The sequence below is a fragment of the Sphingobacterium chungjuense genome (genome assembly GCF_011316935.1).
In the GTDB taxonomy this organism is placed as follows: domain Bacteria; phylum Bacteroidota; class Bacteroidia; order Sphingobacteriales; family Sphingobacteriaceae; genus Sphingobacterium; species Sphingobacterium chungjuense.
Window position 1 is genome coordinate 288,358 of sequence record NZ_WLYS01000002.1, and the last position, 115,343, is coordinate 403,700.

At 41.8% G+C, this 115,343-nt stretch carries 100 protein-coding genes, 6 tRNA genes and 2 riboswitches (1 of these 108 running past the window's edge); of the genes, 51 read left to right on the forward strand and 55 right to left on the reverse strand.

Translation table 11 applies throughout. The features are described 5' to 3' along the window. Positions 1-135: 135 nt before the first annotated feature. Positions 136-729 (reverse strand): DUF4468 domain-containing protein, encoded by a 594-nt coding sequence (locus GKO22_RS06000; protein ID WP_166333218.1) that lies wholly within the window; start codon positions 727-729, stop codon positions 136-138. A gap of 337 nt (positions 730-1,066) precedes the next feature. Between GKO22_RS06000 and GKO22_RS06005 the strand changes: the two genes are divergently transcribed. Next, positions 1,067-2,893: a tetratricopeptide repeat-containing sensor histidine kinase gene (locus GKO22_RS06005; RefSeq protein WP_166333220.1), complete on the forward strand. Its 1,827-nt coding sequence runs from the start codon at positions 1,067-1,069 to the stop codon at positions 2,891-2,893. A gap of 42 nt (positions 2,894-2,935) precedes the next feature. On the opposite strand, the gene GKO22_RS06010 is transcribed toward GKO22_RS06005, so the two are convergent. Both GKO22_RS06010 and GKO22_RS06015 read right to left on the reverse strand, forming a co-directional pair. Next, a complete protein-coding gene (locus GKO22_RS06010) occupies positions 2,936-4,126 on the reverse strand; it encodes a glycoside hydrolase family 76 protein (RefSeq protein WP_206367830.1) in 1,191 nt (396 codons plus the stop codon). A 363-nt stretch (positions 4,127-4,489) separates the two neighbouring features. Continuing rightward, a complete protein-coding gene (locus GKO22_RS06015) occupies positions 4,490-5,488 on the reverse strand; it encodes a hypothetical protein (protein ID WP_166333222.1) in 999 nt (332 codons plus the stop codon). Positions 5,489-5,877: 389 nt separating this feature from the next. Between GKO22_RS06015 and GKO22_RS06020 the strand changes: the two genes are divergently transcribed. Continuing rightward, positions 5,878-6,123 (forward strand): JAB domain-containing protein, encoded by a 246-nt coding sequence (locus tag GKO22_RS06020; protein WP_166333224.1) that lies wholly within the window; start codon positions 5,878-5,880, stop codon positions 6,121-6,123. A gap of 352 nt (positions 6,124-6,475) precedes the next feature. Here the strand turns inward: GKO22_RS06020 and GKO22_RS06025 are convergent, their stop codons facing one another. The 4 genes from GKO22_RS06025 to GKO22_RS06040 all read right to left on the reverse strand — a co-directional run bounded on the left by GKO22_RS06025 (position 6,476) and on the right by GKO22_RS06040 (position 11,647). Beyond that, entirely contained in the window at positions 6,476-7,195 is a 720-nt protein-coding gene (locus GKO22_RS06025; RefSeq protein WP_166333226.1) for a hypothetical protein, read from the reverse strand. 777 nt (positions 7,196-7,972) lie between these two features. Beyond that, on the reverse strand, positions 7,973-8,758 hold the full coding sequence (locus GKO22_RS06030) for a hypothetical protein (RefSeq protein WP_206367831.1): 786 nt from the start codon (positions 8,756-8,758) through the stop codon (positions 7,973-7,975). Between the two features lie 577 nt (positions 8,759-9,335). Then, a tRNA-Ser gene (locus tag GKO22_RS06035) sits at positions 9,336-9,422 on the reverse strand. Positions 9,423-9,514: 92 nt separating this feature from the next. Then, on the reverse strand, positions 9,515-11,647 hold the full coding sequence (locus GKO22_RS06040; RefSeq protein WP_166333228.1) for an HD family phosphohydrolase: 2,133 nt from the start codon (positions 11,645-11,647) through the stop codon (positions 9,515-9,517). 114 nt (positions 11,648-11,761) lie between these two features. Continuing rightward, a riboswitch (TPP riboswitch) is annotated at positions 11,762-11,860 on the forward strand. A gap of 63 nt (positions 11,861-11,923) precedes the next feature. Here GKO22_RS06040 and thiS point away from each other — a divergent pair. Genes thiS through GKO22_RS06075 form a run of 7 tightly spaced genes read left to right on the forward strand, consistent with a single transcriptional unit; the run spans position 11,924 to position 17,829 of the window. After that, positions 11,924-12,130: a sulfur carrier protein ThiS gene (gene thiS / locus GKO22_RS06045; protein WP_166333230.1), complete on the forward strand. Its 207-nt coding sequence runs from the start codon at positions 11,924-11,926 to the stop codon at positions 12,128-12,130. A 33-nt stretch (positions 12,131-12,163) separates the two neighbouring features. Next, positions 12,164-13,978, forward strand: coding sequence for a phosphomethylpyrimidine synthase ThiC (gene thiC / locus GKO22_RS06050; RefSeq protein WP_166333232.1), 1,815 nt, complete (start codon positions 12,164-12,166; stop codon positions 13,976-13,978). Then, entirely contained in the window at positions 13,975-14,580 is a 606-nt protein-coding gene (locus tag GKO22_RS06055) for a thiamine phosphate synthase (protein WP_166333234.1), read from the forward strand. The genes thiC and GKO22_RS06055 overlap by 4 nt, the downstream gene beginning before the upstream one ends. After that, complete coding sequence (locus GKO22_RS06060; protein ID WP_166333236.1) at positions 14,577-15,209, forward strand: thiamine phosphate synthase; 633 nt, start codon at positions 14,577-14,579, stop codon at positions 15,207-15,209. The genes GKO22_RS06055 and GKO22_RS06060 overlap by 4 nt, the downstream gene beginning before the upstream one ends. Next, entirely contained in the window at positions 15,206-15,976 is a 771-nt protein-coding gene (locus tag GKO22_RS06065) for a thiazole synthase (RefSeq protein WP_166333237.1), read from the forward strand. The genes GKO22_RS06060 and GKO22_RS06065 overlap by 4 nt, the downstream gene beginning before the upstream one ends. 8 nt (positions 15,977-15,984) lie before the next feature. Next, entirely contained in the window at positions 15,985-17,112 is a 1,128-nt protein-coding gene (thiH, locus tag GKO22_RS06070; RefSeq protein WP_166333239.1) for a 2-iminoacetate synthase ThiH, read from the forward strand. A 3-nt stretch (positions 17,113-17,115) separates the two neighbouring features. Continuing rightward, on the forward strand, positions 17,116-17,829 hold the full coding sequence (locus GKO22_RS06075; protein ID WP_166333241.1) for a HesA/MoeB/ThiF family protein: 714 nt from the start codon (positions 17,116-17,118) through the stop codon (positions 17,827-17,829). 70 nt (positions 17,830-17,899) lie between these two features. Here GKO22_RS06075 and GKO22_RS06080 read toward each other — a convergent pair whose 3' ends face one another. Together GKO22_RS06080 and GKO22_RS06085 are read right to left on the reverse strand one after the other, a co-directional pair. Then, complete coding sequence (locus tag GKO22_RS06080) at positions 17,900-19,393, reverse strand: acyl-CoA dehydrogenase (protein ID WP_166333242.1); 1,494 nt, start codon at positions 19,391-19,393, stop codon at positions 17,900-17,902. Positions 19,394-19,572: 179 nt separating this feature from the next. Further along, on the reverse strand, positions 19,573-20,229 hold the full coding sequence (locus tag GKO22_RS06085; protein ID WP_166333244.1) for a response regulator: 657 nt from the start codon (positions 20,227-20,229) through the stop codon (positions 19,573-19,575). Positions 20,230-20,507: 278 nt separating this feature from the next. Between GKO22_RS06085 and GKO22_RS06090 the strand changes: the two genes are divergently transcribed. Then, a complete protein-coding gene (locus GKO22_RS06090) occupies positions 20,508-22,667 on the forward strand; it encodes a GAF domain-containing sensor histidine kinase (protein ID WP_166333246.1) in 2,160 nt (719 codons plus the stop codon). A gap of 55 nt (positions 22,668-22,722) precedes the next feature. Here the strand turns inward: GKO22_RS06090 and GKO22_RS06095 are convergent, their stop codons facing one another. Beyond that, a complete protein-coding gene (locus GKO22_RS06095) occupies positions 22,723-22,917 on the reverse strand; it encodes a hypothetical protein (protein WP_166333248.1) in 195 nt (64 codons plus the stop codon). 161 nt (positions 22,918-23,078) lie between these two features. Next, the gene (locus GKO22_RS06100) at positions 23,079-23,636 is read right to left on the reverse strand and encodes a hypothetical protein (protein ID WP_166333249.1); all 558 of its coding nucleotides are present in this window, start codon (positions 23,634-23,636) and stop codon (positions 23,079-23,081) included. Positions 23,637-23,860: 224 nt separating this feature from the next. Here GKO22_RS06100 and GKO22_RS06105 point away from each other — a divergent pair, with 224 nt between their 5' ends. The 4 genes from GKO22_RS06105 (at position 23,861) to GKO22_RS06120 (ending at position 27,848) form a co-directional block, all read left to right on the forward strand. Beyond that, the gene (locus GKO22_RS06105) at positions 23,861-24,295 is read left to right on the forward strand and encodes a hypothetical protein (protein WP_166333251.1); all 435 of its coding nucleotides are present in this window, start codon (positions 23,861-23,863) and stop codon (positions 24,293-24,295) included. A 47-nt stretch (positions 24,296-24,342) separates the two neighbouring features. Continuing rightward, positions 24,343-25,464 carry a baeRF3 domain-containing protein gene (locus GKO22_RS06110; RefSeq protein WP_166333253.1) on the forward strand — a complete coding sequence of 374 codons (1,122 nt, stop codon included), beginning with the start codon at positions 24,343-24,345 and terminating at the stop codon, positions 25,462-25,464. A 695-nt stretch (positions 25,465-26,159) separates the two neighbouring features. Then, positions 26,160-27,404 carry a BamA/TamA family outer membrane protein gene (locus GKO22_RS06115; RefSeq protein ID WP_240920163.1) on the forward strand — a complete coding sequence of 415 codons (1,245 nt, stop codon included), beginning with the start codon at positions 26,160-26,162 and terminating at the stop codon, positions 27,402-27,404. Between the two features lie 45 nt (positions 27,405-27,449). Further along, entirely contained in the window at positions 27,450-27,848 is a 399-nt protein-coding gene (locus GKO22_RS06120) for a DoxX family protein (RefSeq protein ID WP_166333255.1), read from the forward strand. 105 nt (positions 27,849-27,953) lie between these two features. Here the strand turns inward: GKO22_RS06120 and gap are convergent, their stop codons facing one another. The 3 genes from gap to pfkA form a co-directional block, all read right to left on the reverse strand. After that, positions 27,954-28,949: a type I glyceraldehyde-3-phosphate dehydrogenase gene (gene gap, locus GKO22_RS06125; protein WP_166333256.1), complete on the reverse strand. Its 996-nt coding sequence runs from the start codon at positions 28,947-28,949 to the stop codon at positions 27,954-27,956. 76 nt (positions 28,950-29,025) lie between these two features. Then, on the reverse strand, positions 29,026-29,874 hold the full coding sequence (locus GKO22_RS06130; RefSeq protein ID WP_166333258.1) for a hypothetical protein: 849 nt from the start codon (positions 29,872-29,874) through the stop codon (positions 29,026-29,028). Between the two features lie 41 nt (positions 29,875-29,915). Then, a complete protein-coding gene (pfkA, locus tag GKO22_RS06135; RefSeq protein ID WP_166333260.1) occupies positions 29,916-30,899 on the reverse strand; it encodes a 6-phosphofructokinase in 984 nt (327 codons plus the stop codon). Positions 30,900-31,051: 152 nt separating this feature from the next. On the opposite strand from pfkA, the gene GKO22_RS06140 reads away from it, so the two are divergent. The 6 genes from GKO22_RS06140 (at position 31,052) to GKO22_RS06165 (ending at position 38,444) form a co-directional block, all read left to right on the forward strand. After that, positions 31,052-31,714, forward strand: coding sequence for an NUDIX hydrolase (locus GKO22_RS06140; protein ID WP_166333261.1), 663 nt, complete (start codon positions 31,052-31,054; stop codon positions 31,712-31,714). Between the two features lie 161 nt (positions 31,715-31,875). Continuing rightward, positions 31,876-32,481: a TetR/AcrR family transcriptional regulator gene (locus GKO22_RS06145; RefSeq protein WP_166333263.1), complete on the forward strand. Its 606-nt coding sequence runs from the start codon at positions 31,876-31,878 to the stop codon at positions 32,479-32,481. A gap of 5 nt (positions 32,482-32,486) precedes the next feature. Continuing rightward, positions 32,487-33,878 carry a TolC family protein gene (locus GKO22_RS06150; protein ID WP_166333265.1) on the forward strand — a complete coding sequence of 464 codons (1,392 nt, stop codon included), beginning with the start codon at positions 32,487-32,489 and terminating at the stop codon, positions 33,876-33,878. A 20-nt stretch (positions 33,879-33,898) separates the two neighbouring features. Beyond that, complete coding sequence (locus tag GKO22_RS06155; RefSeq protein WP_166333267.1) at positions 33,899-34,957, forward strand: efflux RND transporter periplasmic adaptor subunit; 1,059 nt, start codon at positions 33,899-33,901, stop codon at positions 34,955-34,957. A gap of 22 nt (positions 34,958-34,979) precedes the next feature. Further along, positions 34,980-38,156: an efflux RND transporter permease subunit gene (locus GKO22_RS06160; RefSeq protein WP_166333269.1), complete on the forward strand. Its 3,177-nt coding sequence runs from the start codon at positions 34,980-34,982 to the stop codon at positions 38,154-38,156. 214 nt (positions 38,157-38,370) lie between these two features. Beyond that, positions 38,371-38,444: transfer RNA gene (locus GKO22_RS06165), tRNA-His, on the forward strand. 111 nt (positions 38,445-38,555) lie between these two features. Here GKO22_RS06165 and GKO22_RS06170 read toward each other — a convergent pair. The 4 genes from GKO22_RS06170 to GKO22_RS06185 form a co-directional block, all read right to left on the reverse strand. Next, positions 38,556-38,792, reverse strand: coding sequence for a hypothetical protein (locus tag GKO22_RS06170; RefSeq protein ID WP_166333282.1), 237 nt, complete (start codon positions 38,790-38,792; stop codon positions 38,556-38,558). A 51-nt stretch (positions 38,793-38,843) separates the two neighbouring features. Further along, positions 38,844-39,113, reverse strand: a complete 270-nt coding sequence (locus GKO22_RS06175) for a hypothetical protein (RefSeq protein WP_166333284.1) — start codon at positions 39,111-39,113, stop codon at positions 38,844-38,846. A gap of 157 nt (positions 39,114-39,270) precedes the next feature. Then, the gene (locus tag GKO22_RS06180; RefSeq protein WP_166333286.1) at positions 39,271-40,530 is read right to left on the reverse strand and encodes a DEAD/DEAH box helicase; all 1,260 of its coding nucleotides are present in this window, start codon (positions 40,528-40,530) and stop codon (positions 39,271-39,273) included. 119 nt (positions 40,531-40,649) lie between these two features. Next, entirely contained in the window at positions 40,650-42,140 is a 1,491-nt protein-coding gene (locus GKO22_RS06185) for an amino acid permease (protein ID WP_166333288.1), read from the reverse strand. A 287-nt stretch (positions 42,141-42,427) separates the two neighbouring features. Here GKO22_RS06185 and GKO22_RS06190 point away from each other — a divergent pair, with 287 nt between their 5' ends. Continuing rightward, positions 42,428-43,030 carry an outer membrane beta-barrel protein gene (locus tag GKO22_RS06190; RefSeq protein ID WP_166333290.1) on the forward strand — a complete coding sequence of 201 codons (603 nt, stop codon included), beginning with the start codon at positions 42,428-42,430 and terminating at the stop codon, positions 43,028-43,030. Positions 43,031-43,183: 153 nt separating this feature from the next. Here the strand turns inward: GKO22_RS06190 and fbp are convergent, their stop codons facing one another. After that, positions 43,184-44,203 carry a class 1 fructose-bisphosphatase gene (fbp, locus tag GKO22_RS06195; RefSeq protein WP_166333291.1) on the reverse strand — a complete coding sequence of 340 codons (1,020 nt, stop codon included), beginning with the start codon at positions 44,201-44,203 and terminating at the stop codon, positions 43,184-43,186. 18 nt (positions 44,204-44,221) lie between these two features. Beyond that, positions 44,222-45,772 (reverse strand): phosphoenolpyruvate carboxykinase (ATP), encoded by a 1,551-nt coding sequence (gene pckA / locus GKO22_RS06200; RefSeq protein WP_166333293.1) that lies wholly within the window; start codon positions 45,770-45,772, stop codon positions 44,222-44,224. 384 nt (positions 45,773-46,156) lie between these two features. Beyond that, a riboswitch (SAM riboswitch) is annotated at positions 46,157-46,268 on the forward strand. A gap of 250 nt (positions 46,269-46,518) precedes the next feature. Here pckA and GKO22_RS06205 point away from each other — a divergent pair. Together GKO22_RS06205 and GKO22_RS06210 are read left to right on the forward strand one after the other, a co-directional pair. Then, a complete protein-coding gene (locus GKO22_RS06205) occupies positions 46,519-47,823 on the forward strand; it encodes an O-acetylhomoserine aminocarboxypropyltransferase/cysteine synthase family protein (protein ID WP_166333295.1) in 1,305 nt (434 codons plus the stop codon). Positions 47,824-47,855: 32 nt separating this feature from the next. Next, complete coding sequence (locus tag GKO22_RS06210; protein WP_166333297.1) at positions 47,856-49,034, forward strand: homoserine dehydrogenase; 1,179 nt, start codon at positions 47,856-47,858, stop codon at positions 49,032-49,034. Between the two features lie 138 nt (positions 49,035-49,172). On the opposite strand, the gene GKO22_RS06215 is transcribed toward GKO22_RS06210, so the two are convergent. Then, positions 49,173-49,246, reverse strand: a tRNA-Arg gene (locus GKO22_RS06215). Positions 49,247-49,398: 152 nt separating this feature from the next. On the opposite strand from GKO22_RS06215, the gene GKO22_RS06220 reads away from it, so the two are divergent. Beyond that, entirely contained in the window at positions 49,399-50,238 is an 840-nt protein-coding gene (locus GKO22_RS06220; protein ID WP_166333299.1) for an alpha/beta fold hydrolase, read from the forward strand. Here the strand turns inward: GKO22_RS06220 and GKO22_RS06225 are convergent. Beyond that, entirely contained in the window at positions 50,228-51,058 is an 831-nt protein-coding gene (locus GKO22_RS06225) for a patatin-like phospholipase family protein (protein ID WP_240920166.1), read from the reverse strand. The genes GKO22_RS06220 and GKO22_RS06225 overlap by 11 nt on opposite strands. Before the next feature lie 121 nt (positions 51,059-51,179). Between GKO22_RS06225 and GKO22_RS06230 the strand changes: the two genes are divergently transcribed. Next, positions 51,180-51,812: a nitroreductase family protein gene (locus GKO22_RS06230; protein ID WP_166333301.1), complete on the forward strand. Its 633-nt coding sequence runs from the start codon at positions 51,180-51,182 to the stop codon at positions 51,810-51,812. 69 nt (positions 51,813-51,881) lie between these two features. On the opposite strand, the gene GKO22_RS06235 is transcribed toward GKO22_RS06230, so the two are convergent. Continuing rightward, positions 51,882-53,336, reverse strand: a complete 1,455-nt coding sequence (locus tag GKO22_RS06235; RefSeq protein ID WP_166333303.1) for an aminoacyl-histidine dipeptidase — start codon at positions 53,334-53,336, stop codon at positions 51,882-51,884. 118 nt (positions 53,337-53,454) lie between these two features. On the opposite strand from GKO22_RS06235, the gene GKO22_RS06240 reads away from it, so the two are divergent. Beyond that, a complete protein-coding gene (locus GKO22_RS06240; RefSeq protein ID WP_166333304.1) occupies positions 53,455-54,051 on the forward strand; it encodes a sugar O-acetyltransferase in 597 nt (198 codons plus the stop codon). Here GKO22_RS06240 and GKO22_RS06245 read toward each other — a convergent pair. Further along, positions 54,048-54,962: a PfkB family carbohydrate kinase gene (locus tag GKO22_RS06245; protein ID WP_166333306.1), complete on the reverse strand. Its 915-nt coding sequence runs from the start codon at positions 54,960-54,962 to the stop codon at positions 54,048-54,050. The genes GKO22_RS06240 and GKO22_RS06245 overlap by 4 nt on opposite strands. 354 nt (positions 54,963-55,316) lie before the next feature. Here GKO22_RS06245 and hisG point away from each other — a divergent pair, with 354 nt between their 5' ends. Continuing rightward, entirely contained in the window at positions 55,317-56,168 is an 852-nt protein-coding gene (gene hisG, locus GKO22_RS06250) for an ATP phosphoribosyltransferase (RefSeq protein WP_166333308.1), read from the forward strand. A gap of 2 nt (positions 56,169-56,170) precedes the next feature. After that, on the forward strand, positions 56,171-57,469 hold the full coding sequence (gene hisD / locus GKO22_RS06255) for a histidinol dehydrogenase (RefSeq protein ID WP_166333310.1): 1,299 nt from the start codon (positions 56,171-56,173) through the stop codon (positions 57,467-57,469). Between the two features lie 93 nt (positions 57,470-57,562). On the opposite strand, the gene mnmA is transcribed toward hisD, so the two are convergent. Next, the gene (gene mnmA / locus GKO22_RS06260; RefSeq protein WP_116774584.1) at positions 57,563-58,654 is read right to left on the reverse strand and encodes a tRNA 2-thiouridine(34) synthase MnmA; all 1,092 of its coding nucleotides are present in this window, start codon (positions 58,652-58,654) and stop codon (positions 57,563-57,565) included. Between the two features lie 188 nt (positions 58,655-58,842). On the opposite strand from mnmA, the gene GKO22_RS06265 reads away from it, so the two are divergent. Continuing rightward, a tRNA-Phe gene (locus tag GKO22_RS06265) sits at positions 58,843-58,915 on the forward strand. 74 nt (positions 58,916-58,989) lie between these two features. On the opposite strand, the gene GKO22_RS06270 is transcribed toward GKO22_RS06265, so the two are convergent. Further along, positions 58,990-59,538 carry a GNAT family N-acetyltransferase gene (locus tag GKO22_RS06270; RefSeq protein WP_166333312.1) on the reverse strand — a complete coding sequence of 183 codons (549 nt, stop codon included), beginning with the start codon at positions 59,536-59,538 and terminating at the stop codon, positions 58,990-58,992. Between the two features lie 28 nt (positions 59,539-59,566). Continuing rightward, a complete protein-coding gene (locus GKO22_RS16635; protein WP_240920167.1) occupies positions 59,567-60,598 on the reverse strand; it encodes a GNAT family N-acetyltransferase in 1,032 nt (343 codons plus the stop codon). A 306-nt stretch (positions 60,599-60,904) separates the two neighbouring features. On the opposite strand from GKO22_RS16635, the gene GKO22_RS06285 reads away from it, so the two are divergent. Together GKO22_RS06285 and GKO22_RS06290 are read left to right on the forward strand one after the other, a co-directional pair. Then, positions 60,905-60,977: transfer RNA gene (locus tag GKO22_RS06285), tRNA-Phe, on the forward strand. Positions 60,978-61,022: 45 nt separating this feature from the next. Beyond that, a tRNA-Val gene (locus tag GKO22_RS06290) sits at positions 61,023-61,100 on the forward strand. Positions 61,101-61,691: 591 nt separating this feature from the next. Here GKO22_RS06290 and GKO22_RS06295 read toward each other — a convergent pair. Continuing rightward, positions 61,692-61,901, reverse strand: coding sequence for a hypothetical protein (locus tag GKO22_RS06295; protein ID WP_166333314.1), 210 nt, complete (start codon positions 61,899-61,901; stop codon positions 61,692-61,694). A 321-nt stretch (positions 61,902-62,222) separates the two neighbouring features. Here GKO22_RS06295 and GKO22_RS06300 point away from each other — a divergent pair, with 321 nt between their 5' ends. Beyond that, positions 62,223-62,564 (forward strand): hypothetical protein, encoded by a 342-nt coding sequence (locus GKO22_RS06300; protein WP_166333316.1) that lies wholly within the window; start codon positions 62,223-62,225, stop codon positions 62,562-62,564. Between the two features lie 94 nt (positions 62,565-62,658). On the opposite strand, the gene hpf is transcribed toward GKO22_RS06300, so the two are convergent. Then, positions 62,659-63,000 carry a ribosome hibernation-promoting factor, HPF/YfiA family gene (gene hpf / locus GKO22_RS06305; protein WP_166333318.1) on the reverse strand — a complete coding sequence of 114 codons (342 nt, stop codon included), beginning with the start codon at positions 62,998-63,000 and terminating at the stop codon, positions 62,659-62,661. A 14-nt stretch (positions 63,001-63,014) separates the two neighbouring features. After that, positions 63,015-63,896: a tyrosine-type recombinase/integrase gene (locus tag GKO22_RS06310; protein WP_166333319.1), complete on the reverse strand. Its 882-nt coding sequence runs from the start codon at positions 63,894-63,896 to the stop codon at positions 63,015-63,017. A gap of 117 nt (positions 63,897-64,013) precedes the next feature. On the opposite strand from GKO22_RS06310, the gene GKO22_RS06315 reads away from it, so the two are divergent. After that, complete coding sequence (locus GKO22_RS06315; protein ID WP_166333321.1) at positions 64,014-64,361, forward strand: hypothetical protein; 348 nt, start codon at positions 64,014-64,016, stop codon at positions 64,359-64,361. 1 nt (position 64,362) lies between these two features. On the opposite strand, the gene GKO22_RS06320 is transcribed toward GKO22_RS06315, so the two are convergent. After that, positions 64,363-64,998 (reverse strand): carbohydrate-binding family 9-like protein, encoded by a 636-nt coding sequence (locus GKO22_RS06320; RefSeq protein ID WP_166333323.1) that lies wholly within the window; start codon positions 64,996-64,998, stop codon positions 64,363-64,365. Positions 64,999-65,003: 5 nt separating this feature from the next. Continuing rightward, on the reverse strand, positions 65,004-66,119 hold the full coding sequence (locus tag GKO22_RS06325; RefSeq protein WP_166333325.1) for a phosphotransferase enzyme family protein: 1,116 nt from the start codon (positions 66,117-66,119) through the stop codon (positions 65,004-65,006). Positions 66,120-67,193: 1,074 nt separating this feature from the next. Between GKO22_RS06325 and GKO22_RS06330 the strand changes: the two genes are divergently transcribed. Together GKO22_RS06330 and GKO22_RS06335 are read left to right on the forward strand one after the other, a co-directional pair. Continuing rightward, on the forward strand, positions 67,194-70,379 hold the full coding sequence (locus GKO22_RS06330) for a SusC/RagA family TonB-linked outer membrane protein (protein WP_166333327.1): 3,186 nt from the start codon (positions 67,194-67,196) through the stop codon (positions 70,377-70,379). A gap of 10 nt (positions 70,380-70,389) precedes the next feature. Further along, positions 70,390-72,273, forward strand: a complete 1,884-nt coding sequence (locus tag GKO22_RS06335) for a RagB/SusD family nutrient uptake outer membrane protein (RefSeq protein ID WP_166333329.1) — start codon at positions 70,390-70,392, stop codon at positions 72,271-72,273. Positions 72,274-72,348: 75 nt separating this feature from the next. On the opposite strand, the gene GKO22_RS06340 is transcribed toward GKO22_RS06335, so the two are convergent. From GKO22_RS06340 to GKO22_RS06350, 3 genes are read right to left on the reverse strand one after another with little or no spacing between them, the layout of a single operon-like run. Further along, positions 72,349-73,338 (reverse strand): FAD:protein FMN transferase, encoded by a 990-nt coding sequence (locus GKO22_RS06340; protein WP_166333331.1) that lies wholly within the window; start codon positions 73,336-73,338, stop codon positions 72,349-72,351. Between the two features lie 3 nt (positions 73,339-73,341). Continuing rightward, on the reverse strand, positions 73,342-74,658 hold the full coding sequence (locus GKO22_RS06345) for a Gfo/Idh/MocA family oxidoreductase (protein WP_206367833.1): 1,317 nt from the start codon (positions 74,656-74,658) through the stop codon (positions 73,342-73,344). Between the two features lie 29 nt (positions 74,659-74,687). After that, positions 74,688-75,668 (reverse strand): formylglycine-generating enzyme family protein, encoded by a 981-nt coding sequence (locus GKO22_RS06350; protein WP_317165703.1) that lies wholly within the window; start codon positions 75,666-75,668, stop codon positions 74,688-74,690. A 258-nt stretch (positions 75,669-75,926) separates the two neighbouring features. Here GKO22_RS06350 and GKO22_RS06355 point away from each other — a divergent pair, with 258 nt between their 5' ends. The 3 genes from GKO22_RS06355 to GKO22_RS06365 all read left to right on the forward strand — a co-directional run bounded on the left by GKO22_RS06355 (position 75,927) and on the right by GKO22_RS06365 (position 79,695). Further along, entirely contained in the window at positions 75,927-77,213 is a 1,287-nt protein-coding gene (locus GKO22_RS06355; protein ID WP_166333333.1) for a Gfo/Idh/MocA family protein, read from the forward strand. A gap of 51 nt (positions 77,214-77,264) precedes the next feature. Further along, the gene (locus tag GKO22_RS06360; protein ID WP_166333335.1) at positions 77,265-78,002 is read left to right on the forward strand and encodes a 3-keto-disaccharide hydrolase; all 738 of its coding nucleotides are present in this window, start codon (positions 77,265-77,267) and stop codon (positions 78,000-78,002) included. A 367-nt stretch (positions 78,003-78,369) separates the two neighbouring features. Continuing rightward, on the forward strand, positions 78,370-79,695 hold the full coding sequence (locus GKO22_RS06365; protein WP_166333336.1) for a hemolysin family protein: 1,326 nt from the start codon (positions 78,370-78,372) through the stop codon (positions 79,693-79,695). Positions 79,696-79,706: 11 nt separating this feature from the next. Here the strand turns inward: GKO22_RS06365 and GKO22_RS06370 are convergent, their stop codons facing one another. From GKO22_RS06370 to GKO22_RS06385, 4 genes are all read right to left on the reverse strand, one after another. Beyond that, positions 79,707-80,435, reverse strand: coding sequence for a hypothetical protein (locus GKO22_RS06370; RefSeq protein ID WP_166333338.1), 729 nt, complete (start codon positions 80,433-80,435; stop codon positions 79,707-79,709). Positions 80,436-80,503: 68 nt separating this feature from the next. After that, entirely contained in the window at positions 80,504-81,337 is an 834-nt protein-coding gene (gene pyrF / locus GKO22_RS06375; protein ID WP_166333340.1) for an orotidine-5'-phosphate decarboxylase, read from the reverse strand. A 5-nt stretch (positions 81,338-81,342) separates the two neighbouring features. Then, a complete protein-coding gene (locus tag GKO22_RS06380) occupies positions 81,343-81,954 on the reverse strand; it encodes a TlpA family protein disulfide reductase (RefSeq protein WP_240920170.1) in 612 nt (203 codons plus the stop codon). Positions 81,955-81,962: 8 nt separating this feature from the next. Continuing rightward, a complete protein-coding gene (locus tag GKO22_RS06385) occupies positions 81,963-82,706 on the reverse strand; it encodes an RluA family pseudouridine synthase (protein ID WP_166333342.1) in 744 nt (247 codons plus the stop codon). Positions 82,707-82,820: 114 nt separating this feature from the next. Between GKO22_RS06385 and panB the strand changes: the two genes are divergently transcribed. From panB to GKO22_RS06415, 6 genes are read left to right on the forward strand one after another with little or no spacing between them, the layout of a single operon-like run. After that, positions 82,821-83,636, forward strand: a complete 816-nt coding sequence (gene panB / locus GKO22_RS06390) for a 3-methyl-2-oxobutanoate hydroxymethyltransferase (RefSeq protein ID WP_166333344.1) — start codon at positions 82,821-82,823, stop codon at positions 83,634-83,636. 6 nt (positions 83,637-83,642) lie between these two features. After that, entirely contained in the window at positions 83,643-84,242 is a 600-nt protein-coding gene (locus GKO22_RS06395) for a hypothetical protein (protein WP_166333346.1), read from the forward strand. A gap of 8 nt (positions 84,243-84,250) precedes the next feature. Further along, on the forward strand, positions 84,251-85,009 hold the full coding sequence (gene pxpB, locus GKO22_RS06400) for a 5-oxoprolinase subunit PxpB (RefSeq protein WP_166333355.1): 759 nt from the start codon (positions 84,251-84,253) through the stop codon (positions 85,007-85,009). Next, positions 84,990-85,985: a 5-oxoprolinase subunit C family protein gene (locus GKO22_RS06405; RefSeq protein WP_166333357.1), complete on the forward strand. Its 996-nt coding sequence runs from the start codon at positions 84,990-84,992 to the stop codon at positions 85,983-85,985. The genes pxpB and GKO22_RS06405 overlap by 20 nt, the downstream gene beginning before the upstream one ends. A gap of 2 nt (positions 85,986-85,987) precedes the next feature. Continuing rightward, positions 85,988-86,749, forward strand: coding sequence for a 5-oxoprolinase subunit PxpA (locus GKO22_RS06410; RefSeq protein WP_166333359.1), 762 nt, complete (start codon positions 85,988-85,990; stop codon positions 86,747-86,749). Continuing rightward, positions 86,746-87,921 (forward strand): NRAMP family divalent metal transporter, encoded by a 1,176-nt coding sequence (locus GKO22_RS06415; protein ID WP_206367834.1) that lies wholly within the window; start codon positions 86,746-86,748, stop codon positions 87,919-87,921. Before GKO22_RS06410 ends, GKO22_RS06415 begins: the two co-directional genes overlap by 4 nt. A gap of 26 nt (positions 87,922-87,947) precedes the next feature. Here the strand turns inward: GKO22_RS06415 and GKO22_RS06420 are convergent, their stop codons facing one another. From GKO22_RS06420 to GKO22_RS06450, 7 genes are all read right to left on the reverse strand, one after another. Further along, positions 87,948-88,544, reverse strand: coding sequence for a TetR/AcrR family transcriptional regulator (locus GKO22_RS06420; RefSeq protein WP_166333360.1), 597 nt, complete (start codon positions 88,542-88,544; stop codon positions 87,948-87,950). Between the two features lie 134 nt (positions 88,545-88,678). Beyond that, positions 88,679-90,514, reverse strand: a complete 1,836-nt coding sequence (locus GKO22_RS06425; protein WP_166333362.1) for a glycoside hydrolase family 2 protein — start codon at positions 90,512-90,514, stop codon at positions 88,679-88,681. Positions 90,515-90,582: 68 nt separating this feature from the next. After that, positions 90,583-91,998: a Gfo/Idh/MocA family oxidoreductase gene (locus tag GKO22_RS06430; RefSeq protein ID WP_166333364.1), complete on the reverse strand. Its 1,416-nt coding sequence runs from the start codon at positions 91,996-91,998 to the stop codon at positions 90,583-90,585. Between the two features lie 25 nt (positions 91,999-92,023). After that, positions 92,024-93,436 (reverse strand): 3-keto-disaccharide hydrolase, encoded by a 1,413-nt coding sequence (locus GKO22_RS06435; RefSeq protein WP_394352155.1) that lies wholly within the window; start codon positions 93,434-93,436, stop codon positions 92,024-92,026. Between the two features lie 49 nt (positions 93,437-93,485). Continuing rightward, entirely contained in the window at positions 93,486-94,766 is a 1,281-nt protein-coding gene (locus GKO22_RS06440; RefSeq protein WP_166333366.1) for a Gfo/Idh/MocA family protein, read from the reverse strand. Between the two features lie 378 nt (positions 94,767-95,144). After that, on the reverse strand, positions 95,145-96,170 hold the full coding sequence (locus GKO22_RS06445) for a glycoside hydrolase family 43 protein (protein ID WP_166333368.1): 1,026 nt from the start codon (positions 96,168-96,170) through the stop codon (positions 95,145-95,147). 33 nt (positions 96,171-96,203) lie between these two features. Next, positions 96,204-97,301 (reverse strand): glycoside hydrolase family 43 protein, encoded by a 1,098-nt coding sequence (locus GKO22_RS06450; protein WP_166333369.1) that lies wholly within the window; start codon positions 97,299-97,301, stop codon positions 96,204-96,206. A gap of 197 nt (positions 97,302-97,498) precedes the next feature. On the opposite strand from GKO22_RS06450, the gene GKO22_RS06455 reads away from it, so the two are divergent. Further along, complete coding sequence (locus GKO22_RS06455; protein WP_166333371.1) at positions 97,499-100,693, forward strand: ligand-binding sensor domain-containing protein; 3,195 nt, start codon at positions 97,499-97,501, stop codon at positions 100,691-100,693. A gap of 53 nt (positions 100,694-100,746) precedes the next feature. On the opposite strand, the gene GKO22_RS06460 is transcribed toward GKO22_RS06455, so the two are convergent. Together GKO22_RS06460 and GKO22_RS06465 are read right to left on the reverse strand one after the other, a co-directional pair. Then, positions 100,747-104,394, reverse strand: a complete 3,648-nt coding sequence (locus tag GKO22_RS06460; protein ID WP_166333373.1) for an ABC transporter permease/M1 family aminopeptidase — start codon at positions 104,392-104,394, stop codon at positions 100,747-100,749. Further along, the gene (locus tag GKO22_RS06465) at positions 104,387-105,271 is read right to left on the reverse strand and encodes an ABC transporter ATP-binding protein (RefSeq protein WP_166333375.1); all 885 of its coding nucleotides are present in this window, start codon (positions 105,269-105,271) and stop codon (positions 104,387-104,389) included. The genes GKO22_RS06460 and GKO22_RS06465 overlap by 8 nt, the downstream gene beginning before the upstream one ends. A gap of 285 nt (positions 105,272-105,556) precedes the next feature. Here GKO22_RS06465 and GKO22_RS06470 point away from each other — a divergent pair, with 285 nt between their 5' ends. From GKO22_RS06470 to GKO22_RS06480, 3 genes are all read left to right on the forward strand, one after another. Next, on the forward strand, positions 105,557-106,120 hold the full coding sequence (locus GKO22_RS06470) for a Crp/Fnr family transcriptional regulator (protein WP_166333377.1): 564 nt from the start codon (positions 105,557-105,559) through the stop codon (positions 106,118-106,120). A gap of 245 nt (positions 106,121-106,365) precedes the next feature. Next, positions 106,366-107,040 (forward strand): type 1 glutamine amidotransferase domain-containing protein, encoded by a 675-nt coding sequence (locus GKO22_RS06475; RefSeq protein ID WP_166333379.1) that lies wholly within the window; start codon positions 106,366-106,368, stop codon positions 107,038-107,040. A 67-nt stretch (positions 107,041-107,107) separates the two neighbouring features. Then, positions 107,108-107,410 (forward strand): putative quinol monooxygenase, encoded by a 303-nt coding sequence (locus tag GKO22_RS06480; protein ID WP_166333381.1) that lies wholly within the window; start codon positions 107,108-107,110, stop codon positions 107,408-107,410. A gap of 109 nt (positions 107,411-107,519) precedes the next feature. Here the strand turns inward: GKO22_RS06480 and GKO22_RS06485 are convergent, their stop codons facing one another. The 4 genes from GKO22_RS06485 to GKO22_RS06500 form a co-directional block, all read right to left on the reverse strand. Further along, entirely contained in the window at positions 107,520-108,323 is an 804-nt protein-coding gene (locus GKO22_RS06485) for a M48 family metallopeptidase (protein ID WP_166333383.1), read from the reverse strand. 69 nt (positions 108,324-108,392) lie between these two features. Next, a complete protein-coding gene (gene plsY, locus GKO22_RS06490) occupies positions 108,393-109,040 on the reverse strand; it encodes a glycerol-3-phosphate 1-O-acyltransferase PlsY (protein WP_166333385.1) in 648 nt (215 codons plus the stop codon). A 13-nt stretch (positions 109,041-109,053) separates the two neighbouring features. Then, positions 109,054-109,914, reverse strand: a complete 861-nt coding sequence (gene nadC / locus GKO22_RS06495; RefSeq protein ID WP_166333387.1) for a carboxylating nicotinate-nucleotide diphosphorylase — start codon at positions 109,912-109,914, stop codon at positions 109,054-109,056. A gap of 72 nt (positions 109,915-109,986) precedes the next feature. Beyond that, positions 109,987-110,340 (reverse strand): DUF4783 domain-containing protein, encoded by a 354-nt coding sequence (locus GKO22_RS06500; RefSeq protein ID WP_166333389.1) that lies wholly within the window; start codon positions 110,338-110,340, stop codon positions 109,987-109,989. A gap of 178 nt (positions 110,341-110,518) precedes the next feature. On the opposite strand from GKO22_RS06500, the gene gpmI reads away from it, so the two are divergent. Together gpmI and GKO22_RS06510 are read left to right on the forward strand one after the other, a co-directional pair. Continuing rightward, positions 110,519-112,051: a 2,3-bisphosphoglycerate-independent phosphoglycerate mutase gene (gpmI, locus tag GKO22_RS06505; RefSeq protein ID WP_166333391.1), complete on the forward strand. Its 1,533-nt coding sequence runs from the start codon at positions 110,519-110,521 to the stop codon at positions 112,049-112,051. Further along, a complete protein-coding gene (locus tag GKO22_RS06510; RefSeq protein ID WP_166333393.1) occupies positions 112,038-112,607 on the forward strand; it encodes a hypothetical protein in 570 nt (189 codons plus the stop codon). The genes gpmI and GKO22_RS06510 overlap by 14 nt, the downstream gene beginning before the upstream one ends. Positions 112,608-112,680: 73 nt before the next feature. Here GKO22_RS06510 and GKO22_RS06515 read toward each other — a convergent pair whose 3' ends face one another. Both GKO22_RS06515 and GKO22_RS06520 read right to left on the reverse strand, forming a co-directional pair. Further along, on the reverse strand, positions 112,681-113,211 hold the full coding sequence (locus tag GKO22_RS06515; RefSeq protein WP_166333395.1) for an adenine phosphoribosyltransferase: 531 nt from the start codon (positions 113,209-113,211) through the stop codon (positions 112,681-112,683). Beyond that, on the reverse strand, positions 113,212-114,138 hold the full coding sequence (locus GKO22_RS06520; protein WP_166333397.1) for a ComEA family DNA-binding protein: 927 nt from the start codon (positions 114,136-114,138) through the stop codon (positions 113,212-113,214). It lies immediately after the preceding gene. Positions 114,139-114,224: 86 nt separating this feature from the next. Here GKO22_RS06520 and GKO22_RS06525 point away from each other — a divergent pair, with 86 nt between their 5' ends. Next, positions 114,225-114,833 carry a polysaccharide deacetylase family protein gene (locus GKO22_RS06525; RefSeq protein ID WP_166333399.1) on the forward strand — a complete coding sequence of 203 codons (609 nt, stop codon included), beginning with the start codon at positions 114,225-114,227 and terminating at the stop codon, positions 114,831-114,833. Here the strand turns inward: GKO22_RS06525 and GKO22_RS06530 are convergent. Beyond that, on the reverse strand, positions 114,825-115,343 hold the 3' portion of the coding sequence (locus GKO22_RS06530) for a DUF4249 domain-containing protein (RefSeq protein ID WP_166333401.1). Its footprint extends 303 nt past the window's final position; 519 of the gene's 822 nt are visible here — the last part of the coding sequence; its start codon lies beyond the right edge, outside the window; the stop codon is at positions 114,825-114,827. The two genes, GKO22_RS06525 and GKO22_RS06530, sit on opposite strands and share 9 nt — an antisense overlap.

The window sequence follows — 115,343 nt, forward strand, 5'->3', positions numbered from 1 at the left end:
TGGGAATCCGAGACTTTCTAAAGTAGCACTATCCGTGGAGATTGTAGCCAAATCGTGGATAGATATGATATAACGATAAACAGATTTATCGCTATACGTTCTAGTAAATAAATCTACTATGACCAAAGTGTGATTTTACCAATTATCAATAGCTTTAGATTTTTCGGTAATCTCTTTTATCAAGGAATTGAAATGGTTCTCTAATCCATCTCGTGCTTCCTGTGAGAGTACCTTTCCATTTTTGTCAAAGACAGCATACTTTGAGTTTTTGGTTTTGACGAGAGCGAGATACGACCAGCCTGTCGCCCAGCCCGATTTATAACCACCTTCGTACCACCTCCGACATTCGAACGAAGGACGATTAAAACGGATTTTATTGTCTTTGAATTGAATGGATAAAGTATAAGAGATGTCGTATTTGTACGTTGTTTTACCGATTTGTATGGGTGATACTTTAACCTGATCTATGATGGCTTCCTGTTCATAGCCTTTCACGGTAATGCTTTCGCCCTCAACCACACTTAGCACTTCTTTAGGATCTTTATACATCGAAGTTAGCGCGCGAAGAACATTGTTGTACAGCACCTCCTGCTTTACATTTGGAAAATCAACTACCGCATAGTCCAAATTGTCAGCAGCGACAAAACCAGAGGATGTTATGGTAAAGTATTGTCCATATCCTGCCTCCGCAAATAGTAATAATGCAATAAGTGGAATAAGTCTTTTCATAGAAATTGTTCTTGGTTACATAGTTTGACAAGGTCATTCGAATCATATATACACATTTCCCCTATCCGAGAAATCGAAGATATTTGACATCAAATCTAGTATGAAAAGCACAACGTATATATCCCTGAAAACCAGTATTTATATAGTTAAGCGACACTTTTTATAAAATATTCTTTAATTTTATTCTGTGAATTCCGCGTACTAGTAAGTCCGCATATTAATATCTACCGAAGTGAAACCCTTTATTAATCCCATAGTATTATTACTATCAGTAGTACTATGCTCCTTTTCGTCCAATGCTGTGTTGGATGCTGATATAGATCAAAAAACTGAGTATTTGCAGGAGCTTCACCGTAAGCTCCGGGTGATCTATTATACGCAAGATTTTGTGGGTACGTTAAAATTCGAAAAGGAAGTGGAATCACTGAAAACGTCGATTACAATCCCCAACCTATTGCTTACTGATATACAAATGCTGTTTGCCAAAAGTCTGTATAATCTCAGTAACTATGAGCGATCATTGCCGCTGGCATTAGCACATCTGAACAGCTACGAAGAACTTCGAAATGCCAAAGGTATTGCCGATGCGCGTAATCTTATCGGGTTGATCTATCTCGCGCAACATCACTATGATGCTGCCCTCGACGAATTTAAAAAGTCGGCAGCACAACATAAAGCACTTGGAGACGAGCAACGTCTTTCTGCCAATTACCATAATATGGGCTTGGCTTCTACATCACTAGGCCGTCTGCAATACGCGAAGTCGTATTTTATAAAAGCTAAATCCCTCGCTGAGAATTCTGGATATGTGACAGTCAGTGCCATGGCAGAAAATCGGCTCGCCGAAATGTACGAAAATGAGAATAACCTAGATACAGCCATGCTGCTCTATAACCGAGTGCTGCAAAATAAATCGGTGATGAGCGAATGGGAAAACAGCTTTGCCCACACTGGAGTTGCTCGTTGCTATTACAAATTGAAACAATACGACAAAGCCAAAAAGCATGCCGTGGAGGGGTATAATGTCGCTGTTAAACTAAAGACAAAATGGGATATTGTACGAGCTGCAAAAGTAGTCGCTGAGGTCAATGCGGCTTTAGGGGCATTTGAAGAGGCTTTCACCTATCAGCAGCGGTATGATTTGTACAAGGATAGCATGCTCTCCGAAGACAAGCGCATTAGTTTAGATTCTATGCAGATCGCCTATCAGCGATCTGCCAACCTGAAGCTTACAAAGGAAAATAGTATGATGGATCAGCAACTGCGTATCGGACAAATACTACTGTTATTTCTTCTTTCGCTCGTGATTTTCGTACTAGTGATCTGGTATACGACTCGCCGGCATGCAAATACTACTTCTGGGCTCAATAGTGAACTAAAAATGCATAGCCAATTGATTACAGAACGCAATGCCTTGATCGAAAGTCAGAATGAAAAGTTGCGCGATACGATTGTGACCAAAGATTTTTTAATAGCCGTATTGAGCCATGATTTCCGTAGTCCGATGTCGGCAATCTTGAATGTTATCCAATATTTAGAAGACACGACGTTGAATGCGGCTGACAGGAAGCATTGGTTTGAAATCCTACGGAAGCAGACACTTTCTACGATGAAGGTGATGGACAACTTATTACTCTGGTCTGAAACGCAAAAACATATCATCCGCACCGATCCAGTGGCAGTAAATGTATCCGAGCTAGTTTCAAACGCCTTGGAAATGCTGGAGCAAACATTGCGGGATAAGCAGCTAAATATTATTCATCATATAGATGATGCAGCTATCGGATATGCTGACAGAAATCACCTACAGATTATCCTTTCCAATCTTATCTCCAATGCATCGAAATTTACAGAGAAAGGCGGAACCATTGAGATCAGTTATCAGGATGCTGAAGAGGATCTAAAAATTCATATTCGTGATAACGGTGTCGGCATGAGCGCCATGAAACTACAACAAATTCAGTCTGAAGACACTATGTTACAATTAACCGAGGGCACAGAACAAGAACGTGGCTTTGGCATCGGTATGCAAATTGTGACGCATTTCTTAAAAGCAAACAACGCCCAGCTCTTGATAGAAAGCACAGAAGGTCACGGCAGCCATTTCACAGTCATTATTGCTCGGTCATTTGCCCAGCAAGACACACTATTGCATACGACATAGCTTTTGTAATCTACACCTACTTACCAAGAAAATCCAATACGGTCAATGACTTAAACCTGCTAAACGTGCGTACATCTCTGCGATGGCGAACTGATCTAGCAGCCACTTTTTGTCGCTATTTGGGCTTTTTCCTGTCCAATTCTTGCTAAACAAACCATCGCTATTACGCATACCCGTCCACGCATGATCCATATTCGCTTGGAATGCATTGATGTATTGTTTGTTCTGATCCTGATGATATAGCTCCACGTATCCGCGTAGCATCACCGCGATAAACCAGTTATCACTTCGCTTCAATTGCGGATAAGAAGCGGTAGCATCTTTTGTGAAAAACTGAGCTAAACCGCCCTTGGCTGATGCTTGGGCATCTGCTAAATACTCGTTTTTACCGGTGATTTTATATAACAATGCTCCCGCTTGGATCATTTGCCCCGTATTGTACGGATATTTGGCTTCCTGTACTTTGCCCGCCAAATTGATATTGTCCCAATACACGTGGTCTTTCGGATCTTGCAGGTTATCCTTCGTCCAACTGTAAAGCTGTATAGCTTGATCTAAATACGCTTGGGATTTAGTGGCTTCGTACACTTTGACCAAATACACAACTGCCGGCGCGTTCGAGCAGGTGTTTTTAGATTCCTTTTTCTGTTCGCACCAATAAATTCCACCGCCTAGCTTATCATCCATGCCACTGGCAACAAAACGCCAAATTTCTTGCGCCTTATCCAAGTATTTTTGCTCTTTTGTCTGTAGGTATAAGTCCGTAAAATCGATACCCAACCACACATTATCATCATAAAAACGATCGGATGGCGCAGCGCTATTGATGTAGGATGCATATCCTGCTGGCTGACGTGTGTCATAATAATTATCCAACCCAGGAAGTACAATTTGATCGATATGGCTTTTCACATCTTCCGCATCACCATGCTCTAGCAGCGCAACATAAGCAGATAAACTTCCTGAAAAAGGCCACAGATAAGAGTATGGATTGGTTTTGCTCTGATTTTCGCCACCAGCAAGGTAGCTCGCGCTGTAGGTATCATCAAATGGATAATTTTCTCGAAGCAAATGTTTGCCATCGGGCACGGTATACAAATTCTCTATTTTGGATAGGGTTTCGCTTGCTTTCTCGTAATAGCCGTTTGCAGTTGGTGTCTGTGCGTTCAAAGTGCTAGATATACACAGGGCTATTCCCGCTGCTAGTATGTTTTTCGTCTTGTTAATCATCATTCTTACTATTTCTAATAAATTGGTACATGTACGATTCAGATGCTCTGGCTATTCTTCCCCTTTGTATATTTCTATGGAAAAATGCTGTATCGAAAACAGAATCGGGAAACAGGCACCTATTGGTACAAATTTAGATAGCCAACAGGTCTTCTTGATGGATTTATCTAATGGAGAGACAAATTAAAAATAATTATGGGAAGTCACCACATTGATTTGACTATTTCCAGTTGGGGCTGATACGATGTTACGTTAACGAAAATAGCTAATATTAGGCGAAATGGAGATAAACATTTAGCTCATCAATTTAACAAAAAAGGTGCTACTTAAAGGATACACATCAAATAGCACCTTCTTAAAAACTACTTATATTTGGACATTGCCGTGCTCATGTCTTTTTTTGTTAGCAATAGTAGCGCCTACAATAGCAGTAATGGCTCCCAATACGAGCGCAAAAAAACCCAAAATTGCGGCCTTACCTAATGCACTGGACGCTTCATCACCAATTCTTTTCGCTTCTTCTTTGGCTTTTTCAGCCGTTTGTTGTAATTGCTGCTTCGCTTGGTCTGCGGTTTCTGCCCAGTTGCGCACGATCATTTTGGCTTCTTCTTTCGACTTTCCTGTACGCTCAGAAACAATGTTTGCAAGCGCTTCCTGATCGGCTGCAGATAATATATCTTCTTGGAGATCGATTAGTTTTTTTATCAGCGATTGTCCTTCATCTTGTAGATTAGTTGGATCTTCGGCTACCTCTTTCCCAGATTTCTTAACTTCCTTTTTCGCTTTATCGAGTCTATTTTCTAGATATTCTGGTTGCAACTCTTTCTTTCCACTTTGGCGAAGAAGTGTCGTAGCTTCTTTCTTCAGGTTTTTCAAATCTTCATTATCAATACCTAACTGACTACCTACCAAATTAGTGGCATCGGACGAAATATCGCTAATTACATTGCCAGCGGCATTAAATGTTTTCTCGACTACTTTTCCTATTCCGCCAAGGATATTTCCTAAAGATGATGTAACAACATAAAGGCTCAACAGAGTAAAGATAGCCCAAGTTAATGCGCCATGTACTATATTATCGATTTTATCGGCACTATTGTTTAACCATCCTGCTACCCAACCTCCAGCAAAAAGGGATAATAGGACAGAAATAAACCACCAAATAATGGTACCTGTACCGTATCCGCTAAAGGGGTTTGAATCTGTGGTTGGCGAAAAGCTGGTTAAACCAATACCTACGCCCAACATCGATAACAATAACTGTATGATTATTGCCAATAGGACTCCTGTTACTACTGCGCTCCATGATATGCGCTTTAACTTAAAATAATATTCTTCTCTGCTTTGCTTGTTCATGTGATCCATAATAAAATTTGTTTTTTATTGTAAGTGTGATTTATGTAATTGAAAAATTGTTTCGCATTGTAAAGCGCAAGCATCCTTATCTAATAAAACCGCAAGTACGAGGACTAAATCAGAAATAATATTCTATCAACCTCTAAAAATATCATTTCAACACACCGTAAGCCATCAGGTAAAGCTCAATAAAAACCAAATTTTAATTTCTTTAAAAATAAATTTAATTTCATTTTTATAATGTAAAAACACAAAAAAGTTTATTTTAAAATCTATTGTATTAATAAATATTCTAAAAAAGACACAAAGATGTGTTAAAAAGAAAAATTAACAAGGGTAGCCGATTATCGGCCAGATACAGGTAAGGTTACCATTGGGACGCAGGATTAATGCAGTTTTTGGAAGAATTTAAAGTACTGTTACTAAACAATTCTAACAAACCTCTAGGGGTGGTTGACATATCTGTCGGAAGCAAAGATGGTGTAATGGTAGATATGCGCGTGATATTTTCAATTGCACTCAAAGCATCCGCATGTAAAATTATACTAGCTCACAATCATCCTTCTGGAAAGCTTACTCCAAGTGACCTAGATCGGGATATCACCAGAAAAGCTAAAGAAGCTGGAAAAGTATTAGATATATAGTTGTGTGACCATTTGATTTTGACTACAGACGGTTACTACAGCTTTTCTGATGAAGGTGAAATCTAGATCGGAGCATATGAATAATCAAAATAAGCCGCTAAAGGAATTCTTTAGATGGATATTGTCCTTTGCAATTTTTCTGATTGTCATGCTTCTCGTATTCTACATTCTAAGCTATTTGCTAATACTTGCAGGTGGATTGCTGATAATATTTGTTGGAATTGCTTTTTTATACGGATTGATTAAAAAATAAACACTCCCAACATCATCGCTTGAAACTTTTGTGGTTTCTGCTTGGTGTTGGGAGTTAAATTTAAATTATCAAAATTGCAGAAAGTGACTTACGGTATTTCTACTTTGTACACACTGATTCCCTAAGCTCTAAAAATCTTGAAATGTCATCAAGAAAATCACTTTTAATATATCTTAAAAGGCGAATTGACTCGTTGTACATCTTAAGAGTAAGGACATTATCATTATCGAAATATTCATTCGCTTCTACAAGTCTCATATGAACCCTGTCTCTGATCTTTAATATGATTGAATACACCGTCAAAAATTCAACGGATACTTTAATCTTATTTGCAAGCAAATCTTTAGCAAGAGGATGCTTCATATTCTGGTTGCAATTGATAAATCCAGAACAGTGTGAGTTATGACGACAAGTTAAATTATCTATCTTGCAGTGAGTTCCTAAATCATATAGAACTTCCATAATCACAGCTTCTACAATCGCAAAGTTGTGAGTTATACAGTTTTTCAAGAATTGATTCTTAATAGCTCCGTAAATCTCTATACGATTAAGGATAAAATTATTAAAGTCAGTCAGTTGCAAGGAATAAGCAATATTATTAAATAGCACTCTATTCTTACCCACAAATGAACTTAAAGAATAGTTTTGAATGAATTCCGCTTTTCTACGCACATAATTGTAAGGGATTCTAATTTTTTCATAACTATCAGGATTTATATTGGAAACTGGAGTTTGGTGGTCATCTCTTATTCTGTTCTCTAACCTACGGATACTTGTGGTCACATCATTGAACAAATCTTGAATATCTTGGACTTTCAAATTTTCAGTTGTTATGGTTTAGTTGGAAATATGGCATTCCTTCAAGAATTGCCGCTATTAAGATACGCCAAACAAATAAAAATGCCAATAGTATTTTCGTACTACTGGCATTTTTATACATTCCGTTTGTCATACTTAAAACTATGGCAACTCGTTACGTCATAAAAACTCCTTTGTCTTTTCAATACTCAGTACACTCGTATTAAAAATCCAAACGTTTTAGAGTTCGGCTCGCCTGCAGATCGCTTAGGCTTCGATGTTGTCACTATTTTTGATTGACAGCCATTCCTCGCATTTCAAAAATATCTCCAACAGTCTTCGTATACTCACGTATATATCGCTGAATCGTGTTTGCACACTCCTTTTCAGCGACCATCGCTCAACTCGCAGTCGGCGAGCAATAATTGGTTAATGCAAATAAATAATCATAATCTAAATACTAAGTAAGGATGCATTTAAACCATTCCATTAATTAAATAAAAATAAATAAATCGCTGTCGGTTTGAGGTCGTTGTATCATTGCATTATAATAATGAACATTAATAGCAAACATATTGATCAATCTACTCAGATTTCTGCGCTACAAAGCGAGGTGTCTGAATTGAAGGATATGTTAACTATGATGCAGCAGATTATTGTTACCCAGAATAAGCAGATTAGAGACATACATAAGCTATTATTTAATAGCCAAACGAAGTCTAATATCAAGACAAAACAAGATAAAATCAACGCTGTAAAAGCAAGGATTTTGATGAAGGGCTAAAAAAAATTGACTTTCTAAATGATATAACCTATAAAGCTTGATAAGATTGCTCCAACTATCAGTGATACCAATACAAATAGCCAATGGTCTTTGATCGACTCATATACAGCCTGCGGCCCTATACCATTTCTATCTGCGAAACTAGATTTATTTTTAAGTCTATTTTCAGCAATTAACACTAATATGTTCTCGAAGACGCTTACTTTGCTTAAAGTTGATTGGTGAAGCTTGACGAACTCCTTTTCTTCGAATGCTCTTGCTTCATCCTCGCCATCAAGCCAGTTTTTAGGTAAAATATCATTTTGTTTTAGAAGGGATGGAAGGCGAGGATGATCAGCATAGTTCTTACCGTAAAGATCAATAAGTATTCTCGCTAGATCAAACTTAACATTGTCTGGTAACTCAAATGGCCTTCTAATGCCCAGTACTATTGCCCTATGTTTAAGTGCTTCAAAGCCATAACTAATATCTCTCATATTCCAATGTATCCATGAAAATGTCCTATGAGCTTCCATGAAACTGAAAAACTCATCAAGCATCTCCTTTTCTAAGGAATCATAATTTAAATCAATTTCCTCTAAGGAGAAACCTCTTACTTCTGCAATTTTATGAATAGAAAAAGATTTAGTTTGCGCTGAACTTAGATATCTCACCGCGATTGATGTCACCCTAGGAGTTCGACCATCTACGATGTTATAAAAACTTTCGCAAGAATAATGAATCATTAAAACGTGTGATCCTGAACGGTAGAAATCGCTAATGATCTTTTTCGCCTTTCGTTTTTTATCTATTCTCTTCAATCCAATGTTTTTTACGTGTATACGTAGTTTCTAAAATACTAGCGCAATTATACGCCAGTTTATCTCCGTCTGTGTCTTGCCTACAATTTTTAAAGTAATGATATTGCAAATATAGTAATCAACTACTTAACTCCAGAGCAACGAAGCAAACTTAATCAACTACCTAACAACAACATGCAACGTCAAATACAATAATTTTGTCTGCCAAAATCTGTATATTCACAATAAAAAATGAAAAAGAGAAAAGTGCCTTTAAACAAAAAGAGCAGCTTCAAAAAGCTGCTCTTAATTTCGCGGAGAGGGCGGGATTGGTTCAGCCCCACAATCCCCAAACACAACCCTGAACCTTCTACGGATCGAACCCTGCGGGTACTCATCCCGAACTCCTTAAAAAACACAAAGCCCATCTTTGCAGATGGGCTTTTGTTGCTTTTCGCGGAGAGGGCGGGATTGGTTCAGCCCTACAATCCCCAAACACAACCCTGAACCTTCTACGGATCGAACCCTGCGGGTACTCATCCCGAACTCCTTAAAAACACAAAGCCCATCTTTGCAGATGGGCTCTTGTTGTTTTTCGCGGAGAGGGCGGGATTCGAACCCGCGGTACCGTTTCCAGTACGACAGTTTAGCAAACTGTTCCTTTCGGCCACTCAGGCACCTCTCCGTTATTGACAGTGCAAACATAACGCAAAATTTTCATTCTGCAAAGCAATTTTTCACTTGCAGATGCAATGGTTTGACAGTCAAAAAGTTTTTTTAATCTTCCGCCGGTTTCTTCTTCAACAAATCGTAATCAATACGCACATGATGAATACTTTTTAGCATGGATTTGAAGATCGCGGCCACCTGCGAAATCTCTTTCATCGTGATATTCGCGTTCATAAATTGCTTTTGCATCAACTTGTGATCTACAATTTTGTCGACCAAATTGTTAATCGATTGCTCCGTGTATTCTTTCATAGCACGCGATGCGGCTTCCACCGAATCGGCAATCATCAACACCGCTGATTCTTTCGAAAAAGGTATAGGTCCCGGATAGCGGAACAGCTCTTCGTCTACTAACTTATCAGGATTATTCTTCACCGACAAGTTGTAGAAATAATCCACCTTCGTGGTACCGTGGTGCGTGCGGATAAAATCAACGACCACCTCTGGCAATTGATTTTTACGAGCAATCTCCACTCCTTTCAGCACGTGCGAGATAATGATTTGCGCACTTTGTTCCGGCGTAAGCTCTTCATGCGGATTATTACCCGTCTTTTGATTCTCAATAAAATATAGAGGATTCGACATCTTACCGATATCGTGGTAAAGCGCACCAGCACGAATCAGCAATGGATTCCCTCCTATTCGATACACCGCAGCTTCCGCGAGGTTAGCCACTTGCAGCGAGTGCTGGAATGTCCCCGGCGCTCTGATCGACAATTCGCGAAGCAATTTGGAATTACTATTCGTCAATTCCATCAAGGTCAGATCAGAGACAATACCAAAAAGCTTTTCAAACGCATAGATTAGTGGATACGCCAATAAGGTAAGTCCGACGCTGATGACAAATGGCAAAATATCATTCCAATAAATGCTATCGAAAGTACCATTCCGTGTGAGTACCAAACCAGTGTAGGAGATGATATAAGAAGCTAAAATCAGCAAACTCGAGAGCAAAAATTGCTCGCGCTTTACCATCGTACGAATACTGTAGATCGCCACAATACCCGTCATCAACTGTAGGAACACGAAATCGAAACTATTCGGCACGAATAAGGCCGCCATCAATACCATCAACAAATGAATATTGAGGGCTACGCGCGTATCGAATAGAATTCGAAAGATAATAGGCACAATACAATACGGGATGTAGTACAAGCTCGGAATCTTGATATTGATCGCCCAACTCAGCACACCTAACATTGTAATGATGACCGCAAAAATAATCATCAACAAGCGGTTATTATTGTAAATATCCAATCGGAAAAAGAACAAAAACATCATCAGCAAAACCATGATGAGCAATACCATCAGGAAATTGCCAAACAGCACCAGCCCCTGCTTTCCGCCCATCTGTGCTTCATTATCATAAACGCGGCGTAAGGATTCGAGCTTTTGCAGGATCTCATTGTTAATAACTTTCCCCTGTTCCACAATCAGCTCATCGCGTTGTACGATACCGCGCGTGGTCGAAATATTCGCTAAAGCTGTTTGCTCTGCTTTTTCGGTCTGCCCTTCATTAAACACTAAATTCACCGCGACGTAATTTTTCAACAAATCAGAAAGCCATTTTTTCTGTTGTACAAAACGATTGCGATCTACGGTGCGTTCAATATACGTGTAAGCACTTTCTATGGTAAAGCTATTCGCTGTATTACGCTGCTGCGCCACATTATCCTGCACCAATATAAAATTATACTCCGCTTCCGATCCCGTTGCCGAAGTACTGCCTTTTAATTGATATCGGCTATTGAGCGAGATTACGCCGCGATCGTACACATATTCTAAAATAGCTGCTCCTACCCCACGATAACGCTCAATATCCTGCGAAGGCAGGGTATCCAATTGCGCGGCTTGCCATTTCTCACCCAAATCAATATTGAATTGATCAAGCTGTTCTTTGCTCACCACTTCGCTCACATTATAGATCGGATGCACCGTCTTCAGAATCTGTTGGCGATCACGATCCAGTTCCTCTTGCGTTTTGAGGATGGCAAAGTCATGCGGCGAAACCAGATTTTCATGATTCCAAGGTTTTCCTTTTTGGTAATCATAGCGAAAACGGGGTTGCTTCGGCATAAACAAGCACACCAAAAAAATGGTGACTACGACCATGATATATTTCAATATGGGCGAATTATATTGAAGCTTCTCTTTGTTATAGTTGATTTTTAGTTTTGCCACGTGCTGTCTCGTTCTAATGCGTAGTAACCTCAGGTTTTGTGAATTATCCCGTAAGGCCTTCTCACAAAAATAGGAAAAGAATCGTGGTCTTTCATTTTATTGTCGTAGATTAGCCAAGTACTTTAGGGGTGTCTGCGTAGTTTGCAGGCTGAGATTTTACCCTTTGAACCTGATCTGGATCATACCAGCGTAGGGAAAAGTGAATCGTCATCTTCGGTGCCTTCGCACTACAGCTGTCATTCCCTAAAGTGTATATATGTACATAAATGAATAGGAATGACACTCAACATCAATCAACAAACACGTTTTTTTGAAGATCCACCACAGAATGTGGCCGCATTGGTCGCACTCGAAATGCAAGGCAAAACAAAAGGTATTGCGGTAGCGATCAATCAACAAGTGATTCCCAAAGATCGCTGGGCCGACATACCTTTGCGCGAGCAAGATCAAATCCTCATCATCTCCGCCACGCAAGGAGGTTAAATTCCCTTTTCATATCCAGAAAAAACCAACACTATGATAAAGCACAGCATTTCCAATTCCCCTTTCCCCAATTCCAAGAAGGTATACATGAAAGGTTCGCTATTCCCGATCGAGGTAGCCATGCGTGAGATTACGCTCAGCCCAACGAAGATGAGCAACGGTCGAATCGAGCACAATCCGCCTGTCACCATTTACGACACCTCTGGACCATACACCGATGAAAATGCCACCATAGATATCCGTAAAGGAATTCCGCGCTTGCGCGAATCCTGGATCATGAATCGGAATGATGTGGAGATGCTCGACGAGATCAGTTCGGATTACGGCAAAACAAGATTGGCCGATACCAAGCTGGATGATCTTCGCTTCGAATATAGCCACCGACCGCTGGCCGCAAAACCGGGCCATAATGTATCGCAGTTATATTATGCGAAGCAAGGCATCATCACGCCCGAAATGGAATACGTAGCCATTCGCGAAAATCAACGCATCGAACAATTGGAGGGCGCGACTAGTCGAATGGATCACCAGCATGCCGGCAATAGCTTTGGCGCTAATACACCACAGCAACGCATTACACCGGAATTTGTACGCAATGAAATTGCGTGCGGACGCGCCATCATCCCCAATAATATCAATCATCCGGAAAGTGAACCAATGATTATTGGTCGGAATTTTCTGGTAAAAATCAATGCCAACATTGGCAATAGCGCCGTCACCTCGAGTATCGAAGAAGAAGTAGAAAAGGCCGTGTGGGCATGCCGATGGGGAGCAGATACGATCATGGACCTTTCGACCGGAAAGAACATCCATGAAACACGGGAATGGATTATTCGCAATTCGCCCGTGCCCATTGGCACCGTGCCGATTTATCAAGCCTTAGAAAAGGTAAATGGCGTGGCCGAAGATTTGACTTGGGAAATCTTTCGGGATACCTTGATTGAGCAAGCCGAACAAGGTGTTTCTTATTTCACCATTCATGCTGGTGTACTTTTAAGATACATTCATCTTACGGCACATCGCCTGACTGGAATTGTATCCCGAGGTGGTTCGATCATGGCCAAATGGTGTTTGTTTCACCATCAGGAAAACTTCTTATACACGCATTTTGAAGACATCTGTGAAATCATGAAACGCTACGACGTCGCTTTTTCACTGGGCGATGGATTGCGCCCCGGCGCCATTGCTGATGCAAATGATGCCGCGCAGTTTGCTGAACTAGAAACCTTAGGTGAATTGACTAAAGTGGCGTGGAAACACGATGTGCAAGTAATGATCGAAGGTCCGGGCCACGTGCCCATGCACTTGATCAAGGAAAATATGGAAAAGCAATTGGCCGAATGTGATGAAGCGCCATTCTACACGCTTGGACCACTTACCACGGATATTGCGCCTGGATATGATCACATTACGTCTGCGATTGGTGCAGCGATGATTGGTTGGTACGGCTGCGCCATGCTGTGCTACGTCACACCAAAAGAACATTTGGGCTTGCCCAATAAAAAGGATGTGAAAGATGGCGTGATTACCTACAAGCTCGCAGCGCATGCGGCAGATTTGGCCAAAGGCCATCCCGGAGCGCAATACCGGGATAATGCCTTGAGTAAAGCGCGTTTCGAATTCCGTTGGGAAGATCAATTCAACCTTTCGCTGGATCCAGACACGGCGCGCGAATTTCATGACGAAACCTTACCTGCTGATGGCGCGAAGGTGGCGCATTTCTGTTCGATGTGCGGGCCAAAATTCTGCTCCATGAAGATCACGCAGGAGATCAGAGATAGCGCCGAACAAGGCATGTTCGAGAAGTCACAAGAATTCATCGATCAAGGAAAACAGTTGTACTTATGATCATCCTACTCACACCAGAATACGACGCCGATCAGGAATTAAACACAGTTATCCAATTATTGGATGCTGGGCTTGATCGATTGCATATTCGTAAATATGAGTATACGGAAAAAGAAACTGCAGATTACATCCGTAGCATACCAGCGCATCATCACGCAAAATTGGTCTTGCACGCGCACTATGAGCTTGCTGAAGAATTCGAAATCAAGCACATTCATTATAGCGAAAGAGATCGACTGGAATTGCAACACATGCCTGCATGGCAAGGTGTGCAATTTTCGACTTCGGTGCATGATATAGATACGTTCAACCAACTGGAAGAATACTGGGATTATGCTTTTTTGAGTCCATTCTACCCCAGCATATCAAAACCTGGCTATGGTACGATCTCGACGATACATGAACAATTGGCAGCAAGGAGAAATCTCGTTGTCAAACTTATCGCTTTAGGTGGCATAGATGCAACTAACCTAGTCCAAACGTTATCGGCTAAAGCTGATGGCGTCGCTTTGCTCGGCGTCATCTGGGAAAGCAAGAATCCGATAAAAGCATTTCAAGATTGTCGCGATGCCCTTGCCAATACAAACAACATAAAAAAATGATAACAGCATCAACCTACCCCAAAATACAATACATCTCGCAAGGAGATACCTTAGCAGCACAATTGCAGCATATTCGGCTAGCGCTTGATGCGGGTGCCGATTGGATTCAGATTCGCTGGAAGCAACCCAAAGATGTCGCTTTCCGTAAGTTTTGCACTGCCGTAAAAAATCACTGCACGTCTTACCAAGCGATTTGCTTACTCAACGATCACGTGGATACCGCGCGCGCTACAGATGTAGATGGCGTACATCTTGGACTTACCGATATGCCCGTGGCCGACGCGCGTGCACTGCTTGGCGCAGATAAAATAATTGGCGGAACGGCCAATACCGTTGCCGATATATTACAACGAATGGAGGAGCGTTGCGACTACATTGGCTTAGGTCCGTGGCGCTTTACCAGCACCAAACAGAAGCTTAGTCCGATTTTGGGACTGGAAGGTTTCACGCAGATCATGGAATACTTGCAACAGTTAGCCAAAGATGTCCCACCGATTTACGCGATTGGCGGCATTCAATTGGAAGACATTCCGACTTTACACAATTTGGGCATACACGGCGTAGCCGTCTCAACCCTCATTACCGAACAACCTCAACAGATCACATCCATTAAATCCATATTACAATGAACGATTTAAAGATTGCAGATAGACATTTTAATTCCCGTTTATTTTTAGGAACGGGCAAATTTGGCGATTTACAACGCATGCGCGAAGGCATGATAGCCGCCTCGACCGAATTGGTGACGATGGCGCTAAAGCGTGTGGATCACGAATCAGAATCCGATCAACTATTACATGCCTTGGACATTCCGCAGCTGCATCTCTTGCCCAATACATCGGGCGCAAGAAATGCGAAAGAAGCGGTGTTGGCCGCGATGCTGGCGCGAGAAGCACTCGAGACGAATTGGGTGAAACTGGAAATACATCCCGATCCGCGCTATCTCCTGCCCGATCCGATTGAAACTTTGGCAGCCACAGAAGAATTGGCCAAAGCGGGATTTGTAGTGATGCCATACATTCACGCCGATCCGGTTTTATGCAAGCGGTTGGAAGAAGTCGGCACCGCGGTGGTCATGCCTTTGGGAGCGCCGATTGGCACAAACAAGGGATTGCGTACGATTGATTTTCTAGAAATCATCATCGAGCAAAGTCAAGTTCCAGTCGTGGTAGATGCCGGAATCGGCAGTCCGTCGGATGCCGCCAAGGCGATGGAGATCGGTGCAGATGCTGTTTTAGTCAATACAGCCATTGCGGCAGCACAAGACCCGGTACGCATGGCCGAAGCATTTAAAGAAGCGGTAATCGCAGGCCGCAAAGCATACGAAGCGGGTTTGGGCGCACAAAGCACGCGCAGCGTCGCTTCCAGTCCGCTCACTTCCTTTCTCACTGATTAAAAAGCTTTATGTCCACATTCAAAGAAACATTCGCTTCCTACGATTGGAATAATATCCAAGAAAAGATCTACGCCAGCACGACGGAAGATGTGAAACGGGTCTTGCAAAAAGATCGGCATAAGTTAGAAGATTTTCTCGTTTTGCTTTCGCCTGCGGCAGAAGCTTCGCTAGAGCAGATGGCGCACATAGCACAATCCATTACACAGCGCCGATTTGGTAAAACGATACAATTGTACGCGCCACTTTATCTGAGCAACGAATGTCAGAATATCTGTACCTACTGTGGCTTTAGCATGGACAATAAGCTCAAGCGGAAGACGCTCTCGGATGGGGAACTCATGATGGAAGCCATGGCACTCAAAGCGATGGGATTACAGCACGTATTGCTGGTGAGTGGCGAAGCCAATAAAATAGTTGGTGTGGAGTATTTCCAAAATGCTATTCGATTGTTGAAACCGCATTTTTCGCAAATATCCATCGAAGTGCAACCGTTGGAACAAGATGAGTATGAACTGATGCAAAGAGCGGGTGTGCACACGGTGCTGGTCTATCAGGAAACGTACCATCAAGAGGTGTACAAAGCGTATCACCCTAAAGGGAAGAAATCGAACTTCGAATATCGATTGGACACGCCCGATCGCATTGGTAAAGCCGGAATACATAAAATAGGTTTGGGCGTCTTATTGGGTTTGGAAGATTGGCGCACGGATAGTTTTTTCAATGCATTGCACATCAATTATCTACAAAAACAATATTGGCGCACAAAATACAGTGTTTCCTTCCCACGGCTTCGACCGGCTGAAGGGATTATCGAGCCTAACTTTGTGATGGAAGATCGGCATTTGTTGCAATTGATCTGTGCGTATCGCATCTGGAATCCCGATTTGGAGATATCGATTTCTACGCGCGAAAGCGCACATTTCCGGAATCATATTATTCCGCTCGGCGTGACGACGATGAGTGCCGCTTCCAAAACAAATCCAGGTGGTTATGTCGTAGATCCACAGTCACTGGAGCAATTTGAGATCAGTGATGAGCGCAGTATGGAAACGATCATTGATCTGATCAGAAGCTCGGGATACGATCCAATTATGAAGGATTGGGATGGCGCATATAATGGACTTCTTAATTTGTAAGATATGACAGAAAAATCAACCGCATTCTCACGATACAGCCGCCAAATATTTATAGAAGAAATTGGCGTTGCAGGTCAGCGAAAAATCATGCAAAGCAAAATTTTGGTGATTGGTGCTGGCGGATTAGGCAGTCCGGTTATTCAATACCTCGCCGCTGCCGGAGTGGGCACCTTGGGCATTGTAGATTTTGATGTGCTCGAAGAGCATAATCTCAACCGGCAAATCATACATCGCTCCAGTGATATTGGTGGTCGTAAAATAGATAGTGCAGCGCGATTTGTAGAAGCGCTTAATCCATTGATCCAAGTCGTCATACACGATGTCAAACTAGAACAGCGTAATGCAACAGATTTGATCCAAGATTATGATCTCATTATTGACGGATCGGATAACTTTACCACGCGCTATCTCGTAAACGATGTCTGTGTAGCAGGGCAAAAAGCCTTGGTATACGGCAGTATTTTCGGTTTTGAAGGGCAGGTAGCGGTGTTCAATCATGCGGGAAGCAAAAACTTGCGGGATCTATTTCCTGAACCGCCTACAGCGGATGATATTCCAGATTGTGATAGCCATGGCGTTCTAGGTGCATTGCCCGGCATAATCGGTAGCATGATGGCCATGCAAGCTCTTAAGATTATTACTGGATTGCCTGTTGATAGCAATCAGTTAACGATTGTGGATACAAAGCATTGGAATTTCACCAAGATCAACTTCTAAACACATGACCAAGAGAAAAGCCTGTTGAACATATGTCCAACAGGCTTTTCTTATGATTAACTTAGCTTGTTTAAATAAACGAAGCCCAGTCTGATTTCTCTTGGTATTCTACAATCGGAGCAGCATCGTTGAAGTCAACGAAGTCCGACAATAACGCTTTCACATCCATTTCTATATGTTTAGCGGCTTGCTCGAATAGATCTGTACGGAATCCTTTAGAAACCATATGATCTACATACTGCAAACATACCAAACGGGCAATCGATTTACCTAATACCACCAATTGACGTTGCACCAAATTGGTTGCGGATAGGGAAATATCAAAGTGCTTTTTGAATCTGTCTAGCACACGTTTAGTTTGCTCGAAGCCAGCCAAGAAAGTGCCAATATGTGTTTCTTTAGCTTTCTTCATCTGCTTCACCACGATCTCCGCGATCTGTGTGTACAACATTTCATTCGATCCTTCAAAAATCTGGAACGGACGGCTATCTACAATACCACGACCTGCGATATGATTCAATTTATAGCCACTAGAACCCGATAATTGAACGGCGATCTGCGCAGATTCTTGCATCAAATCTGTAACTAATGCCTTCATCGCGTTGGCTTGTAAACCTTCGGTCGCTAAATCAAATTCTATTCCGCTTACGCTAGAACTCCAAGCGCACATACCCGAACATAAGGTATAAGCCGTCTGAATGCGAGATAATTGATATTGCACAGAGTCTATATGATATAAAGATTGCGCTCCGACCTTGCGCTGTAAACAGTGCGCCAAGGAATCATCCAACATACGCTGAATAAAGCCCATGCCCATGCCAGGAAATTGCATACGACTACGGTGCAAGATATCCAACATCATCTTGATGCCGGTACTATATTGCTGTAGCTTATGCGTATGCGGAACGTTTAAGTCAATTTTATTTAGGCCATAAGGGATCATATATAATCCTAAGTTGTTGAAATACTCTTCAACTGGAATATGTTGCTCCGCTTTGCTATTATCAGTCACGAAAAACTCTACATCGCGAGCAAGATCACCATCTTGGTTTTTCTTACGAGCGGCTACGATCCAAAAGTCGGCCATACCGGTTAGACCTTGCCAATGCTTTTGTCCTTCCAATTTAAAACCAGCTTCCGACTCTACATAGCTTGTGCGCATATTCAATGCATCACTACCAAAATCAGGTTCTGTGATCATTAAACCACCCATAGCACCATCTTTTAAAAAGCGATCAAATATACCCTGCTGAATATCAGCGTGACCATATTTTGCCAAAGGTTCTAGGAACAAAGCGATATTGATACCGAAGGTCAATGACAACGACAACGACTCATAAGAAGCGGCAGAAAGGATTCCTAAACATTCACGTACATTGGCGCCACGTCCACCAAATTGATCAGGTATAGCTACCGAAAGTGGATTTTGCTCCATAATTCCACGCCACACTTCATCCGGCAAACCTCTTTCTAGGCTAAGTTCGTTAATATCATTTTCCTTATGAAAAATCTCATGGAGACGTTTCTGAAATCTCTCTATAAATACCCCGTATTGTTCTTTCATCCTTTTATTTACGTACTTTAAGTATCAGTGTTAGTCTCGCTTTGTGATATGACGGTTCAAACTCCTATTATTTATGATGCACAAATATAATCGTTTGCGTACGATAAAGAGAATGACGGAGATCATTCGAAAAAATAATTACCGTTTTATTTTGATATTTTCCTACTTATTAAGATTTTCTAACTAATCAGTTTGTTCTTTACCGCTATTTTTATGAGCGCAGCAGAATTTTTTACCCCCATTTTGTCAATCAGGTTTTGTCTATGGCCTTCTACGGTCCGCTTGCTGATGAAAAGTTTATCGGCGATTTCCATATTAGTATAGCCTTCACCAATAAGCTGTAGAATTTCACTTTCACGCTCACTAATATCCACTTGAATCCTAGCTTCTGCTTGGCTCTCTTCAATCTGCGTGGCCGATCGGATCTTATCCAACAGATTCATCGTCAACTCTGCACAGATATACGTTCCGCCTTTAGATACTTGTTGGATTGCGAACGATAATTCGTCGTATGCAGAATTCTTCACTAAATAACCATCTACGCCAAGATCAAATGCCTCGATAACATAGGGTATGTCGGCCAGCATGGATAGAATAATGATCTTTACAGAAGGATGCTCTTTTTTAAGACGGTGCACCAGTTCCATACCACCTATTCCCTCCATCGTCAAATCTGTAATTACTAGATTTACTTCCCCACCGTTATCCACCAGCCGCATCACTTCTTCGCCACTATTTGCTTCACCGACAACCTCCAAACCTTCTTGTGAATCTAAAAGAAGTTTGATCCCATTTCTAACGACAAGATGATCTTCGGCAAGAATTATTTTAATCATATGATGTTTTTCTAAAGTCTGTATGTTCCGCTTGCGGACTTTCGGGCTCACGTACAATTGCATCCAACAATTGACTGCCTTACATTAAACAGTGGTATGATTTTTTTGTTTGTAGCTCAATCTCTACAATTTATTTTCTCAAACATGCATTACATCCTATGGATAGACGACTAATTATTAAAAAATAACATCCGTTGTAACATCATTATTATTAAAAATCAATTGATTGCATGAATATAAAATTTTCTTTATATTAGGATACTCTATAGATAGGATCCATGTTAGAACTAACACAAGACCGTAAAAAACTTATCCAATCTTATGGTACCCTTTTTTGTACTGATGCATTCGACCACATTGTAGGTATCAGTGGCGCGATTGAAGAAATCACTAATCGCCCCGCTACAGATTATCTTGGCCGAGATATTCGTGATTTTCTAGCTAATCATTTTAATTCCCAATCGAAGAAAATCCTAGATACCGTACGAGAAATCAAATATCAGGAGATCGCTAATAAAGTACTGGAATTGCGTGATGGAGAAGAAGTATACATATTGCACCTTTCGCAAGTAAACAATCATATCCACTGGGAGTGGGAGCTAAACACGATTAGCAAGTCAGCAATCTTCCATATGCATGATATTGCCCATGTCTTAGAATCTAGCCAAAAATCACTTTGGCACAAGCTATCTGAAAACATTCTACAAATCGTCGGATTTGACCGCGTGTACGTGTGTCAGATCCATGAAAACAACTCTAGTGAGGTTATTGCAGAGCATGTGGAAGATCCTTCTAAATCTTTATTAAACTGTCGGTTCTCTGCCGACTTTTTCCAACAGGAAGATTTGGACAATTACTTAGCTACCAGCTACCGATATGTCCCCGATCTATTTGCCCCTTTAGTTTCCTTTCACGAATTAGAAGAAGAGCAGGTAAGTGTAAAAACATCTCACCTGTATACGTTGCCCGTACTCCATGCGGATTTTGCAAGGAGTTTAGGGGCAAAAAGCATCATTGCATTTCCACTGATTGCCAATGGTCGACTTTGGGGCATCTTGATGGCACACAGTTTTACAAAGCGTACCATTGACTTGACCAAACGTCAACTTTGTCAACTACTTTGTATATACGCAGCCAAAAAACAGGAATCTAACATAAAAAACAATTTACTTGAATTTCAAGAGGACATTCATGATGCTTTATTGAAGCTTCGCACAGACCTGATGGCCGAATCGGATATATTCACCACCCTTGTCAATCACTTAGGAAAGATACAGCAAATTGTACAGGCAGGAGGGATTGCTATTTGCGTAGCAGATCAAGTACATGTATCTGGCGTAGCGCCTTCCAAACAGCAAATTTACCAGATCGAGCATCTAATCCGATCTATAAAGGACAAGCCGCTTTTCATGGACAGCAACTTCAGGCTTCGTTATGCGGACATGATTGAGGGCGATTTAAATTTTGCTGGGATCATGGCGCTGCGATTGGGCAAAGAGTCTGAGATAAAAATCATGTGGTTCAGGCAGGAAGAAATTGATTTAGTATACCAGACAACTCCACTACGACAATATCTTTATATGGAGGAGCATGGCGTGGAAGATACCATCTATACGCATGAAACTTGGCAGCGCATGGTGTTGGATACTGCGAAATCTTGGGATACGAACGATCTCTATTTCGCTCAACACCTACGAAATCTACTGCATGATACTATGCTCGCTAAATCGGAGGAAAAGGATCGCATCAATCAAAAATTGATATCCTTAAACAATGAACTAGAAATGCTCACATTTACGCTCTCGCACGATCTTAAAAATCCACTTTCTGTCGTCAAATTGAGTTCGCAGATGCTCACCAGAAAACTAACAAATAACGACCACAAGCGATGGATTGATATGCTACTAGGTGGTGTGGACGATATTGAAAATATGTTGAATAGTATGCTGTCGGTTGGCAAAAATAAAGTGTATTTATTTGAAAATGCCGATATACCGATGACACAGATGATCGAAAAGATCGTTTCTCATAGCACATTGGTTCACAACTGCTTTCACACAGAGATTACTTATGGTGATTTATTACCAATTTGGGGAGAACGAAACCTGTTGCACCAAGTATTTCAAAACATTATAGGAAATGCGATCAAATACAGCAAAAACCAGCCAACGCCCAAATTGCATATAAACAGTTATACCCTAGAATCAAAAACAGTCTATGAAATTCAGGATAACGGTATTGGCATACCAAAAAGTGAATTAGAAAATATTTTTCACGTTTTCAAGCGTTCTTCTAACGTGGGAAAGATTGCTGGAACAGGCGTTGGATTAGCATTGGTAAGAAGAATATTGGATCGTCTGCAAGCAACTATTCAATTGCATAGTTCGGAGGGTATCGGAACAAAAGTAATATTAAGCTTTAATACAAAACTACCCTAGTCGTATTCTCGGGTAGTTTTTGTATTTTACAACGTATTTATGTAACCAAATTTTGTTACCAATTCGATTCAGTAGGATGAAAAAACAGCAAATAAATAACAATTAAAAGCACTACGGCAATCCCCATAACCCACTTAATCATCTGACCCGCAGGTTTATCATCCGCTTCTTCGTTTACTACATTAGGCACTTTTTTTTCTCCTTTGTAAGGTCTTTCATCCCCAGTGTTTAAATCTTCAGTATTTTCCATTATAGTTACCTCCTTCAGTTATTAGTGAATAGATCGATGTATATTATTTATTCGGCTTCATGGTGATTTTAATAAATAATACAACATTACAACCCCCATAACACCAATTGGTTTCTTAATCCATCTAAATAGGTATTTACCGCAAAATCATTTTAAATTACTCACAGCGTTAACTGTGCAGTTTCTATTTCCATAGTTTCTGGGGATTTTCTAGTATATCTTGATTCTTTCAATTGTTGTAATACCCCCTGCTGCTTGTACAACTCAGGTAAGGATTTGAACGCATAGTACATAATATCTTCCCAATCTTGACGCTGCAATATCAATTCATGCAACGCGATAGACCGCAATAGGTTATCCGTACTCAATTCTATAAATGCTGTTTCAAATTGAGCACTATCTTTAAGTAATTGACCTTCTACATGTCGCCATATTACATCATAATCTTCTGCCCCTATAGCAATCGACCTACCGTCACACAGATAGATAAACTCTTCCTGCGTAGTGGCATAATAATTTTTGAGATTTTCGCATGCAGACTGAACGTCTGCAGTAGGATTTGCAGACATAGCGATTTGATAGAGCGCTAACCCTTCAGTCCGCAGCAAGAATAGTTCATTCACGACAAACATCTCATTTTCGTTTTCTCGAACGGAGGCAGGCTGGCAAGAACTCGCCAACAGTATAGTACTGACGATGATATGGACGACGTTTTTCATAGTACTTGAACTAGCCGCAATTCTTATACCGTGAGATTGCATGGCTATGAAACCGCGTACTATATCAGCAAAAGCAGGTATTTACCCGTACACTATGACAGTTTTAAATCCATAACAATAGGTAACCAAGTCTCTTGAAAATGAATAGGTGAAAATACTTGTAATACTATTTTTTATAAACAACCTCTAATTCCTGACGTTGTAACTATATCAAATACATCACTATGCAATATACAAATGAAGAATGTGTTGAATTTTTACAACGCATCATTGCTGCCAACAAAAACCGTATAGAGCACTATACCTATATGAGTCAGTACCTAGATACGGATCGCGACACTGATCTTCTTTTGCTATTTGAAAAGTATATACAACAATCCCAGCAATTTAAAGCACAACTGACGCCGATGATCTATCGCGAAGGTGATACTGAGCAAACTGGTGATCATAAAATACTAAATGCTTCTACTAATACGCTATCCCAACCCAGTCGCAGCAACATTGTAGAAGCATGCAAACAATTGGAGATAGAAGTAAAACAGGTATACAACGACATACACTTGTTTAACGCTATCATGGAAGACCAGATCAAGGAATTAATCATAAGCCAGTCGGAGCTTCTGAAAAGTAATAGCGACGATACAACCTCATCGGTTTGAGGTAATTGGTAAAAGAATAATACACATTAATATTAAAACAGTAAACTATGCAGACAATCGATTTAGAATTATTGAAAGACCTGACAAGTGTTCAAGATGAACCATGTATATCGCTTTATATGACGACGCACAAAGTCCATCCTGCTAGTGCATCTGATTCGATATCATTTAAAAATCTGTATAAAAAGACACTTCTTTACATCCAAGAAAATCAGCTATCGAAACACGAAGCTTTGCTGAAGCCACTCGAGAAGATGATTGATGACAAAAGCTTTTGGGACAATGGTACACCGGGTTTGGCCATATTTGTCTCGAAGGATGATGTAAGAATCATACGTCTTCCTGAAGAGGTTCAAGAAATCTCGTGTGTTGCTAATGCATTCTGCATCAAACCTCTTTTTAAGATGTATAATGAAAATCAAAACTATTACCTGCTCGCATTAGGATTGGACAGCGTGAAACTATTTACTGGAGATAGACATCATATCGAAGAACTCGATATTCAAGGTAAAATACCAGTAAGTATGAAGGAAGCACTTGGCGACGAGTTGACAGACAATCATTTTCATGCCTCTGTAGTGGAAGGTGCCGGTCTGCACGGATATATGGAAAAAAGTCAAGAAGAGGACATCGATATGGATCGTTTTTTTCGAAAAATTGACAAAGGTATTTTAGAGCATTTTCCCATCCCATCAAAAATTCCATTACTACTAGCGGCATTGCCTGAACATCACAAAGATTTTGAACGGATAAGTAAAAATGCCAATCTTGGACCAGTGCATATCGCGATTAATCCGCATTCGTTAAATCGTACCGAATTGCTTAAGAAAGTACAAGAGGTCATGGATGAGACGCTGGTAAATCGCAAAACAGAATTGCTGGACAAGCAACAGCTAGCCGCACAAGAAAACTTAAGCAGCACAGAACTTACCGATATAGTTCGAGATGCTATTGATGGCAAAATAGAGGTACTGTGCATCCAAAATGGAAAAGGCATTAAAGGAGCGATCGATCTAGCACAGCGTGGCATTGATGAAAGCGCAGACTCTAGCACAGATGTGATTAACGAGCTAGTACGTACCGTGTTTAACTACGGTGGTGATGTGGTTGTACTGGAGGAAGAGGATATGCCAACTAACGATGGCGTCTTTACGATTAATCGTTATTAATCATTTTCAAAAAATAGTTCTTTAAAAAAATCCGCAGAGCGCATGTGAAATGCACGTTGCGGATTTTTTTGTTGCTACAAGACAATTCATTATTCGATTAAGACAATTTCGTTTTAGTTATAGCGCATTAGATAATACTTTGCAGAATAGTCGTACATTTGTGGCATCATAATTTAGGTTTATAATTGGTTAGTAAAGGTTTTCATTCTCCCCGTTTGAAAACCTTTTTTTATTTAGCAAAATAACCATCTAAACACTAAAATAGCCACGGAATTATCATGAAAAAAACTACAGATTGATGTAAAAAAAATTTAAACTCATTTATTAACAATAAAATAACATAAATAACACTCTAAAAAGACATAAAAATCAATAATAAACACCGATTCAACATAAAAAAAAGACATAATAGACATTAAATAGCTATTCTAATAAGTCAAATCAACATCAAAACACTTTTTTATTGAATTTTATTATAAAAAATCAATAAAAACTTGAAAAAATCAAAAATATGATTACATTTGTGTCATCATCATAACAAAAATTTAGGTTTATAATTGGTTAGCAAAGGTTTTCATCCTCCCCGTTTGAAAACCTTTCTTTTTTTTACCTAATTATATTACGAGAACAACTTGTGAATTTTATTATTATTATTTTTTGGCCGATTGTTTGTTAATTGTTGTTGTAATTCAAAAATGAATAGTCCGATCAAGCATAATTTCCAAGTATTCTTCTTCATGATCTTCTGCGGGTTGTGCAATAAAAGCTATGCACAGCACCCTGTACACGAGATTGAGGTTACTAAACACGTTGCGGACACCGCCAAACAACGCGATTTGATAGATATTGGAAAGAAAATACTAAAACTCGAAACGGCAAATACCATTGATAGTACAGGCAAAAAAGTATATTTTTCCTTCTTGCCTTTCTCTCAGAATGTCCCTGGTGGAGGCCAAGCCCTTATTACGACCACCACAGCTGGGTTTTACTTAGGTGATCGCAAAACTACAAATATGTCGCGCATGACCTTCACGCCATACACCAATTTCGGACGACGCTTTGGCTTGCCCATTCGCTCGTATGTGTGGCTAAAAGATAATACATGGGTAATTGATGGCGACGTGAGATTATTAAAATATCCGATCGAAACTTGGGGAGTAGGTCGCGAGTACCGAAATGACGATCATATCATGATGGACTACATTTACCTACGCGTTTATCAACATGCATTGAAACGCATTTGTGATGGATTATTTCTGGGTGGTGGCTATAATCTAGATTATTGGATGAACATCCGCAGCGAAGAAAATATGCCCTTAAGCGATTTCACTAGTTATCCTTACGGCACAGGCGAATCCGATTATATCGTATCATCTGGTTTTAGCGTGAATATGATTTACGACACCCGTGGCAACTCCATCAATCCGTGGGCTGGTAATTACGCCAATGTTCGTGTACGCACAAACCCTACATTTATGGGGAGCGACCAAAGCTGGAGTTCTCTTTTTGTGGAAACTCGCCGATACCATCGTTTTACGCGTGATCAGAATAAGCAAAACATGCTAGCTATTCGTAATTTTTTGTGGACAGTATTTAACTCACGAGCTCCCTTTCTGGATCTTCCGACATTGGGTGGGGATACGTATAATAGTTCTGGCCGCGGCTTTCCACTCAATAGGTTTAGAGGCAAGTCGCTGTATTATGCTGAGGCAGAATACCGTAGAGATCTCACTAGTAATGGTCTTTTCGGATTTGTTGCATTTATTAATGCCAATACGGTGAGCGGGCCAGAAAGCTCCTTTTTTCGCACGTGGAATATCGGCACAGGCGCAGGAGCTCGCATCAAATTTAATAAAAATGCGGGCACTAATATCGCTATTGATTATGGCGTAAGTCGCGATTTTCGCGGGTTACATCTTTCATTAGGAGAAGTGTTCTAAAACCATGCTTCTATCTTCCTGTTGATAACTCGAAGGAATAGATATATGATCAGGAAACAACGTACGATTAATATTGCTATTTGGATTGCACAAGCTACTTTAGCAAGCACATTATTATTTTCAGGATACATCAAGCTTAGTCAGCCCTTAATCGATGTAGCAAGTATCTGGCAATGGACAGCTCAGTACCCAAAGATGGTTCGTCTACTTGCTATCGCTAAAATCTTATTGGGCATAGGTATCGTGATTCCCGAGTTACTACGCACCGCGATGCGAATAACAGTATGGGCAGCTTACGCCTGTATTATGTGGACAGTATGTAACATGTATATTTTAATAATATGGGATGATTGGCCTAGTGTGGGCACTAATTTAACATACCTGGCTCTTGCAACATTCATCGCTTGGGGTCGGCAAAATCCTAACTTTACAACACCAAAGTAATCACCAGGAGAGTTCTAAAAAATTCACTTTCAATCATTAAATAAATAAAGGGTAGTAACTTTCGCTACTACCCTTTATACTTATTCTATTGATTCGCGAACGCGATTACAATTTACCAAGCTCTTGCGCTAGGTCAATGATTTTGTTAGAATAACCCCACTCGTTGTCGTACCAAGATACCACTTTCACAAAGTTATCATTCAAAGATATACCCGCTTTTGCATCAAAAATAGAGGTACGAGCATCACCCAAGAAGTCAGTAGAAACTACTTCATCTTCAGTATAACCCAAGATACCTTTCAAATCACCTTCAGAAGCTTCTTTCATGGCAGTTTTGATATCTTCGTATGAAGCACCTTTCTCCAAGCGAACAGTTAAATCTACTACAGATACGTCAGCGGTAGGAACACGGAATGACATACCAGTCAGTTTACCTTTCAATTCTGGTAATACCAAACCTACTGCTTTTGCAGCTCCTGTAGAAGAAGGAATGATGTTTTGGTAAGCACCACGTCCACCTCTCCAGTCTTTTGCAGACGGGCCATCTACTGTTTTTTGAGTGGCTGTAACTGCGTGTACAGTAGTCATCAATCCTTCAGCAATACCAAACTTGTCGTTTAATACTTTTGCTACTGGAGCCAAACAATTAGTAGTACAAGAAGCATTAGATACGATCGTGTGCTCAGCAGTCAATGATTTGTGATTTACACCCATGACGAATGTAGGAGTATCATCTTTCGCTGGTGCAGACATTACTACTTTTTTAGCACCTGCATCAATATGCTTTTGCGCGGTTTCTTGAGTCAAGAACAAACCAGTGGATTCAATAATGATTTCTGCACCTACTTCGTTCCATTTCAAGTTTGCAGGATCACGCTCTGCAGTTACACGGATAGTTTTACCGTTTACGACAAGATTTCCATCTTGCACTTCTACTGTACCATCAAACTGGCCGTGAGTAGAATCGTATTTCAACATGTATGCCATGTAATCTGGCTCTACTAAGTCGTTGATACCAACTACTTCAATATCTTCACGTTTTACAGCAGCTCTGAAAGCCAATCGGCCAATGCGACCGAATCCGTTAATTCCAATTTTCATATCTATTATAATTTGTTATTACTATTTATGTGTGTTACAAATGGATCTTGTTATACCTTAGTAAAACGTATTGAGATCAATTTTTTGTTGTATAATACTTTATTAAGTTTTGTACTGGCTCATGAATAATTGTACCGACCGGCAAGTGATATTCGGTCGCTAACTCAATCAGCCACGGCGCATATTTACTGGCTACAGACCCCGTAAAGTTTACGACAGAATCCGGATAGGCCTCTGACAGCGGCACAAGGTAAGTTTTAATATACGTTTCCAATCCGCGCTTTATAATAGCAGACATATAAGGCTCGTCTTTGTTTTCTAAAATAAAATCCGAAAAGGAATTTAGAAAAATATTCGGGTTCGGCAGATTATAGATTTTATCCATAATCGTTTTCCGATCCAGCGGATGACTTTGCAAGAATTTCTCTCGAAAACCTTGCGGCATCAGCTCACTTAGAAAATCGCGAAGCAATTGTCGAGCCATCCAGTTGGAAGAACCCTCATCTGCCATAATGTATCCCAGACCGTAGTTGTTATTGATGATTTTCTTCCCAGTATAATAAGCTGCATTAGAGCCGCTACCTATAATGCCAACGATGCCTTTTTCGTTACCAAATGTAGCAATGGCAGATGCTAAGATATCGTGATGAACCTTGACCTTCGCGTTCTTAAAGAACTCGTGAAATACACGATCTACCTTTTCCTGCCGATCACTGGAGGATGCTCCAGCACCAAAAAAATAGATTCTACGAATTTTTTCGGCATTATTGATTAAATGAGTATTGCGATTGAAGATCTGGTAAATAGCACGCTCATCTTGCACATAGGGATTGATTCCAGTGGTTTTAAAACCATACAGTACCCTACCCTTCTCGGCTATTCGCCAGTCTGCAAATTTGGAACCACTGTATACTACTACAATCATATATGACGATCTATCTATCGGTTTTTTTTTAGATGTATACGTTATATAGACATTACTTTAGAAATCTCTAACAATTCCTCGTCTATTTTAAATACATCACTATGCAACGCTACATGGAGCGGCGTCGTGACTATCTGATTTCCTTTAAATCCGATAGTCGACTTAGAGTTTCCTTTTAGCAATTCTTTAACCGCATGGTAGCCCATTCTTGTGGCCAAAATACGGTCAAAACTGCTTGGAGATCCACCCCGCTGCAAATGCCCTAAGATACTAACTTTTGTATCAAAGAAATCAAATTTTTCTTTGACGCGCTTTGCCACGTGGTATGCCCCGCCATTTTTCTCTCCTTCGGCCACGATTACGATCATAGAAGATTTATTTTTGTCCATGCCATCTTCTAGCATTTGGATCAGCTCATCAATGGCGGTATCCTTCTCCGGCATCAAGATGGCTTCTGCACCAGCAGCTACGCCCGCGTTCAGCGCGATACAACCCGAGTCGCGCCCCATCACTTCCACAAAAAATAAACGACTATGTGATGCCGCTGTATCCCGGATTTTGTCAATCGCTTCAATCACGGTGTTATTTGCCGTATCATAGCCAATCGTATAGTCTGTACCAAATAGATCGTTGTCTATAGTCCCGGGAATACACATGACAGGAATATCATATTCGTCCGAAAACACCTCCGCACCGGTAAAAGTACCATCACCACCAATGGTGACTAAGGCGTCAATATTTGCTTTTTTTAAATTTTGATAAGCGGTCGCTCGACCTTCTTTCGTGCGAAATTCAGGACAGCGGGCTGATTTTAAAACGGTACCGCCTTGCGTCAAGATCGAACTTACCGAACGACTGTCCATCTCAAACAAATCGTTTTCAATTAATCCTTCATAACCGCGATAAATACCGGTAACTTCAATATGATGATATATAGCTGTACGAACTACGGCACGGATTGCTGCATTCATGCCTGGTGCATCTCCGCCTGATGTTAATACGCCTATTCTTTTTATGCTTGTCATGGATAGTACTCTTCAATATAATATATACGAATATAATGTGTATTTATTACACTATTAAATTTTTTTTTAGATTTGTTGTGTATTCAGGATATTTTCCAGATAATTGTTACTTTGATCATTAACCACTTACTAGGTAATTAAAGCAGATTTCTGTGCATTCTCAATTCACCATCGATTGTGTTATTTTAAGTTTTGACAACGGAAAATTGCAGGTATTGCTTACCGAACGCAACGAGTATCCGTATAAAGATTGGTGGTCTATCCCCGGCTATTTTGTCGACAAGTATGAAGAGATGGAAGATGCTGTGTATCGGATCTGCCATGAGATGACAGGACTGAAAAACATTTACATGGATCAGCTTGCTGCTTTTGCCGGTGTGAAGCGCCATCCAGAAGGTAGAATTCTAACGGTAGCCTACTTAGCATTTGTACAATTTGATAGTATCAAAAATAAGATAAAGCCTGTATCTACTTACATGAAGCAAGCTAAGTGGTTTGCCGCCAATGATCTACCAGACCTGGCTTTTGATCACTTAGACATCGTAACCAAAAGTCTAGATCGTCTCAAGAATACGATTTCTTACTCTGCGTCATTATATGAGTTACTACCCGAAAAATTCACTTTAACGCAACTCCAGCAATTGCATGAAGCTATTCTTGGTAAGACTTTAGACAAACGCAACTTTCGCAAAAAAATCAATACACTGGGCTACTTAAAGCCTTTGGATGAATATCAGAAAGGCGTATCGTATCGTGCTGCAAAACTCTACAAGCTAGACAAACGAAAATTCCAAAAAGTAATCGGCCAACCGTAAACCAACGCACTACATTTATTAACTGATCGTTAATAAACACAGCCTCATCAGTCCTAATTGTCTCACTATTGTCTTTTTTATTTTTTTTTGTACTAGGTACCTCTACTTTTTATATTTTTGAACAATTTTTAACAAAAGTCAAATAGTATAAATGTTCAAAAATGTCAGAGACTAGGAAAGAAGAGATTGTAGAGGCGGCACTAAAAAGGTTCTCTCATTTTGGTATTCAAAAAACTACAATGAACGAAATTGCAGATGATTTACGGATCACTAAAGCGAACCTCTACTATTACTATACAGACAAATCTACATTGTTGGGTGATTGTGTTAGATCAGTAATGACTGAAATGTCGGATCGGGAGCATGAGATTATCCAAGCCAACGAGGGTGGCTTATTAGGCACACTGTTCTCTCTGTTTGAATTGCACAACAATTACTCAAAAGATTATTATATGCTCTCCTTATATGAAAAAGTAGAAATTATTAGAGAGTTGAGCATGCAGTGCATGGTACAAGAATTTGACCAACGTAATATCAAAAATCTTCGTATCCTGTTTCAGCGAGCAATCGACACCAAGGAATTAATATTAACCGATCTGGAGATGGCTACGAGCGCTTTTCATGAGATTATCAAAGGGTTATCTATGTTTCATCGGATTTCAGACATTATTACGGGTATACCCAATATAGATAATACAGAAAAGATACTAGTCAGCCAGAAACGTGCTGCAAGATTTATTTTAGAAGGAAAATTAACAAGTAAATAATCATAATGAAACGTATAAAACTGATCGCAATCGTGGTTTCAGGCTTTTTGGCTACACCGTCCTTATTTGCACAGGAGAAGCTCACCTTACAACAGGCTATTCGCTATGCGCTAGAACACAAAGTAGATGCCCAAAAATCGAAATTAGACATAGCCAATGCCGAAAACAAAATAGCAGAGACTAGATCTGGCGCACTACCACAAATTAGTGCAGAAGGTGGTTTTACCTACAATCCTATTATTCAACAAAATGCCATCGATGTAAGTGCCATTGGTGGTGCGTTGCCTGGCGTAGAACCTGGAACACCTCCCGTAGAGGGCGGAAATGAAGGCGGATCATTGGTTTTAGTAGCGTTCGGTACACCATGGACCTCCGCCAATACGGTATCTCTGAATCAGCAGATCTTTAATCAAGCATTATTTACAGGATTGAAAGCGGCTAAATCTAGTCGAGAATTTTATCAAATCAATCACGCGCTTACGGAAGAACAATTAATCGAAAAAATTGCCAATGCTTACTACGAAGTATTCCAAACACAACAATCGTTGAAAACTGTACAAACCAATCTTGACAACACGCGCAAAAGCATGGGAATCATTAAAGGTTTGTACGAAGCTGGTTTGCAGAAAAAAATCGACCTAGATCGTATTCAAGTTGCTGTGACCAATCTGGAATCTCAGAAACAGCAAACGCTAAATGGCTTAGAGCTGCAAAAAAATGCTTTAAAGTTTGCGATGGGGATGAACATTTCCAACAGTATTGAGTTGCCTGAAGAAACTTTTCAAGTGGATATCTCGAAAATATTCGAAGAATCAAACTCGGAGAATAGAACCGAAATCAGACTTTTAGATAAGCAAGAAGAACTATTAGAATTAAATAAAAAGGCATTTATTGCCGAGTATTATCCCACCGTATCGGTGAATGCTAATTATGGTGTACTAGGATTCTCTCGTGATTTCTTCCTCACCAAACCATCTACTTCTCGTTGGGCAGATTTTTCAGCCGTGGGTCTAAGCATTAAAATCCCAATTTTCAACGGTTTTGCTACACGAAGCAAAGTACGTCAAGCAGACATCGATTTGCAGGCTTTGCGATACGACCGTGAAGATACCAAATTAGCTTTAGCACTTGACAACGAGAATGCAAAATCGCAAATGAAAAATAGCATTCTAGTCATCCAATCAAACGAAGACAATGTCAAGCTCGCGCAAGAAGTTTTGACAGACACAGAAAACAACTACAAGAATGGCCTGGCAACATTAACTGAACTGTTGGATGCCGAAAAAGCATTTGCAGATGCGCAAAATAATTACACTACATCGCTATTAGATTATAAAATAGCCGAAGTACAACTGATCAAATCAAAAGGAGAATTAAAATCACTAATTAACGAATAATTATAAGCAAGACTTTACAAATGAAACGTACAATCATCACCATTATAATCATTGCTGCAGCACTAGGAGGTATCGTATACCTACTACAAAAAAATAAGGCTCATAATGAAGCAGAAACACAGGAGGCAGCAGCCACAAATCCGAAAGTAGCCGTACGAACTGATACAGCGACTAATCGTATGATGAATTTAGCTTACATCGCCAACGGAACTTTCGAACCGAAGCAAATGGTCACTGTTTCTGCTGAAACACAAGGTCGAGTAGTTCGCATATCGGTAAAAGAAGGCGATAATGTTAGAGCAGGTCAAACTTTGGCCGTAATCGAATCAGATCGCATAAATGTAGATGTATCGAATGCTGATGTCAATATGAATCAAGCAAAACGTGATCTAGACCGTTATGAAAGCGCTTTTAAATCTGGCGGTGTGACCGAACAACAATTAGAACAAGCTAGAGCTCAATACGAGACAGCAAAAAACAACTACCGCACGGCACAGATAAATGCTAAAGATATCACCATGAAAACATCAGTAAGTGGTGTTGTTAATAGCCGAAAAATAGAACCTGGAACTTTCGTTAGCCAAGGTACAGCAGCATTTGACATCGTGAACGTGAGCACACTTAAACTACGCGTTAATGTAGACGAAAAAAATGTAGCTACATTGCGTCTGGGACAAGAAGTACAGGTGGCAGCAAGTGTTTACCCAGAAGACAAATACACGGGTAAGATTACTTTCATTGCACCTGTTGCAGATGGTAGCTTAAATTTCCCAGTGGAAATTGAAGTCCAAAATACTGCAAATAACCCATTACGAGCAGGCATGTATGGCACAGCTACTTTTGGTGTCAACAACAAAGCAGATGTATTAATCGTTCCTCGCACTGCATTTGTGGGATCGGTAAGTGACAATCGCGTATTTGTGGCTCGTGATGGTAAAGCAATCGATACCAAGGTGGTATCAGGTCGTAGTTTTGGCAATTACATTGAAGTACTTTCTGGTTTGCAAGCGGGCGACGTAGTCGTTACGACAGGACAGATCAATTTACTTGATGGCGCCGAGATCGAAATTATTAAGTAAGCAATCTCACAACATATCAGGCATGAAAATAAGTGAAGTTTCCATAAAACGACCGAGCATCATCATAGTACTCTTTATACTATTGACGTTGGGCGGTCTGTTCTCCTACTCGCAATTGGGGTATGAGTTAATTCCAAAATTTGAAACAAACGTCGTTTCGGTACAAACAGTATACCCCGGAGCGTCTCCTACAGAGGTAGAAAATACCGTCACACGTGTTATAGAAGACGCCGTATCGTCTTTAGAGAGTATTAAAAAAATCGAGGCAACATCGATGGAAAACCTTTCTATCGTGATGATTACGCTAAACACTGGCGCCGATGTCAACTTCTTATTGACTGACGCACAACGTAAAATCAATGCGGTGCTTAAAGATCTTCCCGATGATGTAGATCCGCCATCACTGGATAAATTCTCGTTAGATGATGTCGCTATCATGAGTTTAGCGGTTACATCAAACCTGTCAGAGAAGGACCTGTACGATCTTTTGGATCAAAAAATCCAACCTGTTTTTGCTCGTATAAACGGTGTAGCAAAAGTCGAAATGGTTGGTGGTGAAGAACGTCAGATCCAAGTACGCATTGATCCAGATAAGTTGCGTGGATACCGCATTCCATTGACTCAAGTGCAACAAATGATCGCCTCATCAAACTTAGATTTCCCAACAGGAAGTGTGAGCACAGACGAAAAGCGTACAACCATCCGTCTGGCGGGTAAAGTAAATACGATTGACGAATTAAGAGACTTGCCCATCTCTACTTCTGCGGGATCGATCATCTATCTACGTGATATTGCAGACGTACAAGATGGTATCGCTGAGATTGAAAAGATTGCTCGTTTAGATCGTCAAAACACGATTTTGATGCAGGTATTTAAACAATCTGATGCCAATGCAGTAGAAGTTTCGGAGCTGGTACAGAGTACGATGGCACAAATTGAAACCGATTACGAAGACAACAATATCAATATCTTCCTAGCATCTGACTCGTCCGAATTCACCTTGAGCTCAGCAGACAACGTAGTACACGATTTAGTGATTGCGATCGTGCTTGTTGGTCTTATCATGTTATTCTTCCTGCATAGCTTGCGCAATGCTGCTATTACCATGGTAGCGATCCCATTGTCATTGATTGCTACTTTTATAGGGCTCTTCATCATGGGGTACACGTTGAACCTCATGTCTCTTTTAGCACTATCTCTGGTGGTCGGTATTTTGGTGGATGATGCGATCGTAGTACTCGAAAATATTCACCGCCACATGGAAATGGGAAAAAACAAAGTTCGTGCAGCGTATGATGGTGCTAGCGAGATTGGATTTACCGTATCTGCGATCACGTTGGTAATCGTGGTGGTATTCTTGCCTATCGCGTTATCATCAGGACTAGTTGCCGATATCTTGAAGCAATTCTGTGTGACAGTTATTATCGCAACATCACTTTCCTTCTTAGTTTCCTTTACCGTAGTGCCTTGGTTGTACTCTCGTTTCGGAAAATTAGAACATGTAAGTAACACCTCTTTCTTTGGTCGCATCATCACCGGATTTGAAACTGGCTTGACCAGCTTCACGCATTGGATTTCCGACCTATTGAAGTGGTCTATCAAGACTCGGTTGAATAAAGTACTTACCTTGCTTCTAGCTATCGTATTGTTTATTGCCTCCATTGCCTTACTACCATTAGGTTTTATTGGATCTGACTTTTTCCCAAGCAGTGATCGGGGAGAATTCTTGGTACAATTGGAATTGGAGAAAGATGCATCACTACAGGTAACGAATCAGTTCACACAACGTGCGGAAGCTTTTATCGCTTCTAAACCTGAAATCGAACGAATGATTACCACCGTTGGCCAGTCAAGTGACGGGGTGATGTCTACTGGAGGTTCGCGTTACAAATCCGAAATCCAGGTATTCATTAAAGATGAGTACAAAACAGAAATCAACTCACGGGTATATTCTGCACAGCTAAAGCGCGAGTTGGAAAACAATTTGATTGGACCAAAAATCAAAATGGTTGCTATGGGATTGATCGGTGCTGAGCAAGCTCCGTTGAAATTGACCATTATTGGTTCTTCCATGGAAGATGCTTTAGCATTTGCCGAGAAAGCAGCAGATCAGTTACGTGAAGTTCCGGGAGCAGTTGGCGTAAAATTGACTTCGGAAACAGGTAATCCCGAAATCAATGTCGAGGTAGATCGGGAGAAGATGACCTCTTTAGGATTAAGTATCTCTACGGTCGGTATGAGCATGCAAACTGCCTTTGCCGGAAATACAGATAATAAATTCCGTGCTGGTGAGAACGAATATGAAATCAATATTCAATTTGACGATAAAGGCCGTTATGACATTAGTAATGTACAAGATCTTGAGTTTATCAATGATAAAGGAGAAGCGGTAAAGTTAGAACAATTTGCTAATGTTAAATATAGTTCCGGCCCTACCCTATTAGAACGTCGTGATAAATCGCCTGCGGTTTCAGTAGAAGGTCAAGTGATTGGTAGATCTGGTGGTGCTGTTGCTGCAGATTGGGAAGCTCAATTCGAGCAACTAGAACGCGCTCCTGGTGTACAATACCTTTGGGGAGGTAACATGGAGAATCAATCCGAAGGTTTTGGTACATTAGGTATCGCATTAGTCGCTTCCATTCTTTTGGTTTATCTAGTAATGGTGGCATTGTATGACTCATTCGCTACACCCTTCATCGTATTATTCTCGATTCCATTATCCTTCATCGGTGCATTATTAGCATTAGCATTGACCAATGAATCACTAAACATCTTTACCATCTTGGGTATTATCATGTTGATTGGTTTGGTAGCGAAGAACGCGATCCTTTTGGTGGATTTTGCAAACCACAAGAAAGAAGCCGGTGCCAATACCTTTGATGCATTAGTAGCTGCAAACCATGCACGTCTACGTCCTATCTTGATGACCACAATTGCGATGGTATTCGGTATGATTCCGATCGCGATGGCCACAGGTGACGGTGCAGACACCAACCGTGGTTTAGCGATTGTCATTATCGGGGGATTGATATCGTCTCTATTCCTGACATTGGTTATTGTACCGGTCGTGTATTCCATTTTTGATGGTTTCCAACGTCGTTTTGGTAGCAAAGAAAAAGCAAACTACGCTGATCTAATCGTAGAAGATTTTAAAATGCGAGAAGACTACGTAGATGAGATGGATGTAACGCATACTTAGATAAACTTTTATCTTTTGTATAACAGATGTCTAATGCCTTGATGTACTTAAAACACACATCAAGGCATTTTTCGGAGTAATATCAAGCTGATATCATAAATATTAAAAAAATAATAAGCTCGAAATCATAGTGTTATTACTTTCCCAGCTTTTTTTAGCGAAGAATGCTTGCGACAATTGCAATATTATACTACTTTTGTAACACCAAAACACGGTAGATGTAGCTCAGTTGGTTAGAGCATCGGTTTGTGGTACCGAGGGTCGTGGGTTCGAGCCCCATCATTTACCCAAAAAAGCGAAGATATACTCTTCGCTTTTTTAAGTTTATGACCTTTTTGAAATCGGGTTATACAACTTACAACGGATTGCAAAAATGTAATCCATCTCTTCTAAGAGATCTTATACGGATCTCCCGAAATGCTTCTGAACCAATATTGCTAATTCGTCTGCTGATATTTTAGACTCAGCATCACCCTCTGTACTCCAAGTACGCGTAGCCATATCAAACTTAAGTAAGTATGGCTTTGACAACCCTGCTTCTTTTACGGTGAAGAAATGATTTTCTGTATTGTACGTTACATCAAATTCGACCGAAGTCCCATCGATATCGTGGCTAAATGTTCTAGTAAAGCTCATAAATTTTAAGTTGTTTAATTAAGTTAAGCAAATAGTGCTATCTATTCTGTTTTAATCTTCTAGTTTAATCTCACGCAAATAATCTCGTAGTCGTTCTGGAACTAACTGGCTTTTATCAGGATGATAATAAATCCGCTCACCTACACGCAAGTGCTCACCAGACTGGGGATTGAAACCTACTACGGGCATCTCCTCACTTGCCTCATAAAAATATTCATCAAAAATATCAGCAGCAGAAAAATGGCCGATATCTGGATTGAGAACGACAAAATCTGAGCGATACTCCTCTATTTTCTTCAAAAGTTTTTCTTTAGTAAACATAGTTTTAGGTATTTGTACATAATGCTGCTAAAGGCAGTATCATAAAAAATAAACATCCCGATCCCGGTATTGTTTGGGATCGGGATGCGGCGATATCTTTCGAGTATCTGCGTTAAGTGTCTCGATAAAAGAATTAAAAGAATATCAAAAAATGACTTTAATCATTAGAAGATTTGGTTTTACTAGATGGCGATCCCATCGTTTGTCTTCCATTTTTATTATTATTTTTCTTCTTACGGGCGTTGTTTCTTTTTTTAGGTGCACCACTTCTTGGATTGTACGCAGGGCCAGTTCCCAATCCTTCTGGTAACGGCATCTTTTTGATCTCATACTCGATCAAGCTTTCGATTCGCGCAAAACGAGATTGATCTTTCTCATTGATAAATGTGATCGCCGTACCGGTAGTAGAAGCCCGAGCGGTTCGCCCGACGCGATGCACATAATCTTCTGGATCTGGTGGCACGTCGTAGTTAACGACCAAACTAATACCTACAATATCAATACCTCTACTAATCACATCCGTTCCGATCAAGACGCGTAGGCGCTTAGAACGAAATTTATTAATAATGGATTCTCGCTGCGCTTGTTCCAAGTCAGAGTGAAACCCCTCTGCCTCGATACCGCTTTTGGAAAGGTCTCGCGCTAAGGTTTTAACAATCTCCTTCTTCGAAGCAAACACAATTATGCTGGAATAGTCTTCATTAGACAGAATATGCCGAATCAACTTACCTTTCTGATCGTCGTAGGTCATGTATGCATGTTGATCGATACCGGCAGAAGGTTTGGAAATCGCAATGTTGATTTCCTGCGGTTCTTCTAAGATTTTCTTTGCCAGTGCACGAATCTTAGTAGGCATTGTAGCTGAAAATAACAAGCTTTGACGCTTAGTAGGCAGATAACTGATAATGCGAAGAATATCATCATGAAATCCCATATCCAGCATCGTATCTGCTTCATCCAATACGAGGTGCTCTAGCTGAGTAAAGTCAAACTTTCCAGAAGACATATGACTGATCAAACGACCTGGTGTAGCTACAATAATATTAACGCCTTCGCGTATAGCACGCTTCTGCTGTTCATACCCCATACCATCACCACCTCCGTACACCGAAATAGATGTAGCGCCCGTAAAATAGGCTAAACCCATGATCTGTTGATCAATTTGCAAGGCCAGCTCTCTGGTAGGCACTAAGATAATCGTATTGACGGCTTCCTTTGGATTTGTGCAGATCTTATTGAGGATAGGCAATAAATAGGCAGCTGTTTTACCCGTTCCTGTTTGAGCACAGGCAATGAGGTCTTTATTTGCTAATATAACAGGTACAGTTTGTTCTTGTATCGGTGTTGCCACCTCGAATCCCATACTTTCTAGTCCCTCTTCCAATGTAGAAACGAAACCAAATTCGGTAAATTTCAATATGTAATGTTTGGTATAAATAAATAACTGTCGTAATGTACTAATTTTTTATCGCATATCACGACAAACGCCGCCCTGTAGGAGGCGGCGTTTGTTTTATTATAACAATGAATTAAGATTTAGTCTTGCTCGTATCTTCCGCTTTCTATCTCTCTGCGCAATACGCTACGTTTCTTTCCGTATACGAAGTAAATCACTACGCCTAATAACATCCAGATACCTAAGCGCTCCCAACTTTCGATTGGTAACGAAGCCATCATTGCCACACATACCAATACCCCTAAAATAGGAATCAATGGCACCAATGGCGTTTTGAACGGACGCTCCGCTGTAGGATTTTTATAACGAAGCACAATCACGCCGATACACACCAAACTAAAAGCAAACAATGTACCGATACTCACCATGTGTCCCAAATCAGATACTGGAACAAAGCCCGCAAAAATACTTACGAATATCATAAAAACGGCATTAGTCTTCCATGGTGTCTGACGTTTAGAAAGATCAGAGAATATTTTTGGCAACAAACCATCTTTACTCATGGTATAAAATACGCGACTTTGCCCCAACAACATCACTAAGATTACGGATGTGTATCCTGCAATAATAGTAATAGTCATCGCTGTATTTAAGAAAGTATAACCTGTAGCTGCAAATGCAGTTGCTACTGGACTCGCATCACCTTGAAAATCTCTATAATTCGCTAAACCCGTGAGAACATAGGAGAAGGCTACATAAAAAACAGTACAAATAATTAATGAACCTATAATACCAATCGGCATCCCTTTTTTAGGATTAATGGCCTCTTGGGCAGCAGTACTCACTGCATCGAAACCGATAAAAGCGAAGAAAACAACACCCGCAGCTCTCAATATACCACTGATACCGTAGTGACCAAAGTACCCCTCGCTGAAGAAGTCGAACATCCCTATCTTTCCAGCTTTCAGTAACTCTTCTCCTTCATTAACAGGAATAAAGGGATCATGATTAACCGGGTTGATGAAAGACCAACCCAATACAATAAATACCAGTACAACTGCAATTTTTAAAATCACCAATACATTATTGACCAGTGCGGATTCTTGCGTACCACGCATGAGTAATAAGGAAATCAATATAACAATTACAATTGCAGGAAGATTGACAAGACCGCCCTCCCATGGACCATGTAAAATGGCTTCAGGTAATCCTTGACCAAATATGCTAATCACCAACTGATTAACATATTGCGACCAACTAGCAGATACCGTAGCTGCTGCTAAAGCATATTCCAATACCAAATCCCAACCAATGATCCACGCCATAAATTCACCCATGGTCGCATAAGAGTACGTGTAAGCACTACCAGCCACTGGAATCATGGACGCGAATTCTGCATAACACAATCCGGCAAATGCACAACCAATTGCCGCAATCACAAAAGCAATGGTCACCGCTGGACCTGCGTGATCCGCTGCCGCAATACCCGTTAATGAAAATAGGCCGGCTCCAATAATAGCTCCTACACCAAGCGCAATGAGCCCTGTACTCGTTAAGGTTCTTTTTAGCGTTCCTTCTCCGCTTTGCTGCGCTTCTGCAACCAATTTTGATATGGATTTCTTATACCACATGATTTAGATTAATTTTTAGATACCGTAAACGTACAAAAAATTACAAAAAACAGACGGCCTTGAGTGGCAAATTGTAATGTTTTAGAAAAATAATCACTGAAACCCCGTATTTTTTCGCAGGAAATTTGATTTCATCTTCCAAAATGTGAAATAATCATAGCACCAAACCTTTGTTTTTCAAAAAAATCGTTAATAAGCTCACCTAAATAGTTGACCAAAAATTTACAAAAGTCAATCATTCTTTCGCAGGAAGCACCGTATTTTTACGCACTCACGATCACACGCAAATGACACTACACCTCAAGTTTACTGCTACGGCAATTAGCAAAAAATTTATCCTTCCGATTTTTCTTTATTTGCTCACTACAGTAGCAGCACAAGCACAAATCGGTATTGGGGTGCAAGGTGGAGGTAATTTCAGTAAAGGAATTGGATCAGAATTTAGATCGTCCAATCGCATTGGTTTACAATTTGGCGCATTCGTAAGTTATGAATTGAATAGGTACTTTACCTTGCAAGTGGAGCCAGGTTATACTATCTCGCGGATCAGGACAAACGAAACAACTCAGGCTTTACCAAACGGGATTAATAGAGGGACTCGTTCTGTGGATTATTTCAATCTCCCATTATTTGCCAAGCTCACTATCACTCCAGGATTTGCTTTACTTGCCGGTATAGATTTCAGCAAATTATTGAACGAAGATAGATACTTGTTGAACAATGGTCTTCCAGCATTCAATACTAACCTAAATACCGGATATGCATTAGGTGTAGAATTTGGAAAACTATATTTCAGGTACCGTCGTCAAAATGGCTTTAGCAGAATCAACGATCAGAGCGATTCCTACATTCAGCAGCTGCAAATTGGCCTTCGGTTTCGTTTGCTATAAGTAGGCAAAGAATAACTTTGTAGGTAAAAACAGAAACGCACACATCTTAAACCCGATTTTACTATGTATTATAACTACATAGCTACTTTCGAACAAAGCTACTCTTCACTAAGAGCAATCTATTTTTAGCGAATTATTATCATTCCGCTCGTATCATTTTGTCGTGAACTCTTCCAACTCAGCATACAACTTTTCTACCATACTTACCATTATCGGACTTCCGATGACCAATGGTGTACGCTGATGTAGTTCCTCCGGTTGTATTTCCAAGATACGTTCTTTCCCAGTTGATGCTTTTCCCCCGGCCTGTTCTAGTATAAAAGCCATAGGATTACACTCGTACATGAGACGTAGTTTACCTTTTCGGTGTCGCACACTTTCTGGATACATGAATATGCCACCTTTCAGCATCGTACGATGCAAATCTGCCACTAAAGACCCTATATAGCGCAATGAATACGGGCGACCGTTGGAAAGATTCTCCTCCTGACACAATTTTACATATTCTTTGATAGCGGGCGGAAAGTTGACAAAATTTCCCTGATTGATGGAATACGTATTTCCATTTTCAGGAATTCGCATTGCGGGATGCGAAAGACAAAACTCCCCGATACTTGGATCAAGTGTAAAACCATTTACGCCATGTCCAGTCGTGTACACCAGCATCGTAGAAGAACCATATAAAATGTATCCTGCGGCTACCTGATTCAAACCTTGTTGTAAGATATCTTCCTCCAATATCTTTCCAGAAATTGACTTACGCCTGTATATAGAAAATATTGTTCCAATAGATATATTTACGTCAATATTGGATGAGCCGTCCAGAGGATCTATACATACAATATACTTTCCATCAGAAGATCCTTCAGATGACGAAAAATCTAAACCTTCTTCATGTTCTTCTGAGGCAATGTAGCAACACTCTCCGCCTCGCCTCAACGCAGATATAAATTCTTGATCGGCCAATACATCTAATTTTTGCTGCTCTTCGCCTTGCACATTAGTTTGGCCGAAAGAGCCCAAAATTTCTGCTAATCCAGCTTTGTTAACCTCCCGATTAACCACTTTAGCAGCGATACCAAGATCACGAAGCAAGCGAGATAATTCCCCTTTGGCAAAAGGGAATTCGGCTTGTTTCTCGATAATAAACTGGCCTAAGGTCTTATATTCCATAACGTTTGATCCCGAAACTTAATACGCATATTTTTGATAATTCTGTTCAAAGAGATCTTTTAATTCCTGTGCTTTATGTGTATAGCTATCCGGGTCTTGCCATAGTGACTGCGGATCCAAAATAGTATCTGGCACCTGAGGACAAGCTACAGGCATAGCTAGATCGAAAATGGGGTGTTGCACAAAGTCTTCATCTTCCAAAGCTCCCTGCATCACCGCACGGATCATCGCTCGAGTATGATAAAGTGGTATGCGGCGGCCAACGCCATAAGGTCCACCGATCCATCCTGTATTGACCAACCACACTTGTGTTGCCGTATCTTGCTGCAAACGATCGCGCAGCATTTCAGCATACCGCATCGCGTGTAGTGGCAAGAAAGCCTGACCAAAGCAAGCTGAAAATGTAGCGACAGGCTCTACGACTCCTACTTCAGTACCAGCCACTTTTGCTGTATAGCCATTTAAGAAGTAATACATTGCTTGTTCGACGCTCAACTTAGATAATGGTGGTAATACACCAAAAGCATCTGCCGTCAAGAAAAAAATATGTTTCGGCGCAGCCGAACGATTGATCTTGACCACATTGGGAATGTAATTGATCGGATAAGAGACGCGAATATTTTCGGTAACCGAACTATTACCATAATCCAAATGGCGGCTATTTGGCAAGAAAACCATATTTTCTGTCAAAGCACCGAAGCGCACAGCGCCATAGATATCCGGTTCACTTTCTACTTTAAGATTAATACATTTCGCATAACAGCCACCTTCTAAGTTAAAAATTCCTTCATCGGACCATCCATGTTCATCATCCCCAATCAGAAAACGATCATGATCTGCGGATAGTGTCGTTTTACCTGTACCAGATAATCCAAAAAATAAAGCGGTATCTCCATCTTTACCAGTATTAGCCGAGCAGTGCATGGAAAACACATTATGCTCTTGAGGCAGCACAAAGTTCATCATCGAAAACATACTCTTCTTGATCTCACCGGTATATGCTGTACCAATAATAAGTACCTTTCGTGTCGTAAAATCTAGCACTACAGCATTGGAAGCACGAAGACCTAGCTCCTTGTAATTTTCAATCTTTAGCAATGAGGCTACCCATACAGTCCAATCACGCTGATTTTCTACCTCTTGCTCAGGAAGAAACATGTTGCTGATAAACAGATCTTGCGCAGCAAGCTCCGTTACAAAATGGATTTTTCTGCCATATTTTGCGTACGTTGCGATGTTTGCTGTGCGCGTATAAAGCGCTTTGCTATCATCTAGGTATTTTTTCACTTGTTGTTCCAATGCTTCAAACACCTCCGTCGATATACCCTGATTGATATCGTTCCAATTTACCGCATCTTCAGTAATCTCATCACGCACAATATAACGATCGCGAGGAGAACGCCCGGTGAATGTTCCCGTCATGATATTTAGTGCCCCCGAAGACGAAAATGTCGCTTCCCTTTTTTCAACAGCGTGCTCAATTAATTCTGAAGGAGTCAATTCGCTGTACAACTCACCTTTTGGCTCCAGAACAAGTCCGGGTAAAGATTCTTGAAGAATTTTTTGCATTACAGTTCATTCGTTGTTTTATACGAAACAAAATTAACCAAAATATCTTTGCTCAGTGCTAAAACTCGGCTTATTGTAGCAAATACACTAAATCAAATGCTTGATTTACAGATTATTAAATTATAGATTAAATTATATGAAATGCTAAAACATTTTAGCTACTATCCTCGAAAATCAGCACCCGATTACGGCATTGCAATCGATTGTATACAAGCCAATTTGGGCTTATTTAGGCAATTACAGACGGTCAGCGAAAATCAAAAATAGTTTCAGATTTTAATTTATTTAATGTAGATCCTTGTTACGCTCCGCAAAAATCCTATATTTGCGACGTATATCATGCGATAATACAAATCAATTCCTTCTTCTATCGATTCAGGTCTTGATTTATACAGAAGTGGCGAGAGACTGGCTCGATGACCCACTGGCAACCAACAACATGAAGTTGAAAAGGTGCCAATTCCTGTCCAAAACATTGTTTTGGAGTATATAAATAATAGAACAGATGAACGAAAAAACACACTTTACCCATTTATCGGCACACACGTCACACCGTGTTGCCAGACCTCCATTCATTTCTTCACGCAGCGTAATTGTAGTCTGTCCGGCTCGAATGCGGTAGTCGTTGTTGGGATAAGCTTGTAGGCTGTGATCTGTACATAGCTTACCTTCATCTCGACCAAATAGACGACACCAATCTTTCTTGCAGACTATTCTTTATTCACGCACATAATAAATTCACTATTATGACCTACAAAAAAACATTGCAATACGAAACCTTACAAATACATGCTGGACAAGAAGCAGATCCCACCACAGGGGCGCGCGCTCTTCCTATATACCAAACATCATCTTATGTTTTTGACAATGCAGAACATGGCGCAAACCTATTTGCATTGAAGGAGTTTGGCAATATCTACACTCGGATTATGAACCCTACAACGGATGTTTTCGAGAAACGTATTGCGGCATTGGAAGGTGGTGTTGCAGCAGTAGCTGTTGCCTCCGGGCAAGCAGCTCAATTTATAGCTTTAAATAATATCTTGGAAAATGGCGATAACTTTATTTCCAGCTCGCATTTGTATGGCGGTACGTTCAATCAATTCAAAGTTGCCTTTAAAAGATTAGGTATTGAAGTGCGATTTGCAGATCAAGGTGATCCAGACGAATTTGAAAAATTGATTGATGACCGTACTAAAGCGCTTTACGTAGAGACAATCGGTAATCCAGCCTACAGCATCCCCGACTTTGAGCGCTTGTCTGCCATTGCCAAAAAATACGATTTGCCCATTGTTGTCGACAACACCTTTGGCGCAGGAGGTTACTTGTTCAAACCATTAGAACATGGTGCGAACATCGTAGTAGAATCTGCCACAAAATGGATTGGCGGACATGGCACTAGCATTGGCGGAGTTATTGTTGATGGTGGAAACTATAATTGGGGCAACGGAAAATTCAAGCAATTTTCAGAGCCTTCTGAAGGATATCATGGATTGGTCTTCTCCGATGTATTTGGAGAAAACAGCTCTTTTGGCAACATACAATTTGCCATTCGCGCTCGCGTAGAGGGCTTACGTGATTTCGGCCCAGCACTCTCGCCTTTCAATTCATTTTTGCTCACGCAAGGATTGGAAACCCTTTCGCTTCGCGTGCAACGGCATGTAGACAATGCATTAGAGATCGCGCAATGGCTGGAAAACCATGCGCAGGTTGAATCGGTAAGCTACCCGGGACTAAAGAGCCATCCCTATCACGATGCCGCTCAAAAATATCTAAAAAATGGCTACGGCGCAGTGCTGTCTTTTGCTATTCGCGGCGGCAGTGAAAAAGCGAACCAATTTATTGATGCACTAGAGCTGATCAGCCACGTCGCTAATGTTGGCGATGCCAAAACGCTGATTATTCATCCAGCAGCCACTACACATCAACAATTGAGCGCATCAGATCAACAGCGTTCGGGAGTGTATCCAGGAGTATTGCGCTTATCTGTGGGAATTGAACATATTGACGACATTAAAGCCGATTTGGAACAAGCTTTTGAATCGCTTTAATTTTATATAACTAAAAAACAATTTGAGATAAAATGAGTGAAAAATTAACGATTGGGATGTTTGGTTTTGGTGTAGTTGGCCAAGGACTGTACGACATTATCAAAACCAAAGATCTAAATCTGGAAATAAAGAAATTTGTCATTAAAAACCCAAAGAAGCAACGCTCGCTTCCCGACCATCTTTTCACAACTGATGCCGACGGGGTTTTGAATGATCCAGAAATCAACACCATACTAGAACTTATTGATGACGCCGATGCAGCGTTTGAAATTACCAAAAGAGCATTGTACGCCGGTAAAAATGTGGTATCAGCGAACAAAAAAATGATTGCTACGCATCTGGAAGAATTGGCCAATATACAACAGGAAACTGGAAAATCATTGTTGTACGAAGGCGCAGTATGTGGATCTATTCCGATCATTCGCAACTTAGAAGAATACTATGACAACGAGCTTCTGCACAGCGTAAGCGGCATTTTCAATGGTTCATCCAACTACATTTTATCTAAAATATTCAACGAAAACCAAGATTATCATACCGCACTAAAGAAAGCGCAGGATTTGGGTTTTGCAGAGACCGATCCGACACTCGATGTTGGTGGCTATGACCCGAAGTACAAATTGGCGATCGTGGCGAATCATGCCTACGGCATTTATGTGAAACCAGGCGACATACTCAATCTTGGCATCGATAAACTAGGACAGGCCGATATCACTTATGCTCGTGAGAAGAATTATAAAATCAAGCTGATTCCACTGGCCAAGGAGGTTGAAGGCAAGATTATCTTGTATGTATTACCAAAATTTGTAACCAAAGACAACTTGTTATACGGCGTAGAAAATGAAAATAACGGTGTGGTCGTGAAGGCAGCCTTTGCCGACGAGCAGTTTTTCTTTGGAAAAGGTGCGGGCGGCCATCCGACTGGATCTGCCGTATTATCTGATATTACAGCACTACGATACGGTTATCGTTACGAATTTAAGAAACACGCAAAATCACAAGAAGTAACTTACTCCACCGATTACGAATTGACAGTCTACTTGCGTTATGAGGATGAGCAAATATTAGATACACTAAGCTTCAATAGTATTTCAGAGCGTTTTTACGGACAAGAATACAAATATGTTATTGGAAAGATCAACCTACAGCAGATCATTGCACATCGAGAATTGATTCATCGTGATGGTTATTTCTTAGCCGAAATAGCGTAAGGCTTCCAAACCATTGTCTTGCTTCAAAAATACAGAGCAAGATAATGGTTTTCTTATTTTATTGCAACCATGAAAATACAGGGCTTTTCCTGTTTTTTCGTAAATGGGATTGGAATGATTTAGGAATAGTAAAAAAAGTGCGCTCAAAGGGAGTCGAACCCCTAACCTCCTGATCCGTAGTCAGGTGCTCTATCCAATTAAGCTATGAGCGCAGTTTTTAACCGATCGGTGTGTTACCGTTTTGGTGAGGCAAATATCGTGACTTTTTCGATTATTCCAAACTTTTTCTTCACTTTAGCGTCATAAGGATGGGGTATAAAACATATCCAGTTGAAAACAAAAGATTTATATTAAACAAGATTAAATGGCCGAGCGGATCAAAAGAAATAAAATCAGAATAAACGACATTAGCATCTCCTTTCTTATTAGAAAAGCCACGCAAAAAGAACAAAGGACAGTCCTCTTTATTCATGGATTCCCATTCAATAAAAAGATGTGGACTCCGCAATTAGAGGCACTGGACGCATCCACTACCGGGATTGCTATTGATGTGCGTGGACATGGCAATACCACTTCTGGACATGCTTTTCTATCCATCGACTTATTTGCAAAAGATCTCCTTGCTTTTATCAAAAAGATGGAGTTGCATCAGGTAATCGTTTGCGGTATTTCTATGGGGGGGTATATAGCGCTGCGCGCGTATGAAATAGCTCCAACGCTATTTGCAGGATTGATCCTTAGCGACACACATAGCAAAGCGGATGATAATATCGCAAAGCAAAAGAGATTTGACTCTATTCAAGCGGTGCTCACACATGGTCGTCGCCCGTTTGCGATCGGATTTATCGAGAATGTTTTTGCTAATCCTCGTGCAGCCGACAATGCAGACGCAGTGGAAGTTATTAAAAGTAGTATTCGCAGGAATAGTTTGAACAGTATCTGTGCAACGCTTCTTGCCTTAGCTGCGCGAACGGACACGTCGGATGTGTTACCAAACATTTCTGTACCGACATTATTGATTCGCGGTCAGCAGGACAAGATAACAGCAGACGAGCTGATGCAAGAAATGCAGGCAAAAATTCCACAATCGAAATTCGTGACGATAGCAGAAAGCGGACACCTGCCAAATCTGGAAAAACCAGCCCTCTTCAACGAAGCATTAAATAGCTATCTGCAAAACTTTTCAAAAAGCGCTACGAATTAACGGGCGCTTTCTTACGTTTTAGGTTTGCATCCGGCAGGAGGAGATCCGTCCATTTCATGCCTTTTTCGACCAGATCTAGCGTGCGATGATAATCCCAAATACCTGCCGTGTTGTGCGGCACGGTGATGACATAATCCGGTTTGTGCATATCGATTGATAATTGACTCAGTCGACGTCGCATCGCGAAATAAGCTTCTTGCAACACGGTAAGAGAAGTATATTTGCCGCCTGCTACCACTTCGCCCACTTCCGGATCGGGGCGCCCGTCGAGATTGACGACGACCACCAAATTACGCCTTGATTTTTTGACATAATTAATTGGCAAAGGGTTGAGCACACCGCCATCCACCAGATAACGTCCTTCAGAATCTACCCCGGTAAATACGGCAGGAATCGCAATAGACGCGCGAATCGCATCATAAACGCTTCCTGTATCAAATACCACTTCGCATTCATTTCGTAAATCTGTCGCTATCGCGACATAGCGAATGGGTAGCTCTTCGATCGCAATATCGGGAAAAACCAACTTTAAGGAATCTAATGCTTTTGTACCTTTCAAAATACCAAACCACGGATTAGAGAAATCCATCAGCTGAAATACTTTCATCTTTGTCACGCCTTTCAGCCATTCTTCCAACTCATCCAACTTACCCTGTGCATAAGCTGCCCCAATGAGAGAGCCAATGGAGCAACCTACGATTTCGTCAATGACATAGCCCTTCTGAAGCAACATTTTGATTACACCAATCTGCACCAATCCTCTTGCCCCACCGCTACCAAGCACTAGAGAAACCTTTCGTTTGCTTTTAAAAAAGTTCATATCCTAAAGTACATGATTTTCATCAAATTATACATTGTCATTTTTATGTACAAAATAAAATTAAATGTTTAAACATCAATATTTGGTCTTAGATTTGTTGAAATATCTAAAATTAAACAGTATGAATCTTCACGAGCAATTGAACTGGCGATATGCCACCAAAAAAATGAATGGTACGGCAGTGCCACAAGATAAGGTTGATTATATAGTAGAAGCAGCTCGCCTCGCGCCCACCTCCTCTGGCTTACAGCCTTTCCGCATTATCGAAATCTCTAACGCAGAACTGAAAGAGAAAATTCAGCCTATCGCTTATTCTCAATCACAAATCGTGGATGCTTCGCACCTGTTGGTATTTGCGGCATTTGATGAATATACCACTGAGCGTGTAGATAAAGTTTTCGCGCAGCAGGAGGCTGAACGCGGATTACCTGCAGGATCAAGTGATGATTACAAAGGAATGTTATTGCAAGGTTTTGCGGCACAAAGTAAAGAAGATCACTTCAATCACGCTGCGCGACAAGCGTATATTGCATTTGGTATTGCCATTGCGGCAGCGGCAGAGCTTCAAGTTGATGCCACACCGATGGAAGGGTTTGGCAATGCACAGCTAGATGAGCTTTTGGGTCTTTCGGAGCAAGGCCTTAAATCGGTCACTATTCTCGCATTAGGTTATCGTGATGAGGCTAATGACTGGTTGGCTAATTTGAAAAAAGTACGTACAGACAAATCTGAATTTGTGATCGAGCACAAATAAGAATACTTTAAAACGAAAACAACCTGCAACTATTTGCAGGTTGTTTTCGTTTTAAATTGCTCAAGGCTACTACGGCGTATTCTTCAACAGCTCCAAAAAGAATTTCCAAAACTTAGCCGTAGACGAAATAGATGCCCGCTCGTCAGGGGAGTGTGCGCCGTGAATAGTAGGCCCGATGGATACCATTTTGAGGTCTGGATATACTTCACCGATCAAGCCGCATTCTAAACCGCCATGTCCAGCACAAACCTGTGGGTCTTCTTGAAATAAACGTTTGTAGGTATCTGCAGTCAACCTTACCAGCTCTCCTTCTGGCTCAGGTTCCCAACCCGGATATTCTCCTGAAAAAGCCACTTCCGCATCTATCAATTCGAAAGTAGATCGTAAGATCATTGCCAAATAATCTTTTGATGATTGTATCGCAGATCTTGTGAGACAAAGAATGGTATACTTCCCATCTTTTAATACAATGCGTGCTACGTTATTGGATGTTTCTACCAAATCAGGAAAAACGGGACTCATCCGAAATACGCCGTGATGCGCAGCATTACATGCCGCTACAAACTTTTGCTGCGAATCTCCCGTCAACACCGTTAGTTTACCTTGCGCATCTTCTCCTGTCGCACTAATCTTTAAATTAGGCTCCATATGCGCATATTCTTTCGCGATGATCTGGTGCAAGCTCTTTACATGATCTTGAATTGCGGCAGCATCCGCCGCGCGACAAGCTATCGTGGCACTTGCTTCACGCGGAATTGCATTGCGCAACCCACCGCCATCCACGGCGTACAAACGGACATCCGCTTCGCTGATCACCGCATCCAATACACGCATCAACAACTTGTTGGCATTACCCAAACCTTTGTTGATATCCATACCGGAATGACCGCCTTGCAAACCGTTTACGGAGATATGAACAAGTGCCTTGTATTCATCATTGGATTCTACACTCAATGCACCAGTCGCTGTCACATCGACCCCGCCAGCACAGCCAATCGTAATCTCATCATCCTCTTCGGTATCCAGATTTAGCAAATATTGACCAGTTAACCAATTTGGTTTTAATGACTTTGCTCCGGTCATACCGGTTTCTTCATCAATGGTAAAGAGCGCTTCGATCGCTGGATGTGCTATATCGGTAGATGCAAGCACGCCCATGATTGCAGCAACACCGAGACCATTATCGGCGCCCAATGTTGTTCCATCCGCACGAACCCAATCGCCATCTACCCCCATTTGAATACCTTGCGTTGCAAAATCAAAATCCTTATCTGCATTTTTCTGGTGCACCATATCCAGATGTGCTTGCAATACCAACGTGCTTTTGGATTCGTAACCAGCGGTAGCTGGCTTCCGTATCAATACATTTCCTATTTCATCGCGCTCGGTGTCAAGTCCCAACGATTCGCCAAAAGAAAGCATGTAAGCAATGATAGCTTCTTCTTTCTTGGACGCACGTGGAATTGCGTTGATCGCGGCAAAATGAGACCAGATCGCGGTAGGTTCAAGCGTATGTATACTCATAAATACTATTTTATTTTGTTGTATCATCAAATGTACCAGTTCGGGCAGCAAATGGCAACTTTCATACGAAATACTGCATAAAACTGTATATTCGGATTTACAATCGGGCACAACTTATATGAAAACTGCGAAAGAAAAAATGATTGCTGGCGAACCTTACCGCGCGGATGGCCGCGAGCTATTCGACGAACGCCAAAAGGCGAAGGAGGTATTGATGGAATACAACAACCTCGCTCCTGCTCGTATAAAAGATCGTGCACGGATCATCAAAAATCTTTTTGGTAAGACTGGAAAAGCTTTTTGGATCGAGCCGCCATTTCGCTGTGATTATGGTTATAATATCATGATCGGTGAAAATTTTTATGCTAACTTCAACTTGACAATACTTGATTGCGCTTTGGTATCCATCGGTGAAAATGTGATGTTTGGCCCCAATGTTTCTTTATTTACCGCAGGTCATCCAATTCATGCGGAGCCGCGCGTTGCTGGTTGGGAATATGCTTTGCCAATTCACATTGGCGACAACTGCTGGATTGGTGGTAATACTGTTATCAATGCGGGCATTACAATTGGCGAGAACACGGTGATTGGTTCTGGATCGGTGGTTACCAAATCAATTCCTGCCCATGTGGTCGCAGTAGGTAATCCCTGTCGGGTGATCAAGACTATTACCGAAGAAGACAAAGCCTATTATTATAAAGATCGGAAATTCTAGGATTGCTGACGGTAAGCATCTTTCATTGCCACAATATCTTGCTGCGTATAATCTGGGCAAGCTCCCGATTGGGACGTAACGAACCCACTTAAGCAAATGGCTTGCTCCAGCGCTTCTGCTGCATTCATACCAGAAAGACGACCGGAAATAAATCCAGCCAGAAAGGAATCACCACTTCCTACGGTATCATTCACGGTTACCTTCGCGGCTGGTAAGGAGTATATGTCTCTACCATGAAAATAGGTGGCGCCAGATGCGCCGCGCGATAAGATGATTTCGGGAATCTCAAAATGATCTTGCAGGAAAAATATGCCATCCTGTACATCTGCATATTGCTTCCCCAGATAAGACAGCACCAATTGTAATTCGGCTGCATTGAATTTTGCTAGATCAGATTTCTTCAACAGTTGCAACAGCAATTCCTGGTCGATATACGGTGGTCGCAGATTAACATCAAAGATGCGATAAGAGCTGCTTTCGACAAGCGAAAAAAGAGTTTCGCGAGACACCGAATGACGTGCTGCCAATGAGCCAAATACTAACGCCTGCGCTTCTTTTAGCTGTTGTATATCCGTTTCCATGAATTGGATGTGATCCCAGGCGACGCCTTCCTTAATCTCGTAATGAGCTTCATTATCGTCATCGATCGTGGCCACCACGGTACTGGTTGGATAATCGATATTACGTTGTATTCCATTATATGACATATTCCAGCGATCGAGCTTTTGCAACAGTTCGTCGCCCAATGCATCTTGACCCACAGCAGAGATCATATGTACTTCAATGCCCATTTGGTGCAGGTGATAGCCAACATTAAATGGTGCGCCACCAGCAGTTTTATCTTTCCCTGGAAAAAGATCCCACAGAATCTCTCCAAAACAGGTCGCTTTCAAAATATGTTCTTGATGCATCTTTCGTATTTATACACGTCGTTGAATAGACGTATTTATTGTCTGAGTTTTGAAATGACAAAATACACATTTTATGCGAATCTCTGCCCTCTAAACCACAAACCAGCATTATCTTAGTGCTAAAAATATCGGAATACTTTCCTATTTCGCGCATGGTAATTTTGGATTTACGAACGGTAAATCCTATATTTACCAGTGAATTAATACACATGATTTTATTCATCACATATCACGTACCTGTCCATCATCGCCATTGTGGCGATAGATAAATGTATGTGTTTCTACGTGAAGCATTCCATCCCATGGATGTTCGAATAATAATTAGTATCCTTCAACAAATAATTTAAAGATATTTTGAAAAATCTAAAAATTGCTATCCAGAAATCGGGTAGACTGAATGAGAAATCTGTACAGTTACTAAAAAATTGTGGCCTTGATTTCGAAAATTATAAAAGTTCCCTGATCACCATTGTATCTAATTTCAATCTAGAAATTCTCTTTTTGCGGGATGATGATATTCCTGATTATGTAGAGCAAGGAATAGCCGATTTGGGAATTGTAGGCGAAAACGTCATTGATGAGTCGCTTGCGAAAGTCGATTACTTGCAGCGTTTGGGTTTTGGTAAATGTACCTTAAAGTTGGCTGTACCCAAAGACTCGAACTTTAATGACATCAAAGACCTTGACGGCAAATCCATCGCTACCTCCTACCCTAACATTCTTGGCAAATTTTTAAAAGACAAACACATCTCGGCAGAAATACACCCAATCTCTGGTTCGGTAGAGATTGCGCCTGGTTTGGGATTAAGTGAGGCAATTTGTGATATCGTATCTACAGGCGGCACGTTGAAGAATAATGGATTGAAACCTTTTGCAGATGTGAGCACTTCGGAAGCAATTTTGATCGGCCGCGCTGGTTTAGCAGAGAATCCAATTTTGTGCGAATTGCTACAACGTATCCAATCCGTATTGCGCGCGAAGGAAACGAAATATGTAGTGTTGAATGTAGAAAAAACAAACCTCCCGCAAATTACGGAGTTGCTACAAGGTGTGAAATCGCCAACGATTGTGCCTTTAGCAGAAGAAGGTTGGGTAGCAGTACATACGGTTATTCCAGAAGAAGATTTCTGGGGCAAGATCAATACGCTGAAATCGGCCGGAGCTCAAGGAATCGTAGTGATGCCGATTGAAAAAATCATTTTATAAATATGTTGAAGACGTATCAATACGAACAGCTTTCTGCACAAGATATTGACCGCCTTACCTTGCGGAATACGGATCCAAACAATGCTATTCAGGATACGGTAGAGCAGATCATTGCGCAAGTCGAGCAAAATGGCGACGATGCGTTGCGGCAGCTTGCACTAAAATATGATCAAATCTCGCTGGATGCTTTGTATTTAGATGAGGCAGAGATCGAAGCATTAGCGGCTACCATTTCTCGACAGCAACAAAGGGCATTGGAGATCGCCTTTCAAAATATTCACAAATTCCACGCTACCCAGCTCAAGAAAGAACGCACGATTGAAACCATGCCGGGCGTTACCTGTTGGCGCGAAGTGCGACCTATTGAGAAAGTCGGCTTGTACATTCCTGGCGGATCTGCGGTATTGCCTTCGACCTTATTAATGTTGGGCGTGCCAGCGCGTATTGCGGGTTGCAAGGAAATTGTAGTGTGTTCGCCGCCGCAAAAAGACGGCAAGGTGAATGGCTTTATCGCCTATTGCTTGAAGCTGTTGCAAATCAAAAAAATCTACTTAACAGGTGGCGCTCAAGCGGTGGCCGCAATGGCTTTCGGAACGGAAAGTATTCCGCGTGTGGACAAGATTTTTGGGCCGGGCAATCAGTTTGTCACCAAAGCAAAATCACTCATTCAAAGCCGCACGCAGGTAAGCATTGATATGCCGGCCGGGCCTTCGGAAGTATTGGTGATTGCAGACGAATCGGCAAATGCCGATTACATTGCGGCTGATTTGCTCGCACAGGCCGAACATGGCGCAGATAGCCAAGCCGTGCTTGTTTCGACCAGCTCTTCGTTGATTGAAGCGGTGAATCAAGCTTTGCAGCAGCAATTGAGAGAACTTCCACGAGCCGCCATTGCGCAAAAAGCGATAGAAAACTCTTATGCTATTTGCACCACAGATATCACTACTGCTTTAGCATTTTCCAACAAGTATGCGCCAGAGCACCTCATTATCCAATCGGATGAGTGGAAGCGACTGGTATATGGCGTGCAAAATGCTGGATCAGTCTTTTTAGGTCACCTCACACCGGAAAGTGTGGGCGATTACGCTTCTGGCACCAACCACACCTTACCGACATCGGGCTACGCCCGATCCTATTCTGGTGTTTCGGTAGATTCTTTTGTAAAGAAGATTACGTTCCAGCAATTGTCCCAAGATGGCTTACGCCAAATCGGATCTACAGTGGAAATCTTAGCTGAGCTAGAAGGTTTGCAAGCGCATAAAAATGCCGTGAGCATTCGGTTAAAAGATTTGGAATCTTAAAGACCATTGGTTTAGAAACAGAAAACGCCCGTTCCTACGAATAGCAACGGGCGTTTTTATTACAGGTAAGCCGCTAAAGCTCTTCAGTTATCATTATTTCATTAAGAAACCACCCCCTAACAAGTCATCGCCTTCATAGAACACGGCTGATTGTCCGGGCGCAATGCCTTTTACATGATGTGTAAAGTCTACTTGCATCATACTTCCTTGCTGTGTGATGGTGGATAACATGCCCGAATCTTTGTAACGAATCTTAGTCACTGCCTCCATAGGCTGATCCAAAGAAGCATATTTCACCAAATTCACATCGCGCACGAATGCTTGTGATTTTTCTAACTCATGCTCTTCGCCCAATACGACAGAATTACTTTCTGGCAAGATCTCTAACACAAACATGGGCTTACCTAAAGCAATACCTAATCCTTTGCGCTGTCCGATCGTGAAGTACGGATAGCCAATGTGCTGACCAACTACGGTACCATCTGATAACAAAAAGTTTCCGGGACCAATTTCTTGATCCAAGGTTGGTTTTTTGTGCCGTAAAAACGCCCGATAATCGTTCTCTGGCACAAAGCAGATCTCATAGCTTTCTGACTTGGCAGCTAGCTCTTTTTGACCCATTTCCAAAGCCATCTGGCGAATCTCCGCCTTGGTGAAGCTTCCTAACGGAAATTGCGTACGCGCTAAATTCTCTTGGGTAACACCCCAAAGTACGTAAGACTGATCTTTATTCTCGTCACGACCTTTGGAGATCACATAGCGATTGTTGTCGTGTAATCTGATATTGGCATAATGGCCAGTAGCGATAAACTCGCAATCCAACATATTGGCGCGTTTCATCAAAGCCTCCCACTTGATGTGGGTATTACACAACACACACGGGTTGGGTGTACGGCCAGCAATGTATTCATCCACAAAATTGTCGATCACAAAGTCGCCAAACTCTCCTCTAATGTCCAATATATAATGTGGGAAACCATAACTTACCGCCAATGAACGTGCATCATTGATACTATCTAAACTACAGCATCCTGTTTCCTTAGACGAACCGCCTGACGCAGCGTAATCCCAGGTTTTCATCGTGATTCCGATGACCTCATATCCTTGTTCATGGAGCATTACCGCAGCGACGGAACTATCTACTCCGCCACTCATAGCTACCAATACTCTTCCTCTTTTACTCATAGCATTTCAATGGAGGGACAAAGATACCCTTAATAATCGTTCGAGTTGTTTATTTGTTGTCAAAAATTATCTCCATACAAATCAGGCATTTGCTTGTTAGCGCGAAATTATTTACTCGAAATGTTTCGATTTCAGAAAAAAGAAGCTACATTTGCATCGCAACAAACAACAAAAATGTGGTTGCAAAAGGTGCCATAGCTCAGTTGGTAGAGCAAAGGACTGAAAATCCTTGTGTCGCTGGTTCGAATCCAGCTGGCACCACAAAAATTTTCCAAAACAAACCTTTCCTTATTTTATTTCACCTTTTTTCTCTATTGATTTTAAAGTCATTTGCCTTATTTCACCCGCAGCGTCATGGTCAGGTTATCGAAATATCTTCCATCCTTTTTGAAAAAATCTTTTATCAATCCAGCATCTACAAATCCCATCTTACGATATATCGCCAGTGCAATATCATTTTCAGTATAAACCTGGAGCCAAAGCAATTCTAAGACAGTAGATTGCCTTGCCCAATGAATAACAGCTTGCAGTAGCTCAGTACCTAAGCCACAGTTCCTCCATCCTTCTATAATACCCATACCAATCATTGCGGTATGCGCCATAATTTTCCTGCCGCTTCCAGTCAGGTCGATGTTCGCAATGATTTCCCCATTGTATTCAGCGATTAAGAGTAGTGAATGTGCTTGCTCCGCAAACTTTGCAACCCATTCTTCTGCTTGTGGGTCAGTCATCATCAGCTCTTGTTCCAACTTAGGAATGAAGTTACTCTGTGGCAAATAGGTTCGAATGGCTCGTAAAATATTCTTAGAATCGATTATTTCAGCCTCACGAATAACTACCCGCTCGCGATTTTTTAGTATGACTTCTTGGCTTTTAAATTTCAACGTCTCAATTTTATAATTATTCCCATTTCTACAATTCTATTCGATAATCATAGAACTCCGTATCACTACCTTTTTTCTTAAAACCGATCTGCTCATACAGTCGCTGCGCAGTATAATTATCTACCGCCGTAGAAAGATCTACAAAGGTAGCACCGTCCGATCTGGCAAATGCGATGGCTTCCTGGATCAGCTTTTCACCGATTCCTTTTTTACGAAAGTTTGGATCGACAAAAAGATCATTGAGCACCCAATTTCTCGTCGCTCGCATAGAAGAAAACTTGGGGTACAATTGCGTAAACCCAACAACCGCATCAGAATCCATAACCGCATAGATTACTGACTCATTATTTTCCAAACGCTGTTGCAAAAACGCACGCGCTAAATCCATGTCGGATGGCTGCTTGTAGAAAATACGGTAATCATTAAACAACGCTACCGCCAATTCATAATCTGCTTTATCTATTCTTATTATCTTCATGTATTTAAAAAATCGTATTGGAATTAAAGTATAAACCGGTTTCTCCTTAAAACTGCTTTTAGGGTTGGTCAGCATGCTTACATTGTAATCAGCAGACTTCCCTTTGGGAATCGACAGTGATTCCCATTGATTACCACGCAGCATCTTTCCGATAAACACGATTTGCCCAACATGATAAGGATAATGGGCTAATTGCCTATTGATGGCTTCCACAACAGAATGCGCTTCATTTCTAATGTAAACCACTTTCGTAAAGTCCGATTCCTGCAAGGAGTTTAACGCTTGAAATAAGCAACCCCAGCCTTCTTCCCATTTCTGCAGCACTGCTGCTTTATCCACCAAAGGATCTTCAAATTCTGTATCTCGATGGCGCCAAGGCTTCTCGCCGTCCGTAGTTAGAAAATCTGTCCAACGCGACAGCATATTTCCATGCATGTGTACTACTATATTGGCGATGCTATTGCATGCTGCATCGTATTTGTAAATAAGCTGATCTTCTGAAAGCTGATTAAACGTTCCATCACCCAACTTTTTGTAATACGCAAATTGGCTTTTCGCACTATTCAAATAGTCTGACAACATCTCTTTTATATTAAGTGTATTTAGAAGTATAAGGGACGGGTTTTAACCGTGAAAAGACCGACTATAATCCTCTTAGCAATTTAATGAAATTCTTGAAAATTTCAATTTATACAGAGATAGGCACTATTTTACGACTTCTTAGAACTATTACAGCAAATTTATTATGGTGATTAGATGCCTATTACGAATTATTATGTAGTAAGCATTTGCAATTAAACAACACTTTTATACCTTTGTAACGTTATCAGCAGCAAATGCCGGTAGCAACCTAAATCTGAAAGTAACAGATACAAAATAAAAACTTAAGGTGCCATAGCTCAGTTGGTAGAGCAAAGGACTGAAAATCCTTGTGTCGCTGGTTCGAATCCAGCTGGCACCACCTCTAAAAAGTGATAATAAATCACCTCAAGTAATCTTTTTTATCGGGAAATTAGCTCAGCTGGTTTAGAGCACTACCTCGACAAGGTAGGGGTCACTGGTTCGAACCCAGTATTTCCCACCAAGTAACATTTTAAAACGCATTAGTCACAAACTAATGCGTTTTTTTATTACCTATCATTATGCTTACGTAAAATGTGTCTTTGGATAGTGCACTGAACGAGTTTATATCAAAATCTATTGGAGCATAAAAAAAACCTCCCGTATCTACCAGAATTCAGGAGGTCAGTACCTAACTACTATTTGTTACCCGGGGGCTGGGCATACATATTATTATAACACAATAGTAATAAAATTTTTATAAAAATTCAATATATAAGGAAATTTTATAACAACTTTTTTTCACACGTTACAACAACGTATTATCATTTTACCTTTTATACCAAATATAACATCACGATACACTTAGGGTCTACTACTCTTCCCATTATTATGCCTGATATGCAATTTGATAAGCAATAATGTTCCGCCCACACTGCATAGGAATTTTACATACGCACTACGTTTTGCATCTGTAGAGTCATTAGAAAACATGAAAGTGTATACGCTAAATATACCTATCGCAATACCAGCAATCAGGAGCGCTTGACGGAAAAGTGGCTGTTTAGTCATAAATTCTCACTAATATCCATATTTTTATTGAGCATCCACTCCCCTATAGAAACTCCTTTACCATGAATCCTAACCAAAATGCATCGACTGATCTAAACTCTCTTCCATCCTTAGGAGTAAAACGTATGTAACTATTTGTTTTATTGAGATCATAGACAACATCATTCAACAATTTAATACCTTTCCCTTGGATGGTATCTTCCAAGCAATCTAGTATTGCTTGGATAATATAATCTTGCGCTGTTATTTTCATCTGGCTAAGCTGCGCCTATTCTACTAAAATTTTCTACGGTAATCCCTCAAAAACTTTAAACCTAACACTTTGGCTGTCCTGAATAAATGCGATGGAATCAGACCGAAGCATGCCTAATGGTCAGGCTATTTCTTAAATAATGATTCATAATTTCTTAAAGAACAGGTAACAATCCATTTATTACCTTTATATTGTATAACATAACCTGATGAACACTACTTCAGAAGCTATTTAAACCGAAATTAAGCGGCATATTTTGTAAACTTTTTTACGAGTCTACTGTTCAATTTATAGCGCTGCATTTCTAAAATTAGTACTGATATGACGACTACACAAAACCACACAGACAAACAAAATCACAGCTCTTCTATCATTATAGGAGCGATTCTCTGCTATACGAATCCCTTACATCATCCTACGCCGGGCATTCAAGCATGGGCTATGACCAGCAATCGGCCTATCAATTACAGGTCGGAGGTTGAGCCGACTGAAGATCAGCGAATCCGCGATGATAAGGGAATTGAAAAGCAAAATAAGGAAATTGAAAACCCAGATAAGGAAGACGAAAATATTGATGTGCCAGACACAGAGGAGGGCAATCCAGAAGATCTACCTGACACAGAAGATCCGAATGAAGCGAAAGATGATGTCAAAGATATATAACCTACCGCATCAGTGCTTTGCATAATAGAAAAGGGAACCAAATGGTTCCCTTTTCTTATGGTAAGTTTGCGCATCGCTGCGCTATCTTGATTCTCTAAAACTCCTCCGTCTGATTAATCACTTCTTTGTGATTACTAGCATTCGTGCGCGTCTTGGTTTTATGTTTATTAATCTGTCGGCGAATCGATTCCAATGCAACATCAACTGCTTCTTCAAAGCTTTTGGCTTGTGCTTTTGCGAACAATTGATTTCCAGGGATATTAAACTTGAACTCTACAAACTTGTCGGCCTCACCTCCGACACTTTCCACACGTAAGTTACAAAGTCCGTCGATAATGTTGTCCAGAAACTGTTCCAACTTTTCCGCTTTTTTGTTAATGAACTCAACTAACTTAGGGTCTGCATCAAATTTAATGCATTGTACAGTAATATTCATTTTTCCTCCTTTTTTTAAGCCTTTGGATGGGCTTGTTTATAAATAGACTTTAATCGCTCTGCCGAATTGTGTGTATACACTTGTGTAGCCACTAGTCCGGCATGACCTAATATTTCCTTTATCGCATTCAAATCAGCTCCATTGTCTAACAGCGATGTCGCGAAGCTATGCCGCAGCACGTGCGGACTGCGTTTGCTCTGTGAAGTGACGAGTGTCAGATATTTTTTAACAATCTGATAAATCATCGATGCATACGCGGGCTTCCCTTTATTTGTAACGATCAGATGGGTCGACATGTTTTGTAAAAACACAGATTTCTTTTCCACTTGATAGCTAATGATCTGATCATAAAGCAGATCATGAATAGGTACCAATCTTTCTTTGTTCCGTTTGCCGAGAATACGAATCTGCCGGCCATAACCGTCTATATCTTCATCATCAATAGCTATCAATTCGGAGAGGCGAATCCCAGTGCCAAAAAGTAATTCCATCACGAGCAAATCTCTCCTGTCGGCAAAAGTCTGTGTTTGGCTTGTTTCCTGATCGAGCAATGCTACTAGCTTATCTTTCTCTACCGTGACCGGAAGTTTTTTAGGTGTTCGCAGTGACTTCAAGGCTGTAGCGGGATTCTGCGTGACTATTCCTTCACGCAAGAGATACTTAAAGAAAGATTTCAACACCGAAATAGTACGATTGACCGAGGTAGATGCCTTACCCGATTCTTTGTGCCCACTGATATAAAATCGTAGCACGCGATAATCGACCTGATCCAGCATCGTTTGTTCTTCTTCCAGAAAACTTTTGAATCGCTCTAACTCCAGCGTATACGCAACCGCAGTATGTTTCGAAAACCGCCGTTCATGGGTTAGATAATTCAAAAATCGCTCGTAGTGCATAGGTTCAAATCCGTTTGTTGTAATTTAACAAACAATGAATGGATTTACAATAGGTCCTTGACAAGAATATCAAATTTCAAGTAAAATAGGTAGATTTACTGCATCAAACATCAAGGTATGAATGCGCTATATTTTATCGCCTTTTGGGCTTGTCAGCTCTTATCCACTGTTCTCTTTAAATATGGAGGCATCTATCCGAAATACCACTGGCACGCATTTATAGTGGGCAACACAATTTTACTGACCGCCAGTTGGTTCTTGATTCAGTTATTTCGCTATTTCCCACAACCGATCGTCATTGCATTGTGCTCTGGTGGTACTTTCGTAACCGTTCAGTTTGGTATGGCGCTGTACTTCAAGCAATCACTGTCTTGGGTACAGATTGTCGGATTATTTTTTATCGTGACGGGCATTGTGATTACGGCATACGGTACCACAGGTTCGCTTTCCCTAAGCAAAGATTAATCTATAAAAAAGAGATCTCCCCGAAATACTCTACCGCATGAAAAGTCGGTTGTGGTGTAAGAATGGATTGCCAAGATAGATAGTGCGGTATGGGCAATTTATCTCCACACTTGTAAAAGTTAGCATGTGCAGATGTACCTTTTAATGTATTACCATCCTGCCCCAATAGGTCGAACGGTATCGCCATGATTATCTGCCAATTTTTCTTTCCGGCGATCTGCTGCACGTTAGTAAAGGTGTTTACGCGATTCACTAATTCTGCGTCTAAACGCATTTTTTCTTCGCGAATAGTGCTCCTGTGACCTATGAGCCCAGTGCCTAACACATTAAACTCGATATTGAAATACGTATTTCCAGCATCAAATGAAATAAAACATTCTACACAACTATCTTCATACACGGCTTCATTATGTCTTACCGCGCAAGCACGCACGAATTCCTCTTCTACGGCATAGTGTAATAGTAAATAATCTGCGTTATACATGGCTTGAAAACGTACATCAGGTGCATATGGAAAGTGATCTGGCCAATTCACCGAGTCAATAGCATGCCAGTCAGCAGCTGAAAATAAATTTAAGGCGTCGTGGTAGCTTTGCCAATCTTGGACGCGGGCAGATGTAAAGTGTATAGCAAGCATAGTATCTAAGAAATAGCAGCTTGTTGTAAGATCGATTGCAGTACAGGTCGTTGTGCTTCCAATTCGGTTAACAACTTAAATTGCGCTTGAGCACGCACCAAATTATGCGATGGATATTGGATTTTGTAATAAGGATCGTACTCGATATAGTCCGTCAGGAAGCGTAAAATTTGCATATATGGCAGCAAATATACGCCATACAATAGTGACTCTACCTCTGCCGTTTTCAGGAATGAGCCCGCTTCTTGTAAGTAGCCATTAGTATACGCTTCGAATAGCGGCATATTCAACGTGATATTTTCTAAATCAGGATTGTCTTCCGGCCCGCTATTAATAATGGTACGAATTGCATCGCCAAAATCAAAAGCAACGTAACCCGGCATCACAGTATCCAGATCGATCACACACTGCGGCTGTCCATCTTGACCTAGTAATAGATTATTAAATTTTGTGTCATTATGAATGATCCGCATGGGTGAAACTGTCACAATACGCTTATTAAAATCTCGCCGCATACCCTCTTTTCTGCTTTCCATTGCGTGCAGCAGTTTTTGCACTTCTGGTTCGCTTGTTCTGCCAGAAGGGTGTGCAACCAATGCGTTGCTTAAGTTCTCCAAACGATAATCGATGTCATGAAATCGTGGTAAAAGCACATGTACTTTTTTTGCATCCAAATCGGCCAATTGATGTTGAAAGTCTCCGAAAGCTCTACCTGCAGCATAGGCTTGGTTAGGCACGCTGACGACATCTACACTATACGTATCTTCAATCAGCAAAAGCATCCGCCAACAATCTCCGCTTTTGTCTTCGTAATATAACTTACCGCTAGTCGTCGGAATAATAGTAAGCGTCTGACGCTGTACTTCATCTTTACTTAAATGCTTCAACTTGCGTTGCAAATGATCGCACACCAACTTCATATTTTCCATTAAACGTTGCACATTAGGAAAAATATAGCGGTTAATTCGCTGTAACAAGTAAGGCGGTGTCTGGCCCTCCGCTGTATCTAACCTGAACGTGTCGTTGATATGACCTGATCCGAAACGCTTCACGTGTGAGATCACACCTTCTGTTTGAAAGTGTGCTGCTATTGACAATATCAGATCTGTTTCATTTTTCATGCTTGTAGTTGATGTTTTACCTCAGTAGCTGCTTTGAAATTGGTTCGTTAAAAGCGTACTGCAATATGGGAAAATAGAAAGACTTCTGAAAGCCGAACACGGATGCAATCGATTGCATAATATTTATGCATAACATAGAGCAGGCTAGTGGATATTCCGAAAATAGGATGAACAAAAATTGAGTAAACTGATCGTTAATAGACAATACATTGAAACCGTAGGAAACACACTACAATTTACCATCTTTTGCAACAAATAGGTCAGATTTAGGTGTTATGACATTATATTTGCTCACATTATATTTTAAGTCAATAAAGATAACAGCAAATATTTTGAGTACAAAAGCAGCACAAACCTCATGTTCATGTCCTAATTGTGGGCTAGAAAATCACATTTTGCGCGTGCCCAGGCATACCGCTGTCAAATCACTTCTATTTTTTCTTCCGCTGAAAAGGTACAAGTGCCAGGGCTGCAACAACAAATTCTACAGAATTTGACATTACGATAAAGCAATTTCGATACGAAATGCAGCTATAGCAGGGAAGTAATATAATAGGTATATTCACTTGCCTAAACGAGCTTGATTAGTTCAAATTATTGACATTGTCAAGTATTACCCCTTCCCTATTAATTTACCAGAAACAATAAATAATCAACCCAAATATTCGTTAGCAATGGAACAAGTATCGTAAAACCTATAATACCGATTTCATTATTAATCGATAAAAATCTACCAATCTTGTTAATACCAGGACGAAACATCGTTTATTGCCTAAAAACATCCTTTTCATCGTCTAATTGGAGAATTTTTTCTAAAAATTACTGAAGGCAAAAACTACCATTATAATTTATTTTTTTCATAAAAACAGGAAAAGTTCACGAATAATACTGAAATATCCTTGGATAGTTACCCGACAATTCCTAAGTTTATGATTACCTATGAAAATGCAGCTTAACATCACACACTAGATGTTCTGTCTGAATATCATAAAATTATAAACTACTAACTCTATAAACCTACATCACCATTCTATGAACATTCGTAATGAAGTTTTAAGGAAGACTCTTTGCCCCATGCTCACGATAGTTTTAGCGTTACCGTTAAAACAAGCACAGGCAAATACGTCTTCGCTACCCTTTTCGCGCGATAGCAGGACACTGCTTTTTACGCAGCAAAGTACCATTTCTGGACGCGTTAATTCGATGTCTGGAAATGAAGCAATTTCAGGCGTATCTGTCGTGGTAAAAGGCACACAAATTGCAACCAGCACTAATGCAGAGGGTTTTTTCTCGCTAGAGAACGTGCCCGCAGATGCTACACTCGTTTTTACGATGGTCGGCTACAGAACGCTTGAGGAAGCGGTTAATCAACGCACTACGTTATCCATTTCGTTGCAAGAGGATCTTGCTAACTTGGACGAAGTGGTGGTCGTCGGATATGGTACACAAAAGAAGGAGACTATCACTGGCTCAGTTGCCACGGTAAAAAGTGCTGACTTAGTAAAATCGCCCACATTAAATGTATCTAACGCGCTAGTCGGTCGAATGGCTGGTATTACCGCAACTCAAGGTAGCGCTGAACCTGGAAACGATGGATCCAACATCCGCATTCGTGGCACGAATACTTTTGGTAACTCAGAGCCTTTGATCGTAATTGATGGTATTCCAGCGCGTCAAGGTGGATTTGAACGCCTCAATCCATTGGACATTGACAACATCTCTGTACTGAAAGATGCCGCAGCAGCCATCTATGGTGCCCGTGCTGCAAATGGTGTAATCTTGGTAACTACGAAACAAGGGAAACAAGGAAAACCTTCTATATCGTACACCTTTAACCAAGGATTTTCGCAACCAACTTATATTCCGCAACTAGCCAACGCAGCACAATACGCAGAAATGCGTAATGAACTTGAAATCTTCAAACTTCCGGTAAGTGAGTGGTCTGCGGCAAACACCGCCTTTCGTAATCAAGGTCTTTTTGAAAGAGCGAATGGCAGTACGATTACTGCCCCGTTTTCACCACAGGACTTTCAACTATTTCGCGATGGTTCCAATCCTTGGACACATCCCGATACCGATTGGTATGGCGCCACATTAAAAAACTGGACACCGCAATCGCAGCACAATGTGCAGTTGAGTGGCGGATCGGAAAACTTTCGTTACCTCACCTCGATTGGGTACCAAACTCAAGACGCATTTTATAAGAATTCAGCTACCAACTATAGCCAATATGATATGCGAATTAACTTGGAGGGAGATATCAATGAATATGTAAGTGTGAAAGTCGGCGTATTGGGGAGACAGGAAGACCGCAATTTCCCGACAAAAAGTGCGGGCACTATCTTCCGGATGCTGATGCGGGGCAACCCAACACAGCCGGCGTTTTGGCCAAATGGATTACCGGGACCCGATATTGAGAATGGCGAAAATCCTGTCGTGATCACTACTGATCAAACCGGTTATGACCGCAGCAAAAGGTATTATTTTCAGACAAATGGACAAATCGACATCAAAATACCCGGTGTGGAAGGCCTTAAATTTACGGGAACAGCATCAGTCGACAAATACATACAGCAAAGCAAGCGCTGGGAAACACCTTGGTATTTGTATAGCTGGCAAGGAGATTACGAAGCGGACGGCGTGACACCGCAATTGATACCGGGATTGCGCGGTCCACGACCTGACCCGGCTTTGAGTCAAGGCAATGAAGATCAACTCAACGTCTTGCTTGGTGCCATGGCCAATTATGACCGCAGTTTTGGCGATCACAGCTTTAACTTGATGGCAGGTGTGAACCGTGAAACCATCCGTAATGACAATTTTACAGCCTTTAGACGTTACTTCATCTCTTCTGCCATCGATCAGATGTTTGCTGGTGGAGATGCGGAAAAAGACAATGGTGGCGGCGCTTGGGAACGCGCTCGACTTAACTATTTTGGTCGCTTGGGCTACAATTACCAAGAGAAATACATCGCTGAATTTTTGTGGAGATACGATGGTTCTTACATGTTTCCTCAAGCAAGCCGTTACGGGTTTTTCCCGGGTGTGTTAGCGGCATGGCGTATCTCGGAAGAAAGCTTCTGGAAGGATAACGTTCCCTTCGTCAACTCATTGAAGCTACGGGGTTCTTATGGACAAATGGGTAATGACAATATATTCTACAACGACGAATTACAAGAATATCAATATTTCTCCACGTATGGTTTTGGCACGTATATCGTAGATGGCAATTTGGTAAAATCGCTTTATGAAACGCGTGTACCGAATAGCTTTATCACGTGGGAGGTGGCCAACAACTACAACGTCGGTTTGGATGGTCAATTATTCAACGGCAAAGTGAATTTTGAATTCGACATGTTTCTCAATCGTCGGAGCAGTATATTATGGCAACGCAATGCCTCGGTACCACAAAGTACCGGTATGACCTTACCTGCCGAGAATATCGGTAAAATGGAAAATAGAGGTTTTGATCTCAACATCGGCTACAATGGCAGTGTTGGCGAACTACGGTACAACATCAATGTGAATGGTGGTTATGCCAAAAATAAGATTCTCTTCTGGGATGAAGCCGCTGGCGCACCAGAATGGCAGCGCACGACTGGCAGAATGTTGAATGCGGGGATGTATTACATCCACGATGGCGTCTTTAGAGATGAGGCAGATATCGCAGCCAACACATTAGATTATAGTGCTATCACCAATAACTTACGCCCGGGCGATATGAAATTCGTCGATTACGATGGCGATGGAAAAATCACGCCAGATGATCGTGTACGTCGGGATAAAAACAATATCCCAACCTTTCAAGGTGGGGTAAATATCGGCTTCCAATACAAAAGTTTTGACTTGACAGTTCTATTTCAAGGAGCGGCCGGAGCAGAATTACCGGTGAGTACCGAAGAATCTGGCGCGATAGGAAACTACTTATTGCAATTTTATGAAAACCGGTGGACGCCAGATAACCCAAGTAGCGAACATCCACGCATAACGGATCGTAGCGATCAATATTATTCGAGTGGCAATACCTATTGGTTGGAAAGCACCGATTACCTACGCTTGAAAAACGTGGAAATAGGTTACAATTTTCCAGTAGAATGGACCAAAAAAGTGGGCGTAAACAACTTTAGGGTGTATGCGAACGGATTGAATTTATTCACCATTAGCAAGATGACCGCCTACGATCCCGAATCTGTCACCCAAACGGGACAATATTATCCACAAGCACGGGTCATTAATTTTGGCGCAGCCCTAACTTTTTAATATTCAAATCATGAGCACTAAAAAATCGATATATTCCTATATAATCGCCTGCATATTTACACAATCCTTGATTTCGTGTAACGATGACTTCGTCAGCACGCAACCATTAGAAGAAGTACCCAAAGAAGTGACTTGGAGCGATCCGGCTTTAGCCGAAGCCTTTGTATTTGAAATCTACAATGGCTTAGGCCAAGGCGGTTTCGACGAAGAGATGCAATCATCTCTAACGGACGAATCCATGTTTACACATCCTGGTCGCGGAATCAATACCATCACAGAATCACGCTCTAATTCGGCGGATCAGGGCATGATTAAAGATAGCTATGGCTATGGACCGCTATATGGACGCATTCGCGCGTGTAATATCGCGATTGAAAACCTAACGGAACCTATGTTCTCCGACAATAGCAGAGCAAACAATTTGTTGGGACAAGCGTACTTCTTACGCGCTTACTATTATCAGCAATTACTACGTTTTTACGGTGCTGTGCCATTGATCGACCGCGTTTATGAGTTGGGAGAAGATGACTACACAGCAGCAAGAAATTCTTATGAAGAATGTGTGGATTTTATCGTGAGCGACTGCGACCGCGCAGCTGAATTATTAACCGGTGGCAGTCGCGGACAAGGTCGTGCGACAGACGTAGCTGCTATGGCGCTGAAAGCACGCGTATTGTTGTATGCAGCAAGTGATCTGCACGATATCAGCACCGCTTCGGGCAAAGCGACAACAATTGCTGGCTACGCCGAACCACAATTTCTAGGTTACACCAGCGGTAGCCGTACTGAACGTTGGCAAAAAGCTAAAGATGCCGCTTTTGAGGTCGTAAGAATGACCAATTTAGGTTACGAAATGAGTTTAACAGCGCCAGTTACCGCAGAAGAAGGCACCCAAAACTATATAGTGCTTTCTTTGGGAGGTGGCAGTAAAGCTGTAGCGGCGGATGCTGTATCTGAAATATTGTTGGGCCGCTATTTCATTGACTTGAAAGACGAAGCTGGAAATTATGTAGGGCGTAATAATGGACCTAACGGCTATCACAACTGGGCAGGAAATACGCCAATCCAAAATCTAGTGGATGATTATGAAATGGCCGATGGAACACGTTTCTCTTGGCAGAATAGTGCACACAGCAGCAACCCCTATCAGAATAGAGATCCACGATTGTACGCCACGATCTTGTACGATGGTGCCGATTGGAAACCGCGCACGGCTGACGTAGCAGGTCGTGATCCTGCCGACCAAATACAAACGGGTCGTTATCAGATCAACAATGCTGCGGGCGCCGTAATCACACATCAAGGATTGGACACCCGCAATAGTCCGATTGAAGATTGGAACGGATCTTACACAGGCTATTACTTCCGAAAATTTACCGATCCTGATCCAGCAGTAGTCGATCAAAACACCCGTCAATATATTCCATGGCCAGTATTGAAATATACAGAAGCCGTGCTGAACTATGTCGAAGCATGTATCGAATTAGGCGAAGAGGCAGAAGCAAAAAATTGGCTTAACAAAATTCGTTTCAGAGTAGGAATGCCGGCTATCACCGAGTCGGGAGAGCAACTGCGTACGCGCTATCGCAATGAAAGACGTGTAGAGCTGGCTTTTGAAGAGCACCGTTTCTTCGACACCCGTCGGTGGATGATAGCGCCACAAACAACGGGTTCAAAAATTCGCTTGATTAATGTAGTAGGCACATTGAAGCCGGGTGCGCAAGTACGCACGTATCAGTACAACACAGCCAATTATAACTATACCTACACACCGGTAGAACTAGAACCCGGTATCGAAAACCGACAATGGAATGATAAAATGTATTTTATGCCGTTTCATCGCGATGAAATCAACAGAAATACCAAATTAGATCAGAATCCAGGTTACGAATAGCCCGTAACATGTATAAAAATAAGGCCTGAAAGTATAATCTTTCAGGCCTTGTTTATTTATACCTTAACATGCGCTTTAGGGCTTCACAAATGCCAAAAATCCGTTGGAAAATGCTTCGTGGAAAACACCATGCTCTTCATAAATGATATACACTTCTATTCCCGAAAGACGATTGGCTAAAGCAATTCCTTCTGGAGGCGACAAAGCCATAAATACATTATCATAGGCATCTGCTTCCATTGCCGTAGGCGCGATAATAGTCGCACTAACTACATTATTTTGCAGCGGAAAACCACTTTTTGGGTCGATGTGATGATGCACTTTCTTTCCTTCGTGGTAAGCCACTTTCCGATAATTGCCTGAGGTCGTCACGGCAAGATCTGTCAACTGCAACACGAAGGATGAAGATTGTGCTCCTTCGGGTCTTTCGATGGCAATTTCGTAGCTCTTTCTATCGGTTTTTAGACCTTTGGTTCGGATTTCTCCTCCGACTTCCACTAGATAGCTTGCAATGGATCTATTATCCAGCAACTGAGCGAGTACATCTACGGTATAACCTTGCGCGATACCATTAAGGTCGATTGCAGTCCGAGGATCACGTTTGTGCAAAGTTTCCCCTTCCAGCCAAATCTTTTCCATTCCGACAAAAAACAGGACACTATCAATTAGTGCTTTTTGGGGAAAAGAATCCACACTCTCCATTCCAAATCCCCATAAATCTACCAGCGGTTTCACCGTGATATCAAACAAACGGTTGGACTGTTCGTGCACTTGCAATGCAGCATGGACTACGTTGGCCATATGCGTATCAATCGCCAACTCATGATGATAGGGCCGATTGAACATGCTAATCAAAGAATGCGGCTGGTACAGCGACATCGATTGGTCAATGACTTGCATCACGCTATCTATGGAAGACTTATTTACGACTTCATGCTCAGCAAGGTATTGAAGATGGTAGGTGGTGCCTTGAGCTTTGCCTGCTATGAAAAAGGTCTTTTGCTGTGCCAGAGCACCGCAAAAGACCAAAAAAAATAGCACGACTGCCGAAAACGTTCGACGCATGTACTAAATGTATAATTCGGTGTTGATACCCGGAACAGCTACTTGGTAGATGCCATTTGCATCCGGCAACACTTTCGGATTAGCGTCCCATGCATATTTTTCTGGCGATAAATCAATCGTAGAAGCCATTGCCTGATCCCATTTAATCACCTGACCAGTATAACAAGCTAAACGCCCAATAATACCCGTCAATGTACTGTAAGCACCATATTCGGCATTATCAAACTTATATTCATTATTGGCAATAGCTTCAAATAGTTCCTTATGTTCTTGCTGATACGCATTCGGATTTCCTTTTGGATCGTGGCGATATATTTCATTGCCGCGTGCGTCCCAAAGTACGGCTTGATTTCCTGCCGAAAGGTATACACGACCTTTCGTTCCTTGAAACGTTTCATCCACCCGATTCGAGATGCCTTCAAAATGACGGCATTGGCTATAGATCACTGACCCGTCATCATACGTGAGCTCTACCGCAAAATTGTCATAGATCTCCCCATATTGCTTGTCCGTACGATGTGCCCGGCTACCTGTTCCCTGAATAGAAACTGGATATTTTCCTTTTACCCAATTAGCGATATCAATATTGTGCACATGTTGCTCCACAATGTGGTCTCCACATAACCAGTTGAAATAATACCAGTTACGCATCTGATATTCCATCTCCGACTGTCCAGCTTGGCGTGGTTTTACCCAAACACCTCCACTATTCCAATACACTTGACCTGAATGAATATCTCCAATGGCGCCATCTTGAATGCGTTTGATGGCTTCTCTATAATTGGTTTGATAGCGTCTTTGCAAACCGACCACTACGTTGAGCTTTTTACGCTTTGCCTCTTCGGCGGCAGCCAATACTTTGTGTACCCCCGGAATATCTACCGCTACCGGCTTTTCCATAAACACATGCTTTCCAGCTTTCACAGCCTCTTCGAAATGAATCGGACGGAATCCTGGAGGCGTCGCTAGCAATACGACATCGGCATCTTTTATCGCGGCTTTGTAACCTTCAAAACCCACATATTTGCGGCTATCGGGCACATCAATCTTATCTCCAAACTTCTCTTTAAGCGTGTTATAGGTCGCGTCTAGATTATCTTGGAATGCATCTGCCATGGCGACTAATTTGATATTTTGCCCTGAAGCAAAAGCATCAAATGTCGCTCCAGTTCCACGCCCACCACAGCCAACTAAGGCAATTTTGATTTCGTCAGATCCAGCTACAAACATGCGTCCAAGACTTGTAGACGCTAAAAAAGTAGTCGCGGCCAAGGTTGTGCCCGCTTTCATAAAATCACGTCGATTAAAGTTATTCATCATTTTAGATTTATTGTTATAATAGAAAATAGTTAGAAGTCTTTTAGAGGAGCTTTATCATAATAAGCCATGATTTCTTCGTGCGATGGTTTTTTCACCGGGCGCACCAACCGCATACCAACGAAAGGTGCTTCGGGAAACCACCAGTTGGATTTCGGAATTTGTGGATCGAGTTGTTTCCAGATCGGATCGGAGGCCATCCGAGCCGCAGAGCGAAGCTCCGGCGCGGCACTATCAAAAGATCCACCACGTACGCTATGCGGATACAGTTTGGTCGGAACCAACACAGGATTGTCTGCTACGCCATCTGAAAACTGCTGATAATATTCGGCATCGTATTGATCGTACGTCCATTCAGCCACATTACCAAGCATATCAAACAAGCCCCAAGCATTTGGTTTCTTTTTGCCAACAGCAGCTGTTTTTCCTGCGCTGTTTGAAGCAAACCAAGCATGCTCATCCAATTTCGCGGCCTCGTCCCCAAAAGGATAGGCGGTCTTAGAACCAGCTCGGCAAGCATATTCCCATTCCGCTTCGGTCGGTAAGCGATAAAATTCCCCCGTACGCACATACAGCCATTTACAAAATTGTATCGCATTGTAATGCGTCATAGCCAAAGCAGGATGACCTTGCTTACCCATTCCAAATGTCATATCGAGATACGGTTTGGTCGGGCGCGTGACCGCATCCACTTTCGGATCTAGCTTTTCTTGATTATTGTGTCTTATTTCCAGATCTTTATATAAAAACGGCTCATATAGATCCCACGTTACTTCAAATGTTCCCATCCAAAAAGGCGCAATAAGCACTTGATGCGCAGGTTGTTCATCAGCAGCGCCCCCGCTCGTGCTCCCCATTAAGAATCGTCCACCAGGAATCGCTTCCATAGAAAATTGCAAGGTCGTACCTTCTAGCTGTTGTACGTATCGCTTGTGTTCGTTTTGTGCTTGTGCACAGAAAATGGTCATTAAACTAACTGTCGTCAGCGACTGTTTTAATATATTGGCAATCATTTCAATAGGTTGATATAGATAATCCAATATAGGGAATAATTGTCAGTTCCAAAATTATTCGGCAAGGCTAATCTATGTAAGGCCAGAATTACGGCAATTCTAACAAAATCTTTACGAATGGCGCTAGCTGATTTTTTTGAGTATCAAATACGCTGGAAATACCTATTATTAAGAATAAATAGTAAACAATTGACTATCTTCGAGGAACTAACAGTTAGTAAACCGGAGCACACTGCTCTGTAATGACATCATAAACCTATGAAAAGAAAAGATTTTTTGCGAAATGCCGGCCTTTTGGCAGCTTCCGGAGCGCTGTGGAACACGGGTCTCTTTGCCAACAACCAACAAACCATTAAGGTGGGATTGATTGGTGTGAATGGTATGGGTTGGGCTAATTTAACCGCCTTGCTGAAAGTGCCTAATGTCGTATGCACCGCATTGTGCGACGTAGATGAGCGCATCTTGGACAAGCGAATCGCAGAGTTAGCGCAATTACAAACCACGAAGGTTAAAAGAATCATCGACCATCAGGAATTGCTAAAAGGTGATCTGGTGGATGCCGTAATCATCGCTACGCCCGATCATTGGCATTGTTTGCAGATGGTAGATGCTGTGAATGCGGGTAAACATGTGTACGTAGAAAAACCGATCGGCAACTCCATCAAAGAATGTGAAGCCATGGTGGCCGCAGCACAAAAACACAACAGTATCGTGCAGGTCGGCCAATGGCAACGCAGTCAGCAACACTTTGCAGACGCGATTGATTTTGTGCACTCGGGCAAATTAGGAAAAATCCGTTTGGTAAAGGCTTGGGCCTATCAGGGTTGGATGAAAAGTATTCCCGTAAAACCAGATGAAGCCGTACCAACAGGCGTACATTATGATCGCTGGCTGGGACCAGCTAAGAAAAGACCTTTTAATCCAAATCGCTTTCATTTCGAATTTCGTTGGTTTTGGGATTACGCCGGTGGCTTAATGACCGACTGGGGTGTACACATGCTGGATTATGCTTTAATCGGCATGAAAGCGGCAGATCCAAAGTCCATTATGGCTTCTGGTGGAAAGTTTGCATATCCTAGCGATGCAGCCGAGACGCCGGATACATTGACTACGGTGTTTGAATTTGATGATTTTAATATACAGTGGGAACATGCTAACGGCATTGACTTAGGACCTTATTCCAGAAATCATGGTGTATCATTCATTGGTAATAACGGAACGTTAGTATTGAACCGCGAGGGTTGGGAAGTGATTCCGGAAGGCGATAGAATGCAAGCGATTGCATTGCAAAAATCGAAGGATAATGGGTTGGAAAAACACATGGTCAATTTCGTAGATGCCATCCGCAGGAATGATCGCATGATCTTGAAAGCTCCTATCGAAGCGGGTGCTAATATTGCGATCTTTTCGCAGATGGGAAATATTGCCTACCGCACCGGCACGAAATTGTATTGGGACAAAGCCAAAAGAAGTTTTACCGACAAATCGGCCAATAACTACCTAGTCGCTAATTATGAAAATGGATACAAACTTCCCAAAGTTTAGCATAAAAAATCGAAGGATAAATCTAATTTAGCAGCAACAAATATTTTGATAATGAAAACAACTTATATCTGTACATTATTCACCCTCGTAGCTACATCTTCCCTTATGGCGCAAACACAATTTAAACCAGAGGATACGGAATTTTACACGCCCAAGCCTCCTCTCGTCACGCTTGCGGCGAATGGTGTACCCAGCGATGCGATCAGCCTCTTCAACGGCAGCGGATTGCAAGAGTGGGTAAGTCAGAAAAATACTCAATCGAAGGCCAACTGGACAGTGATTGATGGACAACTGGAAGTGAAACCCGGTAGCGGAGATATACAAACCAAACAGGAATTTGAAAATTTCCAGCTTCATGTAGAGTGGCAAAGTCCCGCCGTAGTGAAAGGTAACGGCCAAGGTCGCGGCAATAGTGGTATTTTCTTGCAAGGCTTGTACGAATTACAAGTGTTGGACAATAATGATAATCCAACCTATACTAATGGACAGGCCGGAAGTATTTATAAACAACGCCCGCCGTTGGTCGAGGTGCGAGCTACAGAATCAAAATGGCACAGCTACGATATTATTTATAAAGCACCTCAATTCAATAAAGATGGTATGCTGATCTCAAAAGCGACCGTTACGGTATTGCACAATGGCGTGCTGATCCAGAACAATACGCAAATCGAAGGCACGACAGAATACATCGGTATGCCGGTGATGAAGGCGCATGGCCCAGGTCCGATTATCTTACAAGATCATGGAGATCTGGTACGCTTCCGCAATATTTGGATTCGTCCTTTGTAATATCTTAGATTAGTTGTTCACTAATAAGGTTGCGCATCAGGGATGCACAACCTTATTTTATGGGATCGAGAGAATATACTCGAGTCATCTATTGCGCTTCGAAAAGTAACGCTCTGCCCGCTACCGTGCTATAGGAATTTTCTTCACGTTCGTCGAGTAGAGTTAAAAATCAGTCAAATGCCAAATATAGTGAGAAGATCTGTGCTACAGTTACTATTCTAAACGTTATCATGGTAGTCCGATTGGATGATAAATGTGGTAAGTAGCTATGATCATCGTATCAGTGCAGAAAATGATTCTTTCTATTTGCTAAGAACAAACAATATATAAAAATCATTGTCCCTATAAATACATCGTCCACTATCCTATGATTACAGAGATTGGCATCATTCTATTATTGATATGCATTAATGCGATACTCGCAACTTCCGAAACGGCCATATTGGCCAGTCGCAAGTCGCGATTACAAGTTGGTGCGCGTAAAAATAGAAGTACCGCAGCTGCTGTATTATTGTTAAAGAACAATCCTAATCGTTTTCTGCTTACAATACAAATTGGAATTACTTTAATAGGTATTCTACTTGGTGTGGTCAGCAGTGGTCACATTGCCACAGCCCTAGCCCAGCTTCTTTCCAACATAACTTGGCTTGCGCCCTACAATTTTCCGGTGGCGATTATCATCATCGTCTTAGCGACGACTTACTTAACGCTAGTGATTGGCGAATTGGTTCCAAAACGAATGGGTGCCGCCAATCCAGAACGATATGCTACTTGGATTGCAAAACCAATGATGGTACTCAATAAGCTGATTAGGCCATTTACGTGGTTACTCAATAAATCTACTGAATTGCTGAGTACTATTTTTGCGATCAACGCTGTACGTGAGACCGTCACAGAAGAAGAAATCAAAGCACTGGTAGATGAAGGCGTGAGCAGCGGTATTATCGAACATATTGAACACGATTTAGTCGATCGTATCTTGAGCTTGGGTGATAAAAAAGCGATCAACTTAATGGTTCATCGCAGTAAAATCACCTACCTTGACATCAACAATAGTTTTGAACAAAATAAGGATTTCATCCTGAATGCCGAACACACAGAGTACCCTGTGTGTGACGGTTCATTTGATAAAATCAAAGGCGTAGTACACAGCAAAGCATTATTCAAAGCATACCTGAATGGAGGTGATTTAAATCTTGAACAATTGATGAAACCAATCCCTTTTATCCATGAAAACAGTTTTGCTTATGCTGCGTTAGAGGCCTTAAGGCAATCAGAGGTAACGCAAGCGATCGTGGTAGATGAGTATGGCAGCCCACAAGGTATTATCACCATGTACGACATTATGGATAATATGGTCGGCGGCTTGGCTATAGAAGAAGTAAGTGGTAGCAAATATATCCGAAAACGTACAGATGGCACATACATGGTAGATGGCAGCTACCAGATTGACGATTTTTTCACCTTTTTCCACCTTGCGCCTACAGAAAAAGAGCAACATGATTTGGCAGGCACTACCACAGTGGCAGGTTTGGTATTTCAGTTATTAGATCAAATACCCAAAGAGGGCGATATTGTATCTTACAAAAATCTCACTTTTGAGGTGATCGATATGGATGCGCGTCGTATTGATAAATTATCGGTCAGCATTACCGATACTGAACCTGATGGGGAAGAATTATCCATCAACTAAGCTGCATCGTTTTACTTCGAAAATTTATAAATCAGCCCCAGTGTAAAGACCGCATTACCGGCTTTTAGATAGTTATTGTCGACCACACCAATATTAAACCCATTGGTATACTGTAGTTGAAAGGATCTGTTGAGCTGCATCCGCGTGTAAAAGATAGGTTCTATAAATAGATTTTCTTCTACCGGAGATGATACCCCATCGATCCAAAAATCCTTCATACGGATAAAGCTACCACGGATCGCTGTTCCGTAACTAAATTCTCTGGATCTGCCGAACAATCGTACATCTTCGCGTTTGCGAGAGATATTGGCTTGCACAAAGATCTTTTCAAAATCCATCTCCCGAATCTCCGTCGGTGCCATGCCTGTCGTGGTGGCGCGGGTATCAGCATCCCGCGAATTACCCAATCCGTAGCCACCATACAATTCGAAGATGCGATCTTTATTTTTGCCAAAGGTGGTAAAGTAGCCCAATCCACCTTCGTACATATACTGCTTGTATTCCTGATTACCGGATTTGTTATCTACGTACGATCCGTTGGCCATTACGGCCACGTGCTTGCCAACAGCGACAGCGAGATTGCCACTGGCATTTCCTTTGATATTGGTATGAGCTGCCGCATAGACTTCGCCTTGGTTGGCAAACATTGGCGTAGCAGGTACATTGGGCTGGTAAATAGAACTACATCCGGATAAGATAAGTGCAACAGCCAAATACAAGAAATGAAAATTCTTTAACATAGAAGCGATTGAGGTGATGCGCTACCTTACCGAAATACTGTGCCAAATCCTAGAAAAGAGATGTCCTGTTACAGAATCCCTTTGCGAATCAATTCTGCTTCCATCTGTTTTTGTACGTTAATAGCCTCTTCACGAGCTTTCTCGGCAAAATCACGCCCAGAAGAAGCATAGATAATGGCACGCGTACTGTTCACTAGCAATCCGCATTGCGCATTCATACCGTATTTGCACACATCTTCCAGTGATCCTCCTTGCGCTCCTACTCCAGGTACGAGCAGGAAATGATCTGGCGCGTGCGCGCGGATGTTTAGGAAAGCTTCTCCACGTGTTGCGCCTACCACATACATCAAGTTGTCGGTGCTGCCCCAGGTATTGACTTGGTCGATTACCTCTTCAAAAAGCTGTTTATTGCCTGTGTTCGCAAAATTTTGAAAGTTTTTGCTCCCTGCATTTGAGGTTAAGGCTAACACAATGGCCCATTTATGCTCAAATTCCAAAAATGGCGTGACGGAATCCTCTCCCATGTATGGCGCAATGGTGATCGCGTCGAAATCTAAACCCGAGACAGCTGGATCGAAAAATGCTTGAGCATACATTTTGGAGGTGTTACCGATATCACCGCGCTTCGCATCTGCGATACGTAAGGTATTTTTAGGAAGTACATCGCATGTTTTGCGAAGCGATTCCCATCCCTTCGTACCGTAGCACTCGTAAAAAGCGATATTTGGTTTGTAGGCGACACAAAGATCTTCCGTAGCCGCCACAATTTCTTTATTGAATGCGAAGATGGGATCTTCTTCGCCTAAGAGATGTTCAGGAATCTTAGTAAGATCGGTATCTAGTCCGACGCATAAAAAACTCTTTTTAGATACAATTTCTTGGAATAACTGATCTCTATTCATAAATTCTATTTAGACGCTAATTTCTTTAAATAATCAACAAACTCGGGATCACTGTAATCGGCCATTCCTTTGTGGGTAAATACGCGCTGGCCGTGCTTATCTAATACCACCGTAGCAGGAATAGCGCCACTCATCCACGTGGATGGAATTTCGCTCTCGGGTACAAAAACAGGCAAATCCAGTTTTTGCTTCTTCAAAAAATCCTGCGCGACATTCATATCGCCTTCTACCTCTACGAGCATAAACTCCATGTCATCTTGCTGACCGATTTTCGCAATCAGCTTTTGAATCGAGGGCATTTCGGCCACACATGGACCACACCATGTTGCCCAGAAATTGATAAATACCACCTTCCCTTTTAATTCAGATGTATGAATGGATTTGCCATTTACGTCTGCTAACGTTACACCTTCATTGGCAGCAGCTAGTTCCGACGTATGTGCATCGGTCGTGGTAGAAGCATTTTCTACCTTCGGTTTGAACAAGCCAATTTTCATTAGCCCCTGCTGCAACACAGCTCGGCTGGCTGGCCAAAACATCAATAAAATGAGTATTACAAGTACACCGTAAATTATTTTACTTCCTAGGGAAAATCGAGGCTTATTATCCGTCATCATATTTGTTTTTAGAGGTCAAATTTCTCCAACTGCTTCAACAAAGTAGCGAAATCTTTTGGATACTCTGCTTCGAAGGCATAATCTTTCCCTTCGATAGAAAATGCAACCGTTCTTGAATGTAGCGCGAAGCGCTTCATAATCGGTTGCTCCTCTTGGCTTTTGGACATGGTAAAGCCACGTTTTTTGATCTGCGAAAGATATACCGGCTTGCCTTTATACATGGCATCGCCTACAATGGATGCACGCTGTGTAGCTAAATGAATCCGAATCTGGTGCATGCGGCCAGTAACCGGCCGACATTCTACCAAAGTATAATGCTTGAAGTATTGAATGCTTTTAAAAAATGTTTCTGCCCGCTTTCCGTTGGCGCGATCAATGGATACATTTTTATTTCCTTGGTTCAATATCGGAAGATCGACTAGCAAATCATCAAACGTATGTGTTCCTTCGATGATGGCGTGATATACCTTATTTACACGACGGCGCTCAAATTCGATGGATACCGCGCGATAAGTTTCTGGATTTTTGGCGATTAATAACACGCCGGAAGTATCCTTATCCAAACGATGACAAACCTGCGCATCTTCGTGATAGCGTTTTGCTAACCGTAAAATATTGACTTCATCTCCCTCTCGCTGATCCAATGACGATACAAAGGGCGGCTTATTGATGACGATGAGATTCTCATCTTCATGGATAATCAGATCCTCAAACTTTGGAAATTTAAAAAGACGTGCGTCGGCTTGTATCATGCGGCAAAAATACAAATAAGCAGAGACTTTTAGATTATCTTCCCAAAATACCTACTTTTGCTTATAACACAAGGCGAGTCTACGACTTGCTTCCATCACTAAACACAACACCACATGTCAGTCCATAACGTGATAAAAAGAATTACGACATCGAGTTTGCAAATCATGAAGCAACGCCAAGAGAAGATCAGTATGCTCACTGCATACGATTATTCCATGGCACGCGTATTAGATGAAGCAGGATTAGATATTTTGCTGATCGGTGATTCTGCTGCGAATGTTTTTGCAGGATACGAGACGACATTGCCCATTACGCTAGATCAGATGATCTATCACGCAGCATCGGTGGCTCGTGCCGCAAAACGAGCCATGGTCGTGGCCGATCTTCCGTTTGGCACGTATCAAGGATCAGTAAATGACGCCTATAATGCCGCCGTCCGCATGATGAAAGAATCGGGAGCACATGCCTTGAAACTGGAAGGCGGTGTAGAAGTGATCGACAATATTCGTAAGATTGTGCAATCGGGTATTCCGGTTTGCGGGCACTTGGGATTGACGCCACAATCCATTTACCAATTTGGTGACTTTGGTGTGCGCGCAAAAGAAGAAGCCGAAGCGGCGAAACTGAAATCCGACGCACTTCTACTACAGGAAGCTGGGTGTTTTGCGGTCGTATTAGAAAAAATTCCAGCCCAGTTGGCGGCAGAAGTTTCGCAGTCTCTTACGATTCCAACCATCGGCATTGGCGCCGGCAATGGTTGTGATGGCCAAGTGTTGGTGGTGAATGATTTATTAGGCTTGACGAAAGATTTTAAGCCGAAATTTCTTCGGAGATACCTTGACCTGTATAGCGACATCTCAAAAGCTGCTGCGCAGTATGTAGACGATGTGAAATCGGGCAGTTACCCGAATGAATCTGAACAATACTAACGCATTATGTTAAAAATCCTGTTTATCGGCGCTCTTTTGGGCATCTTGCTGTACTTCAGCTTTCGTCGCCTAAAGCGCAGTTTTAGCGCCGCTTCGGCAAAAAAAAATAGACCGGGATACATTGCGTTAGAAGCAGATTCAGCAGATACAAAACGGGCTATTCGCTCAACAGCGGTGACGGTAGGCACTGGTGTGATTTTGCTGCTCGTTATCCTACTGCTAGGATTGAAGATCAAGATTTTGCTGATCATGCTACCCATTGCGCTATATCTGATCGCGCAGGTTTTCTTGTTGGCCAATCAAATGAACACGATTCGCAATCGCAAGGTCTGGTTCAATCCGCAAACCTCTGACTTATGGATTGAAGATGCCGCACAAGGCAATTATTCCGTGAATATATACCGTGATATCACGGCTGTAAGATCAGTGGGCGCTATTCAGCAAAATCGGGATGTATTCTTCGGCTATCATGAATTAGTTACCACGCAAGGATCTATTCGCCTTCCATCCCTACTGAGTGAAAATCGGCAAAACAACTTTTTCTTTGATACGTTGCGTGATGGCTTTGACATTAAACCGCATCGATCACTATTCCCTTTATTATAATAATGACTATGGCTGATTTATCTCTTAAAGCGAACCATTCCCTTCGTTATTATGCCTTAGGAGAACAGGCCATTACGGTAGTTTTTGCCGATCACATCGATCCTGATATCTCGCACAAAATACGCCAAGCGGAAATAGTATTAAGTAACCATCCGTTTTCAGGGATGCTCACGACAGTGGCTGCATATACCACGCTGTCTATATATTATGATCCATTTATTCTAAAATCGCGTCAAACTATCGATGCTAAAGATATACAGGAATGGATTTTCGACTATTTTATTTCATTGATGGATCGCGTGAACGAAAACACGCAAGCCGCAGCCAATATTCTATCTATTCCAGTCTGCTACGGTGGCGAATATGGGCCAGATTTAGATATTGTCGCTGCGCACACTGGTCTTAACTCCGAAGAAGTGATAGCGCAACATACGTCCCAAACCTATTTGGTCTATATGATGGGTTTTATGCCTGGTTTTCCTTATCTCGGCGGTCTTCGTCCATCATTGGCTACGCCACGAAAAACAACACCACGTAACCTAGTCACACAAGGATCAGTTGGAATAGCTGGTGAACAAACCGGCGTTTATCCATTAGATAGTCCGGGAGGTTGGCAATTAATCGGGCGCACGCCATTACGACTTTTTGATCCAAAAAGCGAGAAACCAATTTTGCTGCAAAGCGGACAACAGGTTCGTTTCGAACGACTGGAGCACAGCCTTTTCGATACGTATCAAAACGATCATTATGGAAATAAAACTTCATAAACCCGGACCATTTAGTACCATTCAGGATTTGGGCAGATTCGATTTCCTATCATCTGGTGTACCACAATCAGGCGCGATGGATAGCTTATCAGCACGCCTGGCCAACGCTGCATTGGCCAATAAAGCAGAAGCCGCCGTCATCGAGTTCACCTACGCACAGGCAGAGATAGAAATACGTTCAGACATGTTACTGGCATATTCCGGGAAAGGCGCTGTTTTCTTGGATGAAGAGCAAACTATCCTTCCAGCAAACCGACCATTGGCAGTACAAAAAGGTACACGATTGAAATTAATTCCTGACGGAATGGGTTGTCGAACGTATTTGGCTGCACCTGGTGGATGGGATATTCCGCTAATCATGGGAAGTCGAAGCACGTATTTGCCGGCCGAAATCGGCGGCGTGAATGGACGCCTGCTGCAAACCGACGACATCTTACGCGCCGCCAAATGGGAAGACAAACAGCAAAGTCTTTTTGATTATTTGCAGCACAGCAAACGCACGCATCCGCAGTGGGCGATCAAGCCGATGTGGCAGGCAACATCGGGTACGCAAGTAATCCGATTTTTGCGCGGGCCAGAAGCCGGCTGGTTTAGCGAAGAAAGTTTGCTGCAATTGATATCTTCTACCTTTGAAGTAGATCGCAATAGCAATCGAATGGGATACGTTTTGCAAGGAAATTCGTTTCAAAAAATAAAAGATCAAGAATTGTTGTCGACTGCCGTGCTGCCGGGTACGATACAAGTACCAGGAAATGGCCAACCGATTCTTTTAATGGCCGATTGCCAGACGACAGGTGGATATCCGCGCATTGCACAAGTAGCAGCGGTGGATCTACCGCGCTGCGGACAGTTGAAACCGGGCGATCGCATTTGCTTTCAGGAAATTTCGCTCCGAGAAGCCGAAAATTTATATCTTGAACAAGAACGCCATTACCAACAGATGAGACGATCTATAAACCTTAAATACGAGATATGATCATGTACACCATAGATATCAACTGTGATCTAGGAGAAACGCCTGGAGATCAACCAAACCTCGTGGATGAAGCTTTGTTAGACATCGTCTCATCGGCCAACATCGCTTGCGGATTCCATGCAGGGGATACCATGCGGATGGAAACGACCGTTGCGGCAGCAGTACAAAGAGGCGTAGCAATCGGTGCACATCCGGGATTGGACGATAAAGATAACTTTGGTCGCATTCCCAAACCTATTTCTCCCAAAGAAGCTTATCAATTGGTATTATATCAAATAGGTGCTTTATCGGGCTTTGTGCGAGTTGCAGGCGGTAGTATGCAACACGTAAAACTGCATGGCGCGCTATACAATATGGTGGCGCAAGATCGCTTGCTTTCGGAAGCTGTCGCACAAGTCGTAATAGATTTTGATCCTTCGCTGCGCTTATATGCTTTAGCAGGAAGCGTAACGGTTGATGTGGCGCAAGAGCGCGGACTGCGCGTCGTCCAAGAAGGTTTTGCCGACAGACGTTATCAATCGGATGGCACTTTGGTATCACGTCAAGATCCGCTGGCGTTGATTACAGATCGGAACGAGGCGTTGGAACAATCCATTCTTATGGTGAAGCAACAGGCAGTACGAAGCATTGACCATCAAATGGTTGCTCGACAAATCGAAACTATTTGCATACATGGAGATGGAGCGCACGCGCTTTCCTTCGCACAGGATCTACGTGATCATCTCCAGCAAGAAAACATACACATTATTGCGCCCGTATCATGAAAAAATCAAACTGGGGCGCGCTGCTGAGCGCAGCTTTTCTGATGGCGATCTCGGCGATCGGACCAGGGTTTTTGACCCAAACTGCTTTGTTTACTTCGCAGCTCGGTGCTAGTTTTGGGTTTATTATTCTAGCTTCTATCATTGTCGACATCGTCGCACAAATGAATATTTGGCGTATAGTCGCGGTGAGTGGCACACCAGCGCAAGATATTGCCAACAAATTATTGCCTGGGTTAGGCTACGGATTAGCGACCATGGTGGCCTTGGGCGGAATGGCCTTTAACATTGGAAACTTGGCCGGTGCTGGACTCGGATTGCAGGTATTATTTGGGCTGGATGTTACACAAGGCGCAATTTGTAGCGCTGTGATTGCGATTGGAATATTTTTGTACAAACAAGCTAGCCGTGCGATGGATTTTTTCGTCAAAGTACTTGGCGTAATGATGATTTTTCTAATGCTCTATATTGCATTCAAGAGCAATCCACCATTACTCGAAGCTGCAGCCCGCACCCTATCGCCACAGCAATTTAGTTTTACCGCACTGGTCACCATCATCGGTGGAACGGTTGGTGGTTACATCACTTTTGCAGGCGCACATCGGCTTTTGGACAAAGGCATTCGCGGTGTTGAGAATCTACCAACGATAGATCGCGGTGCGATCAGTGCCATCGGTATTGCTTCTGTCATGCGTATTCTCTTGTTCATAGCAGCATTGGGCGTAGTTTCAGCTGGTTATCTGATCGATCCGGCAAATCCGCCCGCATCCGTGTTTCGATGGGCAGGTGGCGAGATAGGATACAAAATTTTTGGATTAGTGATGTGGGCAGCTGCTATTACATCTGTCATTGGGTCTGCCTACACATCGATTACCTTTGTAAAAAGTTTCCACATACGAATCCAGGCTCACGATCGATTCGTAACCGTGGGCTTTATCCTTATTTCTTGCTTACTCTACGGATTTATTGGCAATCCGGTGCAAACTTTGGTAGTCGTAGGCGCTATAAATGGTTTTATCCTTCCCTTAGCGCTTGCTGTCATGCTGATTGCAGCACATCAAACAACCATCGTTGGCTCGTATCGTCAACCTTTTTGGTTGACTACTTCGGGAACTGTAATCGCTTTGATCATGACTTACATGGGAATACAGACCCTATTCGAATTGCTAACCTAATCTTACTTACTTAATCGCTTGAATAACTAAACCATTTGTTTGACATCTAGCAATAGCTTGTCTAACAGATTCAAAAGATGCTTACGTTGTTGTTCATCGTTAAAGTTCATACCAAAAAAAGGTTTATCATTATGATGGGAGTAAGCTGATAGATAATGTATCCCGCCTAGCAGAAGCGCAAATACGGCCTGCATATCAGTATCACTTTCTGCATTGTGCTCAAAATCATTGAATTTTACGCTCATTTTTGCATCTTTTTCTTCGCGAGGAGCAGCATACTCCTTTAATGCCGGCATTTTAGCAGAGAGTTCCCACACCAAGAGCTGCTTGAGCAATGGATTTTCAAAAAGTGTTTCCATTCGCTGCTTCAGATAACCAGTTAGCTCTTGGTCATCTTGGGAGTCTACAGACCCTTCCTTAAACTGTACGCTTTCAAGACTTAGAAATTCAGCTACCATGTTGGAAAAACTTTCAAAATGGTAATACAACAGCTTGCGGTCTATACCGCTGTAGCTACTAACGTATGCAACATTAACTTTACCCCAACCTTCCTCTATCAGGATGTCGTGGATCCCTTTTAGCATTTTAGCTTTTGTAATAGTTGATCTTTTTCGTTTCATCATATTAAAGAGAAATTAGCCCTCTATTTAAATAAAATTAAAATCTGCGGACGCTTAACTTTTTGAGAGATATGAACGAAAAAAGTCCCTCAAATAGCTAACTGAGGGACTTGTGGAATAGCAATTGCTATCAATAATTATTGTTTGTATAATACACTGTGCATTTTCTTCAAGGTATTTTCCGGAATTTTGATCACTTTTCTATCATAAGTCATCAAACCATTGGTCTCTACCTCCACATCTGTTGTCTGCGTGTAGACCGCGGCCGACAATCCACGGGGAATTAATTTCGAAAGATCAGTCACTGCCTTTTGATAACGATCAGCTAATTCTTCTTTATTTTTGAACGATACATAACCCCAGTTATCTTTATCTTGCCAAGTATGCCCATCTATTGGTAAACCAAAACCACCAAACTCACCTAAGGCTAAGATGAACTTGTCACCAAATAATCTTGGGTCTGGCATCGCTGCATCCGGATAATTGTGTATATCTAAAATATGACCGACATAAGCAAAATTACCACCACTAGCACTGTTTACTAAACGCGAAGGATCATGCTCCATCGTCCAATTGGTGATTTCCTCTGTCTTAAACTGACCCCACGCTTCGTTGAATGGAACCCAGATTACGATACTTGGAAAGTTGTGTAGGTGATCCATAATGCTTTTCCATTCCTTGCGATGAATCGCTTCTGACTCAGGCGTACGATCTTTGTCATGTTGTCCGTTGGAAACTTTACCGGGCTGCATATCCCAGTTATTTCCGCCCAAATCTCCACTTGGCATATCTTGCCACACTAAGATACCTAAGCTATCACAGTGTCTGTACCAACGTGCTGGCTCTACTTTGATGTGCTTCCGTATCATGTTGAAGCCCATCTCTTTCGTTTTGATAATATCAAACTTCAACGCCTCATCAGAAGGCGCAGTATGCAATCCATCTGGCCACCAACCTTGATCTAGGGGACCATAATGGAAGACAAATTTATCGTTTAAATACATCCGTTGAATCCCTTTATCATCGGCTTTCATGCTGATCTTGCGCATAGCAAAATAACTCTTGGCCTGATCTACTACTTTACCTCCACGCAGCACTTTCACCTGTAGATCGTACAATTTTGGATTGTCTGGGCTCCACAACGTTACATTGTTTAAAGGCAGGTCAATTGTAGTCGTAGCGGCAGCTGTTGCCTCGGCGATTTTTTTACCACCATCAAATGCTTCTACCACCAATTGATCACCAGATTGTGCCGCTTCAATGTTGGCGGATACCGATAAGGTGGATTTATCCACGTTCGGTGTTTGCTTGGTAGCTACGATATAAGTAGTTGGAACCGATTCGATCCACACTGTTTGCCAAATACCTGATACGGGCGTGTACCAGATACCGTGCGGATTATTGATTTGCTTACCACGTGGCTGTGGACCATCACTGGTCGGATCCCAAACACGGATTACGACTTCCTGCTTCTCCCCTTTTTTCAGTGCTTTGCTGATATCCATAGAGAATGGATCAAATCCGCCTTCGTGTTGACCGATGTGTTGGCCATTGACATAAACATCACAACGCCAATCGACCGCACCAAAATGTAGTAAGGTTTTTCCTTTTTGCCAGCGTGTCGGTACGTTAATTTCATTTTTGTACCAAAGTGCCTGATCTTTATTCAAAGAACGACCCACCCCAGAGAGCGCCGATTCTACCGCAAAAGGTACTAAGATATCACCATCCCATTGTGTTGGCGCAGCGGACACACCTTGCTCCACAATCGCGTATTTCCATAGACCATTGAGGTTTTTCCAATTGTCTTTTCTTTCCAATTGCGGCCTCGGATATTCGGGGTGCGGTTGCTGGTAATTTAGATTTTCGCCCCAGGTGGTCATAATCTTGTCTCCTGCCGGCTTCCATTCTTGCGCATTGGCCGAAGCAAAGCCGACCGCTACCACACAAGCTAAAATGCGTAGTTTGTTCATTATAGATGTTTTTCTGATGTACGTGTTAGATGCTGTAATGTATTTTTCTTGTTTATTTCTAACAATGATTAGACCTGATAGAATTGCTCCCATCCTTTCGCAGGTGGTGGGCCGATCAGCAAGGCATTCGCAAATTTGTCGTTCGTAATTTCTTTACGCGCCGGATCGAAGTCCATCTTCGTATTGAGGCGCTGTGCGATTACGCCCAAGCAGAACACCTGACTTAATGGTCCAGCAATATCAAAGGGAGAGCGGGTCTTTTCTTCCCCTTTACATGCTTTTAAGAAGTTAGCAAAGTGATTAGATGGCGACGCTGGCACTTCAGGTAGACGGCGCTCTATTTCCTGTGCTTTTCCTTCCGGAATGATCGACAAAGTACTACCGTGTGATCCACCCTTGAAGGTTAAGTCTTTACCGTAAATAATCTTGCCTGGATTGAGTTTAGCCGGCTCCATTGCTCCCGTACTTGGCGGCGGTATATTCGGATCTAATCCAGACACGCCGTAGCCTTCCGGAATTGGAGGCAGGTTATCGATCCCATCGTACCAATTAATATCCAACTTTGGCATATTTTTCCGTTTAGGAAAGCTAAATTTCAAGGTGGAAGACATCGGGAAAAAGAAGGAATTATGTCCATCTAACGAAACAGCCTCTACGCGCGTTGGCAATCCTAAAGCTAAGAACTCATGTGCGGTATCTAAAATATGTGCGCCCCAATCGCCCAATGCGCCCATGCCAAAATCAAACCAACAGCGCCATTGCCCATTCACAAAGTCCTTGTTGTAATCGTGACCCCAAGTTTGCATTTGCCAGATCTCCCAGTCTAAAGTACTTGGAATGGTTTCCGGCATCGGGAATCGCTTGATATTTGGATCCCAACCGTGCCAGCGACGTGGCATATTCATGTGGGCGTCTATGCGCGTGACATCTTTGATGATTCCGGCTTCTTTCCACGCTTTAAACTGGAAATAATTCGCTTCAGAATGCCCTTGATTACCCATTTGAGTGACCACGTTACTGTGCTTCTTAGCCTTTAGTATCATCAGTTCCACCTCGTTGAATGTCTGCGCCATCGGCTTTTCGACATACACATGTTTCCCTTGATCTATCGCTAGCATCGTAATTGCAAAATGGGCAAAGTCTGGCGTACCAATGGATACCGCATCAAACTCACTTCCAGCTTCATCAAAAAGTCGTCTGAAATCCTGAAACTTGCGCGCATTGGGAAACATCTTTAAGATTTCCTGCGTTTGTTTGGCTCCCATATCGACATCACATACCGCGACAACATTACACAATCCCGTTTTATAGAGTTCTTTGATGATTTCAGCGGCGCGATTACCAATGCCTACGCAGGCTAGATTCACACGTTCGTTGGCCGAGGCCAATTTTACGTTGCCTAAAACACTATTGCTGAGAAGCATAGCGCCACCAGCCATTGCTGTGCGAGAAATAAAGCTCCTGCGCGATAAATAATGATTCATAGTTCGTTTATTTTAAGGTGCAGGATTATTTACGTTTATTAATCTTGATGTTGCGGAAGGATACTTCATCACCATGGTCTTGTAATAAAATATGTCCTTCTTTGGCTTCGCCAAAGTTTTCCCAATCCTTGTATTTACTTTTGGCTACTAGATCTTTAAATTCTGCTGAGCCGCGTTGGTAACTTACCATCTTAACGCCATTCAAATAGTGTGTAACGTTGTTGTTCGCATCCACTACGACACGTCCGCGGTTCCACTCTCCTACTGGTCGGCGAGCGCGATCATCGCGTTTTGAAGTGATCAAGTCATAAAGTGAGGCCAAGGTACGATTGCCATCGCGCCCCATCTTAGCATCTGGATGAACCTTATCATCCAACACTTGAAACTCCAAGCCGATGGCGGAACCTACGGTCTGCTCTTTTAACGTCACGAAATATTTTACCCCACTGTTTGCTCCAGGCGTCAGTTTGAATTCGAAAGAGAGGTCAAATACCGCATATTTATCGCGTGTAATGATATCTCCACCGTTGGTCGATTCGCCACCATCTGATTTTTGAACTTTAATAATGCCATCGCCTACTTTCCAACCATGAGCTGGGAAGTTTTGATCGCGCACACTGCGCCATTGGTCAGCCGAGTTCCCATCGAACAACAGACTCCAGCCGGCTTTTTTCTCCGCAGCGCTCAAGTTGTTTGGCTTTAGGTTGACGATGTGCTGATCTTTTGCAAAGGAGGATGATTTCAAGTTCTCCGTCTGTATCCTAATATTTTTGAAATATACTTTCTTGCCATCCTGATCGTCGGTAATACTATGTACTTGCAATCCGATAAATCCTTTCTGATCCAGCGTATCCACCACGTAGGCCACGGGCACACCATTTACCCATGTGCGCAACTCATCGCCAATCGCTTCAATGCGCAAGTGATTGTATTCATTTCTTTTGTACGCCGTTTTGGCTTTTTCATTGAGATCTAATGGATACAACCAACCGCGCCGCGCTTCGTCGTAGATACCACCTGTCCAAGCTCGATCACTAGGATCGACTTCTACTTGTCTTCCATACACACGACCTCTACCACCATCTGCCTGCATATCAATATGACTGCGTGTTTGCACGCCAGAGTTGGTTTGATCGCCTTCTAACTTAATATCTAATTCTAGAATGAAATCACCGTATTCCTGCTCTGTGATCAAAAAAGAATTGGGTGTACCTTTGGTCATCGTGCCGACGATCTCCCCATTTACTACGTTGTAAGGCGCTTTGCCACCTACCGCTTTCCAACCTTGCAAGGTTTGTCCGTCGAACAGATCTTTCCAACCGCGCTTTTGCGCGAAGCTATCGGCCGGTAGGCCAATCATCAAAGCGGCTCCGGCTAACGCCATCACCTTACACCAAGATGGCATCCTTCTTCCTACTATCGTTTTTGTAATCATCATTAGCATTTATTTGGTTATTCTTTTTAATTTCTATTTTGCCGCATCTCGACTATTTGGGCATTTTGTATCCATTATTATACTGTGCTGCCAGGTATCTGTTTGCGCGCTTGTCCGTAAACTGATGCTTATTTCTGTCCCAATACAACTTCTGCCCGGTGCGGTATGCAATATTGCCCAATTGTGCGAAGATTGCGATGTGCGCACCGGCTTCGATAGGCGCGTTCAATAGCTCTGGCCGCTGCTGTACGATCGCATCGACAAAATTGACCATGTGCTTATCTAACCCATCGTCAACCGACTTTTGTAACGTGACAGCCGCCATACGATCCCCTTCGGGAATGACTTCCCATCCGCCGCGATTGAGCACCAACGTACCGTTATTGCCAATGAAAGCCACACCGTGATCCCGATTGTACGGCCCGCCACTAATGCCAATAGCGTGTTCCCACTGGATATTGAAATCTTCAAACTCGTACACAGCTGTCAAGGTGTCTGGCGTTTCAGATGCACCGTCTGCCGCTGCAAACTTGCCGCCTGCTGCCATCACCGATACAGGATCTGAAACTTGCATACCCAACAGAGCATAATCTAGCATGTGTACACCCCAATCGGTCATCAGGCCGCCGGCGTAATCCCAAAACCAGCGAAATTCAAAATGGAAACGGTTGGAATTGAACGGTCTTTTTTGTGCTGGACCAAGCCATTTATCATAATCGACATGCGCAGGCGCTACCGTGTCCGGTTTTTTCGTGATCGGAGTTTTCCACCCAACGTATGACCAAGCTTTGACCTGTCGAATCTTCCCTAGCTTGCCAGAATGCACAAAATCGATCGCATCTTTGAAATGCTGTTGGCTACGCTGCCACTGACCTACTTGTACGATTGCCCGATGAGATCGTGCGGTAGCCACCATCACCTCACATTCTGCAATAGAGTTACCAATCGGTTTTTCCACATAAACATGTTTCCCAGCGCGCACAGCATCCACCATCTGTAGGCAATGCCAATGATCTGGCGTACCAATTATGATAGCATCGACATCGGGATCTTGTAACAGTTCTTTATAATCGGTGTATGTTTTGACGGTGATATTTCGAGCCTTTAACTCGCCAACTCGTTTGCTGAGCACCTCTTTGTCTACGTCGCAAAGAGCGGTACACTGTACTCTGCTATCCTTAAGAATCGCTTGTAAGTTGGACCAACCCATGCCATGTATCCCTATCACGCCAACACGAATCGAATTGGCCGAAATGGATCTAGCGAAAGCGCCCCAACTCATGGCAGAGGCTGCTAACAGCGCTGTACTTGTAATAAATTTTTTTCTGTCCATTCGGTTAGATGCTTATCTGCACGGAAAGCTTCAAGTTTATTTTTTAATGATCTCACGAAATTCAATCATAAAAATCCCCTAGCGAATTTCGCTAGACATCATTATTCGTTAAATTGATCGTCTATAATGGTATCAAAGAAATCTATGATAAAACGTTGCCCTGTTACAAACAGTTTATTCATAGACTGATAATATCGAAGCTAGCTATTTTCTGGTAGAAAATCTACTAAAAAGTACGATATCGTTGTAGGTGTGTTATCCAAAGACCGACCATATCGAAGCTATTCATTTTGTGGTTACAAAGCTTACCATATTGTATCAAAACCTCATCAAATCGTATCATGCGCCGCTTTATTGATAGTATAGCACCTGATAGGGCTAATCCTCTACCTGTAAAAACTGGATGTCGCTACCTAAAAAGACCGGCACTTTGACACCATCTTCATTTTCTGTCTCCCAGTCGAAAGGGACGATCGCCGTACGGCGCGGCCCGACTGCTGTCGTCGAATTATGTGTATGACAGACGTAAAGCCATTGATTATTTGCTCGGAATACATCACCGTGTCCTGTACCCGGCCAATTGGTATGATCCACACTGAGCAAAGCTTCGTTCCCGACTTTAATCCACGGTCCAGTAGGCTGATCAGCCACTGCCATTCCTACGGCGTAGTAGGGATTTCGAAAATCATTCGCTGAATAAAACAGGTAGTACGTATTGTCTCTTTTTATGACGGTTGGCCCCTCTGCTACAGGCCAAGAGACATTATCCGTATTTTCCCAAGGCAGCGAGGCGTCTAGGATTTCTACTAATGTGCCTGCTTTGATCGATCCATAATCATCATTCAGCTCTGCTACAAAAATCCGATTGCCGTTTTGCAGCTTTACATGATACAGATACTTCTTACCATCTTCATCCTGATAGATGAATGGATCAATCTGCTTTCCTTCAGTAATGATGGGTACTTGTTGTTGCTGCGTGAATGGGCCTAACGGCGATGCACTTTTTGCAATGGCGATGTTTTCGTTCGCGGTGTATGCCATGTAATAGGTATTGCCTTCTTTCCACACTTGCGGTGCCCAAAAACCTTTGTCACCAAAAACATCATCTTTAATAAGTGCAAATCCATTGTTGACGCCTACCGGCCCTTCCCAATCGGTAAGATTAGTCGATCGATACACACGAAATCCATGATCTGGTTGATCGCCATCAGTACCATAAAGATAATAGACCCCATTATCTTCAAAGATGGTTGGGTCGGCTGCGAAAATAGAAACTGAATCTGCCAATTCCTTCGTGCTCATCATCTCTGCCTCACTACTGAAGCTACAGGAAATGAATGCAAAAGACGCCATTAAAGAACTTAACCACATAAAAAAGGAGTAAAAGGACAAACTAAATTTCATAACTAATCAATTTTATGAACGGATACTATTTTATTAATCTTCTAAGTTTACAGTGGGGCCATTTACATGAAGATTTCCGTCCTCATCGATCACCAAACGATCTATAAATGCTAAGCGTTGATCGCCGGTTTTGCTTGTGCGACCGTGATACACGCACCAGGTTGTGCCGCTACGATCCGTCACCAAACTATTGTGTCCTGTGCCGGTTACCACACCGCCTTCAGCGGTATTCTTTTGTAGAATAGGATTATTTGGCGATTTTTCAAAAGGGCCTAAAGGATGCGTAGAGGTGGCATATCCTACAGCATAATTTTCACCGCCAAAATAATTTGCGGAGTACATCATATAATAGGTTTGTCCTTCTTTGAAGATATAAGATCCCTCTGTCCATCGGCGATTGACTTCACCGCTGGTCACCGAACGACTTTCCCACTCGGATTGTTTATCGGCCATATCTACTGGCGGGCGAAGCAATAGCACAGGTTCTCCAACGACACGTGAAAAATCCGCGGCCAATTCCACGCCATAAATCCAGCTCTCTTCTACCGAATCAAACATCCCCTTCTCCTTGGCCCATTCCGAAATCTCGGAATCTACTGCATGCTTATAACAGCATCTGGAGTAGTACATGTACACCTTACCATTATCTGCAAAATACAGGTTGGCATCAATGATTGGATATCCTGGATCGAATATCGGACCCGACGAACGATCTATAAATGGCCCTAACGGGCTGTCTGCTTCGGCTACGCCGATTCTAAAATTTTCCAGCTCGTTATTGGGATTATCTTTCCAGTCAGCACTATAGAATAAATAATATTTTCCCTTATGCTCGTATACCTCTGGAGCCCAAAAATCTTTGACGCCCCAAGCATGCTCCTGATCGTTGCTGTACGCTGTACCTTCTTTTTTCCAAGATGTCATATCGTCCGAAACATATACAACAAATCCATTCTCCACTCCCCCAGTACCATACATATAGTAGCGATCTGAAGCCTTATCGTATAGAACATAAGGATCACCAAACGGCACATCTAGTGGATTACTAGGCTGCACCGACTCCGATGTAGTTCGGTTGCAAGCAGTAAGGCTGATGAACAACCCAATGAAATAAAATAAAAATCGCTTCATGTGTTTGTATAAGGTTTTGTGTTGATGTCACTATCGTGGACTTCAAAAGTGCCACTCAATTGGTAATGATGATCGGTGTAGAATGAATATGATCCAACACCTTTTGATACATCGTGTTATCTTATTTTTGTTTATAATTGTAGGTAAACTTAATGTAAATTTCTCGTATCTACCTATCGCAAAGTTGTGGAATAATCATGTCAAAAATTTGTCGTTTTAGCTCAAAAACGTTTAAAATCGTCTCACTGATACCGGGTCGAATAGAGCTGTGTATTGCCTTGCTCACTTTTTTTGTAAGCACAAGTGCCGCTATTGCTCAGATTTATTTCAACAATTTTCAGGTGGCCAATGGGCTATCTAACAATGCCGTGCTGTGCAGCGCGCAGGATCAGGATGGATTTCTCTGGCTTGGTACGCGACACGGGCTAAATCGTTTTGATGGTTACAATTTCAAAACGTATTATGCCAATCCCAATGGCGATACAGGCTTAGGTAGCAATTTCATCCACAGTCTTTGCGTAGCCGATAATAAAGAAATCTGGGTAGGTACCGATCAAGGTTTGTATATTTTCGATCCCTATCGGCAAACCTTTTCTTTATTGTCTGAAACACTGACCAAAGAGATCATCCAAATTCAAAAGGATCGCATTGGTGATATGTGGTTTATCGCCAACAATGAACTATTTCATTACAGTGTGAAGCAACGAAAGCTAACGTGTAAGGTAAGTCATATACAGGATCATGTCTCGCATTTTTGCATAGATCGTCTCAATAAAATATGGTATGGCGCCGGCGCAAACATCGTATCCCTCCACAATAAAAAGCGCTACGCGCTAGAAACTAGCCAAAACTGGAACAATCGCATCGAAAAGCTGTTCGTAGATGATCAAAACGACATCTGGGTAGGTACGTCTAAAAGAGGTGTTTATCGTTGGTCGTCTGCAAATCAAAAGACAACACATGTGATCCCGAACATACAGACAAATACGCCGCTTTTCGTACGAGATATTATCGAAGGAGATCAAGATCAATTATGGATCGCTACCGAGATGGGATTAGTAATCTATGATAAACAAAAAGGCACCTATTCCATCCAAAGGCACGAAAAAGATAATCCTTGGAGTCTGAGCGACAATGCTTTATACACCATCACAAAAGATCATCAACAGGGCATCTGGATCGGCACGTTTTTCGGTGGATTGAATTACTACCATCGGCAGCACAATTTTTTTGAGAAAATATTTCCGCGCTATTCTACGAACTCGATCCAAGGACACGCTACCAGAGAGGTCGTAGAAGATCAATACCATAACATCTGGATCGGAACAGAAGATGAAGGTTTGACCTGTTGGTCTCCCAAAAGCAATGTTTTTCAAACCTTAGGTCCTGCCTCTGGACTTTCGCATAGCAATGTGCATGGCCTAGCCTTGGTTGGTGATAGTTTGTTAGTCGGCACTTTTTACAAAGGCATGGATGTGGTGGATGTTCGCAGCAAACGTGTTATCAAATCTTTCACAATAGCATCTACTCAAGGAGCTTTAGGTGACGATTTTGTGTATTATATTTATCGAACACGAGATGGACGCGTGCTGTTAGCCACTTCTAAAGGCTTATATAATTTCACGCCGGGAACAGACCGTATTGAATACGTCCAACATGCACCCAAGCACGTATTTTACACGTCTATTTTTGAAGACAAGCAGGGATTTCTTTGGCTGACGACCTGGCGAAATGGCATCATCAAACTGGATCAAGCGAAGGGAAAAATGGAACGCTACTGGCACGATCCAAAAGACAAGAATTCATTGAACAGCAATCGTGCTAATCGCGTTTTTCAGGATCACGCGGGACAGATCTGGATCGCTACCGAAAGTGGAATCGCACTTTGGCGCGAAAAAGAAAACAATTTTGAGCGCATCACCAGCAGAAATGGGCTTCCAAGTAATATGATTTTAGGTTTTGAGCAAGATGTGCTACACAACATGTGGATCAGTACCTCACGAGGCTTGGTAAAAATGGAGTACAACAAGCGCGGTATCGAAACCTTTGATACCGAATTGGGCATCTTAGATCTACAATTCAATTACAATTCTGCTTATAAAGACTCTCAGGGATATTTATACTTTGGATCCACTAAAGGGATGATTCGCTTCAATCCCCAAGGATTGAGTGCTTTGTATCGCACCAATATGGTAACCCCTATTTATATCACTGGCATACAATCCCATCAGCGCGAGCTCATTATTGGTGGTGCTCCCGGTGATCTCACTAGATCGATCACCTACACCGACGCGATTACTTTAGATCACGACGAATCCACCATCAGCATTGATTTTGCGGCACTCAATTATGTATCTGCACAATCGACTTCCTATCGTTATCGATTACTTGGGCTAGATTCGGCGTGGACTTTTTTACGTAAAAATAATAAAGCCAATTTCACCAAAATTCCGCCCGGTCGGTATACCTTTCAGGTATTGGCATGTGATGCCAACGGATTGCCGATTTCAAAAGAAAAACAATTGCAAATCATCATCAGACCACCGTTTTGGGCAAGTATTCCCGCCTTCGTATTTTACGGTATATTTATCCTTAGCGTTATTAGCTTAGCTATTTACTTTTACGATCGCCATGTACGAGAGAAAAATAGACGCCGATTGCAGACGATCAAAACGCATAAAGAGCGGGAACTATACCGGGCGAAGATGGACTTTTTTATGCGCGTTACGCACGAGATCAAAACACCGCTAACGCTAATTAAAGCACCATTAGAAAAAATCACGACGCTACCGCATGATGAAAAAACTAACAAATGGCTGAATACCATTCAGATCAATACAGATAGATTGATTTCTTTGACCGAGCAATTACTCGATTTTCGTAAGGTCGAGAGCGACGAAGTCTCCTTGCATCTGAAAAAACAACCTATCGCCCCACTCATAAGATGGTGCGTACAGGAATTTGAACCGATCATCGAAAACAGATCCCTAAAGGTCACGCTGAACCTACACGAATCGTTAGAAGCCTCTATTGATGTAGAGGTTATCTATAAAATCGTCAACAATCTTTTGTCTAATGCCGTCAAGTACGCCGACAATCTCGTGATCATTAGCTTACAGGAAGAACCTCATACCGAGACGTTTGCTTGTACCATAGAGAATGATGGTATTAAACTGCAAAGCGCGGATATATCCGAAATTTTCAAGCCATTTCACCGCTCGAGCCAACATTATCAGGTCGCTGGATCTGGATTGGGCTTGGCACTGGCGTATTCCTTCACGAATCTGCACAGTGGCGAACTGCTTTATCAAGATAATGGCTCGTTGCATAATATATTCGTAATGCGTATCCCTTTGGATGCTCGAAAATCTACCCACAAAGCCCACTCATAAAAAAGACCTCGTGGCCAATGGCTATCGAGGTCTTTACAACAGATAAAATTAAACTATATCTTCTTCCGATTATCATTAGAATCGGTATCTATCAATTTATTATTCGGATCTACGCCTACTTCTAGCGGCTTGCTATCTACTATTATTTGCATCTTGTTATTGATCTGATCGATCTTGATGCGTTTCATATAGATTGGATTCTCCACATCGTGCTTCCCTGTTTTTTGGGGCTCTCCGAAGATCGCAATATCTACATAATCCTTGAGTGGCAGAGACTGTACTTCGACGCCATCTACTTTGGTTTTTATACCCGTGCCAGCAGCGTCTTCAAAGCTTTTTTTACCTTTTGCATCGGTACGATACTTCGATACTTGAAATTCTATATCGACCTCATATTTTCCATTGGCCAATTCCTTCGAACTTATATTAGTAATCTTGTTATCGTACAAGGTGATCGTTTCATACATATCTCGTACGGCATACTGTAGCGAATCGGGCACGTGTTCTTTCAGCAGATCCACAAATTCTAATGAAGTGGTATATGGTGGATATTGAAATGCCACTGCATCAATGTAATCACTCAATAGCGCATTAAAGGCCGTCTCGCCCATGAGATCGCTCAGGGCATACATCGCCAGAGAACCCTTGTTGTAGTGAATATAAGCCTGATTTTCATTAAACATCAACGGATTTTCGCCCAATTGCTCCGTGGCGCGACCGCGCAGGTAACTATCCAACGCTTCTTTTAGAAAGCGGCGCATTTGATGCTTACCATACGTTTCTTCCAACACTTTCAGCGAACTGTATTCTGCCAACGACTCCGACATCATTGTGGCACCTTTTACGCCTGCGCCGATGACCTGATGCGCCCACCATTGGTGTGCAAATTCATGCGCGATGACGCTATATGGATAATCGATACCATTCGGATTATCTTCATCTACCTGGGCAATAAAACCAATCGCTTCTGAAAATGGCACCGTATTGGCAAATGCTTGCGCGAATGTGCCATGTGTTTTGGGAAACTCGATCACACGCAACTGCGTAAACTGATACGGACTAAAGTTGGCTTCGTAATATTCCAGCGATTTTTTCATCGAAGCCATCATCCGTGCAAGATTGTAGGTATGATCCCGGTGATAATAAATCTCCAAATTCACATCGTTCAAGGAATCACGCATAACCTCAAAACGAGCAGAGATGATCGAATAAAAATTCAACATTTTATTATCCATCTGATAATGGAAATACCGTCTACCATCATCTCCGATCCACTCTTTTTGCAAATAACCCGGTGCGATGGCGATCTGATCGGGCGAGGTGCTCACCGTCGCCTCGAAATCGATCCAATCGGCGTCGTGCGAGATATAATTATTACCCAATGCTGCTTCATCCGTTGGATCAGGCATACGATCTTTAGGCGGCAGTCCGTACTTCGCTCTCACTTTATTATCATCGAGTTCCATTCTTGGATCATAGGCGAATGTGGGAAACATACTACTATTCAAAAATGTTCCGTTGGACAAGATGGGCGATTTATCTTTTAAAAATGTGTTCGGCTCATTGGCAAAAGAGAATTCCATTTCCATCGTATCCAATGGCTGCAATGGCCTTGCTAAGGCATAAATCCGAATGTTGGCGATCGTATCGTTGATGACCGTACTGTTTTCTATGGAAAAATTCTCCGAAGTAATATTGTCGTTGTGCGACATAAATAGCGTATCAATAGCTTCATTCGTTTTATTCACATAACGCATGCGAATAGCCGCTGTATAATCGCGTTCTTCGGGAAAGATATCCATATTCAATTTTACGTCGATCAGTCGCGGTGCTGCCTTATCGGCATAGTGCCCATAGGTCTTCTCGATATTTACGGATGTTTTTTCTCTGTCTTGATCAGAAATGTATGGCTCCGCCACATTATTGTGGTAGTAGATAGCATATCCCAAACCCAGAAATGCAACGGCCGCTAATGCCGTAGGCACGATCAGGATTGCTGTAGCGCGCTGCCGCAATGTGCTGAATCGTCCTTTTAGATTGCCCATCAGTCCACGACGCCAAAATAGCAACGCAAGACCGGCTAACATCACTGCAAACAGAAACCAATACAAGCGGTAGTAGAAGTATTCCCGCAAGCTACCGTAGCCATTCATATCTGAATATTCATAGCCCGTCGCCATATTGAATTTAAAAATAGCTTGCTCAATCCCGATTTTAGAAAGAAATGGAAGACCTATGTATAGGATCAAACAGACTATAAATCCGACAAAATAATTCTTGAAAAACGAATGTATAAAGAGCGCAAAGAGTATATACACCACGTATTTTGGAAGATCCAACACAAAAAGTTCCATTAGATAATGGCCGACCTCAAAATGATAAAATCCTTGATACGCTTGATATCCGATACCCGTCAGCATACTGATAAATAAAATCAGCATGGTCATCTGTACTAAAGCGAGTGCTTTAGAAAGGAATAGTGCCCAATTCGGAATCGCTGTTGAATCTACCAGAAGATCCATTTTGGCCATACGCGCGCGCTGAATCAATATCCCCGCAAAAAGGAAAACCAGAATAACAATGAAGAAGCTATATACCGACCCGATCGTGGAAAGCAACTTCCAAGTCACCGGATACGTTTCTGTCCCCATTATACTACCCACCGATTCGGTCACAATCAGCACCATCAACACCGCAATCACCATGATAACGATGAAAGTCCAATTGCGCACAATGGCCTTCAGATCGTACCACGATAAGCGGAAAGCTACAGCTAATCGACTCCAAAAACTATAAATCAGATCCACTTTTGGCAAATCGATCTTCATTACACTACCAAAATTCTCTTTAATAAGGCGCTTGCCAGACTTACGTCTACCAATCTGGTGACCGTGGTGTGAGAAGTTAAATGCACGATAAACTAATGTGCCAATCACAGCAGCTACGCCAAGCCAAATCAATCGATTGTATAGCAGTACGCCAGATATCGGTAAAAAGCGCGTATTTTGTTCTTCGACACTCCAATATTTAGAATAATAACTGATTGGATTAAAACCAAACGGATCCAGTAATGCTACGGTATACAGATTATCCATATTCCGAGTCATATTGTCTAGTACCGTTTGTAATACAAAAAGTAGCAGGACAAAGATGAATCCGACGTAAATATTTCGCGAGTAATTGACGACAGCGAATACCATCAAGCCAAACAATACCATGTTTGGTATGATGAGCACGGAAAAAGCTTGTAGATAAGCCAATATATTATTGGGTCCCAAAAGATCCTTATTTACATTAGGCATGTATTGACCAACAAAGAAACCCAACATACAGGCTACCGGAATTAGCAAGGTAATGAGTAAGCTACTCAGGAACTTGGCACCCAGATAGGCTGACTTCGTCAGTGGATAAGAGAACATCACCTGATGCACCTGATACTGATAATCCCGGAAAACCGACGCTCCAATAATGGTAGGCAACAGGAAATAGACTAACGTAGAAAATGCATTGAGAAAACCTGCGATATTGATTGGAGAATTGACATAGGTAGGACTTGATGTTGTGACAGTTACGCCGTCGAACGCACCTAATGATGACATCGTGGAGAATACCGATATAGCAAAAAACAAAACGCAGTACACGTAAAACACCGGATTGCGCAACCAACGCGTGATCTCGAAATTAAATATGGTACTAAACATGTTGGTTATCTCCCTTTAATGATACAAAATATACGTCTTCCAAGATCGGCTTTGCACCGACAAACTGTTCACCCGGATTTTGCTCTGCAAATACCCGAATATTGAGCGAATTGTCGCGATTATAACTGGAAGAAATGACATTGTATTGGCTATTGACTGCATCAAAATTTTCTCGATCAATGTTACTTGTCCAGATCTTACCTTGCAATTCGTCTTCACCCGCTTGAGAACTTCCCCGGTATAGCACTCTTCCGCCATTCACGATGGCCAGTTCGTGGCACAATTCCCGTACATCATCCACGATATGTGTTGAAAAAATAACGGTATGACTGGTACCAATCTCGCGCAGTACATTGAGGAAGCGTTGTCTCTCAGCCGGATCTAAGCCTGCTGTTGGTTCGTCTACGATAATAAGTTTTGGATCGTTGAGCAATAATTGTGCAATACCAAAGCGTTGTTTCATCCCGCCGGAGTAACCACTGACGTTTTTGGACTTCACCTGATACAGGTTAGTGATCTCCAACACTTTTTGCACGATTTTCTTACGATCAGCTCGGCTACTGATGCCCTTCAAGTGTGCAAAGTAATCCAGCAGATCTTCGGCCGACATATTAGGATAAACGCCAAATTCCTGCGGAAGATAGCCCAGTACATGACGTAATTGCATAGGATCTTTCAACACATCAATATCTCCAAATGAAATTTCACCCGTATCAGGACGCTGCAGCGTGGCGATGGTACGCATTAAGGTCGATTTTCCAGCTCCATTAGGGCCCAGTAATCCAAACATGCCCGGCTTGATGCGCAAGTTGATACCATCAAGCGCCTTTACGCCATTTTCATATGTTTTGTTTAGATTATTGATTACTAAATCCATGGTGTTAGTTTTTTTAAGGTATTAGTAGCGCTTCCCATCATTTTGTTACAAAAGAATATTAGTGAAAGACATAAACTTGCAAAACCACTGAATCCGTTATGGCATAACGACTTGTAAAACAATAGTCTGCAGGTGGAGAAAGGTGCACTGTTTTTTTGAGCACACGACTTACTCAACAGTTTGTTACGTGGAGTGGATGGATAGTATTCCCAAAACACACAGTTAATAACGAAATTCTAAATTAATGTTTAAATTGCTTTAGTTTTAAAACATTTTCGATCTATCATGGAAACACTTCGGCAACATATTGAACAAATCACTTCTTTAGCCGATGAAGAATTTGAATTTATCCATCCTCATTTTACGAAGAAGCGTATACTAAAAAATCAATATTTGCTACACGAAGATGATGATGTAAAATACGAGTTTCTTGTCTTATCCGGGCTCTATAAAGTTATATTTTTGGATGATCAAGGTAAAGAACACATTATTCAATTTGCTAAAGAAAACTGGTGGATGAGTGATTATCAAGCATTTTTCCAAGAGACGAAAGCAACGGTTTTTATTCAATGTATAGAAGCAGGAGAAGTATTGGCTTCTACTTTGGAAACAAGGGAAAAGCTTTCTGCAGAATTTCATAAGATGGAACATTTCTACCGTTTAAAACTCACCAACGGATACATAGCATTGCAACAACGGATTCGGCTATTGCTTTCCAGCACACCACAGGAACGTTATGAGAAATTTGTTCAACTCTATCCTGATTTATTACAACGCCTTCCAAAAAGACTGATTGCTGAATACCTTGGGGTAAGTCGCGAAACGTTGAGTAGATTGTATTCTAAATAAGTAGCATTTAATAGAAAACATACCTATAAGAAGTTGTCGATCATTGTCGACTTCGTGCGTACACCAGCCCTCCCTCTGGGTATAGTATGAACAAATCATACGCTATCTAGATATATATTTTCTTTCATACGATGTGATTTCGGTCACACGGTTTTAGTGCGTTGCCTCCTTCCTAAGGGGCAGCAGTTCATAGTATCTTTGATATATCAAAAGCAATAATATATCCATTTAAAAACTAAGATATCATGAGCAAAAAAGTTTTAATAATCGCCTCCAATGCTAATGCGATTGGACCGAACAACAGAAGAACAGGTGTTTTTTTACCAGAAGTTGCGCACCCTTATGCCGAGTTTGTAAAAGCTGGATTTCACATTGACTTTGCTTCCTTAACTGGTGATACCCCATACTTAGACGCACTACAATTAGCAAATGATCCTGACAACCTTAATTTTTTAATAGGTGATGGCTGGAATTTAATGCAAAAAGCTTCTAAATTGGAAGATGTGGACACTAATGTATACGACGCGATATTTATTCCGGGAGGACTAGCACCGATGGTCGATATGCCTGAAAATGAATTATTGAAAAAGGTAGTTGTAGATACCTATGAGCGTGGTGCCATAATCAGTGCCGTATGTCATGGGCCGGTAGCTTTCCTAAATGCCAAATTAAATGATGATACTTATCTTGTTGCAGGTAAAAATATCTCATCGTTTACTACAAAAGAAGAAGATAACTATGCTAGAGCCGATGTTCCATTCGATCTGCAAACAGCTCTGGTCGCACAAGGCGCTATATTTCATGAAGCAGAACCTTGGCAAGAACAAAGTATTCAGGACGGACAAATAGTTACTGGGCAAAATCCCGCTTCAGCAAAAGGTGTAGGCCAAAAAGTTGTCGCTATATTGACCGGAAAATAATAATATAACAAGGGAAGGCAATACTTCATTATTAAATGGTATTGATTATCGCAAAACACAATAAATCATGACGAAAAAAAACATCACCACGTTTGCTAAATGGCAAGTAAAACAAGGTCACTTAGAAACAGTTTTGTCTTTATTGAATGAAGCTGTCGCCAAAAGTACACACGAAGATGGTAATCTGAAATACGAAGTGTATCAAGGCAATGACAACAGTAACACGTTGATACTTTTTGAAAAATATAAAGATCAAGACGCTTTAGACTTTCATCGTGCTTCTGCACATTTTCAGGAAGTAATAGTGGCTCAAATAGTGCCTTTATTAGAAAGTAGAGAAGTCATTCTGATGTCTCCATTGGATTTATAACGCTCATAAACCACTCGTTATGAGATATTTTTAAATCATCAATCTATTCTTACAAAAAAAGGAAGATCCTTTTCGGGATCTTCCTTTTACTTATCAGATTCTCTGATACTTATTTTCTATAGTATTTCATTGCCTCTGGTACTAATGATTCCAATTGGCTAATACGCCGCGCATCGCTAGGGTGCGTACTCAGGAACTCCGGCTGCGATTGACCTGACTTAGCATTGGCCATTCTGCTCCAAAATTGCACCGCTTCATTAGGGTCATATCCAGCTAGTGCCATGATTATAATTCCTGCACGGTCGGCCGCCAACTCATCCTGTCTAGAAAAGCTCAACATACCGATATTACCGCCGATACCATAAACCTGATTAAATATACCTACACTTTTGCTATTGCTGATTTGTGCTGCGCCACCAAGCACTGCACCACCGAGCTGCAAAGCCATCTGATTAGATATTTGCGCTACAGAGTGTTCTTCGATTGCATGCGCAATCTCATGTCCCATTACCGTTGCCAAACCAGCTTCCGTTGCCGTTATCGGCAAAATACCGGTATAAACAGCTACTTTTCCTCCGGGCATACACCAAGCATTTACATCTGGACTTTCTACGAGATTAAATTCCCAGTTAAAGTTGAATTTGTCTGCTAAACCACGTTCTGTTAAAAATTGCTGTGTAGCTGTCGCAATACGATTACCCACATTCTTCACCATCGTCGCCTGAGCGGTACCAGTAACTACTTTCGAACTATTGCTCCCTAAAAACTCTTTATAGGCAACAGAGGCTTGCTGGTTAATTGTCTCTGAATCAACTAATCTCAGGTATTTGCGACCAGTAATGGCTGAGGTGGCACAACCAACTAATACGGCAGATATTAAGGCTAACGGTATATATTTTGCAATTTTTTTCATACTAATAAATGTGTTTAACAATATGGGGTTCTGTAGTTCAGTAGAGAAACACAAATGCTATGCCTAAAATTAACCAGACTTCTTTCGAAACAAATATATTTTAGATTCATGCCCCTTTAGCAGCCGTTCAATATTCTTCTGATGTGTCACTAAGATCAGCGCACAAATCGCTATGCCATACAATAAAATAGACGGTACACTGGTTTTGAAAATAAAAGCGATACTAAAAGGAAATGTGAAACCGGCCATAATAGAACCAAGTGACACATAATGTGTTAGCAAAAGAATGACGATGAATACGCTTACACACATCAGTGCAGCATAGAAGTGAATGGCGAGTACCATTCCAAAAAGTGTGGCCACTCCTTTCCCACCGCGAAATCCTGCAAAAATGGGGAAAAGATGTCCGATGACCGCAATAACGCCCAATGCGAGCTGAAAATTTACAAATGTAGAGGCATTGTCATTTCCAATGACCGAAGAATCCAGTAGATAAGGTAAATTCGTAGCGGTCCATCCTTTCAAGATATCCACAAACATTACGACAGATCCCGCCTTGCCACCTAATACCCTAAAGGTATTCGTAGCACCTGCGTTGCCACTTCCATACTCACGCACATCTACTCCGTAAAAGGCTTGTCCAAACCATACCGCAGTAGGGATAGAACCAAAGAGATAAGCCAATATAACGATGCCAGACAGATAAAGGGAAATCATGCTACTAAATTTACTAAATTAATTTGGCTTTCAGACTTAAATCCAAACTCTTGACAGAATGCGTTAGTGCACCAACGGATATATAATCCACGCCAGCCAGCGCATACGCTCTGATGGTATCGAACGTTATGCCGCCCGAAGATTCCGTAATTAATCTTCCCGCGATCCGGTTGACGGCTTTTTCTGTTTCTTCTGGGGTAAAATTATCCAACATTACCCGATCCACTTTGTCTGTAGAATCTAGCACTTCTTGTAATTCCTGCTCATTGCGTACTTCGATTTCTATTGGAATACGAAGTCCGTGCGCTGCGCGATAGCTAAATGCACTATTCAGTGCAGCGGTAATTCCACCTGCGTAATCGACGTGATTATCTTTGATCAGAATCATATCGTACAATCCAAAACGATGATTAGCACCGCCTCCAATGCGTACAGCTTCTTTTTCTAAAAACCGGATTCCGGGTGTAGTCTTTCGCGTATCCAACACCTGAGTAGATGTCCCCTGTAATAAATGAACATATTCCCGTGTGCGACTAGCAATGCCCGACATGCGTTGCATCACGTTGAGCAACAGTCTCTCAATTTTAAGAATGGAATGAATCTTTCCACGCATATAGAGCACGATATCACCGATCATGACTTGATCTCCGTCAGAAAGGAGTTTTTCGACCTCTATCGCTGGATCTATGTATTGAATGATTTCGATTCCGACTTCAACACCGGCAAGTATACCTGACTCTTTCACCAGTAATTTGGCTTCGCCAGATTGTGCGACAGAAACAGTAGAAAGTGTCGTATGATCTCCTTCACCTACATCTTCCATCATCGCTAACTCCACAAACTGATGCAGTCGTTCCCGAAAATTCCTATCCATATGACCTTGATAATTTAAGCGAATATGGAAAAAATTTGGCTGAATCGAAAGCAATGCCCTAAAAATGTTGCGTTATTCAATGCGTAATTCGCTTATTCGTATTTTTTCGCTTTCGATATCAAAGCGCACAAAAACCCGAAAAGTACTCGAGGAAGTTACAAATTCGTAGGCCCTATAATTCTGCTTATCATTTTTGACAGGAACGGATTTTACATCCACTGCACGATAATTTCTCAAAAATTCTTTCAACACCATTTCCGATTGAAATTTCGAGTAATAACCCGTTTCATTTCTGAGCGTGATGGAGACGTTGTCGGAAAAATAAGCAGCAATTTTTTTTACATTACCCTCCTTAAGACCTTGATAAATATCCTGTTCGGCATTGCCCAAGATATCGGTCAACATGATAAGCGCTAACGGTAACATCAGTAAAGATTTAAACAACATCATTCAACCTCCGATCCCTCGAAAATAAATGTAATCATAGTAGTAGATAGATAATATTATGTTTAAACATTTATCAATTTTTATGCCAAGCGCTTCGGGCGTCACTATTTACAGTTGGTTGCCTTATTTTCTTTTCATAACAAGTATATTTGTAGTAATGAGCTTAAACACGAAAAAGGTAGCACTTTTAATCTTAGATGGATTAGGCTACGGTAAAAATGACGAATCCAATGCGGTCTTGGCTTCCAAAACGCCTTTTTTAGACCAACTATTTGAAACATATCCTCACTCCAAATTAGAAGCTTCTGGCGAAGCTGTGGGCTTGCCACACGGACAGATGGGCAATTCGGAAGTGGGTCACATGAACTTGGGAGCAGGTCGTGTCGTATACCAAGAATTAGGTAGAATAAACAAAGCCGTACGCGAAGGCGAATTCAACAGCGACCCTGTTATTCAAAAGGCCCTTGAAATCGCAAAAGCAAATCATAAAAAGGTACATTTCATCGGCTTACTTTCCGATGGTGGTGTGCACGCGCATATCGAACATTTGAAAGGTCTTTGTGACGCGGCAAAGCATGCCGGTTTGACCAACGATCAAGTATTTATTCACGCTTTTACAGATGGTCGTGATACCGATCCAAACGGCGGTGTAGGCTATTTACAAGATTTACAACAACATCTAACGCACTCTGTCGGCACATTAGCTTCTGCTATTGGTCGCTACTATGCGATGGACAGAGATAACCGCTGGGAACGCGTCAAGAAAACGTATGATTTATTGGTGCACGGAACGGGCACGTTGACGAATGACCTTGTTGCTTCTATTAAGACATCGTATGCGGAAGGAATTACCGATGAGTTTATCGAACCTCTAGCTGTCGCTGGCACAGATGGCAAACCGGTGACTACGATTCAGCCAGGCGATGTGGTGATCTGCTATAATTTCCGCACCGATCGCGGTCGCGAAATCACCATTGCACTTACGCAAGAAGAATTTGCAGAGTACGATATGAAGCCCCTTTCATTACACTACGTAACATTAACTTCGTATGATGACACGTTTAAAGGTGTTGAAGTTGTATTTAGAAAAGACAATTTGACAAACACCTTAGGTCAGATTTTAGCCGGTGAAGGCAAAACGCAAGTTCGTATTGCTGAAACGGAGAAATATCCGCACGTAACCTTCTTCTTCTCGGGCGGACAGGAAGATGCTTTTCCGAACGAAAGCCGTTTGCTAGTCCCTTCTCCAAAGGTGGCAACATATGATTTGCAGCCAGAGATGAGCGCACATGGAATCGTTGACGCGATCACGAAAGATATGGACGAAAATCAGCCTGACTTTATCTGCCTGAACTTTGCCAACCCTGATATGGTAGGTCACACTGGCGTTTTTGATGCAGTCGTAAAAGCGGTAGAAACAGTTGATTACTGCACCAAACAAGTTGTTGAAAAAGGGTTAGCACATGGTTATTCCTTCATCATTTTGGCAGATCACGGGAACTCAGAATTCATGCTGAACGCAGATGGATCGGTTAACACGGCACATACCACGAACTTGGTACCATGTATTGTGATTGACGAACGTTATAAATCGGTTAAAGACGGAAAATTAGGAGATGTAGCTCCTACCGTACTACGCCTGATGGATTTACCTATTCCGGAGGAAATGACTGGCAATGTATTGGTATAACATTAAGTTACTGCTTTCCTTTCCTGTAGCTTTGCTATGCGGCATACTGCTATTGCAAAGTTGCGCAGAATCTGATGCTACAAATGCATCAGAAAATGCCTCTGAATATTATGCGGTGCATTCTTTCTTCAAAAAAGAAGTAGACAGCTTGCAGCATCACAATCCCATCGTGCAAAAAACGGTAGGAAAAGATGATGATCAGGAAACTAAGGTCATGCACATCAAAGATTGGAATGCGGAATTAGGTGCTTTCTTATCGATCGATTTATCTAAGGCAGCCTATCAGGATATGTACGAAGTGGATAGCACGGCGCAGCAGATTACCTATACCGCAAAATCCGACGAGGTAGATATACAATCGCTATCTATCGACTTAGATGCTGTTGGACAGGTTTCGGCTATGAAAGTAGTTAGGAATGAAAGCAATTTTCTGTACCAAAATAAGGAGCAGCTATCTTATGTGCGTGGCAAAGAGTATTCGATCTTAAAAGAGCAGCACATTTTGCTGTTAGGCACAAATAAATATCAGATTGTAAGCAATTTCAACACGAAATAAACGTATTTACGAGCGAACGATTTATCTAAGACCTTCCTGTTAGTGGTTCACACAAAAAGGAAGGTCTTTTTCGTTAATGATACGATAACAACGAAACCACGTTAGTGCTAAAACGATCCAATCGTCCGCTGGCTTGTAGGAAAGCTAAGTTGATTAAAAAACAAAAACCAGCCACTTCTCCACCCACTTTTTCGATCAGCTTGGAGGCTGCCACAACTGTGCCACCCGTGGCCAAAAGATCGTCGTGAATCAAGACACGCGCTCCAGGTGCGATAGCATCTTCATGAATCTCAATAGTAGCTTGGCCATATTCTAACTTATAGGATTCGGAGACCGTCTTATGCGGCAATTTTCCTTGCTTACGAATGGGTACAAAGGGTTTGTTTAGATGATTCGCCAGCATTAGGCCAAACAGAAAGCCGCGACTCTCTATACCCGCGATCACATCAAATTCTAAATGTTTGATTCGTTCGGCAAATTCGACTACCACTTCGCTGCACACGTCTGCATGTTGTAGAATCGGGGTAATATCTTTAAATACAATACCTGGTTGTGGGAAGTTCGGCACATCACGTACCAAGGATTTTAGTTTTTCTTCGAGCATTTATTGTTGGAAATCTAAATAGAGTTCAATTTTAGTAAAAAAATCTGTATCCAGCATCAGTATTTTTCGCATATCGTCGATTGACCGAAATTTACCATGCTGATTGCGGTATTGTACAATGCGTTCAGCTTGTTTCTTAGCAATATAAGGATGACGCTGTAATTCATTCGCATTCATATCATTGATTCGAATTTTACGCAACACAGGTGATGCTATGTACACTTGCAAATACCACTCTGCCAATCGTTCACCTGGTAATCCGTATACTTCACTTAATTGTTCCAGCTGATGAAAACCACCTAACAATTCTCGATAGCGCACAATACGTGAAGCATACGTACTGCCAATACCACGTATGGTCTTCCAATCCGTGGTATCGGAGCGGTTCATATCGATCCGCACGGCAGTTTTTCTGGTCTGTGCTACAGAAGTACTACGCTTATCTGGGTTCGATCCAAGCATAGATGTAGCAGATTGCTCTTTATCATATTCCGAGCTTTTGGTTTTCGCATCCGCAATACGTATAAAAGGGGCTATCTGTCGATATAGTTTCTCATCGATTACATACATCTTCTGTACATCTTCCTTCTTTCTAAACACCCCACCCCGTTCCTCATAACGATGGATCACCGCGATCTGTTTTTCTGATAAACCTAATTTAGACCATTCTTCTGCCGGTAGCCGATTAGGATCAAAAGGTTGTAAATTTAGAGGTTTCTGGCGTTTGTTTACACTAGTTTGATTCGCATGGTATTTTGATGGGCGTTCTGCAAATGTCTGTACCGAATAAGCTGGCAATGGTGCTGGCTTGCGAAAGAAATACCAAACGAATGGCGCAAGTGTGATCATCAATATCACTACCGTAAAAATGAGAAAGCCATTGCGCTCCCTGTACGTAAGATTGAAAAATTCCTGTAACCGTTTCACCTTGTTTTAGATTTTGGTCAACCACCATTCCCCAAATAGCGAATTATATGCTTAAATTTGAGATAAATTTTTAACGTATACAATACATGCACATCGTCAAAGCTCCATTTCTACTACGAAGCTTCTACCCAGAGGCCACTTGGAATAGATCGAGAAAGGAAAAAAAAATATACCTGACTTTCGACGATGGACCCATTCCAGAGGTGACGCCATGGATTTTAGACACCTTGAAACAGCATCAGGTAAAGGCTACTTTTTTTTGTGTCGGTGAAAATGTGCAGAAAAATCCAGCCATTTTGAAACGCCTGCTGAACGAAGGACATGCCGTGGGCAATCATACTATGCAGCATTTAAAAGGTTGGGATACGCCACAAGACATTTATCTGCAAAATGTAGCAGCGTGCCAAAAATTGATTGACGCCAAACTGTTTCGCCCGCCCTACGGTCGAGCTAAAAAATCACAATTGAAAGTACTGAGAGAACACTACGAAATCGTAATGTGGGATGTACTCACGGGCGATTACGATCCAAAAATCACCCCCGAACAGTGCTTAAAAAATTCGGTAAAATACACCAAAAATGGCAGCATTATCGTGTTTCATGATAATGTGAAGTCATTTGCTAATGTACAATACGCCCTGCCACGCATGATCGAGCGACTCCAAAAGAAAGGATATGAGTTCGCCCTACTGTGATGTATCTTGACTGCTAAATTCTTGATAAGTAGAGAAATCAAACTCATATACCGTAGCGCTACTCACGCCGAAATAACCTAATGCTCCATTTGAAATATTGGAAGTCGGATTTGCTGGTGCGGCAGATCCAGGGTTCGTCGATTGAAACTCATTCCAATACCGATACACCGCAGCACTAATACTCTGCCGACGGACAATAACTCTTGAGGTCATTTCGATATCATTATCCACGCTACCGATTTGATGTGTGACATACAAGCCATCATTGAACTTGTCACTGAAGACACTGAAAAATTTCATCGGCTTGCCATCTACGGATACATTGTATTTATAGTAGTTGGGCACACCTGCTGGATCTTGGAAGCGCAGTGTCGCAAAATAATATGTATCATTAAATATATTCTCGCGTAGCATGCCTACAGAATCCACGGGAACGGCCACCGGCATCGTTTCTGTCGATTCATACACTTCGCCATCTACTGTTACACTGAGCGAATATGTGGCATTCTC

Bases quoted from the DNA above. Each gene is read 5' to 3' on its own strand.
- GKO22_RS06000 (WP_166333218.1), bottom strand. From the start codon at position 729: ATGAAAAGACTTATTCCACTTATTGCATTATTACTATTTGCGGAGGCA.
- GKO22_RS06210 (WP_166333297.1), top strand. From the start codon at position 47,856: ATGAGTGAAAAATTAACGATTGGGATGTTTGGTTTTGGTGTAGTTGGC.
- GKO22_RS06240 (WP_166333304.1), top strand. From the start codon at position 53,455: ATGAAAACTGCGAAAGAAAAAATGATTGCTGGCGAACCTTACCGCGCG.
- GKO22_RS06480 (WP_166333381.1), top strand. From the start codon at position 107,108: ATGACGAAAAAAAACATCACCACGTTTGCTAAATGGCAAGTAAAACAA.
- thiS (WP_166333230.1), top strand. From the start codon at position 11,924: ATGACACTCAACATCAATCAACAAACACGTTTTTTTGAAGATCCACCA.
- GKO22_RS06355 (WP_166333333.1), top strand. From the start codon at position 75,927: ATGAAAAGAAAAGATTTTTTGCGAAATGCCGGCCTTTTGGCAGCTTCC.
- GKO22_RS06335 (WP_166333329.1), top strand. From the start codon at position 70,390: ATGAGCACTAAAAAATCGATATATTCCTATATAATCGCCTGCATATTT.
- thiH (WP_166333239.1), top strand. From the start codon at position 15,985: ATGTCCACATTCAAAGAAACATTCGCTTCCTACGATTGGAATAATATC.
- GKO22_RS06150 (WP_166333265.1), top strand. From the start codon at position 32,487: ATGAAACGTATAAAACTGATCGCAATCGTGGTTTCAGGCTTTTTGGCT.
- GKO22_RS06470 (WP_166333377.1), top strand. From the start codon at position 105,557: ATGGAAACACTTCGGCAACATATTGAACAAATCACTTCTTTAGCCGAT.
- GKO22_RS06415 (WP_206367834.1), top strand. From the start codon at position 86,746: ATGAAAAAATCAAACTGGGGCGCGCTGCTGAGCGCAGCTTTTCTGATG.
- GKO22_RS06330 (WP_166333327.1), top strand. From the start codon at position 67,194: ATGCTCACGATAGTTTTAGCGTTACCGTTAAAACAAGCACAGGCAAAT.
- GKO22_RS06515 (WP_166333395.1), bottom strand. From the start codon at position 113,211: ATGCTCGAAGAAAAACTAAAATCCTTGGTACGTGATGTGCCGAACTTC.
- GKO22_RS06430 (WP_166333364.1), bottom strand. From the start codon at position 91,998: ATGAATCATTATTTATCGCGCAGGAGCTTTATTTCTCGCACAGCAATG.
- GKO22_RS06340 (WP_166333331.1), bottom strand. From the start codon at position 73,338: ATGCGTCGAACGTTTTCGGCAGTCGTGCTATTTTTTTTGGTCTTTTGC.
- gpmI (WP_166333391.1), top strand. From the start codon at position 110,519: ATGAGCTTAAACACGAAAAAGGTAGCACTTTTAATCTTAGATGGATTA.
- GKO22_RS06190 (WP_166333290.1), top strand. From the start codon at position 42,428: ATGACACTACACCTCAAGTTTACTGCTACGGCAATTAGCAAAAAATTT.
- pfkA (WP_166333260.1), bottom strand. From the start codon at position 30,899: ATGACAAGCATAAAAAGAATAGGCGTATTAACATCAGGCGGAGATGCA.
- thiC (WP_166333232.1), top strand. From the start codon at position 12,164: ATGATAAAGCACAGCATTTCCAATTCCCCTTTCCCCAATTCCAAGAAG.
- GKO22_RS06205 (WP_166333295.1), top strand. From the start codon at position 46,519: ATGACCTACAAAAAAACATTGCAATACGAAACCTTACAAATACATGCT.
- GKO22_RS06170 (WP_166333282.1), bottom strand. From the start codon at position 38,792: ATGAGCTTTACTAGAACATTTAGCCACGATATCGATGGGACTTCGGTC.
- GKO22_RS06145 (WP_166333263.1), top strand. From the start codon at position 31,876: ATGTCAGAGACTAGGAAAGAAGAGATTGTAGAGGCGGCACTAAAAAGG.
- GKO22_RS06445 (WP_166333368.1), bottom strand. From the start codon at position 96,170: ATGAAATTTAGTTTGTCCTTTTACTCCTTTTTTATGTGGTTAAGTTCT.
- GKO22_RS06385 (WP_166333342.1), bottom strand. From the start codon at position 82,706: ATGATACAAGCCGACGCACGTCTTTTTAAATTTCCAAAGTTTGAGGAT.
- GKO22_RS06525 (WP_166333399.1), top strand. From the start codon at position 114,225: ATGCACATCGTCAAAGCTCCATTTCTACTACGAAGCTTCTACCCAGAG.
- GKO22_RS06095 (WP_166333248.1), bottom strand. From the start codon at position 22,917: ATGGAAAATACTGAAGATTTAAACACTGGGGATGAAAGACCTTACAAA.
- GKO22_RS06395 (WP_166333346.1), top strand. From the start codon at position 83,643: ATGTTAAAAATCCTGTTTATCGGCGCTCTTTTGGGCATCTTGCTGTAC.
- GKO22_RS06360 (WP_166333335.1), top strand. From the start codon at position 77,265: ATGAAAACAACTTATATCTGTACATTATTCACCCTCGTAGCTACATCT.
- GKO22_RS06100 (WP_166333249.1), bottom strand. From the start codon at position 23,636: ATGAAAAACGTCGTCCATATCATCGTCAGTACTATACTGTTGGCGAGT.
- GKO22_RS06160 (WP_166333269.1), top strand. From the start codon at position 34,980: ATGAAAATAAGTGAAGTTTCCATAAAACGACCGAGCATCATCATAGTA.
- fbp (WP_166333291.1), bottom strand. From the start codon at position 44,203: ATGGAATATAAGACCTTAGGCCAGTTTATTATCGAGAAACAAGCCGAA.
- panB (WP_166333344.1), top strand. From the start codon at position 82,821: ATGTCAGTCCATAACGTGATAAAAAGAATTACGACATCGAGTTTGCAA.
- nadC (WP_166333387.1), bottom strand. From the start codon at position 109,914: ATGGATAGGAATTTTCGGGAACGACTGCATCAGTTTGTGGAGTTAGCG.
- GKO22_RS06380 (WP_240920170.1), bottom strand. From the start codon at position 81,954: ATGATGACGGATAATAAGCCTCGATTTTCCCTAGGAAGTAAAATAATT.
- GKO22_RS06185 (WP_166333288.1), bottom strand. From the start codon at position 42,140: ATGTGGTATAAGAAATCCATATCAAAATTGGTTGCAGAAGCGCAGCAA.
- GKO22_RS06450 (WP_166333369.1), bottom strand. From the start codon at position 97,301: ATGAAGCGATTTTTATTTTATTTCATTGGGTTGTTCATCAGCCTTACT.
- pxpB (WP_166333355.1), top strand. From the start codon at position 84,251: ATGGCTGATTTATCTCTTAAAGCGAACCATTCCCTTCGTTATTATGCC.
- GKO22_RS06465 (WP_166333375.1), bottom strand. From the start codon at position 105,271: ATGGATTTAGTAATCAATAATCTAAACAAAACATATGAAAATGGCGTA.
- GKO22_RS06065 (WP_166333237.1), top strand. From the start codon at position 15,206: ATGAACGATTTAAAGATTGCAGATAGACATTTTAATTCCCGTTTATTT.
- GKO22_RS06300 (WP_166333316.1), top strand. From the start codon at position 62,223: ATGACGACTACACAAAACCACACAGACAAACAAAATCACAGCTCTTCT.
- hisD (WP_166333310.1), top strand. From the start codon at position 56,171: ATGTTGAAGACGTATCAATACGAACAGCTTTCTGCACAAGATATTGAC.
- GKO22_RS06010 (WP_206367830.1), bottom strand. From the start codon at position 4,126: ATGATGATTAACAAGACGAAAAACATACTAGCAGCGGGAATAGCCCTG.
- GKO22_RS06295 (WP_166333314.1), bottom strand. From the start codon at position 61,901: ATGAAAATAACAGCGCAAGATTATATTATCCAAGCAATACTAGATTGC.
- GKO22_RS16635 (WP_240920167.1), bottom strand. From the start codon at position 60,598: ATGTTGTCAGACTATTTGAATAGTGCGAAAAGCCAATTTGCGTATTAC.
- GKO22_RS06085 (WP_166333244.1), bottom strand. From the start codon at position 20,229: ATGATTAAAATAATTCTTGCCGAAGATCATCTTGTCGTTAGAAATGGG.
- GKO22_RS06365 (WP_166333336.1), top strand. From the start codon at position 78,370: ATGATTACAGAGATTGGCATCATTCTATTATTGATATGCATTAATGCG.
- GKO22_RS06425 (WP_166333362.1), bottom strand. From the start codon at position 90,514: ATGAACAAACTACGCATTTTAGCTTGTGTGGTAGCGGTCGGCTTTGCT.
- GKO22_RS06510 (WP_166333393.1), top strand. From the start codon at position 112,038: ATGTATTGGTATAACATTAAGTTACTGCTTTCCTTTCCTGTAGCTTTG.
- GKO22_RS06345 (WP_206367833.1), bottom strand. From the start codon at position 74,658: ATGATGAATAACTTTAATCGACGTGATTTTATGAAAGCGGGCACAACC.
- plsY (WP_166333385.1), bottom strand. From the start codon at position 109,040: ATGATTTCCCTTTATCTGTCTGGCATCGTTATATTGGCTTATCTCTTT.
- pyrF (WP_166333340.1), bottom strand. From the start codon at position 81,337: ATGAATAGAGATCAGTTATTCCAAGAAATTGTATCTAAAAAGAGTTTT.
- GKO22_RS06350 (WP_317165703.1), bottom strand. From the start codon at position 75,668: ATGATTGCCAATATATTAAAACAGTCGCTGACGACAGTTAGTTTAATG.
- GKO22_RS06485 (WP_166333383.1), bottom strand. From the start codon at position 108,323: ATGAAAAAAATTGCAAAATATATACCGTTAGCCTTAATATCTGCCGTA.
- GKO22_RS06245 (WP_166333306.1), bottom strand. From the start codon at position 54,962: ATGCATCAAGAACATATTTTGAAAGCGACCTGTTTTGGAGAGATTCTG.
- GKO22_RS06320 (WP_166333323.1), bottom strand. From the start codon at position 64,998: ATGCTTGCTATACACTTTACATCTGCCCGCGTCCAAGATTGGCAAAGC.
- GKO22_RS06325 (WP_166333325.1), bottom strand. From the start codon at position 66,119: ATGAAAAATGAAACAGATCTGATATTGTCAATAGCAGCACACTTTCAA.
- GKO22_RS06310 (WP_166333319.1), bottom strand. From the start codon at position 63,896: ATGCACTACGAGCGATTTTTGAATTATCTAACCCATGAACGGCGGTTT.
- GKO22_RS06015 (WP_166333222.1), bottom strand. From the start codon at position 5,488: ATGGATCACATGAACAAGCAAAGCAGAGAAGAATATTATTTTAAGTTA.
- pckA (WP_166333293.1), bottom strand. From the start codon at position 45,772: ATGCAAAAAATTCTTCAAGAATCTTTACCCGGACTTGTTCTGGAGCCA.
- GKO22_RS06055 (WP_166333234.1), top strand. From the start codon at position 13,975: ATGATCATCCTACTCACACCAGAATACGACGCCGATCAGGAATTAAAC.
- GKO22_RS06075 (WP_166333241.1), top strand. From the start codon at position 17,116: ATGACAGAAAAATCAACCGCATTCTCACGATACAGCCGCCAAATATTT.
- GKO22_RS06440 (WP_166333366.1), bottom strand. From the start codon at position 94,766: ATGGACAGAAAAAAATTTATTACAAGTACAGCGCTGTTAGCAGCCTCT.
- GKO22_RS06090 (WP_166333246.1), top strand. From the start codon at position 20,508: ATGTTAGAACTAACACAAGACCGTAAAAAACTTATCCAATCTTATGGT.
- GKO22_RS06370 (WP_166333338.1), bottom strand. From the start codon at position 80,435: ATGTTAAAGAATTTTCATTTCTTGTATTTGGCTGTTGCACTTATCTTA.
- mnmA (WP_116774584.1), bottom strand. From the start codon at position 58,654: ATGAGTAAAAGAGGAAGAGTATTGGTAGCTATGAGTGGCGGAGTAGAT.
- hpf (WP_166333318.1), bottom strand. From the start codon at position 63,000: ATGAATATTACTGTACAATGCATTAAATTTGATGCAGACCCTAAGTTA.
- GKO22_RS06225 (WP_240920166.1), bottom strand. From the start codon at position 51,058: ATGAACTTTTTTAAAAGCAAACGAAAGGTTTCTCTAGTGCTTGGTAGC.
- GKO22_RS06110 (WP_166333253.1), top strand. From the start codon at position 24,343: ATGCAGACAATCGATTTAGAATTATTGAAAGACCTGACAAGTGTTCAA.
- GKO22_RS06315 (WP_166333321.1), top strand. From the start codon at position 64,014: ATGAATGCGCTATATTTTATCGCCTTTTGGGCTTGTCAGCTCTTATCC.
- GKO22_RS06475 (WP_166333379.1), top strand. From the start codon at position 106,366: ATGAGCAAAAAAGTTTTAATAATCGCCTCCAATGCTAATGCGATTGGA.
- GKO22_RS06220 (WP_166333299.1), top strand. From the start codon at position 49,399: ATGGCCGAGCGGATCAAAAGAAATAAAATCAGAATAAACGACATTAGC.
- GKO22_RS06130 (WP_166333258.1), bottom strand. From the start codon at position 29,874: ATGATTGTAGTAGTATACAGTGGTTCCAAATTTGCAGACTGGCGAATA.
- GKO22_RS06060 (WP_166333236.1), top strand. From the start codon at position 14,577: ATGATAACAGCATCAACCTACCCCAAAATACAATACATCTCGCAAGGA.
- GKO22_RS06175 (WP_166333284.1), bottom strand. From the start codon at position 39,113: ATGTTTACTAAAGAAAAACTTTTGAAGAAAATAGAGGAGTATCGCTCA.
- GKO22_RS06155 (WP_166333267.1), top strand. From the start codon at position 33,899: ATGAAACGTACAATCATCACCATTATAATCATTGCTGCAGCACTAGGA.
- GKO22_RS06435 (WP_394352155.1), bottom strand. From the start codon at position 93,436: ATGATGATTACAAAAACGATAGTAGGAAGAAGGATGCCATCTTGGTGT.
- GKO22_RS06410 (WP_166333359.1), top strand. From the start codon at position 85,988: ATGTACACCATAGATATCAACTGTGATCTAGGAGAAACGCCTGGAGAT.
- GKO22_RS06080 (WP_166333242.1), bottom strand. From the start codon at position 19,393: ATGAAAGAACAATACGGGGTATTTATAGAGAGATTTCAGAAACGTCTC.
- GKO22_RS06460 (WP_166333373.1), bottom strand. From the start codon at position 104,394: ATGTTTAGTACCATATTTAATTTCGAGATCACGCGTTGGTTGCGCAAT.
- GKO22_RS06500 (WP_166333389.1), bottom strand. From the start codon at position 110,340: ATGTTACCGTTAGCGCTTATCATGTTGACCGATATCTTGGGCAATGCC.
- GKO22_RS06405 (WP_166333357.1), top strand. From the start codon at position 84,990: ATGGAAATAAAACTTCATAAACCCGGACCATTTAGTACCATTCAGGAT.
- GKO22_RS06420 (WP_166333360.1), bottom strand. From the start codon at position 88,544: ATGATGAAACGAAAAAGATCAACTATTACAAAAGCTAAAATGCTAAAA.
- GKO22_RS06230 (WP_166333301.1), top strand. From the start codon at position 51,180: ATGAATCTTCACGAGCAATTGAACTGGCGATATGCCACCAAAAAAATG.
- GKO22_RS06235 (WP_166333303.1), bottom strand. From the start codon at position 53,336: ATGAGTATACATACGCTTGAACCTACCGCGATCTGGTCTCATTTTGCC.
- GKO22_RS06105 (WP_166333251.1), top strand. From the start codon at position 23,861: ATGCAATATACAAATGAAGAATGTGTTGAATTTTTACAACGCATCATT.
- GKO22_RS06120 (WP_166333255.1), top strand. From the start codon at position 27,450: ATGATCAGGAAACAACGTACGATTAATATTGCTATTTGGATTGCACAA.
- GKO22_RS06115 (WP_240920163.1), top strand. From the start codon at position 26,160: ATGAATAGTCCGATCAAGCATAATTTCCAAGTATTCTTCTTCATGATC.
- GKO22_RS06455 (WP_166333371.1), top strand. From the start codon at position 97,499: ATGTCAAAAATTTGTCGTTTTAGCTCAAAAACGTTTAAAATCGTCTCA.
- gap (WP_166333256.1), bottom strand. From the start codon at position 28,949: ATGAAAATTGGAATTAACGGATTCGGTCGCATTGGCCGATTGGCTTTC.